105 protein-coding genes, 1 pseudogene and 1 riboswitch are annotated in these 106,656 nt (G+C 73.1%); of the genes and pseudogenes, 56 read left to right on the forward strand and 50 right to left on the reverse strand.

What is annotated here, in order from left to right:
- Positions 1 to 113: 113 nt before the first annotated feature.
- Positions 114 to 773 carry a DUF4097 family beta strand repeat-containing protein gene (locus AC4H2H_RS09975; protein WP_494370655.1) on the reverse strand — a complete coding sequence of 220 codons (660 nt, stop codon included), beginning with the start codon at positions 771 to 773 and terminating at the stop codon, positions 114 to 116.
- 233 nt (positions 774 to 1,006) lie between these two features.
- Here AC4H2H_RS09975 and AC4H2H_RS09980 point away from each other — a divergent pair, with 233 nt between their 5' ends.
- Positions 1,007 to 1,768 carry a helix-turn-helix domain-containing protein gene (locus AC4H2H_RS09980; RefSeq protein ID WP_494370656.1) on the forward strand — a complete coding sequence of 254 codons (762 nt, stop codon included), beginning with the start codon at positions 1,007 to 1,009 and terminating at the stop codon, positions 1,766 to 1,768.
- A gap of 70 nt (positions 1,769 to 1,838) precedes the next feature.
- On the opposite strand, the gene AC4H2H_RS09985 is transcribed toward AC4H2H_RS09980, so the two are convergent.
- The 3 genes from AC4H2H_RS09985 to AC4H2H_RS09995 form a co-directional block, all read right to left on the reverse strand.
- On the reverse strand, positions 1,839 to 2,894 hold the full coding sequence (locus tag AC4H2H_RS09985) for a hypothetical protein (RefSeq protein ID WP_494370657.1): 1,056 nt from the start codon (positions 2,892 to 2,894) through the stop codon (positions 1,839 to 1,841).
- Between the two features lie 75 nt (positions 2,895 to 2,969).
- A complete protein-coding gene (locus AC4H2H_RS09990) occupies positions 2,970 to 3,611 on the reverse strand; it encodes an NAD(P)-dependent oxidoreductase (protein ID WP_494370658.1) in 642 nt (213 codons plus the stop codon).
- Between the two features lie 61 nt (positions 3,612 to 3,672).
- Complete coding sequence (locus AC4H2H_RS09995) at positions 3,673 to 4,521, reverse strand: NmrA family NAD(P)-binding protein (protein ID WP_494370659.1); 849 nt, start codon at positions 4,519 to 4,521, stop codon at positions 3,673 to 3,675.
- A 58-nt stretch (positions 4,522 to 4,579) separates the two neighbouring features.
- Between AC4H2H_RS09995 and AC4H2H_RS10000 the strand changes: the two genes are divergently transcribed.
- Positions 4,580 to 5,083, forward strand: a complete 504-nt coding sequence (locus AC4H2H_RS10000) for a MarR family winged helix-turn-helix transcriptional regulator (RefSeq protein WP_494370660.1) — start codon at positions 4,580 to 4,582, stop codon at positions 5,081 to 5,083.
- Here AC4H2H_RS10000 and AC4H2H_RS10005 read toward each other — a convergent pair.
- Positions 5,068 to 6,366 carry an exonuclease domain-containing protein gene (locus AC4H2H_RS10005; protein ID WP_494370661.1) on the reverse strand — a complete coding sequence of 433 codons (1,299 nt, stop codon included), beginning with the start codon at positions 6,364 to 6,366 and terminating at the stop codon, positions 5,068 to 5,070. The genes AC4H2H_RS10000 and AC4H2H_RS10005 overlap by 16 nt on opposite strands.
- A gap of 214 nt (positions 6,367 to 6,580) precedes the next feature.
- Between AC4H2H_RS10005 and AC4H2H_RS10010 the strand changes: the two genes are divergently transcribed.
- Positions 6,581 to 8,341 (forward strand): M20/M25/M40 family metallo-hydrolase, encoded by a 1,761-nt coding sequence (locus AC4H2H_RS10010; protein ID WP_494370662.1) that lies wholly within the window; start codon positions 6,581 to 6,583, stop codon positions 8,339 to 8,341.
- A gap of 174 nt (positions 8,342 to 8,515) precedes the next feature.
- A complete protein-coding gene (locus AC4H2H_RS10015; protein ID WP_494370663.1) occupies positions 8,516 to 9,634 on the forward strand; it encodes a hypothetical protein in 1,119 nt (372 codons plus the stop codon).
- 4 nt (positions 9,635 to 9,638) lie between these two features.
- Here the strand turns inward: AC4H2H_RS10015 and AC4H2H_RS10020 are convergent, their stop codons facing one another.
- From AC4H2H_RS10020 to AC4H2H_RS10040, 5 genes and pseudogenes are all read right to left on the reverse strand, one after another.
- Positions 9,639 to 10,349 (reverse strand): SDR family oxidoreductase, encoded by a 711-nt coding sequence (locus tag AC4H2H_RS10020; RefSeq protein WP_494370664.1) that lies wholly within the window; start codon positions 10,347 to 10,349, stop codon positions 9,639 to 9,641.
- Between the two features lie 150 nt (positions 10,350 to 10,499).
- The gene (locus tag AC4H2H_RS10025; RefSeq protein ID WP_494370665.1) at positions 10,500 to 10,982 is read right to left on the reverse strand and encodes a hypothetical protein; all 483 of its coding nucleotides are present in this window, start codon (positions 10,980 to 10,982) and stop codon (positions 10,500 to 10,502) included.
- Between the two features lie 139 nt (positions 10,983 to 11,121).
- Positions 11,122 to 12,450 (reverse strand): NAD(P)/FAD-dependent oxidoreductase, encoded by a 1,329-nt coding sequence (locus AC4H2H_RS10030; RefSeq protein ID WP_494370666.1) that lies wholly within the window; start codon positions 12,448 to 12,450, stop codon positions 11,122 to 11,124.
- Between the two features lie 184 nt (positions 12,451 to 12,634).
- Positions 12,635 to 13,513: an FAD-binding oxidoreductase gene (locus tag AC4H2H_RS10035; protein ID WP_494370750.1), complete on the reverse strand. Its 879-nt coding sequence runs from the start codon at positions 13,511 to 13,513 to the stop codon at positions 12,635 to 12,637.
- A gap of 3 nt (positions 13,514 to 13,516) precedes the next feature.
- Positions 13,517 to 13,642, reverse strand: a pseudogene (locus AC4H2H_RS10040) (hypothetical protein); the annotation flags it as partial.
- Here AC4H2H_RS10040 and AC4H2H_RS10045 point away from each other — a divergent pair.
- Positions 13,611 to 13,874 carry a hypothetical protein gene (locus AC4H2H_RS10045; RefSeq protein WP_494370757.1) on the forward strand — a complete coding sequence of 88 codons (264 nt, stop codon included), beginning with the start codon at positions 13,611 to 13,613 and terminating at the stop codon, positions 13,872 to 13,874. The pseudogene AC4H2H_RS10040 and the gene AC4H2H_RS10045 sit on opposite strands and share 32 nt — an antisense overlap.
- Before the next feature lie 85 nt (positions 13,875 to 13,959).
- Here AC4H2H_RS10045 and AC4H2H_RS10050 read toward each other — a convergent pair whose 3' ends face one another.
- Entirely contained in the window at positions 13,960 to 15,762 is a 1,803-nt protein-coding gene (locus tag AC4H2H_RS10050; protein ID WP_494370751.1) for an AMP-binding protein, read from the reverse strand.
- Positions 15,763 to 16,007: 245 nt separating this feature from the next.
- Here AC4H2H_RS10050 and AC4H2H_RS10055 point away from each other — a divergent pair, with 245 nt between their 5' ends.
- The gene (locus AC4H2H_RS10055; protein WP_494370667.1) at positions 16,008 to 16,274 is read left to right on the forward strand and encodes a TetR-like C-terminal domain-containing protein; all 267 of its coding nucleotides are present in this window, start codon (positions 16,008 to 16,010) and stop codon (positions 16,272 to 16,274) included.
- Positions 16,275 to 16,284: 10 nt separating this feature from the next.
- Here AC4H2H_RS10055 and AC4H2H_RS10060 read toward each other — a convergent pair whose 3' ends face one another.
- The 3 genes from AC4H2H_RS10060 to AC4H2H_RS10070 form a co-directional block, all read right to left on the reverse strand.
- On the reverse strand, positions 16,285 to 16,572 hold the full coding sequence (locus AC4H2H_RS10060) for a hypothetical protein (protein WP_494370668.1): 288 nt from the start codon (positions 16,570 to 16,572) through the stop codon (positions 16,285 to 16,287).
- Between the two features lie 11 nt (positions 16,573 to 16,583).
- The gene (locus AC4H2H_RS10065; protein WP_494370669.1) at positions 16,584 to 17,126 is read right to left on the reverse strand and encodes a hypothetical protein; all 543 of its coding nucleotides are present in this window, start codon (positions 17,124 to 17,126) and stop codon (positions 16,584 to 16,586) included.
- Between the two features lie 100 nt (positions 17,127 to 17,226).
- A complete protein-coding gene (locus AC4H2H_RS10070; RefSeq protein ID WP_494370670.1) occupies positions 17,227 to 17,844 on the reverse strand; it encodes a class I SAM-dependent methyltransferase in 618 nt (205 codons plus the stop codon).
- A 43-nt stretch (positions 17,845 to 17,887) separates the two neighbouring features.
- Between AC4H2H_RS10070 and AC4H2H_RS10075 the strand changes: the two genes are divergently transcribed.
- Together AC4H2H_RS10075 and AC4H2H_RS10080 are read left to right on the forward strand one after the other, a co-directional pair.
- A complete protein-coding gene (locus AC4H2H_RS10075) occupies positions 17,888 to 19,453 on the forward strand; it encodes an FGGY family carbohydrate kinase (protein WP_494370752.1) in 1,566 nt (521 codons plus the stop codon).
- A gap of 110 nt (positions 19,454 to 19,563) precedes the next feature.
- On the forward strand, positions 19,564 to 20,310 hold the full coding sequence (locus AC4H2H_RS10080; RefSeq protein WP_494370671.1) for an MOSC domain-containing protein: 747 nt from the start codon (positions 19,564 to 19,566) through the stop codon (positions 20,308 to 20,310).
- 6 nt (positions 20,311 to 20,316) lie between these two features.
- Here AC4H2H_RS10080 and AC4H2H_RS10085 read toward each other — a convergent pair whose 3' ends face one another.
- Positions 20,317 to 20,877, reverse strand: a complete 561-nt coding sequence (locus AC4H2H_RS10085) for a PH domain-containing protein (protein WP_494370672.1) — start codon at positions 20,875 to 20,877, stop codon at positions 20,317 to 20,319.
- 57 nt (positions 20,878 to 20,934) lie between these two features.
- A complete protein-coding gene (locus tag AC4H2H_RS10090) occupies positions 20,935 to 21,582 on the reverse strand; it encodes a histidine phosphatase family protein (RefSeq protein ID WP_494370673.1) in 648 nt (215 codons plus the stop codon).
- Between the two features lie 353 nt (positions 21,583 to 21,935).
- Here AC4H2H_RS10090 and AC4H2H_RS10095 point away from each other — a divergent pair, with 353 nt between their 5' ends.
- The 3 genes from AC4H2H_RS10095 to AC4H2H_RS10105 all read left to right on the forward strand — a co-directional run bounded on the left by AC4H2H_RS10095 (position 21,936) and on the right by AC4H2H_RS10105 (position 23,642).
- A complete protein-coding gene (locus AC4H2H_RS10095; protein ID WP_494370674.1) occupies positions 21,936 to 22,577 on the forward strand; it encodes a DinB family protein in 642 nt (213 codons plus the stop codon).
- 25 nt (positions 22,578 to 22,602) lie between these two features.
- Positions 22,603 to 23,295, forward strand: a complete 693-nt coding sequence (locus tag AC4H2H_RS10100; RefSeq protein ID WP_494370675.1) for a DsbA family oxidoreductase — start codon at positions 22,603 to 22,605, stop codon at positions 23,293 to 23,295.
- Positions 23,296 to 23,459: 164 nt separating this feature from the next.
- The gene (locus AC4H2H_RS10105) at positions 23,460 to 23,642 is read left to right on the forward strand and encodes a hypothetical protein (RefSeq protein ID WP_494370676.1); all 183 of its coding nucleotides are present in this window, start codon (positions 23,460 to 23,462) and stop codon (positions 23,640 to 23,642) included.
- 80 nt (positions 23,643 to 23,722) lie between these two features.
- Here AC4H2H_RS10105 and AC4H2H_RS10110 read toward each other — a convergent pair whose 3' ends face one another.
- Together AC4H2H_RS10110 and AC4H2H_RS10115 are read right to left on the reverse strand one after the other, a co-directional pair.
- On the reverse strand, positions 23,723 to 24,739 hold the full coding sequence (locus AC4H2H_RS10110) for a DNA-3-methyladenine glycosylase family protein (protein ID WP_494370677.1): 1,017 nt from the start codon (positions 24,737 to 24,739) through the stop codon (positions 23,723 to 23,725).
- 117 nt (positions 24,740 to 24,856) lie between these two features.
- The gene (locus AC4H2H_RS10115) at positions 24,857 to 25,462 is read right to left on the reverse strand and encodes a ribonuclease H family protein (RefSeq protein ID WP_494370678.1); all 606 of its coding nucleotides are present in this window, start codon (positions 25,460 to 25,462) and stop codon (positions 24,857 to 24,859) included.
- Between the two features lie 250 nt (positions 25,463 to 25,712).
- Between AC4H2H_RS10115 and AC4H2H_RS10120 the strand changes: the two genes are divergently transcribed.
- Entirely contained in the window at positions 25,713 to 26,408 is a 696-nt protein-coding gene (locus tag AC4H2H_RS10120; RefSeq protein ID WP_494370679.1) for a DedA family protein, read from the forward strand.
- Between the two features lie 715 nt (positions 26,409 to 27,123).
- Here AC4H2H_RS10120 and AC4H2H_RS10125 read toward each other — a convergent pair.
- Complete coding sequence (locus AC4H2H_RS10125) at positions 27,124 to 27,504, reverse strand: FKBP-type peptidyl-prolyl cis-trans isomerase (protein WP_483774446.1); 381 nt, start codon at positions 27,502 to 27,504, stop codon at positions 27,124 to 27,126.
- A 107-nt stretch (positions 27,505 to 27,611) separates the two neighbouring features.
- Here AC4H2H_RS10125 and AC4H2H_RS10130 point away from each other — a divergent pair, with 107 nt between their 5' ends.
- From AC4H2H_RS10130 to AC4H2H_RS10140, 3 genes are all read left to right on the forward strand, one after another.
- Complete coding sequence (locus AC4H2H_RS10130; protein ID WP_494370680.1) at positions 27,612 to 28,766, forward strand: VIT1/CCC1 transporter family protein; 1,155 nt, start codon at positions 27,612 to 27,614, stop codon at positions 28,764 to 28,766.
- 106 nt (positions 28,767 to 28,872) lie between these two features.
- Positions 28,873 to 30,027, forward strand: coding sequence for a hypothetical protein (locus AC4H2H_RS10135; RefSeq protein WP_494370681.1), 1,155 nt, complete (start codon positions 28,873 to 28,875; stop codon positions 30,025 to 30,027).
- A gap of 86 nt (positions 30,028 to 30,113) precedes the next feature.
- Positions 30,114 to 31,640, forward strand: a complete 1,527-nt coding sequence (locus tag AC4H2H_RS10140; RefSeq protein WP_494370682.1) for a hypothetical protein — start codon at positions 30,114 to 30,116, stop codon at positions 31,638 to 31,640.
- Between the two features lie 116 nt (positions 31,641 to 31,756).
- Here AC4H2H_RS10140 and AC4H2H_RS10145 read toward each other — a convergent pair whose 3' ends face one another.
- Positions 31,757 to 32,353 (reverse strand): TetR/AcrR family transcriptional regulator, encoded by a 597-nt coding sequence (locus AC4H2H_RS10145; RefSeq protein ID WP_494370683.1) that lies wholly within the window; start codon positions 32,351 to 32,353, stop codon positions 31,757 to 31,759.
- A gap of 75 nt (positions 32,354 to 32,428) precedes the next feature.
- Between AC4H2H_RS10145 and AC4H2H_RS10150 the strand changes: the two genes are divergently transcribed.
- Positions 32,429 to 33,367, forward strand: a complete 939-nt coding sequence (locus tag AC4H2H_RS10150) for an alpha/beta fold hydrolase (RefSeq protein ID WP_494370684.1) — start codon at positions 32,429 to 32,431, stop codon at positions 33,365 to 33,367.
- Positions 33,368 to 33,400: 33 nt separating this feature from the next.
- On the opposite strand, the gene AC4H2H_RS10155 is transcribed toward AC4H2H_RS10150, so the two are convergent.
- Positions 33,401 to 34,783, reverse strand: a complete 1,383-nt coding sequence (locus AC4H2H_RS10155) for a GntP family permease (RefSeq protein WP_494370685.1) — start codon at positions 34,781 to 34,783, stop codon at positions 33,401 to 33,403.
- A gap of 61 nt (positions 34,784 to 34,844) precedes the next feature.
- Positions 34,845 to 35,411, reverse strand: a complete 567-nt coding sequence (locus AC4H2H_RS10160) for a gluconokinase (protein ID WP_494370686.1) — start codon at positions 35,409 to 35,411, stop codon at positions 34,845 to 34,847.
- A 120-nt stretch (positions 35,412 to 35,531) separates the two neighbouring features.
- On the opposite strand from AC4H2H_RS10160, the gene AC4H2H_RS10165 reads away from it, so the two are divergent.
- Entirely contained in the window at positions 35,532 to 36,242 is a 711-nt protein-coding gene (locus AC4H2H_RS10165; RefSeq protein ID WP_494370687.1) for a FadR/GntR family transcriptional regulator, read from the forward strand.
- Positions 36,243 to 36,322: 80 nt separating this feature from the next.
- Here the strand turns inward: AC4H2H_RS10165 and AC4H2H_RS10170 are convergent, their stop codons facing one another.
- From AC4H2H_RS10170 to AC4H2H_RS10180, 3 genes are all read right to left on the reverse strand, one after another.
- The gene (locus tag AC4H2H_RS10170; protein ID WP_494370688.1) at positions 36,323 to 38,614 is read right to left on the reverse strand and encodes an ABC transporter permease; all 2,292 of its coding nucleotides are present in this window, start codon (positions 38,612 to 38,614) and stop codon (positions 36,323 to 36,325) included.
- Between the two features lie 145 nt (positions 38,615 to 38,759).
- Positions 38,760 to 39,548, reverse strand: a complete 789-nt coding sequence (gene modA / locus AC4H2H_RS10175; RefSeq protein WP_494370689.1) for a molybdate ABC transporter substrate-binding protein — start codon at positions 39,546 to 39,548, stop codon at positions 38,760 to 38,762.
- Positions 39,549 to 39,667: 119 nt separating this feature from the next.
- On the reverse strand, positions 39,668 to 40,072 hold the full coding sequence (locus tag AC4H2H_RS10180; RefSeq protein WP_494370690.1) for a TOBE domain-containing protein: 405 nt from the start codon (positions 40,070 to 40,072) through the stop codon (positions 39,668 to 39,670).
- 148 nt (positions 40,073 to 40,220) lie between these two features.
- On the opposite strand from AC4H2H_RS10180, the gene AC4H2H_RS10185 reads away from it, so the two are divergent.
- The 8 genes from AC4H2H_RS10185 to AC4H2H_RS10220 all read left to right on the forward strand — a co-directional run bounded on the left by AC4H2H_RS10185 (position 40,221) and on the right by AC4H2H_RS10220 (position 52,276).
- On the forward strand, positions 40,221 to 40,709 hold the full coding sequence (locus AC4H2H_RS10185) for a GNAT family N-acetyltransferase (protein ID WP_494370691.1): 489 nt from the start codon (positions 40,221 to 40,223) through the stop codon (positions 40,707 to 40,709).
- A gap of 413 nt (positions 40,710 to 41,122) precedes the next feature.
- Complete coding sequence (locus AC4H2H_RS10190; RefSeq protein WP_494370692.1) at positions 41,123 to 48,676, forward strand: RHS repeat-associated core domain-containing protein; 7,554 nt, start codon at positions 41,123 to 41,125, stop codon at positions 48,674 to 48,676.
- Entirely contained in the window at positions 48,670 to 49,122 is a 453-nt protein-coding gene (locus tag AC4H2H_RS10195) for a hypothetical protein (protein ID WP_494370693.1), read from the forward strand. The genes AC4H2H_RS10190 and AC4H2H_RS10195 overlap by 7 nt, the downstream gene beginning before the upstream one ends.
- A 127-nt stretch (positions 49,123 to 49,249) precedes the next feature.
- A complete protein-coding gene (locus tag AC4H2H_RS10200) occupies positions 49,250 to 49,654 on the forward strand; it encodes a hypothetical protein (RefSeq protein WP_494370694.1) in 405 nt (134 codons plus the stop codon).
- A 29-nt stretch (positions 49,655 to 49,683) separates the two neighbouring features.
- Positions 49,684 to 50,232, forward strand: a complete 549-nt coding sequence (locus AC4H2H_RS10205; protein ID WP_494370695.1) for a hypothetical protein — start codon at positions 49,684 to 49,686, stop codon at positions 50,230 to 50,232.
- A gap of 365 nt (positions 50,233 to 50,597) precedes the next feature.
- The gene (locus AC4H2H_RS10210) at positions 50,598 to 50,855 is read left to right on the forward strand and encodes a HEAT repeat domain-containing protein (protein WP_494370696.1); all 258 of its coding nucleotides are present in this window, start codon (positions 50,598 to 50,600) and stop codon (positions 50,853 to 50,855) included.
- A gap of 249 nt (positions 50,856 to 51,104) precedes the next feature.
- A complete protein-coding gene (locus AC4H2H_RS10215) occupies positions 51,105 to 51,389 on the forward strand; it encodes a hypothetical protein (RefSeq protein WP_494370697.1) in 285 nt (94 codons plus the stop codon).
- A 104-nt stretch (positions 51,390 to 51,493) separates the two neighbouring features.
- Positions 51,494 to 52,276 (forward strand): hypothetical protein, encoded by a 783-nt coding sequence (locus tag AC4H2H_RS10220; protein ID WP_494370698.1) that lies wholly within the window; start codon positions 51,494 to 51,496, stop codon positions 52,274 to 52,276.
- A 310-nt stretch (positions 52,277 to 52,586) separates the two neighbouring features.
- Here the strand turns inward: AC4H2H_RS10220 and AC4H2H_RS10225 are convergent, their stop codons facing one another.
- From AC4H2H_RS10225 to AC4H2H_RS10245, 5 genes are all read right to left on the reverse strand, one after another.
- Complete coding sequence (locus AC4H2H_RS10225) at positions 52,587 to 53,153, reverse strand: DoxX family membrane protein (protein ID WP_494370699.1); 567 nt, start codon at positions 53,151 to 53,153, stop codon at positions 52,587 to 52,589.
- A 150-nt stretch (positions 53,154 to 53,303) separates the two neighbouring features.
- Positions 53,304 to 54,062: a respiratory nitrate reductase subunit gamma gene (gene narI, locus AC4H2H_RS10230; protein WP_494370700.1), complete on the reverse strand. Its 759-nt coding sequence runs from the start codon at positions 54,060 to 54,062 to the stop codon at positions 53,304 to 53,306.
- On the reverse strand, positions 54,059 to 54,811 hold the full coding sequence (narJ, locus tag AC4H2H_RS10235; RefSeq protein WP_494370701.1) for a nitrate reductase molybdenum cofactor assembly chaperone: 753 nt from the start codon (positions 54,809 to 54,811) through the stop codon (positions 54,059 to 54,061). Before narJ ends, narI begins: the two co-directional genes overlap by 4 nt.
- Positions 54,808 to 56,637: a nitrate reductase subunit beta gene (gene narH / locus AC4H2H_RS10240; RefSeq protein WP_494370702.1), complete on the reverse strand. Its 1,830-nt coding sequence runs from the start codon at positions 56,635 to 56,637 to the stop codon at positions 54,808 to 54,810. Before narH ends, narJ begins: the two co-directional genes overlap by 4 nt.
- Positions 56,638 to 56,653: 16 nt before the next feature.
- Positions 56,654 to 60,922, reverse strand: coding sequence for a nitrate reductase subunit alpha (locus tag AC4H2H_RS10245; RefSeq protein WP_494370703.1), 4,269 nt, complete (start codon positions 60,920 to 60,922; stop codon positions 56,654 to 56,656).
- Positions 60,923 to 61,055: 133 nt separating this feature from the next.
- On the opposite strand from AC4H2H_RS10245, the gene AC4H2H_RS10250 reads away from it, so the two are divergent.
- Complete coding sequence (locus tag AC4H2H_RS10250; RefSeq protein ID WP_494370704.1) at positions 61,056 to 61,565, forward strand: MogA/MoaB family molybdenum cofactor biosynthesis protein; 510 nt, start codon at positions 61,056 to 61,058, stop codon at positions 61,563 to 61,565.
- A 7-nt stretch (positions 61,566 to 61,572) separates the two neighbouring features.
- On the opposite strand, the gene AC4H2H_RS10255 is transcribed toward AC4H2H_RS10250, so the two are convergent.
- From AC4H2H_RS10255 to moaC, 4 genes are read right to left on the reverse strand one after another with little or no spacing between them, the layout of a single operon-like run.
- Positions 61,573 to 61,809, reverse strand: a complete 237-nt coding sequence (locus AC4H2H_RS10255; RefSeq protein WP_494370705.1) for a MoaD/ThiS family protein — start codon at positions 61,807 to 61,809, stop codon at positions 61,573 to 61,575.
- A 14-nt stretch (positions 61,810 to 61,823) separates the two neighbouring features.
- Positions 61,824 to 62,117, reverse strand: coding sequence for a DUF6457 domain-containing protein (locus tag AC4H2H_RS10260; RefSeq protein WP_494370706.1), 294 nt, complete (start codon positions 62,115 to 62,117; stop codon positions 61,824 to 61,826).
- Complete coding sequence (gene mobA, locus AC4H2H_RS10265; protein WP_494370707.1) at positions 62,114 to 62,863, reverse strand: molybdenum cofactor guanylyltransferase; 750 nt, start codon at positions 62,861 to 62,863, stop codon at positions 62,114 to 62,116. Before mobA ends, AC4H2H_RS10260 begins: the two co-directional genes overlap by 4 nt.
- Positions 62,863 to 63,333: a cyclic pyranopterin monophosphate synthase MoaC gene (gene moaC, locus AC4H2H_RS10270; RefSeq protein ID WP_494370708.1), complete on the reverse strand. Its 471-nt coding sequence runs from the start codon at positions 63,331 to 63,333 to the stop codon at positions 62,863 to 62,865. Before moaC ends, mobA begins: the two co-directional genes overlap by 1 nt.
- Before the next feature lie 91 nt (positions 63,334 to 63,424).
- Between moaC and AC4H2H_RS10275 the strand changes: the two genes are divergently transcribed.
- On the forward strand, positions 63,425 to 64,096 hold the full coding sequence (locus tag AC4H2H_RS10275) for an AIM24 family protein (RefSeq protein WP_494370709.1): 672 nt from the start codon (positions 63,425 to 63,427) through the stop codon (positions 64,094 to 64,096).
- A 5-nt stretch (positions 64,097 to 64,101) separates the two neighbouring features.
- On the opposite strand, the gene AC4H2H_RS10280 is transcribed toward AC4H2H_RS10275, so the two are convergent.
- Positions 64,102 to 65,448 (reverse strand): molybdopterin molybdotransferase MoeA, encoded by a 1,347-nt coding sequence (locus AC4H2H_RS10280; RefSeq protein WP_494370710.1) that lies wholly within the window; start codon positions 65,446 to 65,448, stop codon positions 64,102 to 64,104.
- 108 nt (positions 65,449 to 65,556) lie between these two features.
- Here AC4H2H_RS10280 and AC4H2H_RS10285 point away from each other — a divergent pair, with 108 nt between their 5' ends.
- The 3 genes from AC4H2H_RS10285 to AC4H2H_RS10295 all read left to right on the forward strand — a co-directional run bounded on the left by AC4H2H_RS10285 (position 65,557) and on the right by AC4H2H_RS10295 (position 68,377).
- Positions 65,557 to 66,306: a PAS and ANTAR domain-containing protein gene (locus tag AC4H2H_RS10285; RefSeq protein ID WP_494370711.1), complete on the forward strand. Its 750-nt coding sequence runs from the start codon at positions 65,557 to 65,559 to the stop codon at positions 66,304 to 66,306.
- Positions 66,307 to 66,355: 49 nt separating this feature from the next.
- Positions 66,356 to 67,216 (forward strand): SDR family oxidoreductase, encoded by an 861-nt coding sequence (locus AC4H2H_RS10290; protein WP_494370712.1) that lies wholly within the window; start codon positions 66,356 to 66,358, stop codon positions 67,214 to 67,216.
- Between the two features lie 312 nt (positions 67,217 to 67,528).
- A complete protein-coding gene (locus AC4H2H_RS10295) occupies positions 67,529 to 68,377 on the forward strand; it encodes a GAF and ANTAR domain-containing protein (protein WP_494370713.1) in 849 nt (282 codons plus the stop codon).
- A 16-nt stretch (positions 68,378 to 68,393) separates the two neighbouring features.
- Here AC4H2H_RS10295 and AC4H2H_RS10300 read toward each other — a convergent pair whose 3' ends face one another.
- Positions 68,394 to 69,113, reverse strand: coding sequence for a PAS and ANTAR domain-containing protein (locus tag AC4H2H_RS10300; protein ID WP_494370714.1), 720 nt, complete (start codon positions 69,111 to 69,113; stop codon positions 68,394 to 68,396).
- Positions 69,114 to 69,214: 101 nt separating this feature from the next.
- Here AC4H2H_RS10300 and AC4H2H_RS10305 point away from each other — a divergent pair, with 101 nt between their 5' ends.
- From AC4H2H_RS10305 to AC4H2H_RS10325, 5 genes are all read left to right on the forward strand, one after another.
- Complete coding sequence (locus tag AC4H2H_RS10305) at positions 69,215 to 69,736, forward strand: DUF6328 family protein (RefSeq protein WP_494370715.1); 522 nt, start codon at positions 69,215 to 69,217, stop codon at positions 69,734 to 69,736.
- 155 nt (positions 69,737 to 69,891) lie between these two features.
- Complete coding sequence (locus tag AC4H2H_RS10310; RefSeq protein ID WP_494370716.1) at positions 69,892 to 70,329, forward strand: hypothetical protein; 438 nt, start codon at positions 69,892 to 69,894, stop codon at positions 70,327 to 70,329.
- Between the two features lie 67 nt (positions 70,330 to 70,396).
- On the forward strand, positions 70,397 to 71,356 hold the full coding sequence (locus tag AC4H2H_RS10315) for a hypothetical protein (RefSeq protein ID WP_494370717.1): 960 nt from the start codon (positions 70,397 to 70,399) through the stop codon (positions 71,354 to 71,356).
- Positions 71,353 to 72,666, forward strand: coding sequence for a peptidoglycan-binding domain-containing protein (locus AC4H2H_RS10320; RefSeq protein WP_494370718.1), 1,314 nt, complete (start codon positions 71,353 to 71,355; stop codon positions 72,664 to 72,666). The genes AC4H2H_RS10315 and AC4H2H_RS10320 overlap by 4 nt, the downstream gene beginning before the upstream one ends.
- Positions 72,663 to 74,708 carry an ABC transporter ATP-binding protein/permease gene (locus AC4H2H_RS10325; RefSeq protein WP_494370719.1) on the forward strand — a complete coding sequence of 682 codons (2,046 nt, stop codon included), beginning with the start codon at positions 72,663 to 72,665 and terminating at the stop codon, positions 74,706 to 74,708. The genes AC4H2H_RS10320 and AC4H2H_RS10325 overlap by 4 nt, the downstream gene beginning before the upstream one ends.
- 61 nt (positions 74,709 to 74,769) lie before the next feature.
- On the opposite strand, the gene AC4H2H_RS10330 is transcribed toward AC4H2H_RS10325, so the two are convergent.
- Positions 74,770 to 76,008 (reverse strand): MFS transporter, encoded by a 1,239-nt coding sequence (locus AC4H2H_RS10330; protein ID WP_494370720.1) that lies wholly within the window; start codon positions 76,006 to 76,008, stop codon positions 74,770 to 74,772.
- Positions 76,009 to 76,125: 117 nt separating this feature from the next.
- Between AC4H2H_RS10330 and AC4H2H_RS10335 the strand changes: the two genes are divergently transcribed.
- From AC4H2H_RS10335 to AC4H2H_RS10350, 4 genes are read left to right on the forward strand one after another with little or no spacing between them, the layout of a single operon-like run.
- On the forward strand, positions 76,126 to 76,830 hold the full coding sequence (locus tag AC4H2H_RS10335; RefSeq protein WP_494370721.1) for a DUF1361 domain-containing protein: 705 nt from the start codon (positions 76,126 to 76,128) through the stop codon (positions 76,828 to 76,830).
- Between the two features lie 43 nt (positions 76,831 to 76,873).
- Positions 76,874 to 77,587: a hypothetical protein gene (locus tag AC4H2H_RS10340; RefSeq protein WP_494370722.1), complete on the forward strand. Its 714-nt coding sequence runs from the start codon at positions 76,874 to 76,876 to the stop codon at positions 77,585 to 77,587.
- Positions 77,584 to 78,249: a hypothetical protein gene (locus AC4H2H_RS10345; protein WP_494370723.1), complete on the forward strand. Its 666-nt coding sequence runs from the start codon at positions 77,584 to 77,586 to the stop codon at positions 78,247 to 78,249. The genes AC4H2H_RS10340 and AC4H2H_RS10345 overlap by 4 nt, the downstream gene beginning before the upstream one ends.
- Entirely contained in the window at positions 78,246 to 78,818 is a 573-nt protein-coding gene (locus tag AC4H2H_RS10350) for a hypothetical protein (protein WP_494370724.1), read from the forward strand. The genes AC4H2H_RS10345 and AC4H2H_RS10350 overlap by 4 nt, the downstream gene beginning before the upstream one ends.
- Here AC4H2H_RS10350 and AC4H2H_RS10355 read toward each other — a convergent pair.
- Complete coding sequence (locus AC4H2H_RS10355) at positions 78,794 to 79,267, reverse strand: HipA domain-containing protein (protein ID WP_494370753.1); 474 nt, start codon at positions 79,265 to 79,267, stop codon at positions 78,794 to 78,796. The two genes, AC4H2H_RS10350 and AC4H2H_RS10355, sit on opposite strands and share 25 nt — an antisense overlap.
- Positions 79,268 to 79,362: 95 nt before the next feature.
- Between AC4H2H_RS10355 and AC4H2H_RS10360 the strand changes: the two genes are divergently transcribed.
- Positions 79,363 to 80,016, forward strand: coding sequence for a hypothetical protein (locus AC4H2H_RS10360; protein ID WP_494370725.1), 654 nt, complete (start codon positions 79,363 to 79,365; stop codon positions 80,014 to 80,016).
- Positions 80,013 to 80,438, forward strand: coding sequence for a GntR family transcriptional regulator (locus AC4H2H_RS10365; RefSeq protein WP_494370726.1), 426 nt, complete (start codon positions 80,013 to 80,015; stop codon positions 80,436 to 80,438). Before AC4H2H_RS10360 ends, AC4H2H_RS10365 begins: the two co-directional genes overlap by 4 nt.
- On the opposite strand, the gene AC4H2H_RS10370 is transcribed toward AC4H2H_RS10365, so the two are convergent.
- A complete protein-coding gene (locus tag AC4H2H_RS10370; protein WP_494370727.1) occupies positions 80,427 to 81,845 on the reverse strand; it encodes a hypothetical protein in 1,419 nt (472 codons plus the stop codon). The two genes, AC4H2H_RS10365 and AC4H2H_RS10370, sit on opposite strands and share 12 nt — an antisense overlap.
- Before the next feature lie 154 nt (positions 81,846 to 81,999).
- On the opposite strand from AC4H2H_RS10370, the gene AC4H2H_RS10375 reads away from it, so the two are divergent.
- Positions 82,000 to 82,290 carry a hypothetical protein gene (locus AC4H2H_RS10375; RefSeq protein WP_494370728.1) on the forward strand — a complete coding sequence of 97 codons (291 nt, stop codon included), beginning with the start codon at positions 82,000 to 82,002 and terminating at the stop codon, positions 82,288 to 82,290.
- A complete protein-coding gene (locus AC4H2H_RS10380) occupies positions 82,287 to 82,604 on the forward strand; it encodes a type II toxin-antitoxin system PemK/MazF family toxin (RefSeq protein ID WP_494370729.1) in 318 nt (105 codons plus the stop codon). Before AC4H2H_RS10375 ends, AC4H2H_RS10380 begins: the two co-directional genes overlap by 4 nt.
- 75 nt (positions 82,605 to 82,679) lie before the next feature.
- Here the strand turns inward: AC4H2H_RS10380 and AC4H2H_RS10385 are convergent, their stop codons facing one another.
- The 3 genes from AC4H2H_RS10385 to AC4H2H_RS10395 form a co-directional block, all read right to left on the reverse strand.
- The gene (locus AC4H2H_RS10385; protein WP_494370730.1) at positions 82,680 to 82,955 is read right to left on the reverse strand and encodes a DUF4235 domain-containing protein; all 276 of its coding nucleotides are present in this window, start codon (positions 82,953 to 82,955) and stop codon (positions 82,680 to 82,682) included.
- A 100-nt stretch (positions 82,956 to 83,055) separates the two neighbouring features.
- Positions 83,056 to 85,599, reverse strand: a complete 2,544-nt coding sequence (locus AC4H2H_RS10390) for an ABC transporter permease (RefSeq protein ID WP_494370731.1) — start codon at positions 85,597 to 85,599, stop codon at positions 83,056 to 83,058.
- Positions 85,596 to 86,423, reverse strand: a complete 828-nt coding sequence (locus AC4H2H_RS10395; protein WP_494370732.1) for an ABC transporter ATP-binding protein — start codon at positions 86,421 to 86,423, stop codon at positions 85,596 to 85,598. The genes AC4H2H_RS10390 and AC4H2H_RS10395 overlap by 4 nt, the downstream gene beginning before the upstream one ends.
- Positions 86,424 to 86,718: 295 nt before the next feature.
- Here AC4H2H_RS10395 and AC4H2H_RS10400 point away from each other — a divergent pair, with 295 nt between their 5' ends.
- From AC4H2H_RS10400 to AC4H2H_RS10420, 5 genes are all read left to right on the forward strand, one after another.
- Positions 86,719 to 86,976 carry a hypothetical protein gene (locus tag AC4H2H_RS10400; protein WP_494370733.1) on the forward strand — a complete coding sequence of 86 codons (258 nt, stop codon included), beginning with the start codon at positions 86,719 to 86,721 and terminating at the stop codon, positions 86,974 to 86,976.
- Between the two features lie 378 nt (positions 86,977 to 87,354).
- Positions 87,355 to 87,459: riboswitch (TPP riboswitch) on the forward strand.
- Positions 87,460 to 87,527: 68 nt separating this feature from the next.
- Positions 87,528 to 88,640: a thiamine ABC transporter substrate-binding protein gene (locus AC4H2H_RS10405; RefSeq protein WP_494370734.1), complete on the forward strand. Its 1,113-nt coding sequence runs from the start codon at positions 87,528 to 87,530 to the stop codon at positions 88,638 to 88,640.
- Positions 88,641 to 88,992: 352 nt separating this feature from the next.
- The gene (locus tag AC4H2H_RS10410; protein WP_494370754.1) at positions 88,993 to 90,696 is read left to right on the forward strand and encodes an ABC transporter permease; all 1,704 of its coding nucleotides are present in this window, start codon (positions 88,993 to 88,995) and stop codon (positions 90,694 to 90,696) included.
- Positions 90,696 to 91,940 (forward strand): ABC transporter ATP-binding protein, encoded by a 1,245-nt coding sequence (locus AC4H2H_RS10415; RefSeq protein ID WP_494370735.1) that lies wholly within the window; start codon positions 90,696 to 90,698, stop codon positions 91,938 to 91,940. The genes AC4H2H_RS10410 and AC4H2H_RS10415 overlap by 1 nt, the downstream gene beginning before the upstream one ends.
- 117 nt (positions 91,941 to 92,057) lie before the next feature.
- A complete protein-coding gene (locus AC4H2H_RS10420; RefSeq protein WP_494370736.1) occupies positions 92,058 to 92,378 on the forward strand; it encodes a DUF4235 domain-containing protein in 321 nt (106 codons plus the stop codon).
- Here AC4H2H_RS10420 and AC4H2H_RS10425 read toward each other — a convergent pair.
- Positions 92,317 to 92,508 (reverse strand): LuxR C-terminal-related transcriptional regulator, encoded by a 192-nt coding sequence (locus AC4H2H_RS10425; protein WP_494370755.1) that lies wholly within the window; start codon positions 92,506 to 92,508, stop codon positions 92,317 to 92,319. The genes AC4H2H_RS10420 and AC4H2H_RS10425 overlap by 62 nt on opposite strands.
- On the opposite strand from AC4H2H_RS10425, the gene AC4H2H_RS10430 reads away from it, so the two are divergent.
- Together AC4H2H_RS10430 and AC4H2H_RS10435 are read left to right on the forward strand one after the other, a co-directional pair.
- On the forward strand, positions 92,444 to 92,626 hold the full coding sequence (locus AC4H2H_RS10430; RefSeq protein ID WP_494370758.1) for a hypothetical protein: 183 nt from the start codon (positions 92,444 to 92,446) through the stop codon (positions 92,624 to 92,626). The genes AC4H2H_RS10425 and AC4H2H_RS10430 overlap by 65 nt on opposite strands.
- A gap of 189 nt (positions 92,627 to 92,815) precedes the next feature.
- Complete coding sequence (locus AC4H2H_RS10435) at positions 92,816 to 93,436, forward strand: dihydrofolate reductase family protein (protein WP_494370737.1); 621 nt, start codon at positions 92,816 to 92,818, stop codon at positions 93,434 to 93,436.
- 122 nt (positions 93,437 to 93,558) lie between these two features.
- Here the strand turns inward: AC4H2H_RS10435 and pgi are convergent, their stop codons facing one another.
- On the reverse strand, positions 93,559 to 95,286 hold the full coding sequence (pgi, locus tag AC4H2H_RS10440; RefSeq protein ID WP_494370738.1) for a glucose-6-phosphate isomerase: 1,728 nt from the start codon (positions 95,284 to 95,286) through the stop codon (positions 93,559 to 93,561).
- 211 nt (positions 95,287 to 95,497) lie between these two features.
- Between pgi and AC4H2H_RS10445 the strand changes: the two genes are divergently transcribed.
- The gene (locus tag AC4H2H_RS10445) at positions 95,498 to 96,076 is read left to right on the forward strand and encodes a dienelactone hydrolase family protein (protein WP_494370739.1); all 579 of its coding nucleotides are present in this window, start codon (positions 95,498 to 95,500) and stop codon (positions 96,074 to 96,076) included.
- A 19-nt stretch (positions 96,077 to 96,095) separates the two neighbouring features.
- Here AC4H2H_RS10445 and AC4H2H_RS10450 read toward each other — a convergent pair whose 3' ends face one another.
- The 3 genes from AC4H2H_RS10450 to AC4H2H_RS10460 form a co-directional block, all read right to left on the reverse strand.
- Positions 96,096 to 97,283 carry a GNAT family N-acetyltransferase gene (locus AC4H2H_RS10450; protein ID WP_494370740.1) on the reverse strand — a complete coding sequence of 396 codons (1,188 nt, stop codon included), beginning with the start codon at positions 97,281 to 97,283 and terminating at the stop codon, positions 96,096 to 96,098.
- Entirely contained in the window at positions 97,280 to 98,458 is a 1,179-nt protein-coding gene (locus AC4H2H_RS10455; RefSeq protein WP_494370741.1) for a GNAT family N-acetyltransferase, read from the reverse strand. Before AC4H2H_RS10455 ends, AC4H2H_RS10450 begins: the two co-directional genes overlap by 4 nt.
- Before the next feature lie 114 nt (positions 98,459 to 98,572).
- A complete protein-coding gene (locus tag AC4H2H_RS10460) occupies positions 98,573 to 98,842 on the reverse strand; it encodes a GlsB/YeaQ/YmgE family stress response membrane protein (protein WP_494370742.1) in 270 nt (89 codons plus the stop codon).
- A gap of 181 nt (positions 98,843 to 99,023) precedes the next feature.
- Between AC4H2H_RS10460 and AC4H2H_RS10465 the strand changes: the two genes are divergently transcribed.
- A complete protein-coding gene (locus AC4H2H_RS10465; protein ID WP_494370756.1) occupies positions 99,024 to 99,401 on the forward strand; it encodes an RNA-binding S4 domain-containing protein in 378 nt (125 codons plus the stop codon).
- Between the two features lie 134 nt (positions 99,402 to 99,535).
- Here AC4H2H_RS10465 and AC4H2H_RS10470 read toward each other — a convergent pair whose 3' ends face one another.
- Both AC4H2H_RS10470 and AC4H2H_RS10475 read right to left on the reverse strand, forming a co-directional pair.
- Entirely contained in the window at positions 99,536 to 100,252 is a 717-nt protein-coding gene (locus AC4H2H_RS10470) for a lytic polysaccharide monooxygenase (protein WP_494370743.1), read from the reverse strand.
- A gap of 384 nt (positions 100,253 to 100,636) precedes the next feature.
- Positions 100,637 to 101,215, reverse strand: a complete 579-nt coding sequence (locus tag AC4H2H_RS10475; protein WP_494370744.1) for a 1-acyl-sn-glycerol-3-phosphate acyltransferase — start codon at positions 101,213 to 101,215, stop codon at positions 100,637 to 100,639.
- 163 nt (positions 101,216 to 101,378) lie between these two features.
- On the opposite strand from AC4H2H_RS10475, the gene AC4H2H_RS10480 reads away from it, so the two are divergent.
- From AC4H2H_RS10480 to AC4H2H_RS10490, 3 genes are read left to right on the forward strand one after another with little or no spacing between them, the layout of a single operon-like run.
- On the forward strand, positions 101,379 to 102,608 hold the full coding sequence (locus AC4H2H_RS10480; RefSeq protein ID WP_494370745.1) for an ROK family protein: 1,230 nt from the start codon (positions 101,379 to 101,381) through the stop codon (positions 102,606 to 102,608).
- Positions 102,605 to 103,546, forward strand: coding sequence for a ChbG/HpnK family deacetylase (locus AC4H2H_RS10485; RefSeq protein WP_494370746.1), 942 nt, complete (start codon positions 102,605 to 102,607; stop codon positions 103,544 to 103,546). The genes AC4H2H_RS10480 and AC4H2H_RS10485 overlap by 4 nt, the downstream gene beginning before the upstream one ends.
- Positions 103,543 to 104,946 (forward strand): MFS transporter, encoded by a 1,404-nt coding sequence (locus AC4H2H_RS10490; RefSeq protein ID WP_494370747.1) that lies wholly within the window; start codon positions 103,543 to 103,545, stop codon positions 104,944 to 104,946. The genes AC4H2H_RS10485 and AC4H2H_RS10490 overlap by 4 nt, the downstream gene beginning before the upstream one ends.
- 93 nt (positions 104,947 to 105,039) lie before the next feature.
- On the opposite strand, the gene AC4H2H_RS10495 is transcribed toward AC4H2H_RS10490, so the two are convergent.
- Positions 105,040 to 106,011, reverse strand: coding sequence for a helix-turn-helix transcriptional regulator (locus AC4H2H_RS10495; protein WP_494370748.1), 972 nt, complete (start codon positions 106,009 to 106,011; stop codon positions 105,040 to 105,042).
- Between the two features lie 127 nt (positions 106,012 to 106,138).
- On the opposite strand from AC4H2H_RS10495, the gene AC4H2H_RS10500 reads away from it, so the two are divergent.
- Entirely contained in the window at positions 106,139 to 106,543 is a 405-nt protein-coding gene (locus AC4H2H_RS10500; protein ID WP_494370749.1) for a VOC family protein, read from the forward strand.
- The last annotated feature ends 113 nt before the right edge of the window (positions 106,544 to 106,656 follow it).

Below are 106,656 nucleotides of genomic sequence, written 5' to 3' on the forward strand. Positions count from 1 at the left end.
GGACTGTTCCGTGCTCATGTCTGGTACTCCGTTCCTGGTCGTGCTGCTGGCAAGACTGTGGTTGTGGCACTTGCCCTCGTCCGGCGCCCCGACCTCGCGGGGCGATGCGCGGCTCAGAGGCTGCGGGCGGTGATGTCGCCGTACGAGGTCGTGGCGCGGATCTCGAGCTCGGCGGTGCCGTCGTTCTTCAGGGCATTGGTGATCCGACCGAGGCTGCTGCCGGCGTTCAGCGAGGCCGAGACCCCGGCGGCGGCGCCCACCGAGACGTCGCCCATCTGGGTGCTCAGCACGAGCGCTCCGGTCACGGCCTCCTCGACGCGGATGTCGCCCTTGGCGGTGCTGATCTCGCCGGCACCGGTGAGGCGGCCCACCGACACGTCGCCGGCCTGGGTCGAGAGGCGGACGCTCGCCGCCTCGTCGAGCTTGATCGCGCCGTAGGAGTCCGCGGCGACGACGTCGCCGAGTCGGCCGACGCCGCGCAGCTCGCCGCTTCCCGTGACCTCGACGCGCGAACCGGCGGGCAGCTGGACCGTCACCTCGACGCTTCCCGAGGGGCCGAACAGCTCGTTGACCGTCGGCGTCGCGACGTGCAGCGTGCCGTCGTGGAGCTCGACCGTGATGCGCTCGACGGCCTTCGCGTCGCGGCCCGACGAGGAGTTCGAGGGCCGTACCTCGACCGTCGTGTCGGTCCGGTCGGCGGCGATGACCTGGATGCGGCCGGCGGGGACGTCGACCGAGAGGGAGATGGTGGTGGGGGTGGCGAAGGTGTACATGGTGTTCGGCTCCTGAACTGGTGTTCCGTGGTCTTTCTGACAACGGAAACGCTACGTAGCGTTCATCACCATGGCAACAGTCAGTTTGCGATGGAGCCGTATTGCCCCAGGTCAGACGGCATAATTTGTTGCAACTGGGAGAAGTGCAACGCAACATCCGGACTCTATTGCGTTGCAACTGTGTCTGCTGAACGCTACTCTCGACACCTCAGCACGCACGGAGGAGGAGCAGGATGCCCGGAGGCAGGCTCACCAAGCAGGAACGCCAGCAGATCGCGCTCGGCCTGGCCGACGACGTCCCGTACGCGGAGATCGCCCGCAGGCTCGACCGTCCGACGTCGACGATCACCCGCGAGGTTCTGCGCAACGGAGGCCCGACCGCCTACCGCCCGGACCTGGCGCAGCACGCCACCGAGCGGCGGGCCCGCCGTCGACGGCCGACGGTGTCCTCCGGCTCGCCGGCGGCACAGCATTCCGACGCGCGTGACGAGGTCTTCCGGGAGTACCGGGAGACGTTCACGGCGCTGTTCATGCGGCAGGGACTGCCGCGTGTCGCGTCCGGAGTGCTGGCCTGCCTCTACACCGCCGACGCGGGCAGCCTCTCCGCCGCCGAGCTCGTCGAGCAGCTCGAGGTCAGCCCGGCGTCCATCTCCAAGGCGATCCCGCTTCTGGAGAGCCACGGCCTCGTCCTGCGTGAGCGCGGCGAGGGCCGGCGCGAGCGCTACGTCGCCGACGGCGACGTCTGGTACCAGTCGATGATCGCCGCCGCGCAGAACAACACCCAGATGGCCGAAACCGCGCGGCAGGGGGTCCGCATCCTCGGCAGCGAGTCTCCGGCCGGCGCGCGGCTCGAGAACATGGCGCGGTTCCTCGACTTCGTCGGCGAGAGCATCGCGCGCGCCGCCGAGCAGGCGCGGGAGCTGGTCAGCTCGCCGACGGCCGCGCCGACCGACGAGCCGGCCGACACGCCGAGAGAGGGCGACGCCCGCTCCTGAGCCCTGAACGAGCCCGGCGGGCGTGCCGCGAGCGGACGAGGACGGCCAGCATGACGGCTCGCCGTGGCGCTCAGCGTCGTCGGGTCGCCCGGCGTGCCTTGCGGGCCGCAGCGGCGCGCTCCTCCGCGGCGTCGAGCTGCTCGTCGGCGGTCTCGAGCGCCTCGCGCGCGGCCGCCTCGGCCTCGCGGGCCTCGGCGAGCCGGGCACGCAGCTCCTCGCGCTCGTCGGCGAGCCGCGCCAGCTCGTCCTCGACGCGCCCGAGGTCGTCCTCCACCTGCCCGACGGCGCCGCTCGCCTCGCGCGCCCGGGCGTCGGCGTCGTCGCGCTCGGCCTCGAGCCGGTCCACCTCGGCGGCGGACTCCTCCACCTCGCGCTCGGCGGCAGCGGCGGCGTCCTCCTCGTCAACTCGAGTGTCGGATGTGCCGGTGCCCGACGTCCCGGTGCCTGACGCCCGGGCCGCACCCTCCGCCCGACCCCCGGGGAGGTCAGGTGCTCGCACGTCCGGCCCGCCGGACGTCTCCGCCCCGCCGGGCTTCTTCGCCCCGGCCGAGCCCCGCGCGCCCGACCCGCGCCGCGCCGTCGTGCCCACGCGCTCGCGCAGCTCGACGACGTCCGCGGGCTCGCCGCCCTCGTCGACGATCCCGAACCCGGAGTACTGCAACGCCTGGGAGAGCCGGCCGGCGCGCACGAGCACCGCCGCGTCGGCGTCCATGACGGCGGCCGTCAGGGTCTCCGCGAGCCGGTCGAGCGCCGTCGCGGACACGGCCCGGCCGGCGACCTCGCCGGCGTCGCGCAGCTCGCCGACGACGCGCTCGACCCGCTCGCGGCGCAACCGGTCGAGCGTGCGGATGCGGGTGCGGTCGCGGTCGTCGGTCGCGTCGCGCAGCTCGTCCCCGAGGCTCGCGAGCGCCGCGACGTCGTCCGCGCGCTCGCGCGCCACCTGGTTGACGACCCACGCCGCGACGGTCGGCTTCGCGAGCCGCGCCACGCGTTCCGCGGAGACGGCGTCGCCCGACGCCTTGATCCGCTTCGACGCCGCCGTGCGGGCGACGACGAACTGTTCGAGCGGCAGCGCGAAGAGCTCGTCGAGGAGGGTGTCGGCGTCGACCGAGGCGTCCGGGCTCATGCCGCCCAGCGTCGCACCCGCACAGGCGTCCCGCCCCGCCACGCGCGAGCGCGGGCGAGGCGGGACCCGAGCCCGTCAGCCCTTGGCCGTGGCGACGAACGGCGCGGTGCGGGGGTACAGGTCCTGCTCGACCACGTCGACGAGGAACGCGCCGAGGTCGGCCCGCGTGATCGAGGTCGAGCGCGTGGAGCGGTGGGCGTCCTGCTCGAGCGGCTGCTCCGAGCGCGGCCCGTCCACCAGGCGGGGCGGGCGCACGAGCGTCCAGTCCAGGCCGGACGCGGCCCAGACCTCGTACTCGGCGGGCTTGTCCTTGACGACGTCCCCGCCCAGGGTGCGGATGAGCCAGCTGATCGCCTTGTCCTTCGGCGCCTTGAGGTCGCCCGGGACGTCGATCCCGGCCCCGCTCACACCGACGAAGCGTCGAGGTCCCGTCGTGGACATGAGCTCGACGAGAGCCCGTGCCGTCCGCGTGTGGAGGTCCGACTGCTTGCCGGTCGGGCCGAGCGCGGACACGACGGCGTCCGCGCCCTCGAGCAGGTCGGCGAGCGCCGCGGGGTCGGTCGAGTCGCCGACGACGACCCGCACCCGGTCCCGGTCCGAGGCCGGGAGCTTCGCGGCGTCGCGCACGAGGACCGTGACGTCGTGGCCGCGTTCGAGCGCCGCGGCGAGGGCGTGGCGTCCGGTGCGGCCGGTCGCTCCGACGAGTGCGAGCTTCACGAGTGTTCCTCCGGTGGGGGACGAGGGTCCGACGACGCGGCGCCGGACCGGGTGGGTGATGTCAGGTGGTGGGGCGCCAGGCGGCGCGCTCGCGGTGGGCGAACGCCGCGAAGTCGATCGGGTCGCGGCCGAGGACCGTGCGGACCTCGTCGGTGAGGCCCGCCGCCATGCCGAGCCGCGCGGTGGTGTAGATGGCGGTGGTGACCGCGACCATGCCCCACGGCATGCCGAGCACGCGGCGGGCGTGCCGGGCGTAGCGCAGCAGGCCCGCGCGCCGGTAGCTGATCGGGCGGCCGAGCTCGGCGGTGAGGATCGCGGCGACCTGGTCGTAGGTCAGGGCGCGCGGCCCGGTGACGGTCCAGGCGCGGTCGGCGTGCGCCGTCGGGTCGATCAGCGCGGCCGCGGCGACGGCGCCGACGTCCTCGGCGTCGACGAACGCCGTCGCCCCGTGACCGGCGGGCATGAGGATCTCGTCGCGGTCCCGGATGTCGGAGACGTGCGTGGTCGACAGGTTCTGGTGGAAGAACGACGCGCGGACGAAGGTCCAGGTCATGCCTGAGGACCGCAGCCACTTCTCGACCTTCGCGTGCGGGACGACCTTGTTCTTCTCGGCGCCCTGCAACGAGAGGAAGACGACGTGCCGCACGCCCGCGTCACGCGCGGCCGCGACGGCGGGCAGCAGGTCGCGCTTGACGTTCCCGATCGCCGGGGGGCGCACGAGGAACAGGGACTCGATCCCGTCGAACGCCGCCGGCCAGGTGGACGCGTCGGTAAAGTCGAACGCGACGGCGTCGCTCGCGCCGGCAGGAGCGTGGCGATCGGCCGTGCGGTGCTCGACCCCCGCCGCGGTGAGGGCGCGCACGACCGCCGCACCGACGTTGCCGCTCGCCCCGGTGACCAAGATCGACATGGGTCCTCCTGCGCTCGAAGTGCGTTCCGTCTCGACTTTGTGTATGTAGAGTACATACATGTCCGGCGACGCACCATCCGACCTCGAGCGGCTCGACCGGGCGCTGATGCGCCTGCGGCGGTTCTTCGAGACGCCGGCCGTGCTCGACGACGGCGGGTCACCCGTGGAGCTGTCGACCCTCCTCGTCCTCGACGCCGTCACGAGCGAGCGCGGGACGGTGACCGAGACCTGGACGGTCCGTGACGTCGCCACGCATCTCGACGTCGCGCACTCGACCGCGAGCCGGTTCGTCACCCGTGCCGAGAAGGCCGGGGCGGTGACGCGTGCCCCCTCGGAGGCTGATCGGCGGGAGACCGTCGTGGAGGCGACGGAGGCCGGGCGGGCCCTCGCCGAGCGCGCGGCGCACTTCCGCCTCGCCCGTCTCGACGGGATCACCGACGCGTGGGACGCGCGCGACGTCGCCGAGCTCGCCGCGCTCCTCGACCGGTTCGCGACGGAGAGCGCCGCTGTGCACCCCGGGGTCGCCGGTCCGGCTGCCCCGGGCGCTCACGCGACGAGGTGAGTGCGGGCACCGAGCAGGGCCTCGAAGGCAGCCTCGGTGACGACCGGGATCCCGTAGCGCCGCGCCGTGCGCGCCTTCGTCGACAGCGAGTCCGGGTCGGCAGCCACCACGAGCCGCGTGCGGCGCGTGACGTACGGCCAGGGGGAGAGGCCAGCGGTCCGCACCACGCGCTCCCACGCCTCGCGCGATCGTGACATCGAGCCCGTGAGCACGACCTCCGCGCCGTCGTCGAGGACGAACGCGGGCCGTCGTCCGATCGTCGTCTCCTGCGCCAGCCGTGTGCCGAGCGCTGCCTCCACGGCGCCCGCGACGGCGGCCTCGGTGTCGTCCGCGTCGAGCCCGAGCTGGCCCGCGACCTCGTGCAGGCCGGGGTCGTCGCGCAGCGTGCGCTCGCGGACGTCGCGCGCGCCCGTGGTCGTCGCGCCGCCGCGGGTCTCGAGCTCGGCGAGCGCGAGGGCCGCCAGGTAGTCGCGGTGGACGCCCTCGACCGCCGCCCGGTCCAGTCCCGCGCGGCGCGCCTCGGCCAGCAGCGCCGCACGCTCGGTGTGCGAGACGTACCGGTCCAGGAGCGCGGCGTCGAGCAGCCGCACGTACGTGTCGGTGCCAGCCGGCTCGGCGGGCGCGCGCCCGGCGTCGCCCGTCACGTCGAGTGCAGCGAGCCAGTGGCCGTGCGCGCGGCTCGCACCGCGCAGCACCGGCTCGACGCCCGGCACCGCCGCGGGCAGCGTCCACCGCACGCCGTCCGCGGCACGGCGGGCGACGTCCCAACACTCGTCGTCGCCTCCGACCTCCAGGTAGTACCCCAGCAGCCCCGCGGTGGCGCGCGCGTCGCCGAGGGCGGAGTGGACGTCGTCGTGCACGACGCCCACCGTCGCGCAGCACGCCGCGAGCGCGCGCGAGCCGGTGAGGTAGCGGCCCGCGAGCTGCTGCGTGCACAGGCACGCGAGCGGGTCGATCGCGGCGGCGATGCCGGCCCGCCCGATCTCGGCGCGGAGGAACCGCGTGTCGAACGAGGCGTTGTGGGCGACCAGGACGCGCCCGGCCAGGAGCCGCAGGAGGGCCGGGGCGACGTGGTCGAACGTGGGCGCGAGCGCGACGTCGGCCGCCGCGATGCCGTGCACGTGCTGCGGACCCAGGTCCCGCTCGGGGTTGACGAGCGTGCACCACTCGTCCTCGACGTGCCCGGCGTCGTCGACCAGCACGACGGCGACCTCCGCGACCCGGTCGCCGAGCCGCGGGGAGAACCCGGTGGTCTCGAGGTCGACGACGGCGAATCCGGGCACCGGCACAGTCTGCCCGACGCCGCCCACGTGACCGGCACGTCGTTACCGTCGCGTGAACTCCGGGCGTCCGCGGCGCGCAGGGGTTTCGCGCCGGGGCGAGGAGGCCTACGCTCGCGAGCACACGAGTCCTCGCAGCGTCGCGTCTCGTGTGCGACTCGGCCGGGCCCCGACACGACCGGGGACGGCCGGCGGGGGCCACTGTCGAGGAGGATGCGTGAGACCACGAACGATCGTCCCGTCCGCAGCAGCAGCGGGCCTCGTGCTCGCCGTGCTGACCGCCGCGCCCGTCGGCGCCGCACCCGACGGCCTGCGCGCCGCCGGCCCACCCCCGCTCGAGGACCTCGTCACCGGCGACGCGGTCATGGAGCGGCTCCAGGACTTCCAGGACATCGCGGACGCCAACGGCGGCAACCGCGCGCTGGAGACGCCCGGCTACGAGGCCAGCGCGGTGTACGTCGAGGAGGCGCTGACCGCCGCCGGGTACGACCCCGAGCGCCAGTACTTCACCTTCGAGGAGCCCGTCACCGACGAGCTGTCGCTCACCGCGGCCGGGGTCGCGATCACGAGCGACCTCTACCCCGCCGAGTTCGCCCCGGACACCCCGGACGACGGCGTCACCGGGACCATCGTCCAGCCGGGCGACGCGCTCGTGCAGGGCTGCACCCCCGACACGTGGGACGGCGTCGCCGTGACGGGCGCCGTCGCGCTGATCAGCCGCGGCACGTGCTCCTTCGCGGACAAGGCGCTTTACGCCGCTGAGGCGGGAGCCGCCGCCGTCATCCTCTACAACAACGCCGACGGGCCGCTCAGCCCGACGCTCGGCGCGGAGAACGAGGCGTGGGTCCCGACCGTCGGCATCACGCAGGCCGCCGGCCAGTCGATCCTCGCCGCGATCGCGGGCGGCGCGGAGCCGGTCGCGACGTACGACCTGCAGACGCACGTCGAAGAGTTCGAGTCGTTCAACGTCCTCGCGCAGACCCCGGGCGGCCGGGACCACAACGTCGTCATGGTCGGCGCGCACCTCGACGGCGTCGAGGACGGGCCGGGCATCAACGACAACGCCTCCGGCTCGGCCGCGATCCTCGAGGTCGCGGTCCAGCTCGCCGCAGCGACCGACGGCGGCCAGGACCTCGAGAACGCGGTGCGGTTCGCGTGGTGGGGCGCGGAGGAGGTCGGGCTGCGCGGCTCGACGCACTACGTGAGCGACCTCGCGGCCAACGACCCGGCGGCGCTCGACGACATCGCGACGTACCTCAACTTCGACATGGTCGGCTCGCCGAACTACATCATCGGCGTGTACGACGCGAACGAGTCGACGCACCCGGCCCCCGTGCCCGTCCCGCCGGGCTCCGCCGAGACCGAGGCCGTGTTCACGGACTACTTCGACGGCATCGGTCAGGCGTGGGTCGACACCGAGTTCTCCGGACGCTCCGACTACCAGGCGTTCATCGAGAACGGGATCCCGGCGTCCGGCCTCTTCACGGGTGCGGACGGGGCCAAGACGGCCGAGGAGGTCGCGCTCTTCGGCGGCACCGAGGGCATCTGGTACGACCCGAACTACCACTCGCCCCTCGACACGATCGACAACGTCGACCTGACGGCGCTCGACATCATGTCGCGCGCGATCGGGCACGCGGTGGCGTCGCTGTCCGAGGACACGTTCGCGATCAACGGTGTCGGCAACCCGCGCATCGACGGCGTCGAGGCGCAGGCCCGCTGCCTCGACGGCACGGCCTACGTCGCGCTCCGCGGGGCGAACGGTGAGGACGCGCCCGCCGACGTGCGCCTCATCACGCCCTTCGGCGAGAAGAAGGTCTTCGCGCTGGCGCCGGACAAGAACCTCTACCAGTCGTTCAACAGCCGGTCGGCGTCGATCGAGGCCGGGACGGCGACCGTCGCCGCCTACCAGTGGCGTGGCGGCGACCCGGTCTACCAGCGGTACGACGTCGCGTACGACGCGATCGACTGCGGCTGACGGGTCCATCGCCGCGACGGGGTCGGGCCGCTGTCCCACGGGCAGCGGCCCGGCCCCGTCGTCGTGCGCCGCCAGGCACGTGGTCGGACGCGGCGCAGCCGTGCGCGCGGCGTCTACGCTGGCCCGCGGTGCGCCGTCCTGCGGCACGCCCGCGAACTCTGACAGGGGGCTGACGTGGCGAAGGAACCGTTCCTCACGACGACGGACGACGGGCCGGGCGAGGGCCCCGACCTTCCCGGGGTGACGCCCGGCGACGGGCGCAGCACCCTCGCGCGGCTCCTCGCGGAGCGCAGGCTCCGGATGCCCTTGCTGCCGAACCTTCCCCGGCCGACGCTGCCGTCCGTCTCGCTGCCCTCGGTCGCGCTGCCCGGCCTACGCCGCGGTCGCCGGGACGCGGACCGGCCGGTCGACGACGCCGCCGTGGTCGAGGACGTCGCGGCACCGGGCGCCGTCGACCCCGCCGTGGACGGGGTGCTCGTGGACGCGCTCGTGGACGCCCTCACCGAGGAGGACGACGAGGCCGCCGACGGCGCGGCCGTCCCGGACGACGGGTCGCTCGAGGGGCTCGTCGCGGACTGGGTCCGTCGTGCGATCGCCGCGTACCCGCGGCCGTCGTTCCCTCCCCAGCGCGAGTGGGACGTCTCGGTCCAGGGCGTCGTCCGGCTCGTCCCGTACGTGCCGCGGTTCGCGACGGCGCCGCTCGCGCTGCTCGACCGGTTCGGCGCGGTGACGATCGGCCCGGACCGCGTAGGTCTCGACGGCAAGGACGTCGAGTGGGAGCGCGTCGTGGAGGTCCGGACCGCACCGGCGTGGACGTGCCTGTCCGCCGAGGCGCTCGAGGTGAACCTCGCGCAGTACGTCGTCGCGCTCCCGCCGCTGCCGGGCCGCGCGTGGGTGCTGCGGAGGATCAGCGAGCTCCTGCTCTCGCTCTACCTCGCGGTCCTGCCGCCGGACGAGGACGACGCCGCGAACGACGCCGTCCCGGACGGCGGCACGCCGGACGACGACGGACAGCGCGCGGCCGCGATGTTCGACCGCGTCGTCACGCAGGTCGTGTACCGCCGCCGGTTCGGGACCGGCGAGGCGCAGGCGAGCACGACGTCGGTCCTCCTGCAGCTCGCGCTCCCGGAGGCGACGGACGTGATCGTGCGCACCGCCGCGGCGCGCGGCATCGAGGTCGTCCACGAGCGTGCCGAGGACACGAGCATCGGCGTGGTCGCCGCGCGCGCCGCGACCTGGCGGCGCACGGCCCTCGACCTGCGCGACCGGGTGGACCGCCGCGTCGGGCGCTAGGGACCTAACGCTCGGTGCCGGTATGGGGGTCCTCACGCTCCAGGGCCTCGAGGATCGGGGTGTCGCCGGCGGTGAAGCGGACGAAGCGGCCCGACGCCGCCGGCGTGCGCAGAGCCTGCGCCACGACCATCGCGACGTCGGCGCGGGACACCTGCGACGCGGCGCCGGACGGCACGTCGTCGGCGCCGTCGAGACCGTCGGGGCCGTCGCCCACGACGCGGATCGCGCCGGTCGGGTCGTCGTCGGTGAGCGTGCCCGGCCCCAGGATCGTCCAGTCGAGGTCCGTGCCGCGCAGGTGGTCGTCGGCGGCGAGCTTCGCGTCGGCGTACGGATAGAAGCTCGATCCCGGGTCGACGCCGTGCTCGGGCACCGACCCGATCCACGACACCATGACGTACCGTCCCACGCCGGCGCTCGCGGCCGCGTCCATCGAGCGGCTCGCGGCGTCGCGGTCGACGGCGTACGTCCGGTCGCGGCTGCCGCCGCCGGCTCCCGCGGACCACACCACGGCGTCGAACCCGCCGAGCGCGGCGGCGATCTCCGCGGTGGAGGAGTGCTCGACGTCGAGCAGCAGCGGCTCCCCGCCGACCCGCCGCACGAGCGGGAGCTGCTCCTCGGCGCGGACGATCCCGGACACGGCGGCGCCGTGGTCGACGAGGATCGGGACGAGCAGCCGGCCCACCTTGCCGTGGGCTCCGACGAGGGCGATCTTCATGCGGCGTTCTCCTGTTCCTGAGCACGAGGTCGACCCGAGCGGTCCAGAACGACCCTCCGTGGGCCGATCTCGTGACGGGCGGGTCGATCTCGCGGGTGAGGTCCCACCGTCACCCGTCGCCACGCCCGGCGCCAGTCGGGAGGAGCGGCGTCAGGGGCAGTGGCGGGCGTTCGGCGCGGCGGCGAGCGTCACGGCGTCCGACGCGTGGACGAGGTCGCCGCCCGCCGGGTGCTGCGCGCACACCGTCCAGCCGTCGCGGTCGCCGGCCAGGGGGCCCGCCTCGGGACGCCGCGCGTCCACGACGACGACGTGCGTCGCGCCCTCGCGGTCGAGGTCGGCGCGGGCCTGCTCGAGGCGGGACTCGAGGAGGTTCGGCATCGAGAACGCGGCCTCGATCTCGACGGAGACCTCGACGCCGCCGGAGCCGCCGGGTGGGAGCGCGGTGCCGGGGTCGGTCGTCGGCGCGGACGTGGGCTGGTCCGAGGGCTGTTCCGTGGGCGCCGGGCTGGCGGACGGCGTCGGCGTCACGCCTTCGCCGGGAGTGCCCTCGCCGGGCAGGCCGTCCGAGCGGCACCCGGCGAGCGCGGCCACCGCGACGACGGCGAGCACCACGACCCGCGCACGGCGCGGCACACCGGCGTTCCTCTGGTCCGTCGTCGACCTTCGTCCTGCCGCCACTCGTGCTCCCGTTGTGCCCCTGCGTCGTACTCCTGTCGATCGAGGGTACGCGACGCCGGCTCTCCTGCGTGCCTCGGCGTCGTGCCCCGGCGGGTCACTCCCGCCCGGGCGCGCGCGTCTTGGGCGGCCGGATCGTCGGCACGTCCCCGACGATCGGGATGGGCCGCCGGTGGAACGGGAACCCGTACCGCGTGACGAGACCCGCGAGCGTGGTGAGGCGGTTGCGCGGGCCGATGAGCCCCATGATGTGGACGAACAGCCAGGCGAGCCAGGCGACCCCGCGCGTGAGCCGCAGCCTCCCGACGACCTCCGCGATCGCCGCACGCCGCCCGATCACGGCCATGGTGCCCTTGTCGAAGTACCGCAGTGGCGTCGTCGGGCGGCCCTCCGTCAGGGCGAGCACGTTGCGCGCGACCTGCGTGCCCGACTGGATCGCGGGCTGGGCGAGCTGCGGCAGCCCGGCGGGAGAGATCGCGATGTCACCCGCCGCGAACACGCCCGGGAGCCCGTCGACCTGGAGGTCGCCGCCGACGACGACGCGCCCGCCCTCGCCGCGCGGCAGCCCCCAGTCGTCGACCTCCTCGTGCGGGTGCACGCCCGCCGACCACACCGTGAGGTCGGAGCGGATGCGGGTGCCGTCGGTGAGCACGACGGCGTCGGGCTGGACCTCCGCGACCCCGGCGCCCAGGTGCAGGTCGACCCCGCGACGGCGCAGCTCGTCCGCGGCGTAGCGCCGGAGCTTCGGGTGGAACGACTTGAGCACCTCGCCGCCGCGCTGGACGATCTTCACCTCGAACGCGTCGCCGTGGATCTCGGGGTAGGCGGGCCGCAGCCCGGCGGTGCGCAGCTCGGCCAGCGCGCCCGCGACCTCGACGCCCGTCGCGCCGCCGCCCACGACGACGACGCGCAGGCCGTCGTCGGTTCCCGGCGTCGCCGCCGCCTTCTCGAGACGGATGAACAACGTGTCGCGGATCTTCATGGCCTGGGACCGCGTGTACATGGGGAAGGCGTTGTCCTTGGCGCCGGGGGTGCCGAAGAAGTTCGCGGTCACGCCGTTGGCGAGCACGAGGTAGTCGTAGTCGACCCACTCGTCGTTGAGCAGGCGGATGCGCCGGTTCTCGTGGTCGACGCCGACGAGGTGCTCGTGCACGACGCGCACGTTCTTCTGCTTGAGCCGCAGGCCGCGCAGGAAGTAGGTGACGTCGCCCGGGTTCAGGCCGCCCGTCGCGACCTGGTAGAGCAGCGGCTGGAACGTGTTGTAGACCCGGCGGTCGACGAGCGTGACCCGTACCGGCGCCTTCGCGAGCCCCTTGACGACGGCCAGTCCCGCGAATCCCGCACCGACCACCACGACGTGCGGCAGACGGTCAGGTGACGGCGGAGGCGTCGCGCGTTCCGGTGCAACGGGGACGGGCTCGGGCACGGGGCCTCCTCAGGGCGACGGGGCGGGAGAGCGCCGGTGCCCGTCCGCCTGCGTCGCGGACGTCGCCGACGACGTCAGACAGATTACGGCGAAGCGCGCCCGCACGCCGAACAGGCTCGTGGCTCGTCCCGCGTCCGGGACGAGCCACGACCGCCTGCCGGGCGGTCCTCGAGCGGGAGGCCGGTCAGCTGGCGCCGGCCGGCAGCCAGGAGTCGGGACCGAACACCTCGTAGTGGATGCGCTCCGCCGCGACGTCCCGTGCGACCAGCTCGTCGCGCACGGCGAGCATGAACGGCAAGGGCCCGCACAGGTACGCCTCGGTGCCGGGGTCGATCTCCAGCTCGGACAGGTTGACGCGCCCGACGCGGACGTGCTCCGCGGTCGCACCGGTGCCGGGCGTCTCGTACCAGGTGTGGAGGACGGCGTCGGGCAGGCTGCCGACGAGCGCGTCGAGCTCGGCGCGGTGCGCGTGCCGTGACGGGGACCGGTCCGCGTGCACGACGGCGACGCGCCGCGGGGTCGTGTCGTCCGCGGTCGCGAGGTGGTCGAGCATGCCGAGCATCGGCGTGACGCCGATCCCCGCGCTCACGAGCAGCAGCGGGCGGTCCGTGTCCTTGAGCGCGAGGTCGCCGAACGGGAGCGAGACGCGCAGCGTGTCGCGCTCGAACAGATTCTCGTAGAGGTGGTTCGAGACCTCGCCGGCCGGGTACCCGGGCTCGGCCGGGCTCTCGGCGATGCGGCGCACCCCGATGCGCCACGTGCTGCGGCCCGGCCCGGAGGACAGGCTGTACTGGCGGATCTGGTGCGCGCCGTCGGGCATCTCGACCTGCACGGAGACGTACTGGCCGGGGGTGAAGGTGGGCAGCGGGGCGCCGCTCCGGTCGGCGAGCACGAACGACACCGTGTCGGTGGCCTCCAGGCGGCGCTCGGCGACGACGAGGTCGCGCCACACGTCGCCGTCGTCCACGCCGGCCTGCGTGTAGAGCGCCTTCTCCGCCGTGATGAGCGTGTGCGCCATGTGCCAGAAGACCTCGTCCCAGGCCTGCGCGATCTCGGGAGTCACGGCGTCGCCGAGCACCTCGACGATGGCGGCGAAGAGGTGCTCGTGGACGACCGGGTACTGCTCGGCGACGACCCCCAGCGACGCGTGCTTGTGCGCGATGCGCGCGACGACGCCCGCGGACGCCCGCAGGGTCGACGAGCATCGTCGCGTACGCGGCGATCGCGCCCGCGAGCGCTCTCTGCTGGTCGCCCTGCGCCTGGTTTCCCCGGTTGAACAGGTCGCGCAGCAGCTCGGGCCGGGCGGCGAACAGGCGACGGTAGAAGACCGGGGTGATGTCGCCGATCGCGGCCCCGATGACGGGGAGAGTGGCGCGGACGACCTCGGTGGAACTCGTGGACAGCATCGGCTGCTCCCATCCTGACGGTGATGGCGGGTGGTGCCCGGCCGTGCGGCCGGGCCGACGAGCGCCCGTGGTCGTCGGGTGCCCAGCGCGAGCACCGTACCGGTCAGGAGCGGTGGTGCTCGACGTCGTCCCGGCCCAGGAGGTCCTCGCGCACGACACGGCGCAGCACCTTGCCGATCTGCGACCGTGGGAGCTCCGGCACCACGGCGAACGCGCGCGGCAGGGCGTAGCGCGCGAGCCGCTGCTCGCCCCACTCGCGCACGGCGGTGAGGTCGACGCGCGGGGCCGATCCGGCGTCGTCGGCGTCGTCCAGCACGACCACCGCCGCGACCTGCTCGTCGGAGCCCGGGCCGGGGAGCCCGACGACCGCCACGTCGCTCACGCCCGGCATCTGCCGCAGCTGGTCCTCGACCTGCGACGGGTACACCTTGAACCCGCCGACGACGATCATCTCCTTGATGCGGTCGACGAGGGTGACGAGGCCCGCGTCGGGGCCGTCGAGCGCGACGCGCACGACGTCGCCCGTGCGCAGCCAGCCGTCGCCGAGGAGCTGGTGCGCGGTCTCCTCGGGGCGGTTCCAGTACCCGCGGAACACCTGCGGTCCCCGCACGAGCAGCTCGCCGCGCACGGTGCGTGCGCCGTCGGCGGCCGCGCCGGGTGCGTCTCCCGCGTCAGGCTCGGCGTCGCGCAGGTCGCCCGCGTCGAGCGCGTCGGCGTCGACGACGCGGATCTCGGTGCTCGGGAACGGAAGCCCGAGCGTGCCGGGGCGGCGCGCGTCGGAGACGGGGTTGCCCAGGCAGACGGGGGACGTCTCGGTCATGCCGTAGCCCTCGATGAGCAGCCCGTTCGTGGCGTCCTCCCAGCGGCGCGCCGTCTCCGCGGTGAGGGGCATGGCCCCGGCGAACGCGAGCCGGATCGAGGTCAGGTCGGCTCCCGCGCCCGGGGCGTCGGCCGCCGCGGTGACGATGCGGTCGAACATCGGCGCGACGCCCGGCAGGAACGTCGCGGGACGGCGTGTCTGGGCCGCGACGAACGCCTGTGCGTCGAACTTCGGGAACGCGACGAGCGTCGCGCCGATGCGCGCGGGCAGCGTGAGGCAGAACATCAGACCGAACGCATGGAAGAACGGCAGCACGCCGTAGACGGTCTCGGCGCCCTCGGTGAACCCCGCCCACGCCTGGCCCTGCTCGACGTTCGCGACGAGGTTGCGGTGCGTGAGCACCGCGCCCTTCGGCGTGCCCGTGGTGCCGCCGGTGTACTGGAGGAGCGCGACGTCGTCGGACCGGGGCTGGGGGAGGGCCGGCGGCAGGCCGCGCGCGCGGCGGACGAGGTCGTGCCAGTCCGCGACGCCCGCGGGCACGGGACCGCGCAGCGCGTCGCGCTGGGCACGGGCGCGCGCGACGGGCAGGCGCAGCGCGAGCCGGCTGCCGCGCGGCAGGTCCCGGGCGATGTCCAGCCCGACGACGGCGCGCAGCCCGGGCACGTGGGTGCGCGCCTCGAGGACGGCCGGGACGGCCTTCGTCCACACGACGGCGACGCTCGCGCCCGAGTCGGCGAGCTGGTGCGCGAGCTCGTCCGCGGTGTACGTGGGGTTGTGCTCCACGACGACCGCGCCCAGCCGCTGCACCGCGTAGAACGCGACGACGTGCGACGTGCTGTTCGGCAGCACGAGCGCGACGCGGTCGCCGTGGCGGACACCGAGGTCGTGCAGGGCGCTCGCGGCACGCTCGACCTGCGCGACGAGCCGGGCATAGGTCGTCGTCGCGCCGAAGAAGTCGACCGCGACGCGGTCGGGCCAGCGCTCCGCCGCGCGGTAGAGGGCGGCCGTGACCGGCTCGTCGGGCACCTGGACGTCCGTCGGGACGCCGGGTGCGTAGCGGTCGGTCCACGGCCTCGTCGCCAAGATGTTCACCCTGCCACCGTAACTTACGGTTGCGTAGGTTGTGTGCGACGGCGGTGCGGGGGCGCCCTACCTGCACTTCGCCGGCAAGTCCGCGCTGCTCGCCACGATCGCGACGCAGGAGCGGGCCGCTCTGGTCGCCGACGTCGACGCCATCACCTCCGACGAGCGCCCCGCCGCCGACGTGCTCCGCGACGCGATGCGTCACTACGTGCTCTGGGCGCGGAACCGGCCTCAACGGTTCCCGCCTCGTGTTCAGCACCTGGTCCGAGGAGCCGGACGAGCTGCGCGACACGGCCAACCGCGCCAGCGAGATGCTGGTCGACCTGGTGCGACGCAGTCAGGCCGAGGGCGCGCTGCCTCCCGGGGACCCATGGCAGGTCGCCGCCACCGTCCGGGCCCTCGCGCACGGTGCCGCCGTGCTGGAGCAGGCCGGGCATCTCCTCGGGCAGGACCGGGCGCCGATCGACGCCCTCGGCCTCATCGAGACGAGCCTGACCCGGTACCTGTCCGGGTAGCCGGCGCGCGTCAGGCCGGGTGCCAGCGGGCTCCCCACCGGCGGGTCAGGCGGCCCGCCGACGTCGCGGCGTGGGCCCGCACGCCCGCCTCCACCGCGTCGGCGACCGCGCGGGCGGCCGCGTCGGTGTCGGCGAGGAACCTCACGGTGACGCGTGCTTCGCCGCGCACGACGCCGACGTCGTACGCCTCGACGGTCGTCAGGGCGCGCGCCGCCGCGGCGGCAGCCGGGAGCACCGCCTCGGGGTCGGCACCGGGGCGCAGCAGGCCGACGGCGAGCGAGACGCGGTACGAGGGCACGGTCGGGTCCGTCAGGCGAGCCCGGGCAGGCCCGACACGTCGCACGGCTCGAGGTCGACGGGGCCGGACACGTCGAGGCGCACGAGGTCGCCGTCGACCCGGACGTTCATCGACCACCCCGCCGGGTCCTCGGCCTCGACGTTTGCCGAGCCTCCGTGCTCCGGGTGCTCGACGTCGGACGGCTCGCCGAAGCCGTGCTCCTCGAGCGCGGGAGCGATCGCCCTGGGGACCTCGTCGAGCACGTCGTAGCCCGTCGAGCCGTCGCGCTTCGTGCTCGCGTACGGCAGGAACACGACGCAGCGCCCGTCGTCCTGCGCCGTCGCCGAGATGTCGCCCCCGTCAGCCCAGCCGTCCGCGCCGAAGACGCCCTCCACCGCGGTGAGGACGTCCTCGCGCGCAGCCTCGTACGCCGTGATCTCGTCAGCCGCGGGCGGGGGGTCGGTCGGGCCGGCGTCGTCGCCGCACGCCGCGAGCGCCGTGAGAGCCGCGAGGGCGAGGGCCCCGCCGACGACACGCGCCACCCGCGGGTGTCGCCGTCCGGTCCGCTGCGTCATGGTCCCCCTCGGTCGTGGTCCGCCGTCCGCCCGGGACGCTACCAGCACCCGTGCGAGCGCATCCCTCGCGCGGACGGGCCTGTCGCGGGGACCCTCACCTTCACCGTCGCGCCGGCCTGAGCACCGCGACGAGGAAGTCGGCGTCGACCGTCCACGGGCGCAGGTCCCACGTCGCGAGGGCGACGTCGAGGGGCAGGCCGGCCCCCTCGGCGTCGGCGAAGAACCGCTCCGGCGCGTAGCCGCGCCCGGTGCCGAAGCCGACGACCGCGCGCCCGTCCGGTGCGAGGTGGGCACGGAAGCGGCGCAGCACGTCGACCTCGGTGCCGGGCGCGAGGAACGTCATGACGTTGCCCGCGCACACGATCGCGTCGAACGGCTCGGCGACGCCCTCGGAGGGCAGGTCCAGCTCCGCGAGGTCGCCCACGCGCCAGTCTGGGCCGGGGTGGTCGGTGCGCGCCGCCTCGACGAGCACCGGGTCGACGTCCACCCCGACGACCGTGTGCCCGCGCGCGTGGAGCTCCGCGCCGACGCGCCCCGGGCCGCACCCCGCGTCGAGGACGCGCGAGCCGCGCCGGAGCATCGCGTCGACGAGCCGGGCCTCGCCCGCGAGGTCGGCTCCCTCCGCGGCCATCGTGCGGAAACGTTCGACGTACCAGGTGGAGTGCGACGGGTCGGTGGCGGTCTTCTGCTCCCAGCGCGAGGGACGGGTGGCGCTCATGGCCCCGACGCTACCCGCGCGTGGGAGAGTCGGTCCCGTGACCATGGTCCCGACCTTCCCCGGCACCTTCCTGGGCATCGACCTCGGCACGAGCGGCCTGAAGCTCGTCCTCCTCGCCCCGGACGGGACGGTCGTCGCGGAGTCCGAGGCGAGCTACGCCGTCGAGCACCCGAGCCCCGGCTGGGCACAGACCGACGCCGCGACGTGGACGACGGCGCTCGTCCGGGCGCTCGACGACCTCGCCGGGCGCGTGGCGGCGAGCGGCGTGCGGTACCTTGCCGTGCGAGCCGTCGGCGTCGCAGGCCAGATGCACGCGGCGGCGCTCGTCGACGAGGCGGGGGCCGCCGTCGCGCCGGCCGTGCTGTGGACGGACCGTCGGGCGGCCGGCCGTCTGGGTCGGTGGCGCGCACTACCCGACGCCGCCCGCGCTGCGCTCGCCAACCCGCTCGTCCCGGGCATGACCGGGCCGGTGCTCGACTGGTTCGCGGCGCACGACCGCGCGACCCTCGACCGTGCCGCGCACGTGCTGCTGCCGAAGGACGTCGTGCGGGCGTGGCTCGTGGACGCTCCCGCGCTCCCGCTCGCGACCACCGACCGCTCCGACGCCGCCGGCACGCTCCTGTGGGACGTGGCGCGTGACGCGTGGGCGGACGACGTCGTCGCGCACCTGGACCTGCCTGGCCGCCTCCTGCCGGGCGTCGCACCGTCGGACGCCGTCGCCGGCACGACGGCGCGCCTCGCGCGCTGGTTTCCGGCGTCGGGCGACGCGGTGCCCGTGGTGGTGGGAGGCGGCGACACCCCGGTGGCGCGCCTCGCCGTCGGCGCGCCGGGTCTGCACGTCAATCTCGGGTCGGGGGCGCAGGCCATGGCTGTGCTCGACGACCCGGAGCCGGTGCTCGACCCCCTGGTCCACACCTTCGCGGACACGGGGTCGGGTGCGAGCGCCGGGTGGTACCGGCTCGCCGCGGTGCAGAACGCGGGGCTCGCGCTGGACTGGGCGCTACGGGTCCTCGGCCTGACGTGGGACGACGGTCTCGCGCTCGCCCGCACTGTGCCGGACGGGGCGCGCGGCGTCACGTTCCTGCCGTTCCTCACGGGTGAGCGGGGCGGTGTCGCGCGGCCCGACGCGCGGGGTGCCTGGACCGGGCTGGGGGAGGACACCGGCCGCGCCGAGCTCGTCCGCGCCGCCGTCGAGGGGATGGTGTTCGCCGTCGCGACGGCGGTCGACCTCCTCGCGGCCCCGCCGAACACGACATCCGTGCCGGAAACGCGCTCAGAACGACACCAAGGTCGTGCTCGAGAGCGCGGAAGGCCGTTCTCGGCGGAGGCCGTGGACGACGCCGTGACTCGGGAGGTCGTCGTGACGGGGGGCGGCGCGCGGGACCCGCTCGTGCGGCGCCTGCTCGCCGACGTCCTGGGTCGGCCGGTGCGGCGCGTCGCCCTGCGCAGCGCGACGGCGGTCGGTGCGACGCTGCTCGCCGCGCGCGGGGTCGGCGACGTCGTCGTCCCGGCGGTGCGTGCGGACGAACCCGACGTCCCCGGGCCAGGGCGCGCGAACGTCGTCGGACCCTACGAGAGGTGGCGGGCCGCGACGGCAGCCCTCGCCTGACCCGCCGAGCACGACATCGGTGTCGTCATCGGGCTCGTCACGGCACCAAGGACGTTCTCGACCGCGTGCAGGGTCGTGCTCGACGCGCTACGCCCTGCGAGAATCGAGGGATGGTCCACGCCGCCCCTGCCGAAGCCGCTCCCACGACCGACCCGGTGACCGACGTCGCGTCCAGCGCTCCGACGGGGGAGATCCTCGCCGTGTGCCGTGTCCACGCGCTCCTGCCCGACGCCGGCCCCGTCGGCGTCACGGCGATCGACAAGCGCCCGGTCGACGGGCCCGTCAAGGTCCGCCGCCTCGGCCTCTACGGCGACCTGCAGGCCGACCGCGCGAACCACGGCGGCGAGGACCAGGCCGTCTACGCGTACGGGCAGGACGACGTCGACTGGTGGACCGGGCAGCTCGACCGCGAGATCCCGCTGGGGCTGTTCGGCGAGAACCTGCGGGTGCGGGGCATCCCCGTGAGCGCCGCCGTCGTCGGGGAGCGGTGGTCGGTGGGGACCGCGCTGCTCGAGGTCACGCAGCCCCGCACGCCGTGCGCCACGTTCGCGCGGCGCCTGGGTGAGGACCGGTGGGTCAAGCGCTTCACGGACGCGAACCGCACGGGCGCGTACCTGCGGGTCGTGCGGAACGGCGAGCTGCGTGCAGGCGACGCCGTGACGGTCTGCTACCGGCCCGAGCACGGCGTGACGCTCACCGAGTGGTTCGGTGCGTGGAACGCGCGCGGCCGAGACCCGCAGCGGGCGGCCGACGTCGCGCGCCGGCTGCTCACCGCGCACCTCGAGGGCGACGTCACGCTCTCGGGCGAGATGCTCAAGCGCGCGGAGATCGCGGCCGGCGGGCGGATCGAGGACTGAGCGCCGCTACCGCTCCGCGCGCGGGATGCGCGGCGCGCGGGGGCCGCTGCGGGGCGGCTCGTTCGGGGGCCACTCGCCGTCGTCCGAGCCGTCGTCGGCGGAGAACAGCAGGTCGTGCAGGCGGGCCTGGACGTTCTCGACGTCCGGAACGTCGTGCAGGTTCAGGCCGGGCTTGTCCGTCGCGTCCGAGATCACGAGCGTGCCGCAGCCGAAGAGGCGGTCGATCGGCCCCTTCTCGTAGTTGACGTCGTTGATGCGATAGAGCGGGATGTCGCGGCCGGTGCGCGTGATGATCCCTGAGCGCATCGCGATGCGCTTGTTCGTCACCGTGTACTCCGTCGTGCGCCAGCGCAGCCACGGGACGAACACCCAGATCACGGCGGCGACGAGCGCGAGCCCGGCGACCGCCCAGCGCGCGACGTCGTTCGGGACGAGCAGCACCGCCACGACGACCACCGCGACGAGGACGAGGAACAGCAGGAACGGCCAGAACAGCGCCTTCGCGTGCTCCTTGAGCTCCATGACGACGTGCTCACCCTCGGTGAGGTGCTTCTCGCTCAGTCCCATGGGGAGCATGGTGCCACCTCGCCGGGCATGCGGGGAGGTCCGTCCGGCGGGCGTCCGCTAAGAAGTCGCGGACAGGTTCCAGCCCTCGATCGTGCGCAGCCCGTGCCCGTACCCGAGGAGGCAGATCGCCGCGGTCCCGAGCTCGAGCCGGGCGCCGACGCCGGGGTCGACCCCGAGCCAGACCGTCGCGAGCACGCGCAGGAGGTGGCCGTGCGCGAACAGGACGACGTCCTCGCCACCCTGCAGCGTGGGCTCGACGCGCGCGAGGACGCGGGCCGCGCGCGAGGCGACGTCGTCGAGCGCCTCCCCGCGGTGACCGTTCGTGGCAGCGAGGACGTTGACGCCGTCGCGGAAGATCAGCCACTCGTGCCCGAGCTCGGCCCCGACATCGACGGCCGTGCGCCCGTCGACGGGCCCGTAGTCCCACTCGGCGAGGTCGTCGTCCGTCGGGGCGTCGGGAAACCCGGCGAGGTCCGCCGTGCGTCGCGCGCGCTGGCGCGGGCTGGACAGCACGACGGCAGCGCGCCGGCCGCGCCGGTCGGCCCACCGCTGCAGCCACACGCCCGCGGCGACGGCCTGCTGCTCGCCCGCGACGGTGAGCGGGATGTCCGAGCGGCCGGTGTGCCGGCCGCTCGCGCTCCACTCCGTCTCGCCGTGGCGCACGAGGACGAGCTGCGGGTCGGGGGCGGTGTCGTTCGCGCTCACGGTCGGCCTTCCTGGTGGGTGTCCTCCAGCAGGATCGCCCGACGACGGCCCGGGCGCGCGGTGGGCGGTCGTCGCGGATGGTGGCCGTCCGCCTCAGCCCGCGACGCCGTCGACGCCGTTGAGGGCCAGGAAGACCACGAGCGCGCCGAGGAGGACGACCGCGACCCCGGTCGCGACGAGCAGGACGGTGCGGGGACGGATGCGCACGAGGACTCCGGAGGGTGTGGTGGGCGGGCGTCCATTCTCGCGCACCCACGACGACGGCGGTCCGCGGGCATTGACACCGCACGGGTGCTGCGAAACAGTGACCGAACGTCTGTTCGAGGCAAGGTGGCTGACGAAGGGTGTCGACGATGGTGCACGAGACGGCGGACGGCGAGATCGCCTACGGCAGCCCGGACTTCGACTGGTCGGTCCTCGAGATCCCGACGGCGGCCGCGGTCGTCCGCGGCCAGCTCGGGTTCTCGTGGCTCGAGGTGTCCGAGCGGCTCGGGACGCTCACCCAGGCGGAGCTCGAGTGGGAGCCGGGCCCGGACGCGCTGCGCGTCGTGCGGCGCGGGAGCGAGCGCGCTCCGCGGACGTTCGGCGTCGGGGACTGGGTCATGGAGTGGCCCGACGGTCCCGACTCGTCCCAGCCGCGGACGATCGCGTGGCTCGTCGCGCACCTCACGGAGGCCTACTTCGAGCGGTGGGAGTGGACGTTCGGTGCTCGGGAGCGGCGCCGCGAGGAGGTGGCGTTCTCGGGCGAGCTGGGGCCGGCGGTCGCGGGGCTGCGGCACGAGGTGGACCGGTGGCGGGCCGGCGTCGACACGCTGCCCGACGACCAGATGTTCACGGTCGGGCTGAGCCAGGCCACACCGATCGACGCCGCCTCACCGTTCGCGCACCTGGTCGCGCACATGAACCGTGAGCTGATCCACCACGGCGCGGAGATAATGGTGCTGCAGGACCTGTTCCGTGCGTCGCACGTCACGACGGGCGGCGGGAATCCGTAGGTCCGGCAGATGGTTGAACCGTCACATGACGACGAACAGCCCTGACGCGGCGAGCGCGCCCACGGTGAAGATCGACATCTGGTCCGACGTGGCCTGTCCGTGGTGCTACGTCGGCAAGCGGCGCCTCGAGACCGCCCTCGACCGGCTCGCGGAGAGCGGTGACGGCCCGCAGGTGGAGATCGAGTACCACTCGTTCGAGCTCGCGCCGGACACCCCGGTCGACTTCGACGGGACCGCCACCGACTTCCTCGCTGGGCACAAGGGGATGCCGCGGGCGCAGGTCGACCAGATGCTCGCCCAGATGACGCAGCTCGCCGCCGCGGAGGGGCTGTCGTTCGACTTCGACGCCGTCCGGCAGACCAAGACCCTCACCGCGCACGAGCTGCTGCACCACGCCAAGGCGCACGGCAAGCAGGTCGAGATGAAGGAGCGCCTCCTCAAGGCGTACTTCGAGGAGGGCAAGCACGTCGGCCGGGTCGAGGTCCTCGCGGACCTCGCCGCCGAGGTCGGGCTCGACCGCACCGAGACGGTCGCGGTGCTCGAGGACGGGCGGTACGCCGACGACGTGCAGGCCGACATCGACCAGGCCCGCTCGTACGGGATCAACGGCGTGCCGTTCTTCGTCGTCGACGGCCGGTACGGCGTCTCAGGCGCGCAGGACCCCGCCGTCTTCGTCCAGGTGCTCCAGCAGGCCGCCACGGAGGGCGCTGCGGCCTGATCGGCTCAGCACGAACTCTCCGCACGACAGCGGCAGAGCGACGCATCTCACATCCGGTGCGGTGGACCTGCGACTCGGTATCACCGAGACTGGGGAGCAGTAGCCCGCACCGACGCCGGCCCACACGTGCACCGGCGCCCGTGAATCCCACGAGGAGGCCTCAGATGACGGACACCACGACGAACCACTTCCACTCCATCGCGAACCCGCGGCGGACGACGCTCGTGAGCGTCAGCCCGGCCGACGCCGCGGCTCCGCACCCTGAGCAGTCCGCCCCGGGGCTCACGCTCGTCGGCGCGGACGACGCAGCGGTCTGCGTCGACGGGTCGTGCGCACTCCCCGAGTGACCCCGTGAGTGCATGAAATAGTCGCCGAACCAGCGCGTTCCGGCGACTATTTCATGCACTCAGCGGCTCGGGTGGCCGGGTCAGTTGCGGCGGTGGTCCTGGATGGACAGCTTCGGGCCGCGGCGCGGGGGCCGGCCGCGCCCGGAGATCTCGAGCAGCCGGACCACGCGGTAGCGGTGCGGGGCATACGGCGCGAGCAGCTCGAGCATCCGCTCGTCGTCGACACGCTCGCCGACGAGCGCCCAACCGACGGCCTTCGCGAGGTGATAGTCGCCCACGGACACCGCGTCGGCATCACCGAGCGCGCGCTGGGCCACCTCCGCCGCGGTCCACACCCCCACGCCCGGCACGGCCTGCAGACGGGCGTGCGCGGCGTCGGCCCCCCGTGCGTCGAGCAGCGCCGGGCACTCCTCGAGCCGCCGGGCGACCCGCGACGCGGCGACGACGGTCCGCGCGCGACCCGGGTCGACGTTCGCGCGGTGCCAGTCCCAGGACGGCACCGAGGCCCACGCCGCGGCGTCGGGCACCACGAACATGCCGACGTCGCCCGCGGGACCGGGCGCCGGCTCGCCGTAGCGGCGCACGAGCCAGGCCCAGGAACGCCATGCCGCGACGGTCTGCACGCGCTGCTCGAGGATCGCGGGCACGAGCGCCTCGAGCACACGCCCGGTGCGAGGCACGCGCAGGCCGGTGCTGCGCCGGTACGCGTCGCGCAGGGGAGCGGGCGGGGCGAAGCCGCGGTCGTCGTCGTGCTCGCCCAGCAGGTGGGGCAGCGCGTCGAGCGCCTCCTGGGCGCCGGGCCCCCACGCGTGCGCGACGACGTCGCGCGGCCCGGACTGCACGAGGCGGCACGTCGCGGGCCCGCTCGGCAGGCGTGTGGTGCGCCACACCTCGCCGGGGCCCCGTCGGGAGGTGGGGTCGTACGGTCCGCGGGTCAACCGGTCGAGCGTGAGGTGCAGGTCGAGAGGGCGGGCGGACGCCACGCGCCGGACGCGCGGGGCGGCGGCGACCACGGGGTTCGCGACCGGATCCGGCTCTGGGCGGTCGCCGACCGTGTGCTCGGCGGGCTCCAGGCCCGTGCTCGGCGTGACGGTCACCGACCCATCGTCGCACCCGCCACCGACCGCCGAGCACGACGTTGCACGGTGTCGAGCACGGCCTTGGTGTCGTTGTCCGCCCCATAGCGACACCAAGGTCGTGTTCGGCGGTGGAGGTCAGTCGAACAGAGTGTCCATGCCCCAGGCGGGATCCTGGGTCGGCTGCCGTGGCGCGACGACGGCCGGTGCGGTGGACCCGGCGGGCGGCGCAGCCGCGGTGGCCGGCACGCGGCCCGGGGTGCGCGTCGGGTCGCCGAGCTCGGGGACGAGTGTGCCGTCGAGGTCACCGCGGCCGGCGGCCCAGTCCTGCGCCGCGAGGCCGGCGAGCTGGTCGGCCCGCTCGTTGAACGGGTCGCCCACGTGGCCGCGGACCCAGCGGAACCGCACCGGCCCGGCACGCTCGGTGATGACGCGGTCGATGGCCTGGACGAGCTCGAGGTTCTTCACCGGCTGCCCGCCCGCAGTCCGCCAGCCCTTGCGCTTCCACGCGACGACCCACTCGGACGCGCACTTGATCGCGTACTGCGAGTCGGACTCGATGAGGAGCGGCTCGGCGCCGGGGTGCGCACGCACGGCCTGGAGCAGCGCCGTGAGCTCGGCGACCTGGTTGGTCCCGCTCGCGGCGCCGCCGGAGTCGAACGTGCCGTCGTGGTTGATCCAGGCCCACCCGATGGCGCCGCCCGGGTTGACCAGGCACGAGCCGTCGGTGCTGACAGTGATCACAGTGCTCCTCGATCACGGACGTCCCCGTCCGCCGTCTGCGGCGCGGGGAGGCGGATGCGTCGGGGCTCATTGTCTCCCGTCCGGGAGCGTCGTCGTGCCACCGTCCACAGCGAGGACCGATCCTGGGCCGCCGAGAGGATCCGTGGTCACGACGGGAGGCCGCGACCTGCGCAGGGTCGGGGTCGCCTCAGGGGAGAACCGGGGGGATACCCCATGGTGGGAACGCTGCCGGGTCGTCGAGGCTGGGGGCATGGTGACGTGGGTGGGCGAGCTGTGGGGACAGGTCGAGTCGTGGTTGCTCGCGCTCGTCGACTCGGTGTGGGCGCTCCCGACGCTCTTCGCCACGACCGCCGCCGACGGTTTCTTCCCGCCGATCCCGGGCGAGACGGTCATCGTCATGCTCGCGGTGGGCGCGCAGTCGGGCGACGGCGTCGCCTGGGGGCTCGTCCTGCTCGTGGCGGCGCTCGGCGCCTGGTGCGGCGACCAGCTCGCGTACGCGCTGGGCCGCGCGCTCGGCACGAGGACGCTCCCGGTGCTGCGCGGCCCGAGGGGTCAGCGTGCCGTCGACTGGGCGACGCGCTCGCTCGACCGTCGTGGCGCGTCCGTCGTCCTCGCGGCCCGGTTCGTCCCCGTCGGCCGGACGGCGGTCAACGTCACCGCGGGAGCCGTGGGCTTCTCACGCCGGCGCTTCATGGCGCTCTCGGCCGTCGCCTCCGCGACGTGGGCGACCTACTCGTTCCTCATCGGGACGCTCGCCGCCGCCTGGGTCGGTGACAGCCCGCTGCTCGCCGTGGTCGTCGGAGTCGTCGGCGGGATCCTCCTGGGCGTCCTCGTCGACACCGTCGTCCGGATGCGCGCGTCGCGCCGCGAGCGCGCCTTGGTCGCGGCGGAAGTCCCGGCGACGCCGCAGCCGGAGCTGGCCCCCTGCGCCGGGTCCGCGAGCTAGCCCGGTCGTTTTGCGGTCGGGCGCGCGGTCCGTGGTCGGGTCCGCGTGCGGGCGCCGTCGGTGCTCGGGCTCCGTTGGGCGGTTCGTGGTCGGGTCCGCGGGTGGGGCGGCGTCGGTGCTCGGGCTGTCCGCGCCGTCACCGTGGTCTGTCGGGCGTGGGTTTGAGGAGCGCGGCCTTGACGCCCTTCGCATCCGACGCCGCCCCACCCGCTCAGCCATCACGTCGCCACGGGCGGCCCCCGGGTCTGCCGAGGTAGAGGCCCGGTCCGCCGAAGTAGAGCCGTGGTCCGCCGAGGTAGAGGCCTGGTCCGCCGACGGCAGCGCCCGGGTCGCGCGCGCGGGGCGGCTACGTGGCCGTGCAGCGCCCGGGCCGACCACGCGGTTATAGCCGGTCGAGCATGGGGTCATGGCTCGTCAGGCGACCGGGTCGAGCCACAACGACATGCTCGGCGCGCCACCGCGGGTCTGCCTGGGTGAGGGACGACCAGGGTGGGACGACGCCGGGCGGGGTGGGTGGGGCGCCGCGTCGTGGACGGGCCTGGCGGGAGCGCCGCGAGGAACGAGCGGCGCGGATGGTAGACGCGGCGCCCCCACCCACCCCGACCACCCAAGGCGACCCGACCGCCGTCCGACAAGGAACCACGGTTCTACCTCGCGCGACCAGGGTTCTACCTCAGTGGACCGGGGGTCTACCTCGGCGATGGGAGGGTTTGGGTCAGGAGACGCCGAGCAGGTCGATGACGAAGATGAGCGTCTTGCCGGAGAGGCGGTGGCCGCCGCCGGCGGGGCCGTAGGCGAGCTCCGGCGGGACGACGAGCTTGCGGCGCCCGCCGACCTTCATGCCGGGGATGCCTTCCTGCCAGCCGGCGATGAGGCTGCGCAGGGGGAAGTTGATCGACTGGCCGCGGTTCCACGACGCGTCGAACTCGTCGCCGGTCTCGTACTCGACGCCCAGGTAGTGCACGTTCACGGTCGCGCCGGGCGTCGCCTCGGGGCCGTCGCCGACGGTGATGTCCTCGACGACGAGCTCGGTGGGGGCGGGGCCCTCCGGTGCATCGACCTCGGGGCGGGACAGCTCGTTCTCAGGAGTGGTCATGCTCCGATCCAACCACGGGGTCGTGCGGAACGGCGGTCACGGCCGTCCCCCCGGCGCAGTTCGGTTGGGCGAAACACCGCGGCGCAGAAAATCGCCATCATGGAGACATGCCCTCCACACCTGAGCCGCCTCCCGGCCTGCCCGCGGACGCCCCTCGCGGGGTGACACCGGGCGGGGACCCGGCCCACGCCGTCGGGCATCCGCCGACGTCCCAGGAGATCAAGCGCTGGCGCCGCTTCCTCGCCGACGAGCGTGCGGAGGCCGCGGTGTACCGCGACCTCGCGAGCCGTCGCAGCGGCGAGGAGCGCGACATCCTCCTCGCGCTGTCCGACGCCGAGAAGCGCCACGAGCAGCACTGGCTCGACCTGCTCGGCGAGGACGTCGGCAAGCCCCTGCGCGGCGACTGGCGCACCCGCACGCTCGGCTGGCTCGCTCGGCGGTTCGGCGGGGTGTTCGTCCTCGCGCTCGCGCAGCGCGCCGAGGCGCGCTCGACGTACGACACCGACGCCGACGCGACCCCCACGATGGCCGCCGACGAGCGGATCCACGAGGAGGTCGTGCGCGGCCTCGCGACGCGCGGGCGCAACCGCATGTCGGGGACGTTCCGGGCGGCGGTGTTCGGCGCGAACGACGGCCTCGTGTCGAACCTCGCGCTCATCCTGGGCATCGGCGCGTCGGGGGCGTCGACCGCGACCGTCCTGCTCTCCGGTCTCGCGGGCCTGCTCGCGGGCGCGCTGTCCATGGGCGCGGGGGAGTACGTGTCGGTGCGCTCGCAGCGCGAGCTGCTCGACGCGTCGACACCCAGCCCGCACGCGTCGGCCGCGCTCCCGGACCTCGACGTCGACGCGAACGAGCTCGCGCTCGTGTACCGGGCGCGGGGCATGGCGCCGGCCGAGGCCGAGGAGCACGCTGCGGACGTCCTCGCGACGTACACGCAGCAGACGGTCATCGCGCCGCCGCCGAGCGACGACGAGCACGAGACGCACGGCACGGCGCTCGGCGCGGCCGTGTCGTCGTTCCTCTTCTTCGCCTCGGGTGCGCTGATCCCCGTGCTGCCGTACCTGTTCGGTCTGACGGGACTTCCGGCGGTCGCGGTGGCGGCGACGCTCGTCGGCATCGCGCTGCTCGCGACGGGTGCGACGGTCGGGCTGCTCTCCGGAACCTCGCCGCTCAAGCGCGCGCTGCGTCAGATCGCGATCGGTTTCGGCGCCGCCGCGGCGACCTACCTGCTCGGCCTGGTGTTCGGGGCCACGGTCGGGTGAAATGGGGCGCTCCCGGTGGTGGACGCCACCGGGGCGTGCCTACCGTGAGCGCGGACGGGTCCGACGACCCGCTCCTTCGCTGCACCGACGACCCACGGGGCACACGATGGACGTGACGCACGACGCGCAGGGCAGGCGCGCAACAGCCGCCCGTCGCTGGCTCGTGCGTGTGCTCGTGGCCGGCGGTGGGCTCGGCGCAGGTCTGGCGTTCGCCGTGGCGACGGCGGGTGGCGCGTCCGCCGCGGAGGACCCGCTCGGCCTGGGCAAGGCACTGGCGCCCGTCACCTCGACGGTGGATGCCGTCCTCGACCCCGTCGTCCACGGCGTCGTGGAGCCCGTGGTGCGCGACGTCGTCGCCCCCGTGGTCCAGCCTGTCGCCCCGGTCGTCGAGCAGGTCGTGGCCCCGGCGGCCCCGGTGGTCGAGGAGGTCGCCCGCCCCGTCGCACCGGTCGTCGACCAGGTGGTCGCTCCCGTCGCGCCGGTGGTCGAGCAGGTCGTGGCGCCTGTCGCGCCGGTCGTGCAGCCCGTGACCGACGCCGTCGCACCGGTCACCACGCCGGTCCTCGACGCCGCCGTCCCGGCCGTGACCCCGGTGGTCGACGCCGTCGCCCCCGTGGTGAACCCGGTGCTCGAGACGGCGGCCCCCGCCCTCGACCCGGTGACGCCCGTCCTCGACGCGCTGACGCCGGTCCTCGACCTGCTCGGTCCGGTCACGGACCCGGTGCTCGGTCCCGTGACCGAACCTCTCGTGCCGCTGGACCCGCTCGCTCCCGTCCTGCCCGGGGCCCCGGGCACCGACCCCGGGACCGCCGTCCCGACGGCCCCGCATGGCCCCGACGACGCCGGCCCTGGCGTTGCGACCCCTGACCTGGCGACGCCGTCGGCCGCCCCGTCGGTCCCGGCTGTGCCGAGCGGCGAGCCGGTGCGGCCGACGGGCCCTGCGGGACGTGACGGGCCCGCCCAGGCGCGCGCGCACGACCGAGACGTCCGGCCAGGGACGGGCACCGACGTGTCGGTGAGCGTCGCCCAGGGCACCGCCGTGCCCGGCGGTCACTCGGCGCCTGGCGTCTCGGCGGACGGGGACCTCGGCACTGCGCCTGCGCCGTCCGTCAGCGCCCTGCGCGCCGGTTCCGGCGGCGACGTCGCCGCGCTCGGCACGGGTGCGGTCGCCCCCGCGCTCTCGACCTGGACCGCCGTCGTCGACGACGCGCGGTCGCAGCACCCCTCGACGTTCTTCGAGGTCCCCGTCTCACCTGCCTGACGTGGCTCGCGCCGCGCCCTCGCGCGCGGCACACGCGACCCGGCGCCCTGTGCGCCAGCCACTTCTGAGCAGGAGAGAGACAGATCATGCACACCTTCGTTCGGCGCGCGCTGCGCACAGCGCTCGTCACAGGCGGCCTCGTGGTCGTCGGGGCCGGTGCGGCCCACGCAGCCGAGGGCGACCTCCTCGGCGATCTCGGACTGGACGTGTCGGTCGAGGCTCCGCTGAGCCAGGTGACCGAGGTCCTGCCCGACGTGTCCGTGGACGCGCCCGTGCACGTCCCGGTGACCGTGTCCGACGTCGCGGTGGGCGTCCTCGGCGACGCGGCGGTCGCGCGGGAGCCGGCACCCGCGCCGGCACCCGCGCCGGCCCCGGTACCAGCGCCTGCACCGGCGCCCGCTCCGGCGGACCCGGCGGACGTGGACGTCGACGTGCCGGTGACGATCCCGGTGGACGTGTCCGGCGTGGCCGTCGGCGTTCTCGGCGATGCGGAGGTGGCTCCCGCGCCCGCCGCCGAGCCGGCTCCGGCGCCTGCCCCCGTGCCGGCGGAGCCGACGGACCCGGCGGACGTCGCCGTGGACGTGCCGGTGACGATCCCCGTCGACGTGTCGGGGGTCGCCGTCGGTGTCCTGGGCGACGCGGCCGTGGTACCCGGCGACAGCTCGGCTCCGGCTGCTCCGGCTGCTCCGGATGTTCCGGCGCCCGGTGCGGGTGACGGCGCGACGGACACCGGGTCGGACATCGACGTCACCGTCCCGGTCACCGTTCCGGTGAACGTCTCCGACGTCGCGGTCGGGGTCCTCGGGGACGCCGTCGTCGGCGGAGGCGCCGACGACGGGACTGACGCCGGTGCGGGCGACGGCACTGACGGTTCCGGGCTCCTCGACGGGGTGCTCGGTGACGACGGTGTCGTGGACGACCTCCTCGGTGGGGACGACGGCCTCCTGGACGGCGTTCTCGGCGACGGAGGGCTGCTCGACGACCTCCTGGGTGACGGCGCGGGCGACGGCGTCCTGGACGATGTCCTGGGCGACGACGAGCTGCTCGACGGGGTGACCGGTGGCGACGGCCTGCTCGGCGCTCTGCCGGACCTCGACGTGGACCTGCCGGTGACCGTCCCGGTCACTGTCTGCGGCGTCGGCGTCGGCGTGCTGGGCGACGCGACCGCGGCGTGCCCGACGGCGACCGCGCCGGTCGACCCCACGGACCCGACGGATCCGACCGACCCGACGGATCCGACGGATCCGACCGACCCGACGGATCCGACCGACCCGACGGATCCGACGGATCCGACCGACCCCACGGATCCGACGGATCCGACCGATCCCACGGACGGGACCGACCCTGGGGCGACGGACGGAACGGACGGCACGGTGATCCGCGTCCTCAACCCGGTCAGCGCCGGGACGGGGACCGCTGCCGGCGCCTCCGGCGGCTTGGTCGCCGCGTCGGGCCCGACGGCCCTCGCGACGACGGGTGCGGGCGGTGACCTGGGCCTGCTCGTGATGGCGGGGCTGCTCACGCTGCTCGGCCTGACGCTGCAGCGCTTCCGCCGCAGGTCCTGGGTCGCCGACCCGGACGCCTACACCCCGGTCTTCACCGACCGGCGCTGACGTCCGCCACGACGGGACCGCCCGGGCCGTGCGCCCGGGCGGTCCCTGCGGTGCGGGCGCGCCGGTCCTGGCCAGGGAGCACCCGGCGCGCCGGCGCCGGGGGTGGCGTCGCGTGCTCACGCGCGCGGCGTCGCCCCGATCCCCTCGAGCTCGCGGTCGAGCGCGGCGAGCGCGTCGTCGGCGTCGAGGCTGCCGACCAGGACCCGCGCGCCGTAGCCCTCCGCGAGGGCGAGGAGCCGCAGCGCTACGGCGTCCGGGTCGTCGCCGTCGGGCAGGTCACCGTCGTCACGCGCGGCGGCGATCAGCGCGGCTCCCTCGCGGACGCCCTCGCGATGGGCGTCCGCGAGGATCGACGCGATCTCCGGGTCGTCCACGCTCTTGGCGTGGAACGCGGTCCAGACGGCGACGCCCAGGGTGAACTCCGGCGTCGTCGGCACGGCGCGCCGGACCAGCAGCCGGAGCCGGTCGACCGGCGGCTGCGTCGCGCCCTGCGCGACGTGCTCGGCCTGCGCGCCCTCGACCATGAGGCGGCACGCGTGCCGCACGAGCTCGTCGCGCGTCCCGAAGTAGTGCTGCACGCGACCCATGGAGACCCCGGCCTCCGCGGCGACGCCGCGCAGAGTGACGCCCTCGATGCCGCGGCGCGCGACGATCGTCCAGACCGCGAGCACGATCTCGCGTCGGCGCTGGTCGTGGTCCACGTCGCGAGGCACGGGTCGATCTTCGCACGACCGCCCATCGTTACGATGCACTTGCATTGCAACCCGCCGGCTGGCACGGTGGGCCCCATGACCGACGAGAGGACCGACCTGCCGTCCGGGGTCGGCGGGTGGCGCGACGCGGCGGGCCGGGCCGAGTTCGAGTCCGCCTACCGGACCGCGATGGCGGCCTTGCCCGATCCGGAGCGCACGTGGGACGTGCCCACCGCGTCCGGGACGGTTCGCGCCTACCGCTTCGCGCCGTCCGGCACGGCCGCGGCAGCGTCCGGTCGGACGCCGGCGCTGCTGCTGCCCGGCTGGGGCGCCGCGGTCCCGATGTGGGGGACGAACCTGCCTGCCCTCCTCGAGGACCGCCCGGTCTACGCCGTCGACGCCCTCGGCGACGCGGGCCTCAGCGTCCAGACGGCGTCGCTCCGCACCCCCGACGCCCAGGCGGCGTGGATCGACGAGACCCTGGACGGGCTCGGGGTCGACCGGGTGCACGTCGTCGGCCACTCCTTCGGTGGCTGGAGCGCGGCGAACCTCGCGGTCCGGCGTCCCGCCCATGTTGCGACCCTGAGCCTGATCGACCCCGTGCAGACCTTCTCCCGGATCCGGTGGCAGGTGGTGCTGCTCTCGATCCCGTCGTCGGTACCGTTCCTGCCCCAGCGCTGGCGCGACGCTGCGCTCGCCCGGATCGGCGGCGCCGAGCGGATCGACGCCGCGGACCCGGTGACCGCCGTGATCGCGGTCGGCACGCGGCACTACCGGTCGCGCCGGTCGTTCCCGGCGCTCTTCACGACCGACGAGCTCCGCGCGATCCGCGTGCCCGTGTACGCGGCCATGGCGGGCGACAGCGCCGCGAACGCTGACCCCCACGCCGCCGTCGCCCGTGCGAGGGCGAACGTGCCCGACGTCGAGGTCCGCGTCTGGCCCGGGGCGACCCACTCCCTTCCGTTCGAGCAGCCGGAAAGGATCGGCGCGGAGCTGCGGGACTTCTTCGCGCGGCACGATCCCGCACGTCGCTGACCCGGTCGGGCAGCCGCCCGACCGGGTCAGGACCTAGGCGACCGCGAAGACGAGCGCCGCGATGGTGAAGCCCATGACGCCGATGGCGGTCTCCATGACGGTCCAGGTCCGCAGCGTCGTCTTGACATCCATGTCGAAGAACCGCCCGACGAGCCAGAACCCGGAGTCGTTCACGTGGCTGAGCACCACGGAACCGGCGGCCACCGCGACGACGATCGCGGCCAGCTCGACGGGGTTGAAGCTGCCCGCCTCGACCGCGGGGGCGATGAGCCCGGCGGCCGTGGTGAGCGCCACCGTCGCCGACCCCTGCGCGACGCGCAGGATCGCCGCGATGAGGAAGCCCGCGACGATCACGGGGAGCCCGAGGTCGCCGAGCACGTCGGCGAGCGCGTCGCCGATGCCGGTGGCCCGGAGCACGCCGCCGAACATCCCGCCCGCGCCGGTGATGAGGATGACCGAGCACACCGGGCCGAGCGCGGAGTCGAGGGTCTTCTCGAGCGCGGTCCCGCTGACCCCGCGCCGCTTGCCCAGCACCCACGCCGCGACGAGCACGGTGATGAGCAGGGCCACCGGTGTCGCGCCGATCGCCCGCAGGGTCTGCACGGCGGGGTTCTCCGCGTCGACGGCGCCCGCCACCCGCAGGGCGTCGAGCCCGGTGTTGGCGAAGATCAGGACGAGCGGCAGCAGGAGGATCGTGACGACGGTGCCGAACTTCGGCGGGTTCTCGAGCTGGTCCTCGTCCGCCTCGCCGAGGATCGAGGGGATCGGCAGGTCGATGCGGCGCCCCATGTAGCGGCCGAAGAGGTAGCTCGTGACGTACCAGGTGGGGATCGCCACGATGAGCCCGAGCAGGATGACGAACCCGATGTTGGCGCCGAGGAACTCCGTCGCGGCGACGGGGCCGGGGTGCGGGGGCACGTAGATGTGCATGACGGAGAACGCACCCGCGACGGGCAGTCCGTAGAGCAGGAGGGAGCCGCCGAGCCGCCGCCCGACCGAGAAGACGATCGGGAGCATGACGACGAGCCCGGCGTCGAAAAAGATCGGGAACCCGAAGATCAGCGACGCGAGGCCGAGCGCGAAGGGCGCGCGCTTCGCGCCGAACTTCCCGATGAGGAAGTCGGCCATGACCTTCGCGCCGCCGCTGGTCTCGACGAGCCGACCCAGCATGGCGCCGAGCCCGACGAGGAGGGCGACGGTCGCGAGGGTCGTGCCGAAGCCCGCGGTGAGGACCTCGATGATCGAGCCCGTCGGGATGCCCGCGACGACCGCGGTGAGCAGGCTGACGATGATGAGCGCGAGGAACGCGTGCAGCTTGAGCTTGATGATGAGGAACAGCAGGAGCGCGATCGCGCCCGCGGCGATCGCGAGCAGCGGTCCGGCGGTCAGGGTCTGGGTCCAGTCCTCGGGGGGCATCTATGTCTCCGTCGACGGTGGGGGTCTGGGTCTCGGTGCTGAGGTCGTCGTGCGCCCCGGGTCAGCGGGTCCCCGGCGCGATGCTGAGGTCGGTGCGCGCGAGGATCTCCTCCACGAGCTGCTCGGGCGGGGCGGCGACGTCGAGCGTGAAGCCGGGCTCGTCGTCGGACAGGGGCTCGAGCGTGGCGAGCTGCGACGGCAGGAGCGACGTGGGCATGAAGTGCCCGCTGCGATGCTGCATGCGCTCGGCGAGGAGCTCGGGGCTGCCGTCGAGGTGGACGAAGAGCACGAGACCGTCCGCGGTGCGCAGCAGGTCGCGGTAGGAGCGCTTGAGCGCCGAGCACGTCACGACGGCCGAGCGGCCGGCCTGCGCCTCCGCGCTCAGCCAGTCCCGGATGGCCTCGAGCCAGGGCCAGCGGTCGTCGTCGGTGAGCGGCGTGCCGGAGCTCATCTTGTCGATGTTCGCCTGCGGGTGGAACTGGTCGGCCTCGGCGTACTCGGTGCCGAGGTGCCGCGCGAGCAGCGTCGCGACGGTGGTCTTGCCCGAGCCCGCGACGCCCATGACGACGAGGTGCTGGGGCAGGGGCCCGGGCTCGCCGGGCGGGGTGGTGCTGACGTCCGTGTCCATGTGTCGACTTCCGTGTCGGGCGGCGCCGTCGTGGTCGCCGCTGCGCATCCCACTGTTGGGTATTGGTAGCACCTTTTGCAACTCATTGATGTGACCAATCGGCGCCACTAGGCTTCGTGCATGGCGACGACGGTCTTGCACACCACCGTGCTCGACTCCCTCGGTCGTCGCATCACCAGCGGGGTCGCGCCCGCGGGGACCCCGCTCACGCTCGAGTCGATCGGGACGGAGTTCGGCGTCTCGCGCACGGTCGCGCGCGAGGTGATGCGGCTCCTCGAGGGCCTCGGCCTCGTGCGGTCGAAACGGCGCGTCGGTCTCGTGGTGCTCGGCCTCGAGGACTGGAACGTGCTCGACCCGCGGGTCATCCGCTGGCGCCTCGAAGGGCCCGGACGTGACGCCCAGCTGCGCACGCTCACCGAACTGCGCCACGCCGTCGAGCCGCTCGCCGCGGCCGGGGCGGCGCGGCACGCGACCGACGACGAGCGCGCCGAGATCGTCGCGGTCGCCGCGCGCATGCGCCTGCTCGGCGAGGCCGGTGACCTCGAGGAGTTCCTCGGCCTCGACGTCCGCTTCCATGAGCTCCTGCTGCGCGCGAGCGGCAACGAGATGTTCGGCGCGCTCGCCGGCGTCGTCGCGGCGGTGCTCAGCGGCCGCACGCACCTCGGCCTCATGCCCGCCTCGCCCGTCTCCGAGGCGCTCGACCAGCACGAGGCCGTCGCCCACGCCGTCGCCGGCGGCGACGCACGCGCCGCCGAGGCAGCGATGTCCGCCATAGTCGGCGAGGTCCGTCGCGCTCTCGGCGGCGTCGAGCCGCACGACCCGCCGAGGTAGAGGCCTGGTCAGTGACCACGCCTCTACCTCGGCGGACCAGGGCTCTACCTCGGCGCTTGGGGCGGGCGGGCCGCGTGGTGTCAGCGGGTGTGGATGCGGACCTCGGCGGCCTTGACGACGAACCAGACGCGCTCGCCGGGGGCGAGGCGCAGCTCCGCCACCGCGCGCGGGGTGAGGTCGGCGGCGAGGCGCGCGGCGGCGTCGTGCCCGACGGCGGTCGTGGCCAGGGCGGCAGGCTCGCCGCCCTCGTCACCCACCACGCGGCCCCACGCGCGCAGCAGCGGCCCGTGCGGCTCGACGCTCGTCACGACCACCCGGTACGCGTTGCGCGGGCTGCCCTCGGGCGTCGCGCGGTGGACCGCCACGGCCCGCGGCTCGAACACCGCGACGGCGGTCGTCCCGGCGACGAGCGGTTCGGCTGCGGTCCCCTGGACGACGACGCCCGCGCCGTCGACGGCGAGCGTCACCTCGCGCTCCGGTGCGTCCTCGGCGGCGGTCTCGCCCGGCGACTCGCTCGCGGGTGCGCCCGTCGTCCCCGGTCCGGCGGGCACCGGCTCCGGCGCCGCGACGTGCGACACGATCCCGGCGAGCAGGTTGACGCCCGCGAGGCGCGCGGCGAACCGGGACCGCGGCCGGGTGAGGACCTCGTCGACCGGGCCGTCCTCGACCACGCGCCCGCCGTCCAGCACGACGACGCGGTCCGCCAGGAGCAGCACGTCGAGCAGGTCGTGGGTGACGAGGAGCGTCGTGCGGGGCCGGTCGCGCTGGGCGTCGTGCAGCACGGACCGGACGTGCTGCGCGACGCCCACGTCGAGCGACGCGAGCGGCTCGTCCAGCAGGAGCACGCGCGGGTCCGTCACGAGCGCGCGGGCGATCGCCACGCGCTGCGCCTGCCCACCGGACAGGTCCGACGACCGCCGTCGTGCGAGGTGGTCCGCCCCGACGCGTGCGAGCGCGTCGCGCGCCGACTGCCGGGACTGCGCCCGCGGGACACCGCGTGCGCGGAGACCGAACGCGACGTTCTCCTCGACCGTGAGGTGCTCGAACAGCAGCGGACGCTGCCCCAGCCACGCGACCCGGCGGCGGCGCGGCGCGGTGCGGGTGACGTCGTCGTCCCCGACGACGACCCGCACACCGGCGGCCGCGGGGAGGAGGCCCGCGACCACCTGCACGAGCGTCGACTTCCCCGCGCCGTTCTCCCCGAGCACCGCGACGACCTCGCCAGGGGCGATCGCGAGTTCGACGTCGAACCCGCGGTCGGGGACGACGGCGCGCACGATGAGAGCAGCCGGTGGGGCATCCGTGACCGGGTTCGCGGCAGCTGCCTCCGAGCCGTCCAGGCTTCCTTCCCGTCCGACCGGGTGCGGATGTGCGGGGCGGGTGGTGGCGGGAGGAGACCGATGGCGAGACGACGGCGAAGCGGGGGGCGGGGAGGGGGCGCCGGGTCGTGGCGGGTCTGGCGGGAGCGGCGAGGAACGAGCCGCGGATGGTAGACCCGGCGCCCCCTCCCCGCCCCCCGCGCCCCGACCCGCGCCCCACCGTGCACCGCGTGCACTGGGTCCGCCGGGTCCACCCGGTCCGCCGAGAACGCCCGGCCCGTGCACCGCCGCGGTGATGAGCACCGCGACCACCACGAGCACGAGCGAGAGCGCGACGGCGGCGTCCGGGTCGGCGCTGCGCTGGAGGTAGATCTCGAGCGGGAGGGTCTGCGTGACTCCCTGGAGTGCTCCGGCGAACGTGAGGGTGGCACCGAACTCGCCGAGGGCGCGCGCGAACGCGAGCACGGACCCGGAGAGCAGGCCGGGCAGGACGCGAGGGAGGGTCACCCGGCGCAGGACCGTGGTGGGGCTCGCGCCGAGGGTCGCCGCGACGTCCTCGAGGCGGGAATCCTGGGTCCGCAGCGCACCCTCGAGGCTCAGGACGAGGAACGGCAGTGCGACGAACGTCTGCGCCAGGACGACGGCGGTGGTGGTGAACGCGATCTCGACGCCCAGGACCTCGAGGTGCTGCCCGATCAGGCCGCGCCGCCCGAACGTGTAGAGCAGCGCGATGCCGCCGACGACGGGCGGCAGCACGAGGGGCAGCAGCACCAGGGCGCGCGCGACGCGCTGGCCGGGGAACGTCGTGCGGGCGAGGACGAGCGCCATCGGGGTGCCGAGGAGGACGCAGCACGCCGTCGCGGCGAGCGACGTGCGCAGCGACAGGCCGAGCGCGTCGACGGCGGACGGTGAGGTGACGATCGCCCAGAAGCCCCCGGTGCCGTCCGGACCCGGGGCGAGGTCGACGCGCAGGATCATCGCCACCACGGGGACGACGACGAACAGCGCCCCGAGCACCGCCGGGACGAGGACCCAGCGGGGGAGGCCACGCATCAGGGACCGTCGGTTCGCGCGGACCGCTGTGCTCCGCGCGGTGGTACGTCCCCCGGCGCCGGGCGCGCGCGTAGGCGTGGTCGCTCCGCGCGTAGGCGCGCCACGCCGGGGTGGAGGGGGGTCACGGGGCGGGGTGGCGGGAGGGTCACGGCGCGCCGAAGCCCGCGGCGGCGAGCGCGGCCTGACCGTCGTCGCCCGTCACGAGGTCGACCCACGCCCGGGCGAGCTCCGCCTGCTCCGGTCCCGCGTCGGCGGCTGCCGCGACGACGGCGATCGGGTACACGTTGAGCGCCGCGTCGGTCTCGGGGACGTCGACGACCTCGATGTCGTCGCCCGCGAGCGTCGCGTCCGTGACGTACACGAGACCGGCGTCGGCCTCGCCGGACGTCACCTTGGCGAGCACGTCGGTCACGCTCGCCTCCTCGCTCACTCGGTGGATGGCCACTCCCGCGGCGTCGGCGACGGTGTCCGTCGCGGCGCCGCACGGGACCTCCGGCGCGCACACGACGACCTTGACGTCCTCGCGCGCGAGGTCCGCGAACGTCTCGACCCCGGCCGGGTTGCCCGGGGGAGTGACCATCGTCAGCGTGTTCGTCGCGAACGCGACCGGGTCGCTCGCGTCGCCCGCGTCGACCACACGCGCCATGCTCCGCTCGTCCGCCGAGGCGAACACATCGGCGGGCGCGCCCGCGAGGATCTGGTCGCCGAGGTCCGACGACCCCGCGAACGACAGCGCCACCGTCACACCCTCGTGCTCGGCCTCGAAGTCCTCCGCGAGGTCGGTGAACACGTCGCGCAGCGAGGCGGCAGCGAGCACCGTAAGCGTCCGCTCTTCGGCGGGCGCGCCCGTCGCGCTGCCCGACGACGGCGTCGCACCCCCGGCGTCCGGCCCGCCACCGCACGCGGCGAGCAAGGCGACCGACGCCGCCGTCACGAACGCGCCGACGGCTCGCCGGAGTGGCGGAACAGTCGGCGCGGTGCCCGCCGACCGTGCACGCCCGGCGCGTCCGCAGGCCGGGGCGGCCAGGGGTCGGCACCTGCGGGGGGATTTCCTCATGCCGCCCCGCCGGGGGTCTCGACGATGACGGTCGTCGCCTTGACGACCGCGACGGCCAGGCTCCCCGGCTCGAGCCCCAGCTCACGCACGGCCTCGGTGCTCATGAGCGACACGACGCGCTGACCGCCGCACAGCATCTCCACCTGGGACATGACCGTGTCGCCCACGACGTCCGTCACGATCCCCACGAACCGGTTGCGTGCGGACCGCGCCACGCCGGACGGGTCGGGCGTCGGGTGCGACTGTGCGACGGCGAAGCGTGCCAGCTCCGCGCCGTCCACGACCTTGCGCCCGGCGTCGTCGGCGCTCGCGGCGAGGTCCCCGGCGTCGACCCAGCGGCGGACGGTGTCGTCGCTCACGCCGAGCAGGTTCGCGGCCTCTCGAATCCGAAAGTGCGGCATGAAATGCACGATAGACCCGCGTCTGCGGAGTGTCACGCCGCGCTGCCGTAGGGAGCGGTGTGTCGCGCTCCGCCGCGGGGTGCCTCAGCGGCGAGAGAGAAGCGCCCGACCCAGGAACAAGCCCGCCCGGATGTGGCACGCTCCTGCGGTGAGCGAGACGACCACCCGGGCCGACGTGCGCGTCGCCGTCGAGGACCCGACGGCCGCCGACGTGCTGGCCCTGCTGCAGGAGCACCTCGACGACATGTACGCGACGTCGCCGCCGGAGAGCGTGCACGCGCTGGACGTCGACCGCCTGCGCGGGGCCGACATCACGTTCGTCACCGCGCGCGGCGCGGACGGGACGCTCCTGGGGTGTGGCGCGCTCAAGCAGCACGACGCGGCGCTCGGTGAGCTCAAGTCCATGCGCACGACGGCGGCCGCCCGGGGCCGGGGCGTGGCCGCGGCGGTCCTCGGGTACCTGCTCGACGCCGCCCGTGACCGGGCGCTCGAGCGTGTCAGCCTGGAGACGGGCGCCGAGGAGTACTTCGCGCCCGCACGGCGCCTGTACGCGCGGCACGGGTTCACAGCGTGCGGTCCGTTCGCCGACTACACCGACGACCCGAACAGCGTGTTCCTGACGCTCGCGCTCTCCTGACACGAGCCGCCCAGGGAGGACGCGATGACCACGACCGTCGTCGCCGCGAAGGTCGCTGCCCCCTCCGATCGGGTGGTCTTGAAGCGGCCGTGACGACCTGTCGTTCACGTCGCCGTGGTGGTATCGATGCTGGTCAGGCGGGCCTCATCGGCACGCTTCAGCGATCCGTCACCCGCTCGTCACCGCCCGTCCATTCGTCCCGAACGCGCCCCTGATTGCGCCCTACCCGGCACCCGTCCAGGATCCGGGCACTGGCTGTACACGGTGATGTCGGCAGCGCCGCGCGTTCTGGGTCTGAGGCGCCCCATGCGGACATCGTGACGGTAGGGGCTGCGAACATGTCGATCGGTTACGGACGGCGCCGGGGTGCGCGCAGGAGCGCGGTCGTCGCGCACAGGCCTTGGGCTGCCGGAGTGGTCGCGCTCGCACTCCTGTGCGGGGTGATCGTTCCCGCGTCGGCCGACCAGTCGGGTCGCGGTGAACCCGCGCTGCCTGTGGGCCCGGAGCCGCTGACCACGGTCCCGGACTCGGCGTACGTGCCGCCCGAGGGCGACCTGGAGCGGCCTGAGCCTCCGGAACCAGAACGCCCACCTGCGGGGAGTGAGCAGGCCCAGCGGTTGGCAGCGGTCGAGTCGCAGATCGACGACCAGGTCGACGCAGTGACCGACTCCTTGACGGAGGACGTCGTCGCAGGTGCGCCGGCGCCGTCTGTCGTCGGGCCTGCGTCTGGCGTCGCGGCGGAACGCGCACAGGAGCAGATGGCGAAGGCCGAGCTGCCTGCTCCGAGAGACACCGTCACGGCGGACAAGGTCGAAAGCGGTTCGGCTGCGACGACGGATGCGGCCGACGATGCGCCCTCTGCAGTTGCTGCTGCGTGTGAACCCGTGCCGAATCAGCCATATCAAGGGCGCATGGCTGTCGAGTCGATGGTCACGGCGGTGTGGAACAACCGCGACGGCAAGTACCGGGTCCGGGTGACGAATCAAGGAACCCACGATTGGCCTGTTGGCTCCGCCGTGACCTATCAGGTGTTCGACACCAGCGGGAATCTCGTCCCCGGTACGCGCCCGACGACCTCCATTCCGCTGATCACCGATGCGATCGGCGGATGGACATCCTTTGACGCGACGATCGGAAGGCTCCCACCGGGAACCTGGTTGTTGGCGTGGGACATCCACGTGGCAGGAGCGGGCTGGCTCACCGACTATGGGTCCTGCTCGTCGAACTTCCAGCTCACGGTCGTCAATCAGCCGCCGTCGTTGACGTACTCGACTCCGCTCGCGAACGCCACGGTCACCGACCGCAATCCCTTCCTGACCGTGACCGGATCGGACCCGGACGCCTGGCCGGCTCCGAGTCGACTGTCGTACCAGTTCAAGGTCTGTCAGGACGCCGCGCTGACCATCGGCTGTCGGGTGTCGTCCTGGCAGTCGTCCCCGCGCTGGCAGGCGACGGGTCTCTCCTGGGGCGGCGCGTACTACTGGGGCGCCCTCGTGTCGGACGGGGTGGCGACTACCGACGCGACCTCGAACGTCCTGCCGTTCTGGGTCGTGGTTCCCGCCCCGGACGACTGGCGGCTCGTGGGCAACGGCCTGGGTCTGACAAACGTGCACGGCCTCGTTCTTCCCTATGGCGTCTTCGTGCATCGCACGATCGACGCCGAGCTTCCTGGTGGGGGTCTGCCGCTCAAGCTCGAGCGCACTTTCTCGTCCGGGGCGCTGTCCACTGAGGGAGCATTCGGCAAGGGATGGCTGTCGCTCTTCGATGCCCGAATGGTGTATGAGCCGGGGAACAGCCTCATCCGGTTGACCTATCCCGACGGCCGGCAGGAGAACTTCGGTCGCAACGCAGCGGGCCAATGGGTCGCCCGGACCGAGCTGGGCACGACCAACCGCTTGACCTACAACAGCTCCCGCACCACCGTGACGCAGTCCACGGGAGAGACGATCGTCTACAACAGCACGACCGGCCGACTCGAGGAGTTCTCCGTCGAAGGCGCGGGGGCATGGCAGCTGACCTATACCGACGGGCTGATCACCCGGATCACCCAGCGTCCGTCGGGCCGAGCGATCGACGTCACGTGGTCGACGACGGGTACGACATGTGCGACGTCCGTACGCCCGACGCGCCCGTACATCACCGCCGTCAGCGTCGACCGGGGTTCGGGGGTCGGACCGGCGCGGTGGACCTACGGCTACTCGTGCTCTCGGCTCGCCACCGTGACCGACCCTGAGGGCGGTGTTACTCGGTACTCGACCTCGGGCAGCGGATTCTCCGGCACGACCGCTGCGGGGCGTCCCATCCCGGGACTGGTCTCGTCGGGATCGTGGTCGACGATTCCGAGCAGCTGGCAGGAGCGCTCGATCGTCGTCTCCGAGCCGGGCGCGATCAACCGCACGATCAGGCTGCTTCGCCCGTTGCGGGGCTTTGAGAGCTATTACCGCAGCGCCTACAACTCGTTCAACGGCGTGACGGCGATGTACTGCGGAACTCGTGAGGTTCGCAACAACGCGGAGTACTGCTACGACAGCTACGACACCCTCGAGTTCGACGTTCAAGGAAGACTCCGGGTCAAGGCCAAGCGCGAGGACGGCGCGGGAGCGGGGACCGGCAACCCGCGCCGGTGGCTGTACAGCGCGGTGGACGGTCGGCTGAACGCGGTCATCGACGAGAACTACAGCGTCGTGGAGTTCGGCTACGACGGCTGGGGGAACCTGTCGGCGTCCTACGCGATGCGTGACGCCGCCACTCAGGTCACGAGCGTGAGTCACTACCGCCCGACCGATGCCGATCCGGACGGTCCGCCTCGACTGATGGGTGCCCAGGTCGTGCCCACGCAGGCAGGCCAGGAGGTACCCGGCGCCGAGTTCGCCGAGCAGTACACGTACGACGACGCGGGTCGGCTCGTGGCGATCGACGGGCCGTCCGTGCCTGGTGTGCCTGACGGAGAGCAGCGCTCCTATGCGTACACCACGGGTAGCGAGCAGGCCGTCGGCGAGGACGGGAAGCCGATCGCCGGCAAGGCGATGCCCGCTGGTCTGCTGCGCACCGAGACGACGGCAGCCGGTAGGGCGACCTACGACTACAACGCGGCGGGTGACCAGTCGAGGATCATTGAGCCCGGTGGTGCCCAGGTGCTGCGATCGTTCGATGCGCGCGGGTACCTCGTCGCAGAGAGGGTCAACGGCGCCGCAGTTGAGCTCACCCGGGACAGGCTGGGCAGAGTCACACGCGAGACGCGGCCATGCACGCGCAACGAGGTCACGGGCGTCAGCACTGCCCTCCGTATCGATCGGACCTATGACGCCGACGGCCTGGTGACCACCACCACCGAACGCGCGATCGACTGCGGCACGGGTGAACAGACCGGATCCGAACGCACGACGAGACATGCCTACACGCCTCAGGGGCGGCTGGCAGAGGTGACCGACCCAGCCGGCGGGGTCACCCGATACACCTACTCGACGACCAACCCCGATCAAGTGATCTCCGTGACCGACCCACGGGGACGGATCACGCAGTACCAGTACGACTCCCGGGGCCGGTTGATCAGCATCCGTGCCGATGTCGGAGCACCGGGGGCCACCGCACGCAAGGAGATCGCCTGGCACTCCTACGACGTCGCCGGGCGGCTCCTGTCGCAGCTGGACGCGCTGCAACGACCGACGTACTACGAGTACACCGACGACGGGTACGCCACCCGCGCCTACCGCACGGGGGTCGTCGTCGGCGGCAAGGCCACCTCGATCTCGCTGTGGGAACGTCAGCTCGACGGTCTCGGCAACGTCATCGAGGAGACCGTGGGCGGAGATGCGGCGATCTCCGGTGACGGTCGAACGACGGCGTACGTCTACGACGCGATGTCCAGGCTGGTGACCAGCACCCTGGACCCGGGTGGTCTCGGCCGGACGACACGGACGGAGCGCGACGGGGCCGGACGGACGATCGGGCATGTCCTGAGCGACGCGGTCCGGACGGAGAGGACCACCTACGAGCTGGACTTGGGCGGGTACATCGGGCTCGCCCACCAGTGGCTCGGCGAGAATGCCGCGCTGACCACGTGGTTCGACCGGGACCTGTGGGGTAACGCCGTCTGGACCCACGATCCCCAGGGGATCCTCACCGCGCAGACGAGCGCGGACGCGATCGGACGCCCCGTCAGGGCTCAGGGGGCCGAGGTCCTCGTCGACGCCCCGACAACCACCTCGGGCGAGGACGCGTACACGGGTCTGAGTCAGACCGGGGCTCGGGCCGAGGACAAGATCGGGTACGACGCGTTCGGCCAGATCAGCGAGACCGAGGACTCTCTCGGCAACGTCACCCGATACGTCTACGACGTCGCGGGCCGCCTGATCGAGACACACCTTCCGGACTACGAGGGGCCCGACGGCGACGCTGTCACGTCGATCACCCGGTACGAGTACGACACCGCGGGGGACCTGGTTCGCAAGACCGACCCGCGAGGGAACGTCACCGACTACGCGTACGACGTCGCGGGCAACCTCATCACCGAGCGCGCCCCCGAGGTCGACGGCGTGCGGGCGACCACCAGCTACGCCTACGACGCAGCCGACCAGCTGGTCTCGACCACCGACCCGACTGGTGTCCGTACCCGGTTCGCCTACGACGCTCTCGGCCGCATGGTGTCCGAGACGGTCGAGAAGCGCACTGATCCAGCCGACGACGGCTCGCCCACGGTCGATCACACCACCGCGTACGCCTACGACGTCGTCGGGAACCTGACGTCGGTGACGACGCCGGCCAGGCGAATGACGCGGTTCGAGCACAACGCGGCCGGCGAGGTCGTCACCGTCCGCTTGCCTGGCATCAGCAGTCCGATGCGTTTCGAGTACGACGTGGCGGGCCGGGTCGTCCGTGAGGTGCAGACGACCGGTGTGTCGATCGAGCATGTCTTCGACCTGGCCGGGCGGGAGGTCTCCTCGACCGTCGTCGGCACAGCCGGGGGTCGCCTGACCACTCGGTACGAGTACGACGACTCGAGCAACCTGACGGCGATCACCGACCCGCGCGGCACGACGACGACCTACACCCATGACGATGCGGGACGCCTCACCGAGGTGACTCAACCGGTCGACTCGTTGCGCTCGATCGTGACGCAGCTGGGCTACGACGCGGCGGGCAACATCGTGCGCGTCCGCAACGGCAATGGAATCGACACCTGGACCGACTACACCGAGTGGGGGCAGGTCGAGCGCGTCGTGGAGGCGCTGACGAGCCGACACCCCGACCTCGTCGATCGCGCCTGGGAGTACGAGTACGACGAGGCAGGGAACCAGGTCCGTGAGACCAAGCCCGGCGGGGCGGGAACTGCGCAGTCGTACGACAACCTGAACCGACTCGTCCAGACCCAGGTGTGGGACGACGGCGGGGAGCGCAACACGGGCGCAGATGTCACCAACACCTACGACCTGGCCGGACGGCTGCGCGAAGCGGGAACCGGTCAGGGGGACCTGCTCGCTCTGGCGTGGGACGACCTGGGCAGAGTCACCGAGTCGGCCACAGCCGCGCAGACCCACCGATTCTCCTACGACGCGGACGGGTTGTTGACCGCCGATCAGGCGGTGCACGGCCCGGAGCAGGGAACGACCCGGTACTCCTACGCCCAGTCCGGCCAGATCGCCGTGGTGGAGGGTGCATCTTCTGCCGGTACGTGGTGGGACTGGGGATACGACTCCGCAGGGAGGGCTGTGGCCCGAGATCACAGTCAGGGTTACGGGGACTTCGCGTACGACCAGTACGGGCGACTCGAGTACGTGGTCGGCTACGACCTGGGGTGGGACCCCGTCCAGGAGGTGCGTTACGAGTACGACGCCAACGGAAACGTCACCGCGAAGCACTCGACCACGGAGGCTCAGGCCGGCGGCGAGTACACCTATGACCTTGCCGACCGGCTGACCCGGTGGAGCCCGCGCGCTGCTGACGGCACCGTGGGCGCGACCTACGAACGCTCCTACGAGTGGGACGCTGCAGGCAATCGCACCGGCGAACAGATCAACGTCGCCTCCCACTCATGGGACTACGACGAGCGCAACCGACTGGTGTCCACTGCCGAGGACGACGACTACAACCCACCCCGAACGTCGCAGATCGACGTCGACGCCGCCGGGAACGTCGTCGGCATCGGGGAACGTCGCCTGACGTACGACGGGCTGGGCCATCTCACTGCCGACGACGAGTCGACCTATCAGTACGACGCGCTCGGACGACTGCTGATGCGCGGCGCCGCGACGTTCGACTACGCGGGCCTGGACGTCGATCCCGTCGCGGCTCCCGATGCCGACGGCCAGATGGAGCACGCCACTCGCGCGCCTGACGGGACACTTCTGGCAACTCGGGGAAGCTTCGGGGCGCGGGCCGCGCTTCTGGACGGTCGTGGTGACGTCACCGGATCCATCGCGCTCGACGGAGCTGGTGCCGGGTCACGCGCCAAGGGTGACGTCGGATACGAGCCGTTCGGCGGCCGTTGGTCGGGCTCCGCGAGCCCGTCTGGTCCTGTTCCCGAGCGCGCTTCGACGTTCGGCTATCAGTCCGACTGGACCGATCCGACGACCGGCGCCGTCATGATGGGCGCTCGCTGGTACGACCCTGCCCTCGGGTCCTTCCTCAGCCGCGACGACACCGCCCTGCCCGCCACCTCGCCAGGGGCCCTCAACCGGTACGGCTACGCGGACGCCAACCCCAGCACCAACACCGATCCAACTGGCCGCTGGGCCGTCAGCCCGCTGCTGATGCCGCCCCCGGTGCTCGACAGGGTATCCACCATCATCGAACGGGCCGCCCCGCTCGCCGAGTCTGTCGCTGAGTCGGTGGCCGAGGCCATCGGCAAGCGCGCCGTGCGGACCGTCCTCGCCAAGATCGCCGCGCGCGCCGTCCCCGGGTTGGGGCTCGCACTCACGATCCTCGATGGATATCAGCTCTACCAACGCCTGACCACCGGCCCCTCCGTGGGACCTGCGCCTGGATCGACGCCTGCACCGCAGCCACAGCCACAGGCACAACCACGGCCGCAGCCACGACCCGACCCGGTCCCCGCCCCGGTTCCCGTCACGTGGACCACGTCGTCGACCCATACCTGGGGGAACGCCTCCAGCACCGTCGCGCTCGCCAACGTCGGCGGAATGCGCGTCGTGACGACCACCTGGCTCTCGGACCTGTATCGCAACGACCGTACGGACTGGTCCAACGGCGCCTGGAGATCGACGAACACTCACCTCGGCCGCTATGCGACCCTCATCATCCGCGAGGTGCTCGGCAAGGTCGTCGACCCCTTCCGCGTCGACCAGTCGCACGCGACCCCGCTCCTGACGGTCGATCAGCTCGTCTCGCCGGCCGGTCAGGCAGCGGACGACGGACAGTGCGGACTGACCGGCACCATCCAGTCGTGCCTCCTCGGCAAGCCGCTCGTCACCACCGACTGTGCGGCGTGGACCGGGCCTCTCACGCTCTGCACCCCGATGGCCGCCACGCCGGGGCCACCAGGAAGCACCGGCCCGACCACCGCGACGACGTCGAAGCGAACCAACCCCACCCCGACCGCGCCCGAACCCGGTGCGGACGGCGGCGGCGACGGCGGCCCGGGCAAGCCCTCGGCAACACCCATGCCAGACTGTCAACCCGAGGATGACCAGGCTGGAAAGGGCTCGAGCTATCGTGAGACCTTCTTTCAGGCACACCCCGAGCTCCGCGGTCGAGTATGGGTGCACCATTCAATCGAACGCCAGGTCCTGAGTCTATATCCAGGAACCTTCACCGTGGAGGAGATAAACTCTTTGTCGTACTTGCGAGGCATACCGAAGGAAACAAATAGCCGAGTCCATCTCAGCGAGATTCGGAAGATCTGGAACCGCTTCTACCGGGAGAACCCTTCGGCGTCGCGGCCGGATATTCTCGCGCAGCGTGACCAAATCGACCGTGACCTTGGCGACCAGTTCGATCCACCATGCTGACCGAGTCGAAGAATTACTATGTAATTGAACCCGAGGTGGCAGGCGGGATCGGCCCGGGAACTGTGATTGATCGCGCGCGCGTGCCTCCTGTTGTCAAACGCTTAGAATATGTCATCGAAGGCTGGTTGGGCGACCCGGTTCTCGAAGGTTATCCGTGCTTTATTGTCACGGTAAATGTTCTAGTTAAACTGCGCAGAATCGGTTCATCCGGGTACACTGCACGACCGGCCAAGGTATCAGTAAGCGAAGACTTCCGTGAGATGCAGCCGGCGACGCTACTCCCCAAATTCCTATGGCTGGACGTCTGGGGGGTGCCCGGACGGGACGATCTGGGGACGGACGGAATCGGCCGTCTCGTGGTCTCCGAGCGCGCACTTGAAACGCTCAAATCGGCTGGAATGGTTCATGCCGAGATAATGCCGTGGCGGGTTGACAGAGACCAATAGGTGATTCGTGGGAGAACCCCAACCCGGCGCGGCCAAACTCGCCGCCGCCGTAGGTGACGCTAGAAAGGTGGATCGTGGACCGCGATCCCTGGCCGGACAACTGCGAGTCCTGGGCGGGAGTATACGGATGAACGAATCGAAACTGGATGTAATCTCGATTGGCGCAATGTTGGGCTCGGATCCAGAAAGCCGCGCATGGTTGCACGACATCCGAAGCCTCTCAAAGCGCCTCGGCTCCCTTTCCGAGGGCGCGGACAGCCCGATTCGGGTCAACGTAGTATTCCTTGTTGACAACCCGAATGCCCCCAACGATTTCGTGGGGGTCAGGACGGGTCGGTTCAGCAGAAAGGACTCCCTGCTCATGGTTCAGGCCTCGGTTCCTCGGATCGTCGAAGGCGATCGTCGCGACGTCCTGCTCCGACTGCTGACGGATGCGATCGCCGAGGCCGAGGTCTTCGCGCGGAAGCGCGGGATCGCGGAGTCGCTCGACGTGCTACGGCGGATCGCGCATGACGTGGTTACCCAGTGGTGAATGTCGCTGAGGCGGGGAGTAGGGGAAGCATGAGTGGTCATGTTCCTCAAGATGTCGCGAGCGCGGTGACCCGCATAATGGATGGAAAACACCTTCGCTCGGCGATCGCCGAGATTCTGCGCCAGCTTGGATATGCGAAGCGCCGCAGTCTGTGGGCGAAAAAACGCGGTGCGATCACGTGGGCGATCTACCTGGACCGCAATACGTTTGTGGACGCGTACGCCATCGAGCTCGGGATCATGCTCATGGACAGCCACACGGGGGAGCTCCCGCGCCGCGTGGTCGATATGCACCAACGACTCTTCCTGGAAAAACTCGTGCTCCCAGGAATCGATAACGCTGAAATTGAGGCCGCGCTCGATCTTGCGCGAGTGGCCTTGCCTGACGAGAAACGCGTCCGGATGATTCGGAATGCGCTCCTTGCACTCGATTTGTGGACCGAAAACATCCGCGATATCGACGATCTGCGACAACACTACGAAGCCGGGGAATTCGAGTCGTCCGGTGTTCCACTGAAGTTCCGGGAGATGATGAGTTCCGATTCCTCACCGAGCCCCGGTGGTCGCGATGCACACTAGATTCCGGGGCGATCCACCAGATCGCGATGATGTCGTGGTTGGTGAACCTGCGGCCGGCGAGGAGCCGATCCTGGCGAAGCTTCGTGAGGTCGGCCATGATGTGGCCTCGCTCGCCGACCTCCGTGGTTCCGGCATCAGATATCCCCAGGCAGTTCCGGTACTTGTCGACGCGCTGTCGGTGACCAGCGAGAAGAAGACGCTGACGGAGATCGTCCGGGCGCTGAGCGTTCCATGGGCGAAGCCAGCCGCGACTGGTCCTCTGGTCGACTTGTTTCGGCGAGTCGACGATCCGACAGGGCTTGGTCTGCGATGGGTCATCGGGAACGCGCTTGATATCGTGTGGGACGATCATCTTTTCGATAAGTTTGGTCGACCTTGCGAGAGACCGCTCGTATGCCCGGGCCCGCGAGATGGTCGTACCCGGTCTGGCAAGGTCGAAACGAGCCGAAGCTGGCGACGTGCTCATCGAACTACTCGACGACCCCGAGGTGAATGGTCACGCAGTGAAGGCGCTGGCAAAGCTCACGTTGCCGCGCTCAAAGCCGGGGCTCCAGCGGATGACGGCGGACTCGCGCGCCTGCGTGCGCAAGGCTGCCGAGAGCGCTCTGAAAAAACTCGCCTGATGGTCCCCACGGCGCAGAGGTGCTGCTGTTGTCGCCGACGAGGCGAAAGGAGCTAACGGCATCGAGATTAGGCGGGAGGCGTGAAGGAGGGCTCGACAGTCGTGACCGATGGGCGGGTGTGGGAACGTGAGTGGCGAAGGGGTTAGGGCAATGTCGGTTGGCGCCATACCTGACTCAGATTTTGAAAGTCGCGCATGGCTTCGTGATATACGAAGCCTAACGATCCATGTTGACGCGCTCGTCGAGAGCGTGGAGAGCCCGCTTCGGGTGAACGTCGTGTTTCTCGTCGACCATCCAAGGCACCCCAATGGCTTCGAGGGGGTCAGGACAGGTCGGTTCAGCAAGAAGGACGCTCATCTCATGGTGCAGGCCTCGGTTCCGCACATCCCGGTGGACGGAGACCGCCGAGCCGTCCTGCGCCGGCTCTTCACGGACGCGATCGGCGAGGCTGAGGTCTTCGCGCGGAAGCGTGGGATCGCGGAGTCGCTCGACGCGATCCGTGGGATTGGTGATGACGTGGTGTCCGAGTGGTGACGGTGAATGCCGACCCGTCGCACGGGGATCTGCGCTGCCGGGGCGTCGGCGTGACGATCCCTGAACCAACTGACCAGGCCAGATGAACCAAGAAGGGGGCCGACGTGGCCGCTGACTACTACGTTGCCGACACCGAGAACGGCGACCACATCGACGACCCGTCCGAGGACGCGCTCTTCATGCTGATCGAGGATCTCGACACCCGCACCAACAGGTTCGTCCTCATTCGGCCCGCTGACGACGATCCGTGGTTCGCCTCGGTCACCGTGCTCCCGAAGGGCGGCTTCGAGGTCGAACGCCGCGACGACACGCGCTCCGAGCACACCACCACCAGGAGTGAGGATGTGAACCAGATCGCTCGCGACCTCACGATCTGGCTCGCCGCCCGCTTCCGCTCATCGCCACTCACGACCTGGGCGGCAGTCCGTGCCGGCGGCTCAGGGCAGAAAGAGCTGTGGGTCGAGGGTGGGCGAGTACGGCTGAGTGATAAAGAAGTCAGGGCGATCTCGATTGGTGCCGTCAGTGGTTCGGACCATGAGAGTTGCGCATGGATGGACGAGATCCGGAGCCTCAGTCGGCGCAATATTTCTCGCGACGGGGGCGTCAGCAGTCCACTCTGGGTCAACGTCGTGTTTCTTGTCGACGACCCGAGCCATCCCAACGGGTTCGATGGGATCAGGACGGGTCGGTTCAGCACGAAGGACGCTCACCTCATGGTGCAGGCATCGGTTCCGCACCTCCCGGTGGACGGTGACCGCCGCGCCGTCCTGCGCACGCTCTTCATGGACGCGGTCGCCGAGGCGGAGGACTTCGCGCGGAGGCGCGGTATCGCGGAGTCGCTGTACGTGGTCCGTGGGGTCGCCGAGCGCGTGGTCGCGGAGTGGTGAGCACGGCCCTGCGTGCTTCCCGACGCGATCGTGTCTACCGACGACGCGGCGTCCCCGGTGATGCACCGTGCTGAGCGCAGCGCGCCGGTACTACCTGATCGAGCCCGAGGTCGCGGGTGGGCTCGGTCCCGGCACCGTGATCGATCGCGGGACCAGGCCGCCCAAGGTCACCCGCTTGGAGCATGTGTTCGACGGGTGGCTGGGGGACCCTCTTCTCGAGAGGTTTCCGTGCTTCATCGCGACGCTTGCAGTCGTCTCTGCGCTGAGCGCGGTCGGCTCTACCGGCTATGTCGCGCTCAGCGCCTCGGTGTCATGCGTCGCGCTTCAGCCGGGCGCCGAGCGCGACGGCGGCGACGACGCTCGCGCCGGCGATGAGCACGATGTCCTTGAGGACGTACTGGCCGAGCAGGGTCACGCCGTCGCCGAAGAGCTCGCCGGTGAAGAGGACGAGCGGTGACAGGATGCCGGGCATCGCGACGGCGAGGGCGAGCAGGCCGAGCTTGAGGAGCCGGCCGGTGACGAGCGTGAGGCCGATGAACACCTCGAGCAGCGCCGTGAAGATCACTGCGGCGGTGCCGCTGACGAGCCCGAACGTCAGCGTCTCGACGGTGCGGGCCGCGATCGACTCGGCGGGGCTGGCGCCGGGCAGGAACTTCAGGGCGCCGAAGCCGAGGAACACGAGGCCGAGGGCGACGCGGAGCGCGGGGACGGACCAGCGCGTGAGGAACCTCGCCGTCTTCTCGACGGCTGCCGTGACGACCGTGTCGACGCGGGCGGCGATCGTCGTGGTGCGTCGCGACGACGCGAGCGCGGGCCGGGCGGCGCGCGGCGGCCGGGCCGCGGGTGGTGTCGCGGACGTCGGGGCGGTCGTGGACATCGTCGTACCTCTTCCAGGTGGTGGGAGCGGTCGGGACGACCGCCCCTGGAAGGAGGCGTGCGGAGCGCGGTTCCGTGCGCCGCGCCCGCGAATTCACCCGTGCCCGGGGCGACCGCTCGGCGTCGGCTTCAGTGCCGGCTCAGCGCCGGATCAGCGTCCGCCGGGGCGCTCCGAGGGGTCCCACCCCGGGCGAGGGGCACGCGCGGCGACGGTCGTGTCGCGCGAGCGGTACACGATGTACGGGCGGAACAGGTACGGCGCCGGGGCGGAGAACGCGTGCACGAGCCGCGTGAACGGCCACAGGATGAACAGCAGGTTCGCCGCGACGATGTGGAGCTGGAACGCCGCGGGCACGCCCTCCATGAGCGCGGGCTGCGGCTGCAGGTACCAGAGCGACCGGAACCACGGCGAGATGGTCTCCCGGTAGTCGTACCCGTGGTTCCCGGCGAGGAGCTGGGTCTGGACCGTCGCCCACGCGCCGATGAGGATCGACGCCGCGAGGAGCACGTACATCGCCTTGTCCATGCGCGTGGTGGCACGGAAGACGGGGCCGGTGGTGCGCCGTCGGTAGATGAGGATGAGCATCCCCGCGACGAGCGCGACGGCCGCGATCGACCCCATGTACGTCGCGACGAAGTGGTAGGCGACCTCCTTGATGCCCACCGCCTCGGTCCACGACTTGGGGATGACGAGCCCCATGAGGTGCCCGAGGATCACGAAGAGCAGCCCGAAGTGGAACAGCGGTGAGCCGAGTCGCAGCAGCCGCTTCTCGTAGAGCTCGCTCGACCGTGTGGTCCAGCCGAACTTGTCGTACCGGTAGCGCCAGACCGACCCGACGACGAACACCGCGAACGTCACGTACGGGAACACGACCCACAGCAGGATCTCGCCCGTGCTCACGTCGCTCATCGCGCCACCTCCTCGCCCACCGTCCGGCCGCCGGCCGAGGCCCCGTACGGTGCGAGCGCCGTCGGCTCCAGCCCGACGAGCTCGGCCGGCGGCCCCGCCGTGACCAGCTCGACGTATCGCTCCTGCGTGCGCTCGTCGAGCGGCGGCAGCGTGAGGCACACCGCCTCGACGACGCCCGTCCACGGGCTCGACATGCTCGCGAGCGCGGTCCGCAGCACCTCGATCCCGTCGCGGTGCGACGCGAGCAGTCCCGCCGCGATGAGCGCGTCGTCGCCCGTGGCGCGCGCGGAGAACTCGAGCACCGTCGGCAGGTAGTCGGGGAGCTCCGAGCCGGTGATCTCCCAGCCCGCCGCGCGGTACGCCTCGACGAACGCGACGAGCGCCGTCCCGCGCCGTCGGGTGTCGCCCGCCGCGTAGTACGACAGGTACATCGAGCACTTGCGCTTGAGGTCGAACGTCGCGACGTACCGCGCCTGGAGTTCGCCCAGCTCCGCCGTCATGAGCAGGTCGCAGAACGCGTCGAGGCGCTCGCGGACCGGGACGGGGAGACCGGACGCCACGGAACGCACGGCAGGGACCGCGGCGAGCGCGTCGTCGTCGGGGTAGGCGAGCAGGAGCGACGCGGCCATGTGGGCCGTGCGCCGCTGCGTGCCCGACGACGGCACGGGAGCCAGGTGGTCGGGTTGCGGCCCGCTCGGCCTCGCGCCGGGCCGCAGGGCCGGCGTCGGGAGCAGCGCGCGCGCCCTCATCGGTCCACCCCGCCGGAGCCGTCGCCGCCCCCGGTGCCCGGGGACCGGGGGCCCGGAGCGCCGGTGCCCGGACCGCCGTCGTACAGGGTGTCGTGGCGCGCATCCTGCCGCCCGCCGGGCAGCGACCCGGGCGCGCCGGCGGCGATCCCACCCGACGCGCCGACCCCGCTCTCCTCGTCGGGCGGGAACAGTCCGGGCGGGCGGCCGTTGCCGTCCCAGTTGAGCAGGTTGACCCGTCCGGGGGTCGAGGGACCGTACGGGCTGTCCGCCGTCTGCCGGGACTGCAGCACGTGGAAGTTCTCCACCGCGACGGGCACCGGGCTCCCGGACGTGTCGCCGAACGGCCCCGCGCCCGTCAGGCCCATGCCGCCCATCCCGGGTCCGCCGTCGACGTCGAGCGAGCAGGACAGCTCGTCGAGCTCGCGTGCGATCTCCGTGTGGGCGGTGGGGATGACGTAGCGGTCCTCGTACTTGGCGATGGCGAGAAGGCGGTACATCGCCTCGATCTCGGTGCCGGTCATCCCGACGGCGGCCGGGATCTCCTCGGGCAGGGTGCGCCCGAGGTTGACCTCGCGCATGGCGGAGCGCATCGCGGCGAGGCGGCGCAGGACGCGTTCGACGGGGGCGGTGTCTCCGGCGGTGAACAGCCCGGCGAGGTACTCCAGCGGGATGCGCATCTTGGAGATCGCCGCGAACAGCGTGCGTCCGTCCTCGCCGTCGTTGCCCGACGCCGCGACGACGTCCACGACGGGCGACAGCGGCGGGATGTACCAGACCATGGGCATCGTGCGGTACTCGGGGTGCAGCGGCAGGGCGATCTCGTACCGGCTGATGAGGTCCCAGATGGGGGAGCGCTGCGCGGCGTCGATCCAGTCGTCGGGGATGCCCTCGGCGCGCGCGGCCGCCACGACCTCGGGGTCGTGCGGGTCGAGGAACACCGAGCGCTGCGCCGCGAGGAGCTCGTGCTCGTCCTCGATCGCCGCTGCCTCGCCCACCCGGTCCGCGTCGTAGAGGACGAGGCCGAGGTAGCGCAGGCGTCCGACGCAGGTCTCGGAGCACACCGTGGGCAGGCCGACCTCGATGCGCGGATAGCAGAGCGTGCACTTCTCGGCCTTGCCGGTCTTGTGGTTGAAGTACACCTTCTTGTACGGGCAGCCGGTGACGCACATGCGCCAGCCGCGGCACGCGTCCTGGTCGACCAGGACGATGCCGTCCTCCGCCCGCTTGTACATGGCACCGGACGGGCAGGACGCGACGCACGACGGGTTGAGGCAGTGCTCGCAGATGCGCGGCAGGTAGAACATGAACGTCTTGTCGAGCTCGGTCGCGACGTGCTCGGACATGTGCTGCAGCACCGGGTCGTCGGCCATCGTCTTCGTGGACCCGCCGAGGTCGTCGTCCCAGTTGGCCGACCAGGAGATGTTCAGGTCGTCGCCGGTGAGCAGGGACTTGGGCCGGGCCACGGGCGTGTGCTGACCCTGCGGAGCCGATAGCAGCATGTCGTACTCGTACGTCCACGGCTCGTAGTAGTCGTGGATCGAGGGCAGCTTCGGGTTGGAGAAGATCGTCGCGAGCTTCTTGAACCGCCCCCCGGCGCGGAGCTTGAGCTTGCCCTTCTTGGTCCGGACCCACCCGCCCTGCCACTTCTCCTGGTCCTGGTAGGTGCGGGGGTAGCCGAGGCCGGGACGCGTCTCCACGTTGTTGAACCACACGTACTCCACGCCCGTGCGGTTCGTCCACGCCTGCTTGCACGTGACCGAGCACGTGTGGCATCCGATGCACTTGTCGAGGTTCATCACCATCGACATCTGCGCCATGACTCTCATCGGTCCACCCCCTCTCTCAGTACCGGACGTCCTGCGACCGGCGGCGGATCACGGTCATCTCGTCGCGCTGGTTCCCGGTCGGGCCGAGGTAGTTGAACGCGTACGACAGCTGCGCGTAGCCGCCTGCGAGGTGCGTCGGCTTGAGCAGGATGCGCGTGAGCGAGTTGTGAATCCCGCCGCGCAGACCGGACGTCTCCGCGAGCGGGACGTCGATCGTGCGGTCCGTCGCGTGGTGCATGTAGACCGTCCCCTCGGGCATGCGGTGGGACACCACGGCCCGCGCGACGACCACGCCGTTGCGGTTGTACGCCTCGATCCACTCGTTGTCCGCGACGCCGATCTTCGCCGCGTCCTGAGGACTCATCCACACGTTCGGGCCGCCGCGCGAGAGCGAGAGCATGAAGAGGTTGTCCTGGTACTCCGAGTGGATCGACCACTTCGAGTGCGGGGTGAGGTACCGCACGGCGACCTCGGCGTGCCCGGCGGAGGCCGGGTAGCCCGACGGCGAGGTGTCGCCCGGGACGGGCGAGTCGCCGAACAGCCGGTGCATGTCGAGCGGCGGGCGGAAGACCGGGAGCTGCTCGCCGAGCTCGGTCATCCAGTCGTGGTCGAGGAAGAAGTGCTGGCGGCCCGTGAGCGTGTGCCACGGCTTGAGCCGCTCCACGTTGACGACGAACGCGCTGTACCGACGCCCGCCGTGCTCCGAGCCGGACCACTCGGGAGAGGTGATGACCGGCGTCGGGCGCGACTGCACGTCCGGGAACGTGACGCGCTTGCCCTGCTCGTCGAGCGCGAGGTCCGCGAGGCGCGTGCCCGTGCGCGCCTCCACGTCCTGGAACCCCTGGACCGCGAGCCGGCCGTTCGTCGTCCCCGAGAGGGCCAGGATCATCTCGCACGCGTGGGTGTCCCGGTCCAGCCGTGGGCGCCCCGCCGTCGGGCCGCTGGGGACGAGCCCGTTGCGACGGCCGAGGTCCGCGACCTCCGGACCCGGCGAGAAGTGCACCCCCTTGGTGACCATGCCCGCCTTCTCCGTGAGCGGGCCGAGCGACGCCATGCGCGCGGCGAACGCGGGGTAGTCGCGCTCGACGACGACGAGCTTCGGCATCGTCACACCGGGCACGAGCTCGCGCTCGGTCATCGGCTGCCCCGAGTCGGTGAGCGCGCCGTGCGGCACGGCCATCTCGTCCGGGGTGTCGTGCGCGAGCGGCGCGGCCACGAGGTCCTCGCGCACCCCGAGGTGGGTCGTCGCCATCTCCGACACCTTCCCCGCGAGCGTGTGGAAGATGTCGAAGTCCGTGCGCGTCTGCCACGGCGGGTTGATCGCCGGGTTGAACGAGTGCACGAACGGGTGCATGTCCGTCGACGACAGGTCGTGCTTCTCGTACCAGGTCGCGGCCGGCAGCACGACGTCGGAGAACAGCGTCGTCGACGTCATGCGGAAGTCGAGCGTCACGAGCAGGTCGAGCTTGCCGCGGGGCGCCTCGTCGCGCCACGTCATCGACCCCGGACGCCGCTCCGGTCCCGCCTCCGCCGCGTTGACCGCCGCGTCCGTGCCGAGCAGGTGCTTGAGGAAGTACTCGTTCCCCTTGCCCGACGACCCCAGGATGTTCGCGCGCCACACCGTCACGACGCGCGGGAAGTTCGCCGGGTCGTCCGGGTCCTCGCACGCGAACCGCAGGTTCCCGGCCTTCAGCTCGTCGACCACGTGCTGCGCCGGCTCCTTGCCCGCCGCGCGCGCCTCGTCGACGAGGTCGAGCGGGTTGCGGTCGAACGTCGGGTAGCTCGGCATCCAGCCGCGCTGCGCCGACTCGACGAGCGTGTCCGCCGTCGTGCGGCCCGTGAACCGCCCCTGCGCGAGCGGCGACGCGAGCGCGTCGGCCGGCAGGCCGTCGTAGCGCCACTGGTCCGTCGCGAGGTACCAGAACGCCGTCCCGATCATCTGCCGCGGCGGCCGCGACCAGTCCAGGCCGCCCGCGTACTGCGCCCACCCCGTCACCGGGCGGCACTTCTCCTGCCCGACGTAGTGCGCCCAGCCGCCGCCGTTCACGCCCTGGCACCCCGTGAGCGTCGTCAGCGCGAGCATCGCGCGGTAGATCGTGTCCGAGTGGAACCAGTGGTTCGCGCCCGCGCCCATGATGATCATCGAGCGCCCTCCCGAGTCGAGCGCGTTCTGCGCGAACTCGCGCCCGATGCGCTCGGCCTGCGCCGCGGGCACCCCCGTGAAGCGCTCCTGCCATGACGGGGTCGCGGGCGTCGTGTCGTCGTCGTAGCCGGTGGGCCACTCGCCCGGCAGCCCGAGCTCGGGACGGTTCACGCCGTACTGCGCGAGCAGCAGGTCGAGCACCGTCGTCACGAGCCTCCCGCCGACCCGCCGCGCCGGGACGCCCCGCACGACGACGCCCGCGCCCCCCAGGTGGGCCTCGGTGTCGTCGCCCGCGGCTGGGTCGAGGTCGAACCGCGGCATCGCGACGGCGACGGTCTCGTACGTGCTCGGTCCGGGGTTCCGGTCGGGTCCGGCGGCGGGGGCGGCGTCGGTGCTCGGGCTGGGGTGGGCGACCGGGTCGGGTCCGGCGGTGGCGGCGGCGTCGGTGCTCGGGCTGGCCGCGCCGTCGCCTTGGTCCGTCGGCCGTGCGTCTCGGAGCGTGGCCTTGACGCCCTTCGCATCCGACGCCGCCCCCACCGCCTCGGCCGTCGTCTCGCCTCGCGCGGTGGTCTCCGGGCCGGCCGCCACGGGTTGGGGTCGCGCGGTCGTCTCGCCTCGGTCCGCCGAGGTAGAACCCTGGTCTGCCGAGGTAGAACCGTGGTCTGCCGAAGTAGAACTCTGGTCCGGCGAGGTAGAACCGTGGTCTCGCGAGGTAGAGGTCTGGTCGGGCGGGGGAGGGGGCTGGTCCGACGACGGCGGGCGGTTCGGGATGGTGTCGCGGGTCGGGGGTGACTGGGGGGCGCCGAAGAAGGCGCCGTGGGGGTCGGCGGTCGAGAGGAGGGGGTCGATGTCGCCGAGGTCGAGGTTCCAGCGGCCCGCATCGGCCTCGCCGAAGCGGTGGCCCAGGCTGCCGTTCGGGACGCGCGGCGTGCCGTCGGCGTCGAGCACGACGGTCTTGAAGTGGGCGTTGGGGGAGGCGGCGGTGTCGTCGCCGGGGTGCCCGACGCCGTCGGGCAGGTCCGCCGCGGTGAGGAACTTGTCGGGGACGTACGTGCCGCCGGTGCCGCTGCCGTCGTCGTGCTCGGTGAGGGTGACGAGGTTGGGGAGGTCGGTGAAGCGCGCGGCGTACTCCGCGAACTGCGGGGTGCGGCGCTGCGCGTAGTGCTCGGTGAGGATGACGTGGCCCATGGCCTGGGCGAGGGCACCGTCGGTGCCGGGGTGGGGGGCGAGCCACTCGTCGGCGAACTTCGTGTTGTCGGCGTAGTCCGGGGAGACGACGACGACCTTCTGGCCGCGGTAGCGGGCCTCGGTCATGAAGTGGGCGTCGGGGGTGCGGGTGACCGGGACGTTGGAGCCCCACATGATGCAGTAGGTGGAGTTCCACCAGTCGGCGGACTCCGGGACGTCGGTCTGGTCGCCGAAGACCTGGGGAGAGGCCACGGGCAGGTCGGCGTACCAGTCGTAGAAGGACAGCATGGTGCCGCCGAGCATCTGCACGAACCGAGCGCCGACGCCGTGGGACACCATCGACATCGCGGGGATCGGCGAGAACCCCGCGACGCGGTCGGGGCCGTAGGCCTTGATGGTGTGCACGTGGGCGGCGGCGACGATCTCGGCCGCCTCGTCCCAGGTCGCGCGCACGAGACCGCCCTTGCCCCGCGCGGCCTTGTACGTGCGGGCGGCGTCGGGGTCGGTCGTGAGCAGCTCCCACGCGAGCACGGGGTCGCCCCCGACCGTGCTCTTCGCGCGGCGGTACAGGTCGAGCAGGATGCCGCGCACGTAGGGGTAGCGCACGCGCGTGGGGGAGTAGGTGTACCAGGAGAACGCGGCGCCGCGGGGGCAGCCGCGCGGCTCGTACTCGGGGGAGTCGGGGCCGACCGAGGGGTAGTCGGTCTGCTGCGTCTCCCAGGTGATGATGCCGTCCTTGACGTACACCTTCCACGAGCACGACCCGGTGCAGTTCACCCCGTGGGTCGAGCGCACGACCTTGTCGTGCGACCACCGGTCGCGGTAGAACACGTCGCCCTGGCGCCCGCCGGTGAGGAACACCTGCCGCAGGTCCTGCGACACCTCGCCCTTCTTGAGGTGCTTGCCGAGCCGCAGCAGCGCGTCCTCGACCGGCCCGTCGGACGTCGTCGTCATGTCACGCTCCTGTCGTCCCCGGCCAGGGGTCGGCGTGGTTCGGTCCACAGCCACTATGCCCAGGCGGGGGCGAACGCGCGCGCTGGAGGGCCCGCCGCACGGCGACCTCGTCGTCGGTCGTTACGGTGGCCGCATGAGCACTTTCGCCCCGGCCAGGACAGGCGCCGTCGTCGCAGTCGTCACCGTGTCCGACCGCTGCTCGCGCGGCGAGGCCCAGGACCGCTCCGGGCCGCTGCTCGCGGGGCTCGCCGAGGCCGCGGGCTGGGCGGTCGTCACGGACCTCGTGCCCGACGGCGTCGCCTCCGTCCGCGACTCCCTCACCCGGGCGGTGGCCGGGGGAGCGCGAGTCGTGCTCACGACGGGCGGCACCGGCGTCGGGCCGCGGGACCTGACGCCGGAGGGGACGCGCGAGGTCGTCGTTCAGGAGGTTCCCGGCATCGCGGAGGAGCTCCGCCGACGCGGTGCGGAGCACGTGCCCGCGGCCGTCCTGTCACGCGGGATCGCGGGAACCGCGCCCGGTCCCGACGGCCGCGCCCTCGTCGTCAACCTCCCCGGCTCGACGGGCGGCGTGCGCGACGGCTGGGCGGTCCTGGAGCCGCTGCTCCCGCACGTCCTCGCCCAGCTCGAGGGCGGCGACCACTGACGGTGGTTCAGCCGCCGGCGAAGGGCGGCAGCACGTCGACGGTCTCGTCGGCGCCGACCGGGGTGTCGTCGTTCGACGCCCGGACGCCGCCCACGAGCAGCGAGCACCGGGGGAGCACGTCCGCGAGCGCCGCGTGCCGCGCGACGAGCGTGGCGTGCAGCTCGCCGACGGTCCGGGCCTCGACGGACTCGCGCTCGGTCCCGGCGGCGTCGCGCGCGCCTGCGAAGTAGCGGACGGTCGCCATCTCGGTCCCGTCCCTCAGTCCTGCGTCTCGGCCTGCGGCGCCGTGCCGGGCAGCTCCGGCTCGGGCGTCCACGCGAGCGCGAGCTCGGCTGCCCGGTCGAGGACGTCCTGCACGGTGCGACCCGACCCGTCGTGCGCGGCGAGCCCCGCGACGTAGCCCGCGACGAACGTCGTCAGCGGCGCGGCGGGACGCTCGATGCCGTGCGCGGCGTCGCGCGCGAGGTCGAGGATCGCGCCGATGTCGACCACCTGCGGGTCGAGGTCCAGGTCGCTCGCGAGCGTGTCGACCCAGCGCTCCAGGTTCGTCATCGTGGCCTCCTGCTCTCGTGCTGCTCGCCGCTCGTCGCGCCTGCGGCTCGTCCGGTGTCGCTGCCGACGCCCGCCCGGCGGTCCTGCTCGCGGGCATCCTCCCACGTGTCGACGTCGTCGGTGGCGCCGGACTCGTCCGGCACCGCGAGCGCCGGCAGGTCGGCGAGCAGCCGGTGCACGGCCGCCCCGTGCACCGCGGGCAGCGCGGCGAGCGACTCCTCGAGCGCCGCACGCTCGTAGAGCCCGACGAGCCACTGCTCGCGCCCGCCGCGCACCGCGTGCACGGCACGCACGGGAGATCGGTCCGGCAGCCCGCGTGCCGCAGCGAGCAGCGCGGGGATCGCCTCGGCTGCCCGGGGGACGTCGCAGGCAAGGACGAGCACCCAGGGCGCGCGACCGTCGTCGGGCAGCGCGGCGAGGCCCGCCGCGAGACCGGCGACCGGCCCGCCGAACGGCGGGTCCTCGCGGGTGAGCGCGTAGCGGTCGGGGTCCGCGAGCTCGTGCGGCCCGACGACGACCGTGCGCCGTGCACCCGACGTCGCCGCGAGCGCGTGCTCCAGCAGCGGACGACCCGCGACGACGAGGCGGGGCTTGGGCGTCCCGAGCCGCTCCGCACGGCCACCCGCGAGGACGACGGCGTCGAACCGGACGTCAACCGCTCCCGACGGTTCGGCACCCGCTGCGCGGTTCGGCAGCTCCTGGTGCCGATCCGGCACGTCGGGTGCCGAACCGTCGACGGTGCGCATCACGGCTCGCGGTGCCAGTCGCCCGACTTGCCGCCCGTCTTCGCGACGAGGCGCACGTCCGTGAGCTCGACGGACTTGTCGAGGCCCTTGACCATGTCGACGACCGCGAGCCCCGCGACGGCGACGGCGGTCAGCGCCTCCATCTCGACGCCCGTGCGGTCGGCGGTGCGCACGGTCGCGGTGACGTCGACGCCGTGGTCGCCGATCTCGAGGTCGACGACCGCGCCGTGCACCCCGATGACGTGCGCGAGGGGCAGCAGCTCCGCCGTGCGCTTCGCCCCGGCGATGCCCGCGATGCGCGCGACGGCGAGCACGTCGCCCTTCGGGACCGCGCCGTCGCGCAGGGCCGCCACGACGTGCGGCGAGCAGCGCACGACGCCCGTGGCCGTCGCGGACCGGACCGTCGGCTGCTTCTCGGTGACGTCCACCATGCGTGCGTGGCCGTGCTTGTCGAGGTGCGTGAAGCTCATGCGCCCACTCTTCCACGGTCCCCGCGGATCCCGCCGCGCCCGGGGCGCGTTGCCGTTGCCACGGGCGCCCGCGTGCCGCAGGATCGACAGCATGCGTAGCTCACTCCTCGACCACGCCGAGCGCTCCGTCGAGCCCGGCAGCTTCCAGCTCCAGAACGACCGCATGCTCAAGGTGGACCTCCGCGGGACCGGCGGGTTCTTTTTCGCCAAGCAGGGCTCGATGGTCGCGTACCAGGGCGACGTCGACTTCGCGTACGAGGGCAGCGGCGGCCTCGGCAAGATGTTCAAGAAGGCGTTCACCGGCGAGGGCATGTCCCTCATGAAGGTGTCGGGCAGCGGAGACGTGTTCCTCGCCCAGGAGGCCGACCAGGTCTTCGTGCTCCACCTCGAGGACGAGGGCGTCACCGTGAACGGCGCGAACGTCCTCGCGTTCGAGAGCTCGCTCACCTGGGACATCAACCGCGTCGAGGGTGCGTCGATGATGAGCGGCGGGCTGTTCAACACGACGTTCACCGGGACGGGCGCGCTCGCCGTGACGGCGTTCGGCACGCCCGTCGTGCTGAACGTGGACGTCCCGACGTACGTCGACATGCAGGCCGCCGTCCTGTGGTCCACGTCCCTGCAGTCCACGATCCGCAAGACGGCGAAGCTCTCCGCCGCGATCGGTCGCGGGTCGGGCGAGGCGTACCAGCTCGCGCTCCAGGGGCGGGGGATCGTGGTCGTGCAGGCGTCGGAGGGGCACCCGCCGCCCGCGCAGAAGTAGACGTCTCAGGGCAGGAGGAGGACCTGGACCGGGTCGCCGGGGGTGACGGTCGTGACGTCCGGTGCGACGAGGGCGAGCGCGTCGGCGTGCGCGAGGGCGCTCACGCGGTGGGAGCCCGAGCCGTGCGGTCGGGCCGCGCCCGGCCCGGTGACGGCGCCGTCGTCGGGGCGGTGGTGGCGGGCCGCGGGGGCGACGCGGTCGCCGTCGGGCTCGGTGTGGCGGACGAGGACGAGCTGTTCGCGGCCCGGGGGGGACGGCCAGCCCTCAGCCGTGACGCGCTCGACCAGCGCGGGGCGCGGTTCGGAAAGGCCGCGCAGGCAGTCGATCGTCGGCCGGACGAACAGCTCGAACGAGACGAACGCGCTCACCGGGTTCCCCGGGAGGGCGAGCCACGGGACGCCGCGCCAGCGCGCGAGGCCCTGCGGCTTGCCGGGCTGCATGCCGACGGCGACCACGCGCGCGTCGGTCACGGCGTCCTCCCACGCCGTCCCCGCCCGGGTCGCGGGGTCGAGCACCTCGCGTACGACGTCGAACGCTCCCGCGCTCACGCCGCCGGTGCTTACGAGGAGGTCGGGCGCCCCGCCGTCGAACGCGCCGAGGAGCGCGTCGAGCGCCGCGACGAGCGCGCCGGCGGTGTCGCCGACGGCGCCACGACGCACCACGTCCGCTCCGCCCGAGCGCGCGGACGCCGCGAGCAGGACGGAGTTCGAGTCGGGGAGCTGTCCCGCCCCGGGATCCGTGCCGGGAGCGACGAGCTCGCTCCCCGTCGAGAGGACGGCCACGCGGGGTGCGCGGTGCACGGGCACGGTCGCGTGCCCCGCCGACGCCGCCACCGACACGTGGCGCGCGGTCAGCACGACCCCCGCCTCGACGACCACGTCCCCGCGCCGCACGTCCTCGCCCCGGACCCGCACGTTGCGGCGGGAGGCGTCGTGGATCGCGACCGTTGCAGGGCCGGTCCCCGGGACGCCCGGAGTGAAGCGGCCCGTGGACGTGCGCTCCACCGGCACGACGACGTCCGCGCCCGCGGGCACCGGCGCTCCCGTCATGATCCGGGCGGCCTCGCCGGCGGCGACGCGCACCTCGCCGACGTCGCCCGCGGCGACGTCCGCGACCACGCGCAGGGTCACGGGCGATCCGGGTGACGCCCCCGCGACGTCGGCCCCGCGCACCGCGTAGCCGTCCATCGCCGAGGAGTCGAACGCCGGGGCGTCCAGCCGGGAGACGACGTCGGCCGCGAGCACGGTCCCGACGGCGTCCTCCAGCGGCAGGTCCGTCGTCGACGTCGGCCGGACGAGGGCGAGCGCGTCCCCGAGGTGCTGGGCGATCGTCCGGCGCGGCTCGCGGTCCATGGCCGAACCGTAGCCGAGGTCGGGGTGCCGTCCTCGGCCGGGTGGACTAGGTTGGAGTGTGGAGTCATGAAGCGGCCCGACAACCCCCCGAAATCTGGGAGGACTGACATGGCCCCGATCTCCAGGTCTGCCGACACCCCTGAGCAGACCTCGCCCGTGCGACCCGCCGTCCTTGCCGAGGTGCTCGGCGTGGGCACCCACCTCCTCGTCGGCCAGTACCGCGTCGAGCTGGGCACCGGGACCTGGTGGTGGTCCGACGAGGTGTACGCGATGCACGGCTGGGAGCCGGGCGACGTCGAGCCCAGCCTCGACGCCCTGCGCAGCCGCAAGCACCCCGACGACCGCGCGCGCGTCGTGCGGACCGCGACCGACGCGCTGCGCTCCGGGCGCCCGTTCTCGTGCGCCCACCGGATCGTCGACGGGCACGGCAAGGCGCGCTCCGTCGTCGTGACCGGCCAGGGCCGACGGGACGCGCGGGGGCGCGTCGTCGAGATCGCCGGGTACGTCGTCGACGTGAGCCCGGTGCAGCGCGAGGCGGTCGACCGCGAGGCGAACCGGGCGGTCACGCGCGCGTTCGTCTCGGCCGCCGCCGTCGAGCAGGCCAAGGGCGTGCTCATGGCGGTCCACGGCGTCGACGACGTCAACGCGGCACGCCTGCTCGCCGAGGCCGCCAGCGAGGCCGGCGTGCCCGTCCAGGAGACGGCGGCGCAGGTCATGCGGTCGCTCGCCAAGGCGGGCGGCATCGGTCCGACGGCGGAGGCCACCGTCGCGGGCGCGCTCGCCGCCGTCCGTCCGGTCGCCCGCCCCCGGGCGCACGAGGCGCAGCTCGCGCGCCGTCGCGAGCCGTCGCGCTCCTAGGACCGGCCGACCGCTGACACCGACCGACACGACACCGAGGAGGAACGCCATGACCGACGACACCGCCTTCCCCGCCCAGCAGCAGGAGCCGCCCGGGCTCACCGCGCCGATGGACCCCACGCCCGACCACGGCGAGGAGTCCTACCGCGGCACCGGACGGCTCGAAGGGCAGCGTGCCCTCGTGACGGGTGGCGACTCGGGCATCGGTCGCGCCGTCGCCATCGCGTTCGCGCGCGAGGGCGCCGACGTCGCGATCGGTTACCTGCCCGAGGAGCAGCAGGACGCGGAGGAGACGGCGCGCTGGGTCCGCGAGGCAGGCCGCACGTGCGCGCTGCTGCCCGGGGACATCACCGACGAGGCGACTGCGCGCGCCCTGCCCGGCCGTGCCGCCGCGGAGCTCGGCGGGTTGGACGTGCTCGTCAACAACGCCGGGTTCCAGATGGCGCGCCGCGAGTCGATCGAGGACATCACGACGGACGAGATCGACCGCGTGCTCAAGACGAACCTCTACGCGCTCCTGTGGATCACGCAGTCGGCGCTCGAGCACCTCGGCGAGGGCGCCGCGATCGTCAACAACTCGTCGATCCAGGCCTACCAGCCGTCGACGTCGTTGCTCGACTACGCGTCGACGAAGGCCGCGATCAACAACCTCACGGTCAACCTCGCGGCCGAGCTCGGTCCGCGCGGGATTCGCGTCAACGCCGTGGCGCCCGGCCCGATCTGGACGCCCCTGCAGCCCGCGACGCAGCCGGAGGAGAAGGTCCAGAAGTTCGGGCAGGACACGCCGCTCGGCCGCGCGGGCCAGCCCGCCGAGGTGGCGCCCGCGTTCGTGTTCCTCGCGTCCTCGCGGGACGCGAGCTACGTCTCCGGCACGGTGCTCGGGGTGACGGGGGGCAAGCCCGTGTTCTGAGACGACGCACTCCTTCCCGAGGGTGCCGCGGACGGATCGGCCGAGGGCCGCGGTCGTCTCGGGAGGACCGGAGGGCGGGCGCACGGCGCCCGCCCGGGGGCGGGTCCTTCGCGAGAGCGACGGCGCCCGTCACGGGGACACCAGCCGCCACGCCTTGTGCGGGCGAGACGGCCCACCGCCCCCGCCCCGCCCGCGGCACGGTGCCCGGGCGGGGCCTCCGGCGCCGTCGGCGCGCCGGGCCCCTCCTTCGAGGGAACTACCATGGGGTGGCGGACGAGGGCCAGGGGAAGGCCACGCGCCGAGGAGGAAGACATGACGAGCATCGAGCAGAGCGTCGAACAGGGTGCCGTCGGCATGCCTGCCGGCCCCGAGGCCACCGCGCCGGCACCTCAGGCCGGGACCATCGCCGGCGTGCCGGAGGCCGTGGGCGGGACCGACCTTGCGGAGTCGCCGTTCGACGAGCCGAAGGTGGCGGCCCTCGTCGCCGACGCGGCGCGGGCGCTCGCGGACGAGCCGACGCTCCAGCAGACGCTCGAACGGGTCGTCGAGCTGGCCGTGACGATGGTCGAGGGCTGCGAGTCCGCGGGGATCTCGCTCGTCACGCGGGGCCGGATCGAGAGCCCCGCCGTGTCCGACCCGCTCGTGGCGCGCGGCGACGCGCTGCAGTACGAGCTGCGCGAGGGTCCGTGCCTGGACGCGGTGCACGACCACGCGCTCGTGGAGTCCGACGACGTGTCCGTGGACCGCCGCTGGCCCCGCTGGGCCCCGGCGGTCGCGGACGAGCTCGGGGTGCGCTCGATGCTCTGCGTGCAGCTCTACACCTCCGAGAACGCGCACGGCGCCCTGAACATGTACTCCACGAAGCCCTACGCGTTCGACTCCGACGCCCACCACCTCGCCTCGACGTTCGCGGCCGTCGCGGCGGCGGCGATCTCGGCCGCCCGGACCGAGGAGCAGCTCCAGTCGGCGGTGCAGACGCGCACGCTCATCGGGCAGGCGCAGGGCATCATCATGGAGCGCTACTCGCTGACCGCCGGGCGCGCGTTCGCGGTGATGAGCCGCGTGTCGCAGGACTCGAACATCAAGCTCGTCGACATCGCGCGGCAGATCGTCGAGACGCGGCGCATCCCCGGGGTCGACGAGGCGCCTACGCAGCGCTGAACCCGCCGGACCGGCGTCAGACCGCCGGTCCGCCGGTGCTCTCGGCGACGGCCGCGTCGAGGAGGCCCTCGACCCGGCGCCGGGCCTCGTCCACGACGTCCTCGGTCGTCCGGAGGCCGCCGACGAGCCGCCGGGCGAGCTCGCGCACGGGCACGTTCGCGTGGTTGGACCGCCGGCGCAGGACGTCGAACGCCTCGTCGGGACCGACCCCGTACGCGAGCATGACGACGCCCTTCGCCTGCTCGATGTCCGACCGCGACGCGTCGGCGGCACGGATCGCCGCGGTCGCCTCGCGACGCGCGGCCTCGTGGTGCGAACCGGTGACGTCGACGAAGTAGCCGGCCAGCTCCGCGACGGGAGACCCGGGGCCGGGACGGCGACCACGCGCCGCGACGGCGAGCGTGCGAGTGCGCCCGGTCGCGTCCACGATGCGGTGCATGGAGCCGAACGCCTTCCCGGTGCGCGCGATCCGCGCCAGGGCGTCGGCGGCCGGGGTGCGCTCGTCGGGATGCTTGTGCGCGAGGACGAGCGCCGTCGTCGGGACCACCTCGCCGGGCGCGAAGCCGTGCATCTCGAACGTCTCGTCGGACCACCACCAGACGTCGGTGGTGAGCTCGACGCGGAAGCGGCCGACGGGTTGCGGGTCCCCGGTCCTGAGTGCTGCGAGGATGTCCGCGAGACGGGACGGGACGACGTCACCAGGCTCGGCGACGTGGGAGGGCAGGGCGGCGTCCATCGATGGGGTCCCCAGGCTCGATCAGGAGGGAGCCGATTCCTGACCTCAGCAGTGCACGATGATGTCAGCACCTGGGCAAGCACGGACGAGACGGAGTAGGCATGAGCACGCAGGTCAGCGACGGGCGCGACGAGTCGGTCGACGAGCGGTCGGACCGCAACTGGGCGGAGCTGCTGCAGGAGCTGCGCGTCATGCAGATGGGCGTCCAGATCCTCACGGGGTTCCTGCTCACGCTGCCCTTCCAGCAGCGGTTCGCGGACCTCGACGACTTCCAGGTCACGGTCTACCTCGTGCTCGTCGGCCTTGCGGTGCTGTCCACGGGGTTGTTCGTCACGCCCGTGAGCGTGCACCGCGCGCTGTTCCGCAAGCACCGCAAGCCGGAGCTCGTCACGCTGAGCGACCGCATCGCCCGGGTCGGGATCCTCGTGCTCGCGTTCGTCGTGACCGGCACCGTGCTGCTGGTCGTCGACGTCGTCGTGAGCCGCACCCCGGCCCTGTGGGCGAGCGGGATAGCGCTCGTCCTGCTGGTGGGGTTGTGGTTCGCGCTGCCGCGCCTCGTCGCCCGCGGCTCCGTGACCGGCCCGGCCGGCGTTCATCGGACAGACCCCAAAGACGCGGTCTGAGGATGTGCCGTTGCCCCCGACCTGGCGTGCAGGGAGGGGGATTGCTGCAATCGGTCCAGATGGTGAGAAGTCGGTGACGAACGCCGTTCGGTCTGGGATGGTTTGCCGCGTTCGCCCCTCAACGGGGGGGGGGGGGTCGAGAGCGAGGAATCGCGATGAAGCGAACGATCATGGGCCTGATCACCGCAGGTCTGCTGGCGCTCGGCGGAAGCGTCGGCTTGGCGGCTCCGGCGACGGCGGCGACGTCCGACTGCCCGTTGGGGTATTCGTGCCAGTGGCGGGACGCCGGATATCGGACGGAAACGATCGAGGCTGGTCACTTCTCCTTCTACCAGTGCGAGGGATCGTTCTCGTTTCGTGCGTACGCCGGCGTCGGCGGGAACGGCTCCTACTCGGTGAGCTCGATCTCCAACAAGGGTAGGTACGAGGCTGCGGACTACTTCGTCCAGCATTGGTACTACGGCTACGCGTTCACGCTCCTGAAGCAGACAGGTGATGGCAACTTGGGTGACTCCGTAGGGAACGCCCCCGGTGGATACAACGACAACTTGATGTCTGGGCTGTTCGTCAATGCCCCGGAGGGATGCGAGTAGCTGGAGTGGCGGTCGCGGGCTGTCGAGTATGGCGCGATCGAGAGCCCCGCAACTGCGTCCTGAAGTCATGGGAGTCGACGTCGAAGGGGTCGGGTGCGGCATGCGAGTTCAAGGGTGGTCCGGGGTCGTCGGTGGGGCGGTCGTTTGCTCGGTCATCGCGGGGTGTGCTCCGGGCGAGGCCTTGGTGCAGTATCAAGGAACGGCAGCAGGGCAGGTCGAAGCAGCACGGCCGGTCGAGGGTGAGAAGAATCGGCAGAGGTGGGTGATGCCCCTGGATGCGTACTGGGTCGATATCACGCTCGGCAGCGCTGCCGAGGACGCGCTGGTCGAGGCGTGCATGCGGGACAACGGGTTCGACTACCGCCGCCCGCAGGTCGACGTCTCGGTGCGTTCGGAGACCGCGTTAGTCGGTGGGCGGCAGCTGTTCAACGTCGAGACGGCCACGCAGTGGGGGTATAGCGGGGCGCCCGACCCGAACGCCGCGATCATCAGGGCGGCGAGCGAGGAGTCGATGTCCTGGTCCCCGGAGCAGGACGTGGAGTACTTGGCGTGCCTCGACGCGGCGCGGGAGGAGCTGCCGACGGAGAGCATGCGGATCAACAACACCCTCGCCAGCTTTGCGAACTCGCCCTGGAACGGTGCCGTACGCGACCCTGCGGTCGTGGCGGCGGCCGAGAGATGGGTCGCATGCGTGCAGCCGCTCGGATTCACCGACCTCCCGTCGAGCCCGCACGGCGAGGACGGCCCGATGCCGACCGAGTCGATGCGAGCGTCGTATGGGGCGATCATCGACGGCAGAGTGAACGAGCGGACCTCGGAGCAGAAGGCGGAGGAGATCCGGCTCGCGACGTTCGACGCCGAGTGCCGGGAGAGCTCCGGGTACGCCCAGGCGCTGTACGACGCGGAATGGGACCGTCAGCTGACGGTGGTGGCCGAGAACGAGGACGCGTTGGCCGCTCTGCTCGAAGAGAAGACCGCGTACGAGAAGCAGGCCCGGGAGATCCTCGACGGCGCGGGGGTCGGGTGAGCGCACGCCGCCGCGTCGTCGCCGGGGCGGTCGTGACCGTTCTTCTCGTCGGGGGACTCGTGAGCGGGTGGTTCGCTGCGGCGAGCTTCCAGTCCCCGGCGCAGGTCGCCGCGAATGCGGCGCCTCCGCCGCGGGGCGACGTCGTGGCCGAGGTGACGTTTGGCGCGCTGTCCGAGCAGATCGTGGCCCGGTCGGACGTCGTGCGTGAGTCGGCGGCGAGCGTCCAGGTCGCCGCCGGGAGCGGTGACCAGTCCGTGGTGACGGCCGTCGGGGTCCCGGCGGGTTCCGAGCTCCGCGCGGGTGCCGTCGTGCTGGAGGTCAGCGGTCGTCCCGTGCTCGCGACGACCGGGGCGTTCCCGTACTACCGCGACCTCGTCGAGGGAGCGACCGGTCCGGACGTCGAGCAGCTCCAGCGCTTCCTGCGGGACCTCGGCTACCGCGTGGGCGGTCTGGGGGAGTTCGGCCCGCAGACCGCGCAGGCCGTGCGCCGCCTGTACCAGGACATCGGGTACGAACCGACGACCCGTGAGGCGCCCGCGGACGAGTCGCAGGCACCCGGCCAGAACGCGCCACCGCCGCCTACCGACCCTGCACCGTCGAACGGCGCGCCGTCGGGGAGCGACGGCGCGGCACCGGGCGCCGACGACGGGGGCGATCCCGCACCTGCGAACGCGCCCGCCGACGGCGCGGGGACGGACCCGGCAGCGCCGGCCGGCACCGCTGTTCCCGCACCGGTGGAGCTCGTCGTCGTGCCGCGCGGCGAGCTCGTCGTCACGGGCTCGCTGCCCGCCGTCGTCGGCGCGACGCCGAACGTGGGCGACGTGCTCACGGCCGAGAACGCGACGATCACGCTCGGGCAGGGCGCCGTCGTCGCGCAGGCGAAGGTGGCGGTCTCCGTCCTTCCCATCCTCGCTGAGGGCATGAAGGTCACGCTCACCGGCCCCGACGGCACGGTGCTCGACGCCACGCTCGGCGCGATCCCTGCACCGCCGACGGCGACCGGGGACCAGCCGGCCCCCGCCGAGGTCGGGGTGCCGTTGGTGACGGCAGCGCCGATCGACCCCGCGTGGCTGGGCGCGAACGTCCTCACGACGATCGCGGTGACTGCCGTGGCGGACGAGGCGCTGCGCGTTCCCGCGCGGGCCGTCTCGCCCCGCTCCGACGGCACCGCCGTCGTCCAGGTGCGCACCGCCGAGGGGGCGTTCCGCGAGGTCGAGGTCCGCGAGCTCGGGCGCCTGGGCGGGACGAGCGCCGTCGAACCCGTCACCGCCGACGCGCTGTCGGCAGGCGACGAGGTGAAGGTCGAGTGACGACGTTCGACCTCGCGGGGATCAGCAAGACGTACCCCGGCACGCAGCCGGTCCAGGCGCTGCGAGGCGTCGACCTGCGCATCGGTCCGGGGGAGTTCCTCGCGGTCGAGGGCCCGTCCGGCAGCGGCAAGTCGACGCTCCTCAACATCCTCGCGCTCCTCGATGCGCCGACGTCCGGCAGGTACCTCCTCGACGGCCGGGACGTCGCGACCCTGGGCGAGCGCGAGCGCGCGCGCCTGCGGGGCGAGACGTTCGGGTTCGTGTTCCAAGGGTTTCACCTCATGGACCACCGGACGGTCGTGGACAACGTCGAGCTCGGCATGCTCTACGCGGGTGTGCCCGCCGACGAGCGTCGTCGACGGGCGCTGGAGGCGCTCGACCGCGTCGGGCTCTCCGAGACCGCGCACCGCCGCGCCAGCGACCTGTCAGGCGGGCAGCGGCAGCGCGTCGCGATCGCGCGTGCGCTCTCGGTCGGGTCCGGGACGATCGTGGCCGACGAGCCGACCGGCAACCTCGACACCGCGACGAGCGAGTCCGTGCTGGAGCTCCTCACCGACCTGCACCGCACCGGCACGACGGTCGTGCTCGTCACCCACTCGCCGGAGATCGCGGCCCGTGCGCAGCGGCGCCTCGTCGTGCGCGACGGCCTCATCGTCAGCGACACCGTCACCCACACAGGCACCGGCACCGACACAGCCACCGACACCGGCGGTGGCGGGACAGGTGTGGTCGCCGGGGCAGACCCGACGACCACGGCGCCCGCGGGTCTCGACCCGCTCGACGCGCTGCTTGCCGACCTGACGCCGGAGGCGACGGGGCCCGCCGGGGCCGAGGACCGCCGTCGGGCACGACACCGGGTCGGGCTCCGCACGGTGGTGCGTGACGCGGCCGCATCGGTCGCGTCCCGCCGTGGGCGTACCGCCACGCTCGCGGCCTCCGTCGCGGTCGGGGTCGCCCTGGCCCTGACCACGGTCGGGCTCTCGGCCTCGGCGCAGGCCCAGGTCTCCGAGCGGTTCGACGCGCGCCTCAACCGGGCCGTCACCCTGACGATGCCACTCGCCACCGCCGCGGCGGGGCAGCCCGTCGTCGTCGACGGGACCGAGCCGGGCGTCTCGGGGGAGGCCGTCGCCCGGCTCGCGGACCTGCCCGGCGTGGACGCCGCGGCGCTCGTGACCCGGAACGGGATCATGACGGTGTCCCTCCCGGGCGAGGCTGCCAGCGTGCCCGACGCCTTCCTGCTCGGGGTCGGCGACGGCGTCGGCCAGGCCGCGGAGCTCGAAGTCGACTGGGCGGACGAAGCGCCGGGCCCGCTCTCCGACGGCGAGGTGCTGCTCGGTCGGGCGATCGCCGACCGGCTCGACCTCGGGCCGCTCAGCGCGCGCCCGCAGGTCGTGCTTGACGGGAGGTCGTTCGTGGTGCGCGGCATCGTTGACCAAGGCCATCGCGTTACGAACGTCATCCAGGCAGTCGTCGCGCCCGTCGACGTCGCGGCGGCGCTGCGGCCCGCCTCGGAGCACGAGGTCTACGTCTTCACCGCGACCGGCGCCGCCCAGCAGGTCGCGGCGCAGGCCCCGCTCGTGCTGCGACCCAGCGCGCCTGAGGCGTTCGAGATCACGGCGCCGCCCGACCCTCGCGGCTTGCGCGGCGAGGTCGAGAGCGACATCCGGACGATCCTCCTCGTCCTCACCGGGGTCGCGATCCTCGCCTCGGTCGTCTCGCTGACGAGCGCCATGACGATGTCCGTCCTCGAACGTTCCCGGGAGATCGGGATGAGGCGCGCGATCGGCGCCCAGGCGCGCCACGTGAGCCGACTGGTCATGACGGAGGCTGCGCTCGTCGGCGTCGTGGGCGGCGTCGCGGGCGCGGCCACAGGAGTCGCGGCGCTGCTGGCGATCACGATCGCCCGACGCTGGACGCCGGTCCTCGACGTGGGACACATCCCGGTCGCGGTCGCGGGTGGCGTCGTCGTCGGCGTGCTCGGTGGAGTCGCGGCCTCCCTGCGCGCGCGCCGTATCCAGCCGAGCGAGGCGCTCCGGGTCTGACACCGAGATAGCGACCCCGGCCGAGATAGCGACCCGCAGCCGCTATCTCGGCCGGGCGTCGCTACTTCGCGGGCTCGGGACCTGTGCGCACCCCGCGCCGGACCGGGCCGAGGGTGAAGAGCAGCGTGACGAGTCCCGTCAGCGCGAGGAGCGCGAACCCGAGGCCGTACGTGCCCTCGAACTGGTACACCGCACCCATGAGCAGCGGCGGGATGAAGCCGCCCAGCCCGCCGGCGGCGCCGACGAGCCCCGTCACCGCCCCGACCTTCTCGACCGGGGCCACGTGCGCGACGAGCGCGAACGTCGCGCCCGACGAGGCCCCGAGTGCCGCCGCGAGGCCGAGGAACGCGATCGTCCCCACGGGCACGAGCGACGGCTGGAACGCGACCACCGCGGCGAGCAGCGTGACAACGGCGAAGCACACCACCGAGACCGGCACCCCGCCGAATCGGTCGGACAGTGCGCCGCCCACGGGACGCATGATCACCGCGAGCACGACGAACCCCGCGGTGCGGGCCGCGGCGTCCGACGCCGTGAGGTCGTACGCGTTGACGAGGAACGTCGGCAGGTACACGGAGAACGCGACGAACCCGCCGAAGCCCACGGCGTACAGCCAGGAGAGCTGGAGCGTGGCGGGCAGGCGGAACGTCGCCCACGTGCGCTTCCAGAAGCCGCCCGCCGGGGCGGTCGCGCGGCCCGGCGGGACGCGCAGCAGCAGCCACGCCACGACGGCGAACACCGCGAGGATCGCCGCGACGAGCAGGAACGGGGCGGCGTCGCCCCAGGCGTCGCGGATGCGCACGGTCGTGAACGCGGAGATCGCCGTACCGCCCATGCCCATGCCGAAGATGCCGATCGCGGTGCCGCGCCGTGCCGGCGGGTACCACGCGTTGACGAACGGGACGCCGATCGCGAACGTGGTGCCGCCGAGCCCGAGGAAGAACCCGCCGACGAGCAGCGCGACGAAGCTGTCCGCGACGAGCCCGACGAAGAGCACCGGCAGGATGGTCAGCGCGGTGACCAGGGGAAACATGATGCGGGCGCCGTACCGGTCGGTGAGGGCGCCCACGGGTATGCGGCCCAGCGAGCCGACGATCACCGGCACCGCCACGAGCACGGACACCTGCACGTCCGTGAGGTCGTACTCCTGGCCGTAGGCGGCGCCCAACGGGCTGATGAGCGCCCACGCCCAGAAGTTCACCGCGAACCCGACCGTCGCGAGGGCGAGCATGAGGGTGGGGGACGTGGACGTCGTCGTCGGGGCGGGACCGGAGGCCCCGCTCGCGTCCTGCTGCGCCATGGCGACTCCTGGTGGGAGGTGCCCGGCGGCGGGCACGCGAGGTCGTTGCGTCGAGCGCCTCCCACGCTAACGACGCTCCTGACGGCGCGCGCGGCGAACGGCCCGTACGGTGGGGCCGTGCTCGACTGGCTCTTCGGGGGCGTGGCCCTGCTCAACGTGTACGCGCTCGCGCTCGTCGGGCTGCGGGCACCGCTGTACGGGACGCGCGTGTACCGGCCGATGCTGCTCAACATCGGGCTGTCGATCGCGCCAGTGCTGGTGCTCGGTCTCGTCGTGCTCGTGGACGCGGTGCTCATCGCGGCCGGTGCCCCGCAGGGAGTGGTCGTCACCGTCGCGGTGCTCGGGTTCGGTGTGTGGCTGCTGCTCCTGCCCAACGCCGGCTACCTCGTCACGGAGCTCAACTACAGCCACCGGCAGGACGGCGAGCGGGTGCCGCTCTGGTACGACATCGTCGCGGTGCTCACGCTCGCGATGTCGGGTGTGCTCAACACGGTCGTCAACGTGTTCGTCGCGCAGGCGCTGCTCGCGGTCGTGCTGTTCCCGGACGACGACGACCCGTTCCGGCGCCCGGCGTCGTGGATCGCGGTGCTGGTCGTCCTCGCGCTCGTGTCCGTGGGCATCTACCTCGGCCGGTACGTCCGCTTCAACAGCTGGGACCTGCTGCACCCCGCGCAGTTCGTGCGCAAGCTCGTGCGGCACTTCCGTGCCCGGGGGGCGGTCCGCGACGCGCTGCTCTTCGTCGTCCTGCACGCCGTCTTCTTCGCGCTCCTGTACGCGATCGTCATGGGACCGATCACGACGTTCCTCGTGCGCGGGGCCTGACGGTTCCTGACGCCACAGCCCGGGCCACCGTAGGATGCGCGGCGTGACCACGACGCCGCCCCGGGCCGCCCGCGCCGTGCCCGTGGCGCGCGCCGTCGTCGGCACGTGGCCGCGCCGGATCGCCCTGGCCGTGGTGCTCGGCGTCGTGGTGGGCACGACGGCGGCCGGGGGCCTCGCGAAGCACGTCGCCGCGGACGCGGGGCCCGTCCGCGCCGCTGCTGGCGAGCCGGTGCCGACGGGGCCTTTCGACCTCACGGTGCGGTCGTGGTCCGTGACGGACACCGTCGAGACGTCCGCTCTGGAGGACGCCGGGGCCGACGCGTGGCTGCTCGTGGTCGTGGGCGCACTCGACACCGACCGGGTGTCGCGGCGTCTCGACGACGCGGCGGTGACGCTCCCGGACGAGCTGCCCGACGGGCTGGAGCTCGCGGCGGAGGCGGAGGTGGAGCCGGACCGTCCCGAGCTGACGCTGCTCGTGCGCGACGCCTCGCCCTACCCCGTGCTCCAGCCGGGTCTGCCCGAGGACGTCGCGCTCCTGTGGCCGGTGACGGTCGAGGATCCGAGCGCCGCGTCCGACGCGCCGACCACGCCCGACGAGCCGCTCACCGTGACGCTCCCGACGTTCCGGTACCGGGACATGACGATCGGCGGCGGGCGACGCTGGGCCGAGACCGGCAAGGCGGTGCTCGTGGACGTCCCGCCCGGCGACGTCCCGCCGGGGATCGTCGAGCTGCCCGAGGAGGAGGTGGACTGGTGAGCGAGCAGACCGCCGAGGCGGACGTCGTCGTGCCGTCGCCGTCCGGTGCGCCGGAGCCGTCCGAGACGCCCGCGCGTCCGCGCCGCGCCGACCGGGTCGCGACCGTCGTCCTGCTCGTCCTCGCCGTCGTGGTCGGGGCGGCCGTCGCGCGCGTCGACACGTGGTGGCCCACGCTCACGCCGACGACGACGCGCGGCGCCGTGGGGGAGGTCGTCACGGCAGGGCCGTTGCGCGTCCGAGTCGACGACGTGCGCACCGGAACCACGCTCGAGGACGGGTTCGACACGCTCACGACCGACGGGGTCTGGCTCGCCGTCGACCTCGCGGTGTCGGGCACGACGCAGGAGGCGGGGCTCGAGGCCGTGGAGCTCCGTGATGCCGCCGGCCGGGACCACGAGGCCTCGCACCGCGCGAGCAACCGGATGATGAGCACGTTCGTGGACCCGGACGTCCCCGAGGCGGGGACCGTCGTCGTCGAGGTCCCGGCCCGGGCGCTCGAGGGGGACGTCGTGCTGCGCGTGCTCACCGAGCATCAGGACGCGGACATCGACCGCCCGCAGGCGATCGCCGAGATCGACCTCGGCCGCGTCGAGGCGCCCGCGGCCGACGACGCCGTCGAGGTGCTCGAGCCCGCGCTCGTCCCGGGCGGGTGGGGCGGATGAGCGGCGGCGGCGTCGGGTGGTGGCGCGCGAACCGCTGGTGGCTGGTCGCGCTCGTGGTCGCGCTCGCGGCGCTCGGCGCGCTCACCTGGCGCTCCGACGCCGTGCAGGGGTGGTGGACGTCGGAGCCGCACCGCGCCCACGCGGCGGACGCCGAGGGCTGGGCCCAGGTCGGTGACGTGCGAGCCAGCCTCGTCGGGCTCGAGAAGGTCGACTGGCTCGACGACGGCTACGACGGCCGGATCGAGGCCCCGGAGGGGTACACGCTGTGGGCCGCGGACGTGTCGGTGCGCGCGGTGCCGGGCGCCGGTTCCCCGGGAGCGGCGAGCGACCCGGACGAGGAGGCGTACTCCGCGTGCGCGGTGACGCTGCGCGACACGGCGGGGCGCGTGTACACCGCGGGCGCCTCGGCGCTGCCGGGCATGCCGATGACCGACCCGCCGGTGTGCACGGGCGACGCCTCGAGCCGCGTCACCCAGTACTTCCTCACGCCCGACGACGCCGAGCCCGCCGAGGTGCGCCTCGTCGAGCCGGAGCTCCTCCCGGACTACTGGTCGCTGCCCGCACGGTGATCGTGCGCCCAGCCCTGCCGCGCCCGCTGGGATCGTAGAACCTCGCAGGAACGTGCGACCGGGTCGAGCATCCGCGCGCGCAGCTCGCGGACCTCGGGATCGCCGCGCTCCGCCTCGGCGGCGAAGGCGTCCGCCATGGCGTCGGGGAGTCGCTCGGCGATCTCGATAACCCGGCCGGTCACCGCGTCGGGATCGAGACCTGCCTCCCGTGCGAACCGACTCCAACGATCGAGGCCGATCTGCACGAACTCGCGCCGACCGCCCACCGCCATCGCCGAGGTGCGCAGGCCGGTCTGGTCCCTGGAGTCGTACGGCGCACCGGACGCGACGTCATACAGCGGGGCAAGCCGCACGGCGCTGTCGGCCAGCAGGATCGAGTAGTTCTTCGCGTGCGCGTCGGGGGCCTGGATCAAGATGTTGAAGGCCAGCGCGTCGACGAACGCGTCCAGGTTGCCCTGGCGGTAGCGGCGCGTGCTGGCTGTCGGGTCTCGGCGCCCGCGCGACGGCCGTCCTGCCGCTGGTCGCGCTCGTCGCCGCGCTCGCGGTGCACGCCGTCGGCGAGCTCACGTGGCCCCGCCCGCGCCATCGTCAGCGCGAGGCGCGGCTCGTCGCGCGCTCGACCGCCGACGTCGTCCCCACCGCGGCCCGGCGCGTCGCCTGGGGCTGGGGCGTGGGGACCGCCGTGGCGGGTGTGGCCTTCGGGCTGCTGTCCGACGGCCCGCGCTCGATCTCGCGCGTCACGGGACCGTACGAGGCGTTCACCGTCGCACCGTTTCCCGGCTGGCTGTGGACGGTGCCGGTCGTCGTCGCGGCGGCCGTCGCCGTCGTGGCGTCGGAGGTCGTGCTGCGTCTCGTCGCGTCGCGGCCGGCGGTCGAGGACGTCGCCGAGGAGTGGGACATGTGGCTGCGACGTCGGGTCGCCCGCCGCGTCGAGCGCGCGACGCAGCTCGTGCTCGGCCTGACGCTCGGCGGCCTGGTCGCCATGGGCGGGCTCGCGCTGCGCCGGCTGGGGGAGGGGAACGGCGACGGGGTGCGCATGGGACCCGGGCTGAGCCCGGGGTACGTCACCGCCGGGAACGTCCTGCTCGTCGTCGCGCTCGTCGTCGTCCTCGTGGCGCTCACCGTCGCCGTGTGGCCGGCACGCGACCCGGCGCCTGCGCCGGCTGCCGAGCGCGAGCCCGAAGATGTGGCCGCGTGAGCCTCGCCGTCCGCATCGACCTCGACTCCCCGACGCCGCACTACGAGCAGCTCCGCGCGCAGCTCGCCGCGCTCGTCAATGCCGGCGACCTCGTGGACGGGCAACGTCTGCCGACCGTGCGGGCGCTCGCGAACGACCTCGGCATCGCGCCGGGGACCGTCGCGCGGACCTACCGCGACCTCGAGGCCGCGGGGCTCGTCACGACCCGCCGCCGCGTCGGGACGCTCGTCACCGCGCCCGCCGCGACGCTCGACCGCGCGGTGGTCACCGACGCTGCGGCGCGCTTCGTGCGGCTCGCGCGGGACCACGCGCTCACGGACACCGAGATCCGGGACGCGGTTGCCGCCGCGCTGCTCGGGGCGCCGCGGGACGAGGGTCTTCGGGACACCGAGCAGCGGGCGACGGTCGTGTCAGCCGACTGAGGCGATGCGGGACTCGGTGTCCGCCGTCGCACCCGGCTCCGTGCCGGTCTGCGTGCCGACGTGCGCGCGCGACCGTGCCGCCCGCCGCGTGCGTAGCGCCGACGGCAGCCCGAGGTTCGCGAGCAGCGCGTCGGCCGCGGCGGCGAGCAGGACGGTCGTGAGCACCTGCACGACGACGGTACCGACGGTCTCGAGCGGGCCGATCACCGCGCGCCACACGAGGATCCCCGGCTGGCCGAGCACCGCCTGGGCCGCCACGTACACGACCTGCTCGGCCAACGTGACCAGCGCGAACGCGACGCAGAAGAGCAGCACGGCGCTCCACCGGCTGCGCCAGAGCATCCCGAGCGCGCCCACGAGGCCGCCGAAGCGCCGGCCCGGGTCGAGCATCAGCTCCCACGCCCTGCGCGCGCCGCCCGCACCGAGCGTGCGGTTGAACCGGTCGACCGCACGCGCCGTGCGTCCCGTGGCGTCGGTGCCGCTCGCGTGCACCGGGTCGACGACGTCGATCGCCTCGACCCCGTAGACGATCGTGCCGAGCGTGAGCCACGCGAGCGGGACCACGAGGCCGGTGACGATCCCGGCGAGGAGGAGCGACGTCGTCGGGCCGACGGCGTCCACCAGCGGCTTGAGGACGTCGACGCGTGCGACCACCCCGTCCCACCACGTCGTCACCTCGACCACGACGACGCGCGACGTCCACCACTCGCGGACGCGCCCGACGACCGCCGTCACCGTGAACGCTCCGACGACGATCCAGACGACCTCGCAGTAGCCCGCCGCGATGCGCACCGCGGCCGAGCGCGCGCTGCGCCGCGCCTCGCCGCCGGCTTCGACGACGCCGCGCTCGACGCGCTTCGCGAGCCGCTCGAGAATCGTGCGGGCCAGCAGGGCCCCGGCGACGACGAGCAGGACGGTGAGGCCGAAGCCCTCGGGGATCGGGCTCGCCGTCTCGATCCCGGCGCCCGCGGCGAAGGCGTGGTCGAGCGCGGCCGAGTCGACGTACGCCTGCCAGTCCGAGGACAGGCCCCCGTAGAACTCGTAGATGACGAGGTAGGGGACGAGCACCGACGCGATCGAGCCGAGCAGCGCGCGGACCTCGATCCGGTCGCGGTCGTCGCGCGGCTCGCGGCGCAGGACGTGCAGCATGACGACGATCCCGACGACCGTCGCGAGCGGGGAGAAGCACAGGACGAGCAGCCCGAGCTCGCCCGAGGTCGGCGCGACCGCGAGCGCGGCCCGCAGCGCGAGCTCGTGTGCGACCTGGGCGAGGACGGCGACCGCCACGAGCGCGGGCCAGTGCCGGGCGAGCAGGCGGCCGGCGTCGGCGAGGACGCGCAGGCCGGAGCGCAGGACCGAGTCCTGGGGAGCCGCCGTCGGGCTCGCGGTCGTCGTGGGCGCCGTCACGCGCGCCAGGCTACCGGTGCTGCGGTCGACGACGTCCGCCGGGCGCCCTGTCTCGCGCAGAGTGCCGATCACGTCGAGCCGGCTCGAGCAGTTCCTCCGGCCCTCGTCGACCGAACGTCTTACAAATGTGAGACATGCACGGTACGGTGGCGCCATGGCTTCCACCGCCTCCCGCAGTGCCGAACAGCCGAAGGCGCGCCACAGGCCGAAACTCCGCCCTGGGCGTGATGCCGATCCCGCACCCAAGCGTGACTCCGTGACTTTCCGTCCTACCACGGAGGAGCGCCGCATCCTTGATCGACTCAGGGACGAAGGCGTCAGTGCCAGCGACGCCGTACGTCGCGGCCTCCACCTGGTTGCTCACGAGAACTGGCTCGACCAGGCGCGGGTCGACGCCGAGGTCCTCAGCGACGAAGACCTCTCCGACGAGCCGGACACCTGGTGATCCGCGGCGCCGTCTACCGAGTCGACCTCGGCGATCCACGCGGCCACGAGCAGGGTGGTCGCCGATTCGGGGTCGTCATCTCCCCGACCAACATGCCCTGGTCTGTCGCGACCATCGTGCCCACGTCCACTCACGCGCAGTCAGCAGCCTTCCGGCCCGAGCTCGAGATCCTCGGACAGCGGACCGTGCTCCTGGTCGACCAGATCCGCACCGTTGATGTGGACTACGTCGCCGGAGAGCCGGTCGACTACCTCCACCTCGACGAGATGGCAACTCTCGAGGAAGCCGTCGTGAACTACCTCGGCCTCGTCTAGCGAACGTCCCCCAGTGGGGCTTCGAGGTCCACCCGGTGAGCCGCCATCGGATGCTCGGGCATCGGCACCCGAGCGCTACACGCGTGAGGCGAGGCGTGAGACGAGGCGCTTCGCCTCCTTGCCGGCGAACCGGCGGGCGAGGACGCCGACGCCCGCGGCGACGGCGGCGAACGTGACGGCCGAGACGATGCCGACCTCCTCGTCGTCGAGGTCCTTCGGCGCGTCGTGACCCGTGGCCTTCGCCCACACGAACGTGACGATCTTCTGAGCCACCCAGCCGGCGGCGAACGTCAGGGCGACGGTGCCGACCTTCACGGCCAGGGTCTGCTCGGTGTCGTTCAGGTCGGCCACGAGGGGTCCTCCGTCGGTCGGGGCGCCGGGCGGCGCCTGGCGTGCTCCCACCGTAGTGCGAAGTCCCGCCCGTACGCCGCCCGGCGCGCTCAGACCCGGCTCACTCCTGGCTCACCGCGTCGAGCACGGGCAGCCGGGCCGCACGGGTGGCCGGCCACGCGGCGGCGACCACCCCGACCACGGCGGCGAGCGCGAGCATGGCGCCGAGCTGCGCCCATGGGATCGCCAGGGTCGTGAAGCCCTCCTCCGCGAGCACCGACGGGAGCGCCGCGGCGAGGCCCGTCCCCACGACGAGACCGACCGCCGTCCCGAACACCGCGATCAGCACGGACTCGATGACGATCGTGCCCCCGAGCTGGCCACGGCCGAGCCCGACGGCGCGCAGCAGCCCGATCTCCCGGGTGCGCTCGACGACGGACAGGGCGAGCGTGTTGACGATCCCGAGCACGGCGACGAGCACCGAGAGCCCCAGGAGCGCGTAGACGATCGCGAGGATCGACTCGACCTGGGACGCGACCTCGCCGGCGAACTTCTCGGCGTCGAGCACCGCCGCGACGACGTACGGCGCGACGGCGTCGGACACGCCGTCACGGACGACGGCCGGGTCGGCGCCCGTTTCGACGTCGAGGAACAGCATCTCGGGCGTGGTCGCGCCGACGGCGGCCGCGACGTCCGGCGGCACGAGCATGTCGACGCTGAACGCGTGCGAGTCGATCACGACCCCGATGTGCACGTCCCGCGTCGGGGCGTCGGGGCGTGCGGGGTCGGCGAGCGTCACGACGTCGCCGAGCGCCCAGCCGTGCTCGTCGAGCGCGTCGGCCATGACGGCGGCCTCGCCGCGCGCGTACGCGTCGAGGTCGCCCTCGGTCGCGGTCGTGCGGACGGAGCGGCCGAACCCCTCGGCGGGGAAGCCGACGACGAGCTGCGGCTCGTCGTCCACGACCACCTCGCCGTAGGTCGTGAGGTCGGCGGACGCGACGCCGTCCACGGCCCGCACGTCGTCCGCGACGCCCTCGGGAAGGTACGGCGTCGCGGACCGGACCACGAGGTCGGCCGCCGTCTCCTCGTCGACGATGCCGGTCACGGACTCGCGCGCCGAGAACGCGAGGACCGACGTCGTCGACACGAGCGCCATCCCGACGACGAGCGCCCCCGCGGTCGCGGCCGTGCGGCGCGGCTGCCGCGTGACGTTCCCGCGCGCGAGGCCGCCGAGCGGCCGGACGAGCGCGACGAACGGGGCCGCGAGCACCCCCAGCACGGGACCGACCGCGAGCGGAGCGAGGAGCAGGACGCCCGCGATCACGCCGACGGCGCCGAGCCCGAGCAGCAGCGCCCCGCCGCTCCCGGCGGCCGCCGCGCCGACGACGAGCCCCGCGCCGGCGAGCAGCGCGAGCGCGCCCACGGCCGTGCGGACGACGCCCGGTCCGGCGGGCCGCACGGCGTCCTGACGCATCGCCTCCACGGGCCGCACGAGGGCCGCGCGCCGCGCGGGCAGGGTGGCCGCGACGACCGAGACGACGACGCCGACCACGAGCGGGACCACGATCCCGGCGGTCGTCACCGGCAGCGCGCCCGAGAGCTCCATCCCCACCCCGCCGAGCCCGGCGCGCGCGAGCTCGGCGAGGCCGAACCCGGCCGCGACGCCCAGCACCGCCCCGACGACCCCGACGACGGCTGCCTGGCCCACCACCGAGGCGAACACCTGCGCCGGTGACGCGCCGACCGCGCGCAGGAGCGCGAGCTCGCGCGTGCGGCGGCGCACGTGCATCGCGAACGTGTTGGTGATGATGAACGTCCCGACGAACAGCGCGAGCGCGGCGAACACGAGCAGGAAGGTCGACACGAAGCCGAGCTGGTCGGCGATCGCGCTGCTCGTCTCCTCGCGCAGGTCCGCGCCCGTGACCGCCTCGGCGCCGTCGGGCAGGTCGGTCGCGACGGCGTCGCGCACGGCGTCGGGTGTCGTGCCCTCCGCGGCGAACAGGGCGATCTGCGGGACGAGGCCGTCGGGCGCGTACGTCGCCGACGCGGTGGCCGGGTCGAGCAGGACGATCGTCGCGCCCGCCATCGGCGCGGACAACGAGACCTCGCCGACGACGCGGACCGGCCGGACCTCGTCGCCGAGCACGACGTCGGTCCGGTCGCCCACCGCGAGCCCCGACGCGTCGAGAGTCCCGGACTCGAGCGCGACCTCTCCGGCATCGCGCGGCGCGCGGCCCTCCACGACGCGAGGGCCCGGGTCGCGCGGGTCGTACGCCGACGCGAAGCTCGGCGCCTGCGTGCTGAGCACCGCCGTGCCGTCCGCACCCACGAGCACCGCCGGGCCGCCCACCTCCGGGAGCGCGAGGCCGACGTCGTCCCGCGCCCCGACCGCGGACGCGAGGTCCGCGGGGACGAGGGCGCGTGGCCCACCTTCGGGCGAGGCCCCGAGCGGCGCCGCGCCCGCACCGTCGACCGAGAGCGTGCCGCGCAGGTACACGTCGGCCTGGACCGACGACGCGACGATGTCGTCGAACGTCGACGCGAGCATCGCGCGCAGCGCGAACGTGCCGGTGACGAACGCGACGCCGATCGTCACGGCAAGCACCGAGAGAACGAGCTGCGCGCCGTGCGCACGCACGCCGCGCAGCGCGATCCGCGTCATCATCGGACGACCGCCGGTGCGTGCGTGACGCTGCCGAGAGCCGCCGGGGAGAGGTCGCCGAGCGTGTCGAGCACGGCCTGCGCCGTGGGGTCGCGCAGCTCCGTGACGAGGCGGCCGTCCGCGAGGAAGAGCACGCGGTGCGCGTAGGACGCCGCCGTCGGGTCGTGCGTCACCATCGCGACGGACTGGCCGAGGTCGTCCACCGAGGAGCGCAGGAACCCGAGCACCTCTGCGGCCGCGCGCGAGTCGAGGTTCCCCGTCGGCTCGTCCGCGAAGACGACCGCGGGCCGGGACACGAGCGCCCGCGCGCACGCAACGCGTTGCTGCTGCCCGCCGGAGAGCTCCGCGGGTCGGTGCCCGAGCCGCGGACGCAGGCCCACGGCGTCGACCACGCGGTCGAACCACTCGCGGTCCATGGGCCGGCGCGCGATCGCCAGCGGCAGGACGATGTTCTCCTCCGCCGTGAGCGTCGGGACGAGGTTGAAAGACTGGAAGACGAACCCGATGCGCGTCCGACGCAGCCGGGTCAGCTTCCGTTCGCTCATCGCCGACACGGTCTCGCCGTCGACGACGACGGTCCCCGACGTGGGGGAGTCGAGCCCCGCCAGGCAGTGCATGAGCGTCGACTTGCCGGAGCCTGACGGCCCCATGATCGCAGTCAGGCGCCCGCGCTCGAGGTCGACGTCGACGCCGTCGAGCGCGCGGACGGTCGCCTCGCCGCGTCCGTAGGTCTTCACCAGGCCCCGGGCCGTGGCGATCGCGTCCGCTGTGGTGCCGCGCTCCGTGCTGCTCTCCGTGGCGACCGCAGCGTTCGGTGAGCTGCTCATGGCCTTCCCCTCCAGCGTCGTGGTGACCGGGCCGGAGCGGCCCGGTCACCATCGACCCTGGCGCGGGCGCCGGCACCCGGGCATCGGGGAACCGCCCGGACCGCTCCCTGGTCCCACGGGAGGCACTCTCAGGGTTCGCTCAGGGTGGCGCCCAGGGAAGCAGGTCGAGAGACGAGCGTCGTCGGCGTGAGGTGATCACGGCTCTAGCGTGCTGCGTGAGCCATCCCGAGGTCCCGAGGTCTCACGTCTTGCCGCACTTGCCGCTGGATCAGTCGCCGATGAACCAGAGATAGCGATGGACGCGACGTCCTTCCTGGCAAAGGTCCGCTACGGCCTCGAGCGACGCGCGCTCCGCGACGCTGAGCGAACCCGAGAGGAGCCGTTCGACCTCGAGGAGGAGCGGCTGCACCTGACGAGCGTTGAAGATGGTGTTGGCATAGGGGTCGACTCCGCTCAGGAGTGGATACTCGGCAGCATTTCGAGAAGCATCTGCAGGAAGGTACGTCTGCTCGGCACGCCGGATGTCCTCACCGCGCTCCCTACGGAGGACTAGCGAGATGGGCATGGTCATGGCCTCCCGGGGAACATCGTGACGATTCCCACGTCGTACCAGTCTCGAACGGTGGTGTAGACGCTTGTCGAACAACGGGTACGGTCCGGGGCCCTGCTCGTCGGCCTACGTACCCCAGGGGAGCGAGCGGTTCCAGGCGGCGAGCGCGCCGCCATCGAAGAGAGCGGCACCGATGGCTGGCAGACGCTCGAGCAGTTCGTGATCGGCAACGCACGCAAAATACCTGTTCACGCTGTCAGATCTGTGTTTTGCGCCTACTACAGTCGGTCTTTCACGCCCGGTGCGATCGAACGTCTGCGCCGATGGCGGGCACCGTGCGCTCCTCGGAGAATCACCCCGAACCGGTCGGTGTAGGCTCGACGGGAACGACAGGGGAGCTCCTGGAGGAGCTGAGAGTGCGGACCACCGCAGACCCTCGAACCTGATCCGGTTAGCACCGGTGGAGGAAGTCGGGATCTCGATCACCTGCGCGCGCACCCTCCGTGGGTCCGGTGCGTGCGGGTGGACCCCTCCTGAACGTCCAGGGAGGACGCATGCAGCACACCGTCGACAGCCGCCGGAGCCCGCGTGCCCACGCGCGGCCGGCCCACCTCGCCCGCACCGCGACGGGGACGACGCTCGCTCTGCTCGCCCTCGCCGCGTGCAGCAGCGGCGGCGACGACGCCGGCGGCGACGAGGCGTCGTCGGGCGCGGGCACCGTGACCCTCGTGACCCACGACTCCTTCGCCGTGAGCGACGACGTGCTCGCCGCCTTCGAGGAGGAGAGCGGGCTCACCGTCGAGCAGGTCGCGCCCGGTGACGGCGGCGCGCTCGTCAACCAGCTCATCCTCACCAAGGACTCGCCGCTCGGCGACGTCGTGTTCGGGATCGACAACACGTTCGCGTCGCGCGCGATCGACGAGGGCGTGCTCGAGCCGTACACGCCCGAGGGCCTGTCGGAGTCGGCCGCGTCCTACGCCGTCGGCGACGGCGACGAGCTCACCGCGATCGACCGGGGCGACGTGTGCGTCAACGTGGACCACGCCTGGTTCACGGAGGCGGGGATCCCCGAGCCGGTCACGCTCGAGGACCTCACGAAGCCCGAGTACGAGGACCTGCTCGTCGTCACCAACCCCGCGACGTCGTCGCCCGGGCTCGCGTTCCTCCTCGCGACCGTCGGCGCCTTCGGCGAGGACGGGTGGCAGGACTACTGGGCCGACCTGCGCGCCAACGGCGTCAAGGTCGTCGAGGGCTGGTCCGACGCCTACTACGTCGACTTCTCCGGCTCCGAGGGCGCCGGTCCGCGCCCGCTCGTGCTGTCGTACTCGACGTCGCCCGCGTTCACGCTCACCGAGGACGGCTCCGCGTCCACGACCGGCGCGCTCCTCGACACGTGCTTCCGCCAGGTCGAGTACGCGGGCGTGCTCGCGAACGCGGAGAACCCCGAGGGCGCGCGCCAGCTCGTCGACTTCCTCGTGAGCGAGACCTTCCAGGCCGACGTCCCGGAGCAGATGTACGTGTACCCCGCCGACGACTCCGTCGCGCTCCCCGACGGCTGGGCCGAGCTCGCCCCGCTCGCCGCCGAGCCGTTCGAGGTCGCGCCCGAGGACATCTCGGCGAACCGCGACGAGTGGATCAAGGCATGGACGGCGACGGTCGTCGACTGATCCTCGAGTCGGGGCTCGGGCTCGGGCTCGGGCGCGGGCTCGGGTCCGGGTCGGGTTCGGCGGCGGCGGCGGGGGCGGCGTCGGTGCTCGGGCTGGCCGCGCCGTCGCCCTGGTCCGTCGGGCGTGGGTTCACGAGCGCGGCTTCGAGGCCCTTCGCATCCGACGCCACCCCCACCGCCTCGGCCGTCGTCTCGCCTTCGTGCGCGACCACGCCTCTACCTCGCGAGGTAGAGGCCTGGTCTGCCGAGGTAGAGCCGTGGTCTGCCGAGGTAGAGCCGTGGTCTGCCGAGGTAGAGCCGTGGTCTTGCGGGGTAGGGGCCTGGCCTCGCGAGGTGCACCCGTGGTGAGGGGCATGGTCGTCCGGCGCGGCGCCGTCGGGCGGGGGGTGGCCTGGGGGGTGGCGGCGGCGGTGCCGCTGGTGTTCCTCGGGGTGTTCTTCGCGTGGCCGGTGGTCACGCTCGTGGCGCGCGGGTTCGTCGGGGACGACGGCGGGCTCGACCTGTCCGGGTTCGCGGAGGTGTTCTCGCAGCCGCGGACCTGGCGGATCATCGGGCTCACGCTGTGGCAGGCCGTGCTCGGGACGACGTTCTCCGTGCTGCTCGGGGTGCCCGGCGCGTACGTGCTGTACCGCTGCCGGTTTCCCGGGCGGCGGGTGCTGCGCGCGGTGGTGACGGTGCCGTTCGTGCTGCCGACCGTCGTCGTCGGCGTGGCGTTCCGCTCCCTGCTCGTGCAGGACGGGCCGCTCGGGTTCCTCGGGCTCGACGAGACCTTCACCGCGATCGTCGTGGCGCTCGTGTTCTTCAACTACTCCGTGGTCGTGCGCACGGTCGGCGGGATGTGGGAGCACCTCGACCCGCGCGCAGAGCAGGCTGCGCGGGCGCTCGGCGCGACACCGTGGCGCGCATTCCGCACGGTGACGCTCCCGGCACTGACGCCGGCGATCGCGAGCGCCGCGTCGATCGTCTTCCTCTTCTGCGCGACGGCGTTCGGCGTCGTCCTCGTCCTCGGCGGCATCCGCTACGGGACGATCGAGACGGAGATCTGGATTCAGACCACCCAGTTCCTCGACCTGCGCACCGCCGCGGTGCTGTCGGTGGTCCAGCTGGTCGTCGTCGCGGCGGCGCTCACGGTCGCGAACCGCACGCGCGCGAAGCGCGAGCGGGCGCTCAACCTGTCGTCGGCCGCCTCGTCGGCGCACCCGCTGCGGCTGTGGCGCGACGGCCGCCCCACCGGTGACCTCGCCCCCGCAGCCCTCACGACGGCGGTCGTCGTGGTCCTGATCGGCCTCCCGCTCGGCACGCTCGTCGTGCGGTCGTTCCGGGTGCCGGGCGGCGGCTGGGGGCTCGACAACTATGCCAACCTCGGCACGACGGGCGGACGCAACGCGCTCTCGGTCACCGTGTGGGAGGCTGCCGGGAACTCGCTGCGGACGGCCGCGCTCGCCACGGTCCTCGCGGTGGTCATCGGCGGTCTCGTCGCGCTCGTCGTGTCCCGACGGCCACGCTCGCGCGGCGGTCGGCGCGCGATCTCCGTGCTCGACTCCGTGTTCATGCTGCCGCTCGGCGTCTCCGCGGTGACCGTCGGTTTCGGGTTCCTCCTCACTCTCGACCGGCCGCTGGGGATCGACGTCGACCTGCGCACGTCGGGGCTGCTCGTGCCGATCGCGCAGGCCGTCGTCGCGATCCCGCTCGTCGTGCGCTCGGTCCTCCCCACGCTCCGCGCGATCGACCCGCGCCTGCGCGAGGCCGCCGCGACGCTCGGCGCCGCCCCCGGTCGGGTCTTCCGCACGGTGGACGGCCCCATCGCCGCGCGCTCGCTCGGGCTCGCGGTCGGGTTCGCGTTCGCCGTGTCGCTCGGCGAGTTCGGCGCGACGTCGTTCCTCGCCCGCCCGGACAGCGCGACGCTGCCCGTGGTGATCTTCCGGCTCATCGGGCGCCCCGGGGCCGAGAACTACGGCATGGCGCTCGCCGCGAGCGTCGTGCTCGCGGCGCTCACCGCGACCGTCATGCTGCTCGCCGAGCGGTTGCGCGGCGAGGGACCCGGAGGAGAGTTCTGATGGTGCAGACCGACCCCGCCCCGGCCGCGCGCGAGAGCACGACGCGCCCCGACCCCGCGCCTCGGGTGGGTGGCGGGCTCGCGGTGCGCGACGTCGTCGTGCGCTACGGCGGCCGGCGCACCTCGGGAGCGCGCACGGACCCCGGCACGACGGCGGTCGCGGGCGTCACGCTCGACGTCGCACCCGGCGAGGTGCTCGCCCTGCTGGGGCCCAGCGGGTGCGGCAAGTCGAGCCTCCTGCGCGCCGTCGCAGGGCTCGAGCCCGTTGCCTCGGGATCCGTCACCTGGGACGATCGCGAGCTCGCCGGTGTGCCCGTGCACCGCCGCGGGTTCGGGCTCATGTTCCAGGAGGGCCAGCTCTTCCCGCACCGCGACGTCGCGGGCAACGTCGCGTACGGGATCGCGGGGCTGCCGCGCGCCGAGCGTGACGCGCGCGTGACCGAGCTGCTCGACGTCGTCGGGCTGGCCGGCTACGAGCGGCGGGCCGTCGCGACGCTCAGCGGGGGAGAGCGCCAGCGGGTCGCGCTCGCGCGGTCGCTCGCGCCGCGTCCGCGTCTGCTGCTGCTCGACGAGCCGCTCTCCGCGCTCGACCGAGGGCTGCGCGAGCGGCTCGCGCTCGACCTGCGCGAGGCGCTGCGGGCCACCGGCACGACGGCCGTCTTCGTCACGCACGACCACGACGAGGCGTTCACCGTCGCCGACCGCGTCGCCGTCATGGACGCCGGGCGGCTCCTGCAGGTCGCGCCGCCCGAGAACCTGTGGCGCGCGCCGGCGACGCGCAGGGTCGCGGACTTCCTCGGCTACCAGGCGTTCGTGCCGCTCGACGCCCTCCCTGCGGACGTCGCCGCCGAGCTGTCAGCAGCCCACGGTTCCCGGGATCCGTCAGGCGCTGACAACTCTCGTGACACCTCGGCGGAGGCGTTGCTCGCGATCGGGCCGCGGGGCCTGCGCGTCGTCCTCGCGCCCGACCTGTCAGGAGCACAGGTCGCCTCGGTCTCGCCCGGTACCGACACCTGGGACGCGACGGTGGTCGGGAGCGTGTTCCGGCGCGGCGCCGTCGAGGTCACGGTGGACGTCGCGCTCCCCGGTGCAGAGGGCGACCCACCGCCCCGGCTCGTGGCGCTCGCCCACGGTGTCGCCCCGGGGGACGTCGGCAACCCCACCGGCACGCCGTCGCCGGGCGACCGGGTGCGGGTCGCGATCGACCCGGCGGGCTGCGCCGTCGTGCCGGGCGAAACCCCCTGACCCGCCGAACACGGGATCGGCGACCATTCTGCGACGATTCCGGTTGCTGATCCCGTGATCGGCGGTCGACGAGTCCGTGCTCGGGCGAGAGACGACCGACGGACGTAGCGTCGAGGCATGAGCGACGCGACGGCCGGGGAGCACCCCCCGGAGAAGTCCGGCGGCAAGGCCGCGAAGATCCTCTACCGCCCGGTGGGGCTGGCGAGCTCGATCGTGGGCGGTCTCGTCGCCGGACAGGTGTTCAAGCAGGTCTACAAGCGCGTCACGCCGGGCGACCGCAGAGACGCGCCGAAACCGCTCGAGTCGGAGTATCCCCTGCGCGAGATCCTCCTCGCCGCCCTGATCCAGGGCGCGATCTTCGCCGTCGTGAAGGCCCTCATCGACCGCGGTGGAGCCCGGGTCTTCGAGAAGTGGACGGGGGAGTGGCCCGGCGACTGACGCTCAGCCGAGACCGGCGGCGTGCACCAGCAGCGCGACCTGCGTCCCGGTTCTCCAGGCCGAGCTTGAGCAGCACGTTCGAGACGTGCGCCTTGACCGTCGGGAAGCTGAGGAAGAGCCGGGCGGCGATCTCGGCGTTCGCCGCACCGCGCCCGAGCTCGACGGCGACGTCGCGCTCGCGCGCGGTGCGCCCGTCGAGAGCCGCACGGGCGGTGGGCGCGGTCCTCGCCCTGGGCCTGCGCCGCTGACCCCGGCACCCACGCCCCGGGCTCTGCCCCCCGGGTGCGCCGAGCACGACATTGCTGCCGTTGTCCGCCGGATGACGACAGCAACATCGTGCTCGACCGCGTGTCATGTCGTGCTCGGCGGGCGATGATTTCCGGTGGGCCGTGCGGTCCACCCGTCATCGACAGACCATCCCGACCGGAAGGCCCTCCATGACCGCCACGCTCGTGTCCACCTTGTTCATCTCGCTCGACGGCGTCGCGGAGATCGACCCTGCGTGGCACTTCCCGTACTTCGACGACACCATGGCAGCCGCCGTCGACGAGGACTACCAGGACGTCGACGCGCTGCTCCTGGGTCGGGTCACGTACGACAGCTTCGCCGGCGCCTGGCCCGAGCGGGAGACGGCCGGGGGCGAGGATGCGTCGTTCGCCGCGCGGCTCGGGGACATGCGCAAGATCGTGGCGACGCGCGGCGACCAGGACCTCGGGTGGCGGCACGTCGAGCGGGTCGACGGCGAGCTCGTCGACGCGGTCCGCGCGCTCAAGGAGGAGCCGGGCCTGGGCAAGGTGCTCGTCCCCGGGTCGATCTCGGTCGTGCGCCAGCTCCTCGCCGCCGGGCTGCTCGACGAGCTGCGACTGCTCGTCCACCCCGTCGCCGCCCGGACGGGCGAGCGGCTTTTCGACGAGGGTGAGCCCGTCTACCCGCTCACGCTCCTGCGCTCGGCGGTGTTCCCCACCGGCGTCGTACGGCTGATCTACGCGCCGGCCGAGGCGCCGGCGGAGGTCTCGTACGACGACGTCGCGGACAAGGTGCCGTCGGGGAACGGCTGACGCACCGCCGTCGGGCAGGGCGCCCGGCCGTCGAGCACGACCCTGCTCGCACGCGAGAACGACCTTGGTGTCGTTATCCGACGGATAACGACACCAAAGTCGTGTTCGGCACCGAAGCCGGGTCAGTTGCGCAGGTCGAGGTACCGGTCGATGAGGGCTGCGGTGGACGGGTCCTGCGCGGCGAGCGCGTTCTCGTCGCCGGCGACCGCGGGCGCGATCTCGAGCGCGAGCTTCTTGCCGAGCTCGACACCCCACTGGTCGAACGAGTCGATGCCCCACACGACGCCCTGGACGAACGTGATGTGCTCGTACAGCGCGATGAGCTGGCCGAGGACTGACGGCGTGAGCGCCGGGGCGAGGATCGACGTCGTCGGGCGGTTGCCGGGGAAGGTCCGCGCGGACACGAGCGCCTCGTCCGTCCCCTCGGCGCGGACCTCGTCCGCCGTCTTGCCGAACGCGAGCGCCTTCGTCTGGGCGAAGAAGTTCGCGAGGAACAGCCCGTGCACGTCCGCGCCGGGCTGGACGGCCCCGCCGTCGCCGACGTCGTCCGTGAGCGGGTGCGCCGGGTTCGCCACCGCGATGAAGTCCGCCGGGATGAGGCGCGTGCCCTGGTGGATGAGCTGGTAGAACGCGTGCTGGCCGTTGGTGCCCGGCTCGCCCCAGAAGATCTCGCCCGTCTCGGTCGTCACGGGCGAGCCGTCCCAGCGCACGCGCTTGCCGTTGGACTCCATCGTCAGCTGCTGCAGGTAGGCCGGGAAGCGGTGCAGGTACTGCGCGTACGGCAGCACGGCGTGCGTGTGCGCGTCGAGGAAGTTCACGTACCAGACGTTGAGCAGGCCCATGAGGACGGGCACGTTGCGCTCGAACGGCGTGCGGCGCACGTGCTCGTCCATCGCGTGGAAGCCGGCGAGCAGCTCGGCGAACCGCTCCGGGCCGATCGCGATCGCGAGCGACGTGCCGATCGCCGAGTCCACGGAGTAGCGCCCGCCGACCCAGTCCCAGAACCCGAACGCGTTCGCGGGGTCGATGCCGAACGCCGCGACCTTGTCGAGCGCCGTGGAGACGGCGACGAAGTGCTGCGCGACGGCGCCCTGCCGAGCCTCGTCCGTGTCCTCCAGTGCGCCCGCTGCCGCGAGCTCCGTCCACAGCCAGTCGCGTGCGAGGCGCGCGTTCGTCAGGGTCTCGAGCGTCCCGAACGTCTTGGACGCGACGATGAACAGCGTCGTGCGCGGGTCGAGGCCCGCCGTCTTCTCCGCGACGTCCGTCGGGTCGATGTTGGAGACGAACCGGACCTCGAGGTCGGCGTGCTTGTAGGGCAGCAGCGCCTCGTACGCCATGACCGGCCCGAGGTCCGACCCGCCGATCCCGATGTTCACGACCGTGCGTACCCGCTCGCCCGTCACGCCCGTCCACTCGCCCGAGCGGACCTTGTCGGCGAAGTCGTAGACCTTCGCGAGCTCGGCGTGCACGTCCGCGTCGACGTCCTGTCCGTCGACCACGAGGTGCGCGTCGTCGCCGAGCAGGGTCGGCCGGCGCAGGGCCGTGTGCAGGACGGCGCGGTCCTCGGTGACATTGATGTGCTCGCCCGTGAACATGGCCTCGAGGCGGTCGTCGAGGTCGACCTCGTTCGCGAGGCGCACGAGCAGCTCGATCGTCTCGTCCGTGACGAGGTTCTTCGAGAGGTCGACCGTGAGGTCGGCGGCCTGGTGCGTAAGACGGCGGGCCCGGTCGGGGTCGGCCGCGAACCAGGTGCGCAAGTCCGGCTCGACCGTGTCGCGGTGCACGGTGAGCGCGGTCCAGGACGGGGTCGTCGTCGGGTCGATCGGGGGCGGCACGGGCTGCGAGGTCATGGGCCCCAACCTACTGACCGACGTCGGCGATCGCCCACCCCGACCGGCCTCCGGTCGGTGGGTCGCTCGCCTGACGAACGAACGCCGTCGGCCCGGGGCTTGCGGCCTGGCGCGCGTGGGTGGTCGGGGCCACGATGGTGGGCGTGCGCCGTCGAGCGCACCCCGACGGCGGCAGGCCGGCGGGCGAGGAGCGGACGATCGGAGACGAACCATGGCCGAGGTGGTGCTGTTCCACCACGTGCAGGGACTGACGGACGGCGTGCGGACGATCGCGGAGACGCTGCGTGAAGCCGGGAACGTCGTGCACACGCCGGACCTGTTCGAGGGGCGCACGTTCGCGACCCTCGACGAGGGCATGGCGTTCGTGCAGGAGCTCGGGTTCGGGACCGTGCTGGAGCGCGGCCGGGCCGCCGCGGACGGGTTCGACGCCGCGGTGGTCTACGCCGGGATCTCGGCCGGGGTCCTCCCGGCGCAGATGCTCGCCCAGACGCGCGCGGGCGCGAAGGGCGCCGTGCTGCTCGAGGCGTGCGTCCCCGTGTCGGAGTTCGGCGAGGCGTGGCCGGACGGGGTCCCCGTCCAGGTGCACGGCATGGAGGCGGACCCGTCCTTCGCCGGCGAGGGCGACCTCGACGCGGCGCGCGAGCTCGTCGACTCGACGCCCGACGCCGAGCTGTTCGTCTACCCCGGCGACCGGCACCTGTTCACGGACCCGAGCCTGCCGTCGTACGAGCCGGAGGCCGCGGCGCTCGTCACCGAACGCGTCGTCCGGTTCCTCGACGGCATCCGCTGAGAGCGGGCGGCTCGGCAGGTCAGGCGTCGAGGGTCAGCTGCCACTCGGCGTCGACACTGGCGGGCGCGAACCCGAGCGCGACGTTGATCGCGAGCATGTGGGCGTTCTCCTGCGCGTTCCACGTGTGCACGCGGCGCGACGACGGGCGCGACCGGGCGAGCTCGTCAAGCACCGCCACCTTGACGAGCATCCCCAGGCTGCGCCCCCGGTGCTCGCGCAGCACGAGCGTGTCCTCCTGGAACACGACCTCGGGCCGGTCGTGCGGGTACGCGACCATCGAGAACGCGGCGAGCGTGCCCGACGCCGTGTGCTCGGTCGCCGCGATGACGTAGCCCTGCCCGCGGTCGTGGAAGTCGCCCGACGCCGTGCGCACGCGCTCGGCGTCCCACGGGTCCTCCTGGAGCTCCAGCCCTCCCGTCGGTGCGTCGGTGCTCATGCGCGTCTCGAGCACCGCGAACTGGTCGATCCACGCGTCGGGCACCTCGTCCGTCCAGAGGTGCACTCGGTAGCCGGACGCGCGCTCGACGGCCGCGGCGCGCAGCGGGTCCAGCACCTCGGGCGGGACCGGGAGGGTGAGCGTGGAGTGCCGCAGGACCTGCTCGAGCGCGAAGCCGCGGTGCAGCGCGAAGGCGGTCGCGTCGTCGTGCAGCGGCACGCGACCGCTTCCTGCCGGGGACTCGAGGGCGTCCGGCCCGGGCGGCGGCTCCGTCGGGAACGACGAGTCCGACATGATCACGCGCCGCCCCTCCGCGCGGGCGACAGCCACGGCGGCGTCCCACATCGCGGTGCCGATGCCGCGGCGACGGTGCTCGGGATCGACGCCCACGTAGACCACGGCCATGTGCGTGTTCCCCTGCTGCGGCAGCGCGACCATCGAGCGTGCCACGACGTCCTCCGCCCGAGGGGCGCGCGCGTCGCCCGCCGGGTCGTCGGCCGAGCCGTCCGCCGGTTCGAGCACAGCGACCCACCGCAGCACCCGACGGTACTCGCCGCTCGCCATGGTCGACACCGTCGTCGCGGCGTCGAGCGCGAGGTCGGTGTGCCCGTAGATCTCCCGGTCGATGGCGTCACCCACCAGGACGGTCCCCTGCACGCCCCAGGCGTCGGGTGCGTCGAGGTCGGTCGGTACCGCGACAGGCACGATCCGCACGGCCGCCGGTGTCGTCGTGGGGGCGGAGCCGGGCGCGTTCGTGGGGGAGGTGTTCACTGGCCGTCCTTCGTGTCGGTCCTGCGCTGCCACGCACCCCACGTGCCGGCCGGCCGGAAGCCGAGCGCGACGTTGATGGCGAGCATGTGGTCGTTCTCCTGCGCGTTCCAGGTGTGGACGCGACGGGTCGAGGGACGCTCCACCGAGAGCGCGTCGAGGTTGGCCGCCTTGACGAGCATCCCGAGACGCCGTCCGCGGTGCTCGTGCAGGACGAGCGTGTCCTCCTGGAACGCGAACTCAGGACGCTCTCGCGGGTAGACGAACACGGTGAACGCCGCGAGCGTGCGCGACGGCGCGTGCTCGGCCACCGTGACGAGGTAGCCGTTGCCCCGCTCCACCTGCTCGCCCGCCCAGGTCCGGACGCGCCGGGCGTCCCAGGGGTCCTCGCCGTAGTCGACGCCGCCGGTCGGGGCATCGGTGCTCATGCGGGTGAACAGCACGGCGACCTGATCGATCCAGGCGTCGGGGACCTCGTCCGTCCAGGTGTGCAGGCGGTAGTCGTCGCCCGCGCGGGCCGTGGCGTCGTCGCGCAGCGGGCCGATCAGCGCCGGCGCGACGGGGACCTCGAGGACGGAGTGCCGCTCGACCTGCTCGAGCACGTAGCCGCGCTCGTGCAGGAGGCGAGGTCCGGGTGCGTCGGCGGGGACGCGCCCCGACCCCGTGGTCGCCTCGAGCGCACCCGGCCCGGGTGGCGGTTCCTCGCCGTGCTGTGTCGCGGAGAACAGGACCGTGCGCCCGGCGTCGAGGTTGAGCCGCTCGCCGAGGGTCAGGAGCGCGGACCCGATGCCCTGGCCGCGCGCGCCGGGCCGGACGAACGCGTACGCCTCGCCCAGGTGCTCGTTGCTCGTCACCGGACGGCTCACGAACAGGTGCGCGACGACGTCGTGCGGCGCCGGGGAGACGGCGCCCGGGAGCGCGTCGGCCCGGGCACGCACGACGACGAAACGACGCTTCGCCGCATACTCCTGGTGGGCCATCCCCGAGAACACGTCGCGCGGCTCCAGCGCGAGGTCGTCGTACCCGTGCGTCTCGAGCTCCTGCTCGTGGTCGATGTCCGCGACCGCGAGGTAGGCCCAGGCCTCGCCGTCGTCGAGGTCCGCGGGGTGCGGGGCCTCGACGAGCGCGTACCCCGGGGGGAGCGACACGTCGGGAAGCGGGCGGGCGGCGCTGCTCATGGGCTCAGCCTGGCGTGCGTCGTCGGTGGAGTCCATGGGATTACGACGACGGCCAGGTCCCCGCAGGAGACCCGGCCGTCGTCGTGGTCGGCCGGGACGACCGGCCGAGGTGGGCTACTTCCGCGCGGAGCGCCGCGAGATAGCGCCCCAGATGAGAAGAACCAGCAGAGATCCCACGAACGCCCAGAACCACGTCGTGAGCGAGAAGAACTCGTCGTTCGTGTCGGCGCCGAACAGCGCGCCGCCGATCCACCCACCGAGGAGGGCTCCGAGGACTCCGACGATCAACGTGACGACCCAGCCTCCGGCGGCCTTGCCCGGGAGCACCGCGCGAGCGATCGCACCCATGATGAGGCCGATGAGGATCCAGCCGATGATGCTCATCCCACGTCTCCGTTCTTGAGGGGACGAAACTGTCCATACCGGGACGGCTGCCCCGAATGGCATCCTTCACGGTGGCACGGCGCGCGGTGTTTCGCACGTGGAAGCGGTGCTCACCAAGGATCGGTGCGGCACGTGCGCGGCGTCCGGCAGTGGCTCCCCGGCTGGTTAGGCTCGGGTGGTGGTGACCACGGAGGCGTCCAGCGCGCGTGTCGACAGCTGGCTGTGGGCGGTGCGGGTCTTCAAGAGCCGATCCCAGGCGACGGCGGCCGTCAAGGCCGGGCACGTGCGCGTCAACGGCGAGCGCGCGAAGCCCGCGACGGCGGTGAAGGTGGGGGACCGTGTCGTCGTGCGGGGCGGCCTCGTCGAACGGGTCCTCGTCGTCGAGAGGATCCTGGTGAAGCGCGTCTCGGCGACCGTCGCGGCCCAGGCGGTGCTCGACCAGAGCCCGCCTCCGCCGCCGAAGGAGCTCACGGTCCGGGTCGCCGTCCGCGAGCGCGGGGCCGGCCGCCCGACGAAGCGCGAGCGGCGCGACATCGACCGGCTGCGCGGCCGCGGCTGACGCCGCCGCCCGCGAGGCGGCCCTGTTCGACCCCGGCGCGGGTCCGCCCTCGAGTGATCCACGTTCGGTCGAGTGACGCACTCCTGCGTGCATCACTCGACCGAAGGTGCATCAGTCGGGGGCTGGTGAGCCCGTCAACAGGGGCCGAGGTCCTTCCAGACGCCCCACTGGCCGCTCTGCGCGGGGTTCTCGCCCGTCGTCCACCACCTGGCCTCGAAGCTCTTGCCGGCGTGCGACACGCGCGCGCCGCCCAGGTAGACGGCGCCCGCGGACCAGGCTGCTGCCGTGCAGTCGCCCGGCGGGTCCGGCGGCGGGTCGGTCGGGCCGCCACCCCCGGTGCCGATCGTGAGGTCGACACAGTTGTAGAACGCCATGGGCGTGTTCGACACGTTCCAGCGCGCGAGGATCGTGTGGTTGCCCTGGGGCAGGTCGGTCAACGTGTGCGAGATGTTGCTCGGCGGCTGCGCGCCGCCCTGGCTGAACGTCCTGAACAGCACGCCGTCGACGAAGTACTCCCACGTGCTCGTGTTGTGCGCCGCGGTGAGCTTCCACTGGAACGTCACCGACGACCCCACCCGGGTGCGGGGCCAAGGCTTGCTCGCGTCGTCGAGGATGCTGAAGCCGCTGCCGCCGGAGCACTGCATCGAGCCCTTGGGGGCCTCGACGCTCTGCGGCTCGTACTCGATGGAACCGCAGTCGAAGGACGTCGTGCCTGTCGCGCAGTGGTCCTGGCGGCTCGGCGGCGACGTGATCCAGCCGTGCGCGCTCGCGCTCGGGGCGATCACGACGGGCGCGATGATCGCGACCGCGCCGACGACGGCCGCGAGGAGTGTCGCTCTGAGTCTTCGCATGAGATGTCTCGCTCTCCATCCGGTGGTGCGTGGTCCGCGCAGGCCAGCTTCCTCGCGGGCCGGCACTCGGATCGGACCCTTCGACGCTACGAAAGGTGAGGAGTGCGGACAATCCGGTGAAACCCGTACGGGGTTCCGCGTAGCCGCTGGGAGACCGTGGCGCCACCGGTGTAGACGAGGTCGACGCAGCCGTACAACGCGTTGACCGTGTTCGACACGTTCCACCGCGCGAGGATCGTGTGGTTGCCCACGGGCAGGCCCATGAGCGTGTGCGAGACGTCCTTCCGGGTGAAATCGTGTGGGGAACACGTAGTCGGGGTTCGCTCGTCGTGGGCCCGGTGCCGGGCCGCGCCGTGCGAGACCAACCGGACGACGGCGCGCGGCTCAGGCCGCGGCGTCCTCCTCGCGCAGGCGGGGCTCGGTGCGCAGCGCCGGGCGCAGCCCGGACTTGTCGGCGTAGAACGCGCGCACGACGTCCATGTCGGCGCGCACGTCGCCGGTGAGGTCGATCGTCGGGCCCAGGCCGGTGGTCATCGTCGTGCGGTCGACGTACCCGAGCGTCACGGGCAGCCGGGCCTCCCGCGCGATGCGGTAGAAGCCCGACTTCCAGTACGACCCCGCCCCCCGGGTGCCCTCGGGCGTCACGACGAGCGAGAAGACCTCGCCCGCGGCCAGGCGCGCGACGACGTCGGCCACGACGCTGCTCGGGTCGCGGCGGTCGACGGGGATGCCGCCGAGCGCCCGCATGAGCCGACCGGCCGGGCCGGCGAAGAGCGTGTGCTTGCCGAGCCAGCGCACGTGGACGCCCGTGCTCCATGCGATGGCGAGCATGAGGACGAAGTCCCAGTTGGACGTGTGCGGGGCGCCGACAAGGAGGGTCGGCCGTGCCGTGTCGTACGGCTCCGAGCGCAGGGTCCACCGGCTGCTCGCCCAGTAGAGGCGGGCGACGGTTCGGCGGATCACGTCGCCACGGTACCGGTTCCCCCGGCGCGCCACGGTCGCCGTCGACAACCGGCCGCCCGCCTGACTACTCTCCGAGCGGGTAGGGAGCCTCCCGACCTGCCCGCGGCCGGCCGCACCGGACCGTCGCCTCGCACGGGACCACCGACTGCTCGACGGAGACCAGATGGACGACTTGCTCCCCGGTACGCCCACCCTCCTGCGCTCGCTCAACGCCAGAGCCGTGCTCGACGTCCTCGGCACGGGTGTCCCGGTGGCCCGTCCCGAGATCACCGCGTCGACCGGCCTGCCCAAGACCGCCGTCGCGCAGACGCTGCGCGCCCTGGCCCAGACCGGCGTCGTCGTCGAGGCAGGGCTCGACCACGACCGGCGCGGCCCCGCCGCGACGCTGTACCGCGTCGACCCGGACCACGCCTTCGGGCTGGGGATCGACGTCGCGCGCGACCGCGTGCGCGTCGCGCTCGTGGACGTGACGGGCGCGGTCCGGGCGCGTGCCGAGCGCCGGGACGTCCCGTCGTCGTCGACCGCGCGTGCCCGGGTGACGGCCGAGCTCGCGCGGGCGTGCGCCACCGACGTGGAGGCACGTCTCGCCGAGGGCGTGACGGTCGAGGCCACGCGCGCCGTCGCGGCGGTCCCCGCGATCGTCGGGGCGGACCACGCGACGATCCGCCGCGTCCCCGGCTACGAGAAGGGCGGGACCGAGCTGCACGACGCGCTCGCGGACGCGCTCGGCTGCCCCGTGACGCTCGAGAACGACCTCAACCTCGCCGCGCTCGCCGAGCAGCGCGACGGTGTCGCCGCGGGCGTGCGCTCGTTCGTCGTGCTCGGTCTCGGCTCCGGGTTCGGTGCGGGGCTCGTGCTCGACGGGCGTCTGCACCGGGGCGCGGCGGGGGGCGCGGGCGAGGTGTCGTTCCTGCCCCACCCCGGGCGCCCCCTCGGCGCCGAGACGCTCGGGGCGTCGTCCCTGGCCGTCGTCGCGAAGGACAACGGCCTGGCCGAGGACGTGACCGTCAAGGACATCGTCGACCGCGCGGAGACGGGCGACGGCGCCTCGGGGGACGCGCTCGACGAGATCGCCGAGCGCATCGCCGTCGTGGCGGCGTCGGTCGCCCTCGTCGTCGAGCCCGAGCTCGTCGTGCTCACGAACCAGGCGGCGCGCGCGCCGCTCGCGGACCGCGTGACGCGGTTCCTGGCGGACAAGATCGCCGTCCTGCCGCTGCGGGTCGTCGCGTCGGACCTCACGGGGGACGCCGTCGTCGTGGGCGCCGGGCGCGCGGCGAGCGACGCGCTGCGCGACGAGGTCGTCCGCGCGGCGGCCGACCGGCCCGGAGGGCCGGCCGAGGGCGTGCCGACCGACGGGGAGACGTCCGACGCGCGCGACGAGGAGGCGTCGTGACCGAGGCAGCGCCCGACGCGCCGTCCGACCTCACGGCGCGCCTGGGGCTCGCCCCGGACGCGCGCGCGATCATCCTCAACGCCGACGACCTCGGCATGTGCCGCGCGGCGAACCGCGCGATCAGCGAGCTGCTCCTCGCGGGCCGGATCGACTCCGCGTCGGTCATGGTCCCGTGCGCCTGGGCGCCCGACGCGCTCGCGTTCGCGGCCGCGCACCCCGTCGACGTCGGCGTGCACCTCGTCCTCACGAGCGAGTGGACGCGGTACCGCTGGCGCCCGCTCACGGGGACCGGCACGTCGCTGGTCGACGACGCCGGGTACTTCCCGCGCGACGTCGTGACGGTCGAGCGACAGGCCCGCGACGAGGACGTCGCCGCCGAGCTCGCGGCGCAGCTCGCCGCGGCGCTCGCGGCCGGCGTCGACGTGTCGCACCTCGACAACCACATGGGCTCGGTCTACGGGCTCGAGACGGGACGCAGCTTCCTGCCGCAGGTCTTCGAGCTCGCGGCACGCCACGGGCTGCCGTTCCGTCTCCCGCGCACGACCGACGGCATGGCGCTGCCCCCCGGGGACTTCCAGCCGCTGCTCGACGAGGCCACGGCCACGGCGGACGCGCTGGGCGTCGTCGTGGTCGACCGCCTGTGGACGCACCCGTTCGAGCTCGCGGGGGAGGGCACGCCCGGCGAGGAGGACTACGCCGACGTCAAGGCAGGCTTCCTCGACCTCCTGCGCCGCGTGCGACAGGGCGTCACCGAGATCTACCTGCACCCCATGCTCGACGACGACGAGCTCGGCGACGTGGCGGACTACAGCGTCGCGAAGCGGGGGTTCGAGCGGCGCCTGCTCGCCGACCCGGACGTCTCGGCCGTGATCGCGGAGCAGGGGCTCGTGCGCGTCGGCTGGCGCGACCTGCGCGCCGTGCAGCGGGGCGAGCGATGAGCGACCTGCTCGCGCGCGTGCGCGACCGGCGGCTCCTCGGGGCGCCGACGCGCGCCCAGACGATCGCGTACGGTGCCTCGGCGTTCCCGGCGAACCTGCTGCTGCAGACGTTCTCCGCGTTCGTCGTCTACTTCTACGTCGACCACCTCGGCGTCCCGGCCGGCTGGGTCGCGGGCGCGATGATCGCGCACGGCGTCCTCAACGCGGTCCTCAACCCGCTCGTGGGCGCGGCGTCCGACCGCCGTCGCACGCGGTGGGGACGCCGCGTGCCGTGGATCGGTCTCGGGATCGTCCCGCTCGTCGTCGCGTTCGCGCTCGTGTGGATGCCGCCCGCGCTGAGCGCGACGGGCCTCGTCGTGTGGTTCCTCGTCGTCGTCGCGGTGTACGACGTCGCGTATGTCGCCGTCGTGCTCAACGTCTCCGCGCTGTTCCCCGAGATCTTCCGCACGACGGCGGAGCGCGCGCGTGGCAACGCGCCGCGCCAGATCTTCGGGCTCGTGGGCATGATCCTGGGCACGGCGGGCGCGCCGCTGCTGTACGGCGGGCCGGGGTGGACGTGGATGGCGCTGCTGCTCGCCGTCGTGAGCCTCGGGTTCTTCGTCTGGTCGATGGTGGGCATGGTCGAGCGGCCGGTGGACGAGGCCGTCGTCCGCGAGCGCGAGGCCGCGGTCGGCCTGCGCGACCAGCTCCGGTACACGTTCGCCAACCGCGCGTTCGTCACCTACGTGCTCGGCTCGCTCCTGCTCCAGAGCACGACGGCGATCGTGCTCGCCGCCGTGCCGTTCTACGTGCGGTACGTGCTCGGCGGGGCCGAGGCCGACGCGACCTTCCTGCTCGCGCCGATCTTCGTCGCCGCGATCCCCGCGATCTTCTGCTGGTCCTGGGTCGTGCGGCGCATCGGCCCGCGCGACGCGATGCTGTGGGTCGTCGCGGTGTACGGGCTCGCGACGACGCTGTACCTGATCCCGTCCACCGTGCTCGGCGCCGCGCTCGCAGGCCTCGCGGTGGGTGTCGGGGTCGCCGGGCTGATGCAGGTGCTCGAGGTCGCGCTCGCGCAGGTCATCGACGACGACGAGCGCCGCACCGGCCTGCGTCGCGAGGGCATGTACTTCGGGGCGAACGGGTTCGTCGTGCGCGGGTCCGTCATCGTGCAGGCGGTGCTGGTCGCCGGGGTGCTCGGCGCGAGCGGGTACGTCGAGGGCGCAGGGGACTCGGTCGTCCAGCCCGAGAGCGTGGCGACGGGCGTGCGGCTCCTCCTGGGTGGCGTCCCCGTCGTGCTCGCCGCGCTCGCGTTCGTGTGCTTCTGGTTCTACCCGCTGCGCGGCCGCGACGACGAGACGGAGCGCCTGCTGGGCGAGGCGGACGCGTCGCCCACCGCGGCGGACCCCCTGCCGAGGTAGTACCCGGGCCGCGCGAGGTGGACCCCCGGTCTCGCGAGGTAGGACTGTGGTCACGCGAGGTGGAGCTCCGGTCGCCCGAGGCCGAGCCTCGGTCTAGCCCGTGCCCGACGGCGGTCGTGCGGCCCGGGCGGCCCGCTCGCCCGCCCGGGCGAGGACGGCGCGCAGCTCGGGTGGGTCGAGGACCTCGATCTCGACGTCGAGGCTCAGCAGGAACCCGGCCAGGTGCGCCATGGAGGACCCACCGGTCTCGAGCACGCAGGCGTCCGGGCCGTCGTCGGACAGCACGCCCGCGGTGGGCGTCAGCTTCCGCGTCATGACCGCCGCGGGCGCGTGCAGACGGATGTGCGCCGGGTGGGACCACGCCGTGGAGCCGACGCCGCGCAGCACGTGCGCGACGGCGTCGCCGCCCGGGACCTCGCGCGGGACGAAGCGCGCGCCGCCAGGTGTGCGCAGGCGCAGCCGGTCGACGCGGAAGGTCCGCCAGTCGTCGCGACCGGTGTCGTAGGCGAGGAGGTACCAGCGCCGCCCGGCGTGGACGAGGCGGTGCGGCTCGACCGCTCGCAGGCTCGTCCCGCCGTCGAACGCGGTGTACTCGAGGCGCAGGCCCGTGCGGTCGCGCACGGCGGTCGCGATCTCCGCGAGCGCCCGAGGGTCGACGGCCGGGCCGCCCGGCGCGACGCTCACGACGGCGGTGCGCAGCGCCTCCACGCGACGCCGCACCCGCTCCGGTAGCACCGTGTCGAGCTTCGTCGCCGCGCGCAGCGCGGCCTCCTCCGCGCCCGCGACCGTCCCGCCTGCCGCGGCCTGCAGGGTAAGCGCGACGGCGGTCGCCTCCTCGTCGTCCAGCAGGAGCGGTGGGAGCGCCGACCCCGCACCGAGCCGGTAGCCCCCGGCGACGCCAGGCGTCGAGCGCACCTCGTACCCGAGCAGGCGCAGGCGCTCGACGTCGTTGCGCACGGTGCGGGTCGTCACGCCGAGCCGGCGCGCGAGCTCGGGACCGGGCCAGTCCGGGCGGGTCGGCAGGAGCGCGAGGAGGCGCAGGAGGCGGACCGAGGTGTCGAGCACGTCGTCCAGTCTGGCGCAGATCGAGGAACCGTACGTTCCGCGATAGGCCATAGCGTCGTGCGCAGCGGGACGGAGACGCCGTACCGCCGAGGTACCGGCGAGGTACCGACGACATGAGGAGAGCACCATGCTGCGAGGGATGGCGACGTTGAACCTGTGGGCCGACGACCTGGACGCCGCGAAGGACTGGTACACCCAGGTGCTCGGGATCGCGCCGTACTACGTGATCCCCGGCGGCTACGTCGAGTTCCGCATCGGGGACCGCGAGGACGAGCTGGGCATCATCGCGCGCGGCTACTCGCCGCACCCGCAGCCGGACCAGGCCGGCGGGGCGATCGTCCACTGGCACGTCGACGACGTCCGCGCCGCTTTCGCGCGGCTGCTCGAGCTGGGCGCAACGGAGTACGAGGGCGTCACCGAGCGCGGCGACGGCACCAGCGGCTTCGTCACCGCGTCCGTCGTCGACCCGTTCGGCAACGTGCTGGGCATCATGCAGAACCCGCACTACCTCGCGATGCTGTCGCCGAGATAGAACCGCAGTCGCGCGAGGTAGAACCTTGGTCTGCCGAGGTAGAGGCGTGGTTCTTCTTGTCGGACGGCGGTGGGTCGCCGTGGGTGGTCGGGGTGGGTGGGGGCGCCGCGTCT

The organism is Cellulosimicrobium sp. BMG9.22, assembly GCF_059159975.1.

Bases quoted from the DNA above. Each gene is read 5' to 3' on its own strand.
- AC4H2H_RS09975 (WP_494370655.1), bottom strand. From the start codon at position 773: ATGTACACCTTCGCCACCCCCACCACCATCTCCCTCTCGGTCGACGTC.
- AC4H2H_RS09980 (WP_494370656.1), top strand. From the start codon at position 1,007: ATGCCCGGAGGCAGGCTCACCAAGCAGGAACGCCAGCAGATCGCGCTC.
- AC4H2H_RS09985 (WP_494370657.1), bottom strand. From the start codon at position 2,894: ATGAGCCCGGACGCCTCGGTCGACGCCGACACCCTCCTCGACGAGCTC.
- AC4H2H_RS09995 (WP_494370659.1), bottom strand. From the start codon at position 4,521: ATGTCGATCTTGGTCACCGGGGCGAGCGGCAACGTCGGTGCGGCGGTC.
- AC4H2H_RS10000 (WP_494370660.1), top strand. From the start codon at position 4,580: ATGTCCGGCGACGCACCATCCGACCTCGAGCGGCTCGACCGGGCGCTG.
- AC4H2H_RS10020 (WP_494370664.1), bottom strand. From the start codon at position 10,349: ATGAAGATCGCCCTCGTCGGAGCCCACGGCAAGGTGGGCCGGCTGCTC.
- AC4H2H_RS10045 (WP_494370757.1), top strand. From the start codon at position 13,611: ATGCGCGCGACGACGCCCGCGGACGCCCGCAGGGTCGACGAGCATCGT.
- AC4H2H_RS10065 (WP_494370669.1), bottom strand. From the start codon at position 17,126: ATGACGCAGCGGACCGGACGGCGACACCCGCGGGTGGCGCGTGTCGTC.
- AC4H2H_RS10070 (WP_494370670.1), bottom strand. From the start codon at position 17,844: ATGAGCGCCACCCGTCCCTCGCGCTGGGAGCAGAAGACCGCCACCGAC.
- AC4H2H_RS10075 (WP_494370752.1), top strand. From the start codon at position 17,888: ATGGTCCCGACCTTCCCCGGCACCTTCCTGGGCATCGACCTCGGCACG.
- AC4H2H_RS10080 (WP_494370671.1), top strand. From the start codon at position 19,564: ATGGTCCACGCCGCCCCTGCCGAAGCCGCTCCCACGACCGACCCGGTG.
- AC4H2H_RS10085 (WP_494370672.1), bottom strand. From the start codon at position 20,877: ATGGGACTGAGCGAGAAGCACCTCACCGAGGGTGAGCACGTCGTCATG.
- AC4H2H_RS10095 (WP_494370674.1), top strand. From the start codon at position 21,936: ATGGTGCACGAGACGGCGGACGGCGAGATCGCCTACGGCAGCCCGGAC.
- AC4H2H_RS10100 (WP_494370675.1), top strand. From the start codon at position 22,603: ATGACGACGAACAGCCCTGACGCGGCGAGCGCGCCCACGGTGAAGATC.
- AC4H2H_RS10105 (WP_494370676.1), top strand. From the start codon at position 23,460: ATGACGGACACCACGACGAACCACTTCCACTCCATCGCGAACCCGCGG.
- AC4H2H_RS10120 (WP_494370679.1), top strand. From the start codon at position 25,713: ATGGTGACGTGGGTGGGCGAGCTGTGGGGACAGGTCGAGTCGTGGTTG.
- AC4H2H_RS10125 (WP_483774446.1), bottom strand. From the start codon at position 27,504: ATGACCACTCCTGAGAACGAGCTGTCCCGCCCCGAGGTCGATGCACCG.
- AC4H2H_RS10130 (WP_494370680.1), top strand. From the start codon at position 27,612: ATGCCCTCCACACCTGAGCCGCCTCCCGGCCTGCCCGCGGACGCCCCT.
- AC4H2H_RS10135 (WP_494370681.1), top strand. From the start codon at position 28,873: ATGGACGTGACGCACGACGCGCAGGGCAGGCGCGCAACAGCCGCCCGT.
- AC4H2H_RS10140 (WP_494370682.1), top strand. From the start codon at position 30,114: ATGCACACCTTCGTTCGGCGCGCGCTGCGCACAGCGCTCGTCACAGGC.
- AC4H2H_RS10150 (WP_494370684.1), top strand. From the start codon at position 32,429: ATGACCGACGAGAGGACCGACCTGCCGTCCGGGGTCGGCGGGTGGCGC.
- AC4H2H_RS10155 (WP_494370685.1), bottom strand. From the start codon at position 34,783: ATGCCCCCCGAGGACTGGACCCAGACCCTGACCGCCGGACCGCTGCTC.
- AC4H2H_RS10160 (WP_494370686.1), bottom strand. From the start codon at position 35,411: ATGGACACGGACGTCAGCACCACCCCGCCCGGCGAGCCCGGGCCCCTG.
- AC4H2H_RS10165 (WP_494370687.1), top strand. From the start codon at position 35,532: ATGGCGACGACGGTCTTGCACACCACCGTGCTCGACTCCCTCGGTCGT.
- AC4H2H_RS10170 (WP_494370688.1), bottom strand. From the start codon at position 38,614: ATGCGTGGCCTCCCCCGCTGGGTCCTCGTCCCGGCGGTGCTCGGGGCG.
- AC4H2H_RS10180 (WP_494370690.1), bottom strand. From the start codon at position 40,072: ATGCCGCACTTTCGGATTCGAGAGGCCGCGAACCTGCTCGGCGTGAGC.
- AC4H2H_RS10195 (WP_494370693.1), top strand. From the start codon at position 48,670: ATGCTGACCGAGTCGAAGAATTACTATGTAATTGAACCCGAGGTGGCA.
- AC4H2H_RS10200 (WP_494370694.1), top strand. From the start codon at position 49,250: ATGAACGAATCGAAACTGGATGTAATCTCGATTGGCGCAATGTTGGGC.
- AC4H2H_RS10205 (WP_494370695.1), top strand. From the start codon at position 49,684: ATGAGTGGTCATGTTCCTCAAGATGTCGCGAGCGCGGTGACCCGCATA.
- AC4H2H_RS10225 (WP_494370699.1), bottom strand. From the start codon at position 53,153: ATGTCCACGACCGCCCCGACGTCCGCGACACCACCCGCGGCCCGGCCG.
- narI (WP_494370700.1), bottom strand. From the start codon at position 54,062: ATGAGCGACGTGAGCACGGGCGAGATCCTGCTGTGGGTCGTGTTCCCG.
- narJ (WP_494370701.1), bottom strand. From the start codon at position 54,811: ATGAGGGCGCGCGCGCTGCTCCCGACGCCGGCCCTGCGGCCCGGCGCG.
- narH (WP_494370702.1), bottom strand. From the start codon at position 56,637: ATGAGAGTCATGGCGCAGATGTCGATGGTGATGAACCTCGACAAGTGC.
- AC4H2H_RS10245 (WP_494370703.1), bottom strand. From the start codon at position 60,922: ATGACGACGACGTCCGACGGGCCGGTCGAGGACGCGCTGCTGCGGCTC.
- AC4H2H_RS10250 (WP_494370704.1), top strand. From the start codon at position 61,056: ATGAGCACTTTCGCCCCGGCCAGGACAGGCGCCGTCGTCGCAGTCGTC.
- AC4H2H_RS10255 (WP_494370705.1), bottom strand. From the start codon at position 61,809: ATGGCGACCGTCCGCTACTTCGCAGGCGCGCGCGACGCCGCCGGGACC.
- AC4H2H_RS10260 (WP_494370706.1), bottom strand. From the start codon at position 62,117: ATGACGAACCTGGAGCGCTGGGTCGACACGCTCGCGAGCGACCTGGAC.
- mobA (WP_494370707.1), bottom strand. From the start codon at position 62,863: ATGCGCACCGTCGACGGTTCGGCACCCGACGTGCCGGATCGGCACCAG.
- moaC (WP_494370708.1), bottom strand. From the start codon at position 63,333: ATGAGCTTCACGCACCTCGACAAGCACGGCCACGCACGCATGGTGGAC.
- AC4H2H_RS10275 (WP_494370709.1), top strand. From the start codon at position 63,425: ATGCGTAGCTCACTCCTCGACCACGCCGAGCGCTCCGTCGAGCCCGGC.
- AC4H2H_RS10280 (WP_494370710.1), bottom strand. From the start codon at position 65,448: ATGGACCGCGAGCCGCGCCGGACGATCGCCCAGCACCTCGGGGACGCG.
- AC4H2H_RS10285 (WP_494370711.1), top strand. From the start codon at position 65,557: ATGGCCCCGATCTCCAGGTCTGCCGACACCCCTGAGCAGACCTCGCCC.
- AC4H2H_RS10290 (WP_494370712.1), top strand. From the start codon at position 66,356: ATGACCGACGACACCGCCTTCCCCGCCCAGCAGCAGGAGCCGCCCGGG.
- AC4H2H_RS10295 (WP_494370713.1), top strand. From the start codon at position 67,529: ATGACGAGCATCGAGCAGAGCGTCGAACAGGGTGCCGTCGGCATGCCT.
- AC4H2H_RS10300 (WP_494370714.1), bottom strand. From the start codon at position 69,113: ATGGACGCCGCCCTGCCCTCCCACGTCGCCGAGCCTGGTGACGTCGTC.
- AC4H2H_RS10305 (WP_494370715.1), top strand. From the start codon at position 69,215: ATGAGCACGCAGGTCAGCGACGGGCGCGACGAGTCGGTCGACGAGCGG.
- AC4H2H_RS10310 (WP_494370716.1), top strand. From the start codon at position 69,892: ATGAAGCGAACGATCATGGGCCTGATCACCGCAGGTCTGCTGGCGCTC.
- AC4H2H_RS10315 (WP_494370717.1), top strand. From the start codon at position 70,397: ATGGGAGTCGACGTCGAAGGGGTCGGGTGCGGCATGCGAGTTCAAGGG.
- AC4H2H_RS10330 (WP_494370720.1), bottom strand. From the start codon at position 76,008: ATGGCGCAGCAGGACGCGAGCGGGGCCTCCGGTCCCGCCCCGACGACG.
- AC4H2H_RS10350 (WP_494370724.1), top strand. From the start codon at position 78,246: ATGAGCGGCGGCGGCGTCGGGTGGTGGCGCGCGAACCGCTGGTGGCTG.
- AC4H2H_RS10375 (WP_494370728.1), top strand. From the start codon at position 82,000: ATGGCTTCCACCGCCTCCCGCAGTGCCGAACAGCCGAAGGCGCGCCAC.
- AC4H2H_RS10390 (WP_494370731.1), bottom strand. From the start codon at position 85,599: ATGATGACGCGGATCGCGCTGCGCGGCGTGCGTGCGCACGGCGCGCAG.
- AC4H2H_RS10395 (WP_494370732.1), bottom strand. From the start codon at position 86,423: ATGAGCAGCTCACCGAACGCTGCGGTCGCCACGGAGAGCAGCACGGAG.
- AC4H2H_RS10400 (WP_494370733.1), top strand. From the start codon at position 86,719: ATGGACGCGACGTCCTTCCTGGCAAAGGTCCGCTACGGCCTCGAGCGA.
- AC4H2H_RS10405 (WP_494370734.1), top strand. From the start codon at position 87,528: ATGCAGCACACCGTCGACAGCCGCCGGAGCCCGCGTGCCCACGCGCGG.
- AC4H2H_RS10410 (WP_494370754.1), top strand. From the start codon at position 88,993: ATGGTCGTCCGGCGCGGCGCCGTCGGGCGGGGGGTGGCCTGGGGGGTG.
- AC4H2H_RS10415 (WP_494370735.1), top strand. From the start codon at position 90,696: ATGGTGCAGACCGACCCCGCCCCGGCCGCGCGCGAGAGCACGACGCGC.
- AC4H2H_RS10420 (WP_494370736.1), top strand. From the start codon at position 92,058: ATGAGCGACGCGACGGCCGGGGAGCACCCCCCGGAGAAGTCCGGCGGC.
- AC4H2H_RS10435 (WP_494370737.1), top strand. From the start codon at position 92,816: ATGACCGCCACGCTCGTGTCCACCTTGTTCATCTCGCTCGACGGCGTC.
- pgi (WP_494370738.1), bottom strand. From the start codon at position 95,286: ATGACCTCGCAGCCCGTGCCGCCCCCGATCGACCCGACGACGACCCCG.
- AC4H2H_RS10445 (WP_494370739.1), top strand. From the start codon at position 95,498: ATGGCCGAGGTGGTGCTGTTCCACCACGTGCAGGGACTGACGGACGGC.
- AC4H2H_RS10455 (WP_494370741.1), bottom strand. From the start codon at position 98,458: ATGAGCAGCGCCGCCCGCCCGCTTCCCGACGTGTCGCTCCCCCCGGGG.
- AC4H2H_RS10460 (WP_494370742.1), bottom strand. From the start codon at position 98,842: ATGAGCATCATCGGCTGGATCCTCATCGGCCTCATCATGGGTGCGATC.
- AC4H2H_RS10470 (WP_494370743.1), bottom strand. From the start codon at position 100,252: ATGCGAAGACTCAGAGCGACACTCCTCGCGGCCGTCGTCGGCGCGGTC.
- AC4H2H_RS10480 (WP_494370745.1), top strand. From the start codon at position 101,379: ATGGACGACTTGCTCCCCGGTACGCCCACCCTCCTGCGCTCGCTCAAC.
- AC4H2H_RS10490 (WP_494370747.1), top strand. From the start codon at position 103,543: ATGAGCGACCTGCTCGCGCGCGTGCGCGACCGGCGGCTCCTCGGGGCG.
- AC4H2H_RS10500 (WP_494370749.1), top strand. From the start codon at position 106,139: ATGCTGCGAGGGATGGCGACGTTGAACCTGTGGGCCGACGACCTGGAC.